We start from the raw sequence: 115,343 nt of genomic DNA, 5'->3' as shown, positions 1-115,343 counted from the left end.
GCCCTGCCTGCATCTCTTCATGAATCTGCTTCAACGTGCCTCCTGGCGTCTGATGACCTCCTACAAGGTCAACAAGCTGCGCACCCGCGTCCATGCGGTGATGCATCCTTGTGAGGATCCGCGCCTGGTTTTCATCTTCGGCTGCCAGCGCAGTGGCACCACCATGCTGCGGAACTTCATCGGCTTCGATCCGCGCGTGAGCGACTATGGCGAGGGAGATCCGCCTTACTTCTGGCAAACCCCGACCGAGGATCCGCGCTACATCCGCCTGATCCCTGATGAGGAGGTGGAGAAGCTGCGCCGCAGTGAGCGCAATGACATCGTGCTGATCAAGCCTCTGCATGACACCCAGCGTGCGGCCGAGCTTCTGGACAAGTGGCCAAAATCAAAGGGTGTGTTCATCTTCCGGCACTATCGCGAGGTCATCCTGTCTCATCTGACCTACTACCGTGGCCGCTATGAGCCGATGCCTTATCTGAAAGATCTGCTGGAGCTGAACGAGGCTTCCTGGAAGGCGGAGAGCCTCGGCGCTGAGATGCGCGAGTTCATCCGCACGCACCGGCATCTGGCCACGACTCCGACGGCTGGTTTTGCACTCTTTTGGTTAGCGCGAAATTCGCTGCTCTTTGACAATGCGCACCCCAACTTGATCGCGCTGCACTATGCGGACCTCATCAAGCATCCGCGTGAGGCCCTGCGTGTGCTGGGCAGGCATCTCGACATGACTTTTGACGAGCGCTACTCCGACTTCCCCGAACATCGGGATCGTGAGAAGCCTTTGCCGGATGAGATTCCTCCGGTGCTGCTTGCCGCCTGCGAGGCCATGATGAGCCGTCTGCTGCAGGCAGCTTCTCCGATGCGTGACTGATTACTCTTTTCTCTCTCTTCTCCCATGAGCACTCCCACCTCTGGCCAGACCTCTCTCGGCCGCAGCCTCCTTCCCGCACGCTGGCATGAGCGCATGCAGATCGACCGCTTTCACATCTCCGAGTTCATCCGTCATCATGCCGTGCCTGCGCTGAAGCCGGGCATGCTGCTGCTGGATGCCGGCTCCGGTCATCTGCCGGAGCAGGTGATGCGCCCTGAACTGCTGGCCACCGGTGCCACACTGCGCACGAATGACTTCAACGCCGGTCCCGGTGTGGATGATGTGATGGATGTGTCCGCCATGACCTATGAGGACGCGAGCTTTGACGCAGTGATCTGCACCCAGGTGCTGGAGCATGTGCAATCACCTCCGAAGACCGTGGCCGAGCTGGCGCGTGTGCTGAGGCCGGGTGGCCATCTCTTCATCAGCGCGCCGCAGTCCGCTTGGCTGCACAATCTGCCCTGGCATTACTTCAATCCGACGCGTTTCGGCATCGAGCTGCTGCTGGAGCAAAACGGACTGACGGTGGAGGCCCGTGTGGCGCAGGGTGGTCACTTCAGCATGCTGGCGACGAACCTGCACTACACCGCCACGATGCTGAAGCGCACGAGCATGCCGGCGATTCTGCGCGTGCCGCTGATGCTCGTGTCACGCATTTTGTTCGGCTTTGCCCTGAAGCTGCCGCTCATGTGGCTGGACCGCTTTGACACGGATCAGCGGAACACGCTGGGCTGGTGCTTTCATGCGCGCAAGAAGGCCTGACCTTCTCAGCCTTGCGCAGCCAGCTTTGGTCGGGTGGGACTTATGCGGTTCGCGATGGATCGACCCGCTTTGATCATGGGGACTTCGAGCCATCGGTTCAGCACCCAGGCGAGGATGAAGGTGACCATGAGGCCGGTGATGAAGAAGACAGCGGCGGACCAGGCATCGCGCGTGCTGTAGCAGAGCAGGCCCAGATAGACCGGGTAGTGGAAGACATAGATGCCGTAGGAGAGCCTGCCTCCGAGCAGCAAAACCCGGCCGCACAGGAAGTCGTTGAAGGCCCGCACATGGATCACCGCCAGCATGATGAGGACACTGCCGGCGCCGGCCATCTGATACTGCAGCAGCTCGGCATCGCGGTCATGACGCTTTCGCAAAAGAGCTGCGGTGCCGTAGATGGTGAGGCCTAACAATAACAGCAAAGTGTTCCGCCATTCAAAACGGCTCTTCAACAATACCGCGAGTCTCTCGTGATGCTGCGCACCCCAGGCACCGATCATGAAGACAGGCAGCAGCGAGGCGGTGGGCAGAGTCGCATGGCCAATCTGTGGGGCGAACAGCATCCCGAGGGTGACGAAGATCAGGCTGAGGACCATGGGCAGTCTGGCGATCAACCACGAGAGCCACGGGAAAATGAGCGCGACCTTCATTTCTCCGGCAAGAGTCCAGATGGGCGGGTTCAGGAAATTGGTCTCGATGCCGGGGGTGATGAGCAGCAGATGATCCATCCACGAACGAAGACTGAAATGATTCATGTCATAGGTCGTGGCCCACGGCGGGTTTTCCTGATACCAGAAGGTGCCGCCCAGAGGCACCAGGGTCACCACCAGCAGGGCCAGCACAAGGGACACCAGATAGAGCGGATGCAGACGGAAGACGCGCCTAACCATGAAGCCCGACCAGGTCGCGATGCCCGGCCATGCACCACACCAGCTCAGATGCAGCACAAAGCCGCTCAGAGCGAAGAAGAAGCCAATGGCAGATTCACGATGAAAGACACAGCCCCAAAAACGACTCGCCTGTGGCAGGGCATCATGCATCTCCCGCGCATGAGCGATGAGGGCAATCATCGCCGCCATGAATCGTAGCGAATCAAGGGCTTCGAAGCGCTTTCGCGGTATTTCCTGGTTCGGCAAGCTCATCACGACATGCGGAGCATCCTCATATCCAGTCCTCGGACCTTGGCAACACGATCGTCTTTTTGAATGAGCGCGCTGAATGTGTTTCAACGTTTTTGGCTAGGCTGCACCAGCTCCCTGCTCGGCTCTACCTTGGTCCGGCGCGCGGTGGCCTCTGTCTACCTGATCAAGGCACGCCGTGTGAAAGTGCAAACGGCTGCGCAGGCTGTGCTGAAGATCCGTCATCTATGCAGCGCGCTGCGCTTGATCGAGCAAGGCGATAAACACCGCGCCGTGGAGCTCGAGCTGCTAAAGGTGCGTGATGATGCGAGCTTCTCACGGTCCGAGTGGACAGCAGCGCTGACCCGTGAGCCGCAGCCAGGGCCGATGCTACTGCAAAAGGGCGTGATCTTGAAACCCAAGGTCTCCGATGATGAACCGGGAGTGCTCTTCATCTCCTTCGAGCATCAGTGGGCGCAGCTGCTGAGGCTGCCGGAAGTGGATCAACTGGCGAAGGACTACACACTGGTGGTCTCACCGACCTGGAGCCCGCCGCATTCACCGCTGAATGTGATCTTCCCCACGCTCTGGCCGAAGCCAGTGCACTGCCTGATCAGTCATGATGATGACATGACCACGCTGCCGCGCCTGAGCAGCAACTACCAGATGATCTCCCTGCTGGCCTCAAGCTGGGTGAACGAGGAGGTCTTCTCACCACGGGCGAAGAGTGAACGTGATCTGGATCTGGTGATGGTGGCCAACTTCGCGCGCTTCAAACGGCATGTGCGCTTCTTCCAGGCGCTGCGTGAAATGCCAAGTGATCTGCGCGTGCTGCTGATCGGGCAGAAGGACGGGAATCGTGATCAGAAAGATGTGCTGCGAGAGGCCGAGGCCTTTGGCGTGCGGGATCGGTTTGAGCTGCGTGTCAGCATGCCGCATCCGCAGGTGCTGGAGTCACTCGCACGTGCGAAAGCGAGCATTGTCCTGTCTTTGCGGGAAGGCTCATGCGTGGCGGTGGCGGAGTCGTTGTTTGCTGATACTCCGGTGGGTTTGATGGAAAGTGCTCACATTGGCTCTTCGAGGTTCATCAATGAGCAGACGGGCAGGTTCCTGCGTGAAAGCCATTTGGCCCAGGACATCATGGCCTTGATCAACTCAGCCGCGACCTTGCAGCCGCGTGCACGGGCTTTGAGTGATGGCATCGGCACGCGCCGCAGCAGCGAGATCCTCAACGAGCATCTGAAGAAGCATGCCCTGGCGGCTGGACAAAACTGGACACGGGATCTGGCGCGGATGCAGTGGTGCCCGAATCCGAAGCGGCTCGATGAAGCGGATGAGGCGTGGGCGGAGAAAGAGCATGCAGCCATCACACAGCGCTTTGGCGTGATGATTGGCGCGCCTCGCGTAACCAAATGATTTTTAAAGGAAACGAGATGCTGAACATTCTGCAAGTGGTGGACTCTCTGGATGCGGGAGGCATGGAGGCGCAGCTGGTGTCTCTGATGAACCGGATGGATCCGGAGGCGTATCGGTTTCATGTCGTCTGCCTGAGGCATGAGGGTGTGCATGCCGCTCGTCTGCGTGACGGCATTCCCGTGACCGCGCTGAAGAAGGCTGAGGGCTTTCAATGGAGCGCCGTGAGGCAGATCCAGGCTCTTTTGAACGAAGGCGCCTATGATCTGGTCCACACACACAACTGGGGTCCTCTGGTGTATGCGGCGCTGGCCACGCATGGCGGCAGGACTGTGCCGATCCTGCATGGAGAGCACGCACAGCTCAACGCTTCCGAGCGTGCCTGGAAGAAGCTCTGGCCGCGCAGGCTGCTGTATCGTGCCTGTGCTGGTGTGCACACGGTCTCCGTCGGACAGAAGGAAGAGTTATCAGCCCTTGGCCTCAAACATCATCGTTTGTTAGCCTTGATCAATGGCGTGGATACAGAACGCTTCCGTCCTGCGCCTCATGAGGAGGTCCGGCAAAGGACTCGGTTGCCTGCCAAGGCGCGCATCCTGGGCATCGTGGCACGCTTCGGCGGCTTTAAACGTCATGCGGCGCTGGTGGAAGCTTTCGAGAAGGTGGCGGCGGATCATCCCGATCTGCATCTGCTCATGGTCGGTGAAGGCGGGCCTGAAAAAGAGGCAGTGACGAAGCAGGTGGCGACGAGCCTCTTTGCCTCACGGATCACAATGGCGGGCTATCAGACAGATCCCGTGCCGTGGTATCAGTCCATGGACGCCTTGATCGTTCCATCCAGCAATGAAGGGCTTTCCAACGCGACCCTGGAGGCGATGGCTTCGGGTGTGCCGGTCCTAACCAATGATATCTGCGGAGCCCGTGAGCTTTTCGGCGCGGATGAAGGCGGCTGGATCCGTGATCTGAGCACGGTCGAAAAGCTGAGCGCTGAATTGCGGACGCTGCTCATGATGCCGCTGGATCGCTGGCAGGAGCAAGGGAAGCGCGGCCGGGCGCGAGCGGAGAGAATCTTCTCCTGGGATGGCATGGCCAGGGCCTACGCGCAGGCTTTTAGCGACTGCGCCAAAGCCCGACGGTGACTCCGCCAAACGGACGCTGGCTCAGGCGCCAGCGCAGGTTCGCGGGCAGCAGACCGAGGACGGCCTCAATGCCCTGGGTCACCACTGATGCCAGAGGTGTGTCCCAGCGCTGACCAAAGCGGAAGACGCTCATACGATCAAAACCATGCGCACGGCCTAACTGCGCGAGCTCACGATACGTCCACTCATGCATGTGAAAGCCCTGCGCGGTGTGCGTGAAGTAGCGGGAGATATCGTGCGGACCCGAAAAAGAGTGCGGGGTATCCAGCACATACACGCCGCCGGGTTTCAGAGCACGGGCCACGAGCTCCATGTGCGGTGCGACATCATCTGGATGCAGGTGCTCGAGGAACTGGTAGCTGAAAGCCACATCCACACTCGCGGGCGGAAGATCGAGATGGAAGCCATCAAAGACCGTCATGTGGAAGTTCGGCGGACAGACGAGGCCAGGCGCACGCTGGTCTGAGATGTCTGCGGCGTATGCGTCTTTGACCTGGGCTGCAACGGCACAGGCGAGACGGCAGTCACCGGGAGCGATCTCCATGAAGACGGTGTCCTTGCTGAGCAATCCTTTTAAAATGCCGAGACGTGCCTGCACGCTGCGCTGGCTTTCGGCCTCGCTCTCACGGCGATGCAGACGCGGATGATCCGGCACCTTGGCAAAGAGCTCGTCATAGAGACGGGCAAAGAGCGCGGCACGGTCTTCACGGCGGCTGGCACGGATCTGATCACCCAGGGATTTCTCGACCTGAAAGTGATTCCAGAGCTGCTGCAGAGTCCGGCCCGTGCCTGTGATGGGACGTAAGGCCGAGGCAGGAGGGGCAGGAGTATCCACAGGAGCTGACATGAAGGGCATCAGAGAGAGATGAAGTTCGTCATCATTCTCTCCCAAACGAAGATGACAGCGAAAAGGGCGGCGGTCATGAGGATGAAGTCCATCAGCGTCAGCCGCGGCCAGACCAGCGGAGCCTGCAAAGACTCATCCTCCGGACCTCCCTCCAAGACGACCACGTGAGAGGGATTTCCAGGGAAAGCAGGGGTCATCTCCAAGCCGGGCTGCCGCTCAAAGGCCACCATGGGTTGGGTGACGGAGGGGAGAAGTCCGGCGGAGACATCCAGCGCGGGCTGGCGCTCGAAAGCGATCAACGGGCTGGGAGCCAGCGGAGGAACCAGAGCCGACTGAGGACCCCAGGCGAGCGCGAGTGATGACTGCGGCGCGTCTTCCACGGGAACGGTCTGCGCTTCAGCTTCAGGCACCTTCCTCTGGCTCATGATCCTGTGGAAGGCAGCGATGGCACCGGCCAGAATAAAGTAGTCCGTGTGATAGGCGCGGTCCAGGATCCAGGCAGAAATGGCGAATGAACTGAGCAGCGAGAGAAGCGCGCGCTGACATCGGACCGATTCCGTCGTTTCATCCGACTCATCCGGGTCCAGCCGTGTCTGGTAGAGCGTGCGGGCACCGGCATACATGAGGCCGACGAAAAGGAACAAACCAGGATAGCCGAGGTCAGCGCCGACATTGGCGTAGGACCCGTGAGTGGCTTTTCTGAAGAGGCCATATTCCTCGCTCTGCACCCACGCTTCGAACTTCTTCCAGCCCTCTCCGGTCCTTGTGTTAGCCATGGCATTGTAGGCCATCTGCCAGATCATGAGACGACCCGCGATGCCGTCCTCCTTGTCACTGAGGGTTTCCATACGCGGCAGGAGCTTGATGGCCGCGACCCCTGCCGTGAGCACCACAAAGATGATGGTCAGCTGCAGGAATTTCGGTTTTCTGAAGAGCCAGACCACGGTGAGAGCGGCCGCGCCGCAGAGGTAGGCACCTTTGGACTGCGTGAGATAGGCGGTGTACGCGGCGATGGCGATCAACCCGAAGCCGAGCAACTTCATATTGCCCGGGCGCCTCCAGATCAGCCACACGTAGGCGAGTGGAATCAGGGCCACAAGACCGTGGCCGAGGCCGTTGGGATTGTTGAAGATCCAGGTGTTCAGCGCCAGTCGTCCACCAAAGGAGCTGGTGAGGTCTGCGGAGCCAGGCGCCAGATCAAAACCAAAGTTGGTGGAGACCGCGAAGATCCCGACGATACCCAGGCCAGCCACCCAATAATTGATGAACCCCTTCATCCTCTCGACCGAATTCAAGGTGAGGGCCGTGCAGTAATAGAAGGCCGCGAAGGGCAGCAGCGCGCGCGCCGTGCCGATCCAGTCTCCTGTGGTATAAACGATCCAGCCGAGATAGGTCAGGGCCAGCCAGTCCGCCGGGGAGTAGAAGAGCATCTTGAAGCTGAAGCCCTCCGGACGCCGGTAAACGCCGATGATGGCCAGCAGCATGGCGTACTGCATGAACTGGAAGCCTCCGAAACCACTCATCCAGTCCTGCGGCCTGACAAGCCAGAGGAGGATGGCGACGCGAATGGCAAAGTAGTCCACGGTGACGGCAGGGGGTGGGCGTTCAGAGGCGGGAGAGCCCGCCCTGAATCACGCCGTGCACTCAGGCATCAGCGTGCTGAAGCACATAACTCGGGTCGTAGTACTTGGGATAATACGAGGAGTAGTAATAGTAGTTCTCCATGCGCGAGAGATCGACGCCGTTGAGAACGAAGCCATAGATCGGCGTGCGCGTGCCGACCAGCACCTCCATCGCGGTGGCGATGTCACGCTGGGTCGTCTGCTCTGCACGGATCACGAAGATGGCACCGTCCACGCACTTGCTCACCATGATGGAATCCGCGAGACCGAGCAGCGGCGGAGTATCGATGATGATGCGGTCATACTGCTTGCGCAGGTCGTTGATGGTATTGACGAAGCGGGCAGCGCTGAGAATCTCGAAACGTGGTGCCGAGTTTTTACCACGGCTGAGAACTTCGAGCTTCGGCGAGTCCGTCTTGATCACGGCATCCGTGAGCTGGCTGACCTCGCCAGCCAGGAAGCCGCTAAGGCCGATGCCTGGCTCCATGTCAAAGACACGATGGACACGACCGCGGCGCATGTCGGCGTCGATGAGGAGAGTCTTCTGATCTGCATCAGCAAAGGAACGCGCGAGCAGGCTGCTGACCATGGTCTTGCCTTCGCTCGGACGGGAGGAGGTGACCATGATGACCTGGCACTTGTTCTCACCCGGCACGTAGAGCGGGATGGAGGAGCGGATGATACGGAAGGTCTCACCGATGTTCACGTCCGCATTGGCGAGGCCATGCTCGTTGATGGCGAGCGTCTCCACCTGGGCGGAGTTGGCGAGCAGCGGCACCACCCCGACGGCATTCAGGCCGGTCAGCTTTTCTGTCTCCGTCACCAGAGAGGTGGTGGAGCGGAGTTTCTCCAGACCGAAGCAACCGCCGGCGGCGCAACCCACGCCGAGCATCACGCCGTAGAGCAGCAGCTTCTGCTTGTTCGGGCTGATCGGCACGTCATTGCGGAGGTAGGTGAAGCCCTGCCACTCAAACTCCACGCGCACATCAATGCCTGTGTAGTCCATGGCGGTGAGGCGCTTGCTCAGATCCGCATAGGCGGACTCCCAGAGCAGCTTGCCGCTCGACATGAGGCTGTACTCACGCTTGTAGTGATCGAAGTCGTTGAGGACGCGGCGGTAATCCGGCATCTTTTTGCTCAGCTCCTGCATGCGGGCAGCCATCTGCTCCTTCTGCAGACGGAAAGAGGTGATGGCGGTGTTGACCTCAGAACTCAGGCTGGCCTCCAGATCCGTGATCTCACGGTCCAGGTTCCTCATGATCTCATGACCAGGGAGATAAGTCTGGGCCGCCTGCTCGCGCTTCTGGCGGGCGACGCGAAGGTCACGCTCGGTGCGTTCCCAGGGTTCCAGTTCCTCCACCATGGAGGGAACCACGATCTTGGGCTGGGACATGGCGGCAATCATCATGGCGCCCGCCGATGCGCCAGCCGGCACCGCAGGGATCGGGGCGGAAGGAGAGTCTGAGGACAGTCCGGCGACCGTGGAACCGGCGATAGGCGCAGCGATGCTGACGACTTCATCAGGACGAGAGTTGCGCATGATGGTGCCCACCGGCACCGGGGTCCCACGGAATTTTTTGAGGAGGGAAAGCTGCTCGACGGCGGGAAGCTTGCCGCTCTCGATCATTTCAATCACCTGCTGCATGGAATCCATGCGGTTCTTGGTGGTCAGCATCTCACCTGGCACTGACTCAAGGCCGTTGTTGGCGATGTACTGTTCGATCAGGTGATTGTCTTCTTCAAACTTGGCGGTCGCATTCTGCTCGCTCGCGATGCGCGTCTTCAGACGGTCCAGGTCCTTCGTGTACTCCTCGACTGCATTGTCCTTGAAGCGGGACCGCTGCTGCTGCGTGTAAGTCTTGTAGGTATCGAGCATCGCCTGGGGCCACTTCTCCACCAGCCAGGGCTGGTAGGCGTAAATCTCGATCTGGAGGATGTTTCCTGGAACCAGGGTCACACGGATGGAGGAGACGTAACGATTGCGGATCATCTCATACTCACCGGGAGTTTCCACAAGGCCGAGGGTCTTGGCCGTGTGCTCCACCAACCAGCGGGAATTCAGCGCCGAGGTGAGAACGTTGGAGATGTGAGCCCATTTGCCGCGACCGTCAGAACCATCACTGGTTTCCGACTTGATGGGCAGGTTCACGCTGTCATAAGCGACGAGGGAGCGTGAGTAATAGGTGGGCCGCCCGTAAGTGTAGTAGAGCAGGGACGCGGCGAGCCCCAGGGAGAACAGCAGCGATGCAATTTTCCAATGTTTGACGAACCTGGTCAGGAAGAGGAAGACATCCTGGAAGGTGATGATGAGTTTTTTTCCTTTTTGCATGCCAAGTTGGAGAGTCGAAAGCCCGAGTCAGCGGGCATGTAAGGTCACAGGCCGATCAGCTTCTGAGGCACGACCAGCATGTCACCATCCTGCAGTGCGAGATCGGGTTCCTCGCTTTTTTCAATTTTGTCGAAGTTGACGGGGATGCGCTGGGTGTTGGTGCCTGCATTGCGGCGCAGCACATAGCTCTTACGCTTGTTCGCAAAGGGGGTGAAGCCACCCGCGTCCATGATGGCCTGGTATGCGGTGACCTGACCACCGCCGACGAAGGGCACCAGCACACGACCTGTGCGGGTCACATTGCCTGAAAGATAGATGGTTAGGCCGGCGGAGACCTGGCCTTCTGCGCTGCTGGCACCACGGCGGACAGGGTCGGCGACAACCGTGGCCTGGCGAAGCTGGTTCTGCTCCAACACGGCTTTCACGGTGCCCTCCACCTGCGCCAGTGTCATGCCCAGCACCTGCACACGTCCTGCTTTGGGGATGATGATGTCACCACTGGGACGCACGATGTACTGGCTGTTGAACGAGGCATCCTCCAGCACGAAGATATCGAGCGCGTCACCGACAGCTGTTTGATAGCCGGCGGTTCCGATGTCATCCGCACGCCTAACCGGAGGTGTAGGCGCTTCAGGCCCTTCGATATCAACAGGTGCTTTGGTTTTGCAGCTAGAAACCAGCATTGGCAGGACCATCATCAAGGAGACAAGAACACGACGGCGGACAGAGGCTTTGAATGGACCTTGGGCTGACATACGAGAGGAGATGGGAAACGAAGGGGTTGGGAACGCAGTTCAAATGAGATTGGGCGGCTCGTCAAATGATGAAACGGGCCGCCCAAGGCGCTTTTCAGACGATCGCTGGATCAAGCTTGATTCCGCCTGATCCAGGCTGGATCAGAATTGTTTCATCAATCCAGCGTAGATCAGATGCTCGGAGAAGTTGTCTGTCTTCTGGCTGCCAGCACCGGCATCCTGATATTGATACATCATGTGGAAGCTGGTGCTCATGCCGATGCGGCGGAAGTAGTTGGCGCGGTAGGTCCAGACGTCCCAGCCGCGGTCGATGTCTTCCATGCGGAGACGCTCGAAGGAGGTGAACAGGCTGAGAGTGGATTTTTCGTCCAGGATGATGCGTGCCACAGCACCTGCGGCGGCGATCTTGTGATCGCGACCGATGCGGTTTTCGTTCAGGTATTGGCGGTCAGCATACATGAGGAAAACGGAGGTGGAGAGGCGGGGCCCGAGGATGTGGGTCAGCATGTAGCTGACGTAGTCGGAACGAGTGCGCTGATTGAACTCCGGATCGGTGACGGAGCGGCCACCTTCAAGAGAGTGGGAAGTCCAAGGCCCGATCTGGTGGCGGGCGCCGAAGGTGCCGAGCCAGCTGTCCTGATCGCGAGTCTGATCGGCGCTGGAGGACCAGAGATAGCCTGCATTTCCGTAAAGGAGCAGCTGGGGATTCACACGGGCTGCGGCACCTGCGAGGAGCCAGTGGTAGCTGCTGCTCCAGGCATCGTAGGTGGTGCCTTGATAGGCCACGTAGGGGCGGAAGTTTCCTTTGGTCCCGGCCAGAACCGCACCTGCGGTATCCCAGGAACCCAGATGATCCATGTCATCATCCCAGAAGTCGTAGCGACCATAGTAGGTCGAGAAGGACATACCGGTGCCGATGGTCGTGGTGGCGTTGAAGTAAGAGTTGTTGCGGTAGAAGAGACGATCGCTGCGGAACAGCTGGTCATTCGTGGAGAGGCGGGTGTCCCCGGTCATGTCAACATAGGAGGGGCCGAAGCCACCGAACTGGAAGCGACCCGCTGGATCCACCGGGCTCATGTCCCAGGCCTGCGCATTGACGAAGAAGTTCTCGCTCAAAATGCTGTCCTGCAGCATGAACGCCTGGAACTGATCATAGAAGGAGAAGTCCCAGCGACCGACCGGAATGTGGAAGCCGATCGTGGCGGAGGTCTGGGGATTCAGGTAGCTGTTCAGGCCGAAAAGACCACCACCTGCGGCCCAACCCACCTCACCCTTGAGAGGGAGCCAGTAGATCCAAGGATTGATCGTGATGGCGAAGCGGTCAGTGATGTAGGCGGTGAAGCGGGCGCTCAACCATGTCATGGCGGCCCAATTGTCATCCGCAAGCCCCGCAGCGGTGATGCCCGGGGGATTTCCCTGCACGTCCGAATAAATGGTGGCAATGCCGCCATAGACCTGATCGACATAGAAAGGACCCATACGGTAAGCAAAATACGGATTTTGCTTCTGCATGTGGTTGATGCTCGTCTGGTTGGTGAAGAGGTTTGGCAGCGCCAGACCCATGGCCCCGCTCAAGCCCACATAACCCTCAGGCTGCTGCAAGCCCTGCCAGGCACCGAAGGTTGTGATCTGCGTCAGGAAGGCGCTGGCTCCGGAAATGGCACCGACGCCGGCAGCTGGAGCATCCAGGGCGCCGTTAATCAGGACATCCGAGGAGAGCCCCTGGTAGCGCCCGCCGCCATAATAGTACTCCTGGCCTTGGCTAACGGAGTCCTGACCTTGCCCGAGGACCGACCCGGCGAGGAGAGAACACAAACCGGCGATTCTAAGCAGTGGGAAGTTGCTTGTGGAGTTCATGGGAGAGATGGAGTTGATGGAAACTTTGCCGGGGAGTCAGGATCGGGAGATCCCGTCAAGAAGAGGCCTGGAGTGAGCCGCCAGGTTTCTTGACTGCATCGTTCTTGCGCCAAGCCAATGCTTTGCGCCAGTCAGCAAACACAAATTCAGATAGCGCGTACAGCAGCAGGCCTGCCAGCGGGACGGTCAAAACAAGCATCCAAAAGATTTTGCCGAACGTACCTCGATGACTCCCTTTTACGTCGACCAGACAAACGATCCACAACGCCACCCAAATCATCGCTGCCACCATCAACACCAAGTCTGAGGTGTTTTGGGGAGCGAATCGAAGAATGTTTTCGAAAATCGTACGCACGGGAGAATATTTGGAGCGCTAGGAGTAGGACAATAGACTGCTTGGGTAAAATCGTAAAGCTAACGTTAACAGAAACACTGTTTTTTTTCCGAAGAGTTATTCACATAATACCCCGGAGGAAACAGCTACATTGCAAGTTTTGAGACCTTTTGACGCTTCGCAATACTCCCCTAGTGCCATAGTCGGTATTTTTTTTGAATTTTTGCCCGCCTCAAGATGCCGGAATCCTTGTCTTGCGGGTGTGGAATCCTGAATTAGAAATGGGCCGATGTTTCCGCCCCCCTTGCCATCCACCAGGCACTCCAAGAGCGGGCTGACGATCCTGGAATCGTTGGTCCTGCTGGTCACCGCCATTCTTATCGCTGTCGTGGCCGTGCCGGTCCTGCTGGTAAAGTACGGCTATTTGAAGGGAGAAGGCAACGAGCCCATCCTCACGCAGCCTCCCGCTGCTGTGCAGCCTGCTGGGTCAAAAGCAGCATCTTCTCCCCAAGCAGAGCTCCCTGAAACACCGAAACTTCCGCCTCCAGCGGAGTCGCTGAACCAGTAGCTTTTATACACCGCTCCTTCGTTTTTTCTTAAATTCGCCATGGCAGACAGCCCAGAGTCAGGCTCCCGGCGCTCCCAGCGGCGACGCTACTCCCAGGACGAGCTGCTGCTGCTCAAGAGGCTTGAGGAGAAACCTGCCCCTCCCAATTCCATTTCCCCAGGAAATGGCGATGCAGAGGAATTTGCCCCCCGGACTCCAGAGCACCATGAGCCCTACCCTCCCGCCGCTTCGGCATGGGGCTGCTACCGAGTCTTGAGGCTTATGACCCGGGCCGTGACATGGCTCTACCTCCTGGGCTTTTTTGGCCTCATGGTGGGTTTCCATTTCTGGGGGCAGGCAAACCTGACCACAGCCGCCCTGATGTACACTCCCCAGTGGATCATCATTCTACCTGGTTTGCTGCTTTTGCTGCCGGTCTTGCTGTTTGACTGGAAAAGCCTGCCCTTCCTGCTGCTGGCCTGCGCCTATTTTGGCCACTCGCATCTGGACTTCCGCTTCGGCGGCCCGGTGACTCCTCCCTCCGCAGGCGTGAAGGATCTCAATACTCTGCGAGTGGTGACCTGGAACCGCGGGCAGGGAAAAGGCGCCTCACTCCAGGTAGTCAAGAATGCGCTACACCCGGATATTGTCGTTTTGCAAGACCAGGTGGGAAAAGCCACCTACTATAAGAGCACGCCAGAATACTCGGAATTCAAGGACGTGAACGGTGCGGGCGAGTTTGTGATGCTCAGCCGCTGGCCGATCGTGAGCGTGGAACTCCTCGGCATCGACCGGACGCAGAAGGGTGCGCTCAGCTCCGGACGGGCCGCCCGCTTCGTGGTGATGGCAGCCGGTGCGCGCATCGCCATCTACAATATTCACCTCCAGACACCGCGCGGCGCATTGGAATCCTACAAGCGCGGCGCTTTCCTCTATGGCATCATCGGTCTGCCGGGGACTCCGTGGGCGGAGAAAAGGAAGAGCTATCAAGCCTTCTGGGACAGCCAGATGACCGTGGCACGGGAAATTGGCGAGCGCATCCGGGCCGAGACCATCCCGGTCCTGGTTTGCGGCGACTTCAATACTCCCACGTTCGGCCCCATTTATGATGAGTTTGCCGGCCAGCTTCAAGACGCCCACCTGGTCAAGGGAAGCGGTGTGGGTTACACCTTCCCCGGAGACACCGGCAATCCTCTGGCACTCTTCCAGCCCTGGCTGAGGCTGGACCAGATGTTTGCCTCCAGTCATTGGGAGATCCGTCGCAGCGAAGTTATCGAGGCAAAGGCCCAGCATTTGCCGGTCGTGGCTGATTTTCATCTTCTGCCTGAACACCGGATCATGGGCGGTGACATTCCAGCCTCTGCCCTCACACCACCGCCAGCACCGACCGAGGCTCTGCCGCCCAATCCGCCATGATGGAGACCGAACGTCCGAGTATTCTCTGGGTCAATGTCCGCCTGCTGCATCCCCTGAATGGAGGCGACCGCCTGCGCACCTACCACATGCTGCGGCAAATGCGCCGTCATGCGCGCATCACTTATCTCTGCCCGCGAGTTCCCCAGGACACGGACGAGGCCGTGCAAAAAGCCTCCGAGTACTGTGATGAGGTCATCACCTTCGATCTCGATCCACCGCGCGGCGGCACTGCGCGCTTCTACCCGGCCGTGCTGTGGAACTGCCTCACCAGCAGCCGCCCCTTTGCCTCACAGAAGTACTCTTCCAAACAAGCGCGCGATCTGATCACCCAGCAGCTCGCCAGCGGCAGGCATGACCTCGTCATCGCGGACTACCTCATGTCCTGGATCCACTTCGCGGAGTTGAAGCTGGCTTCCGCAGTCCCGACCATCGTCTTCCAGCACAATGTCGAGTCCCTCATCTGGCAGCGCCATGTGAAGAACACCGCAAATCCGCTGCGCCGCTGGATCTGCCAGCGCGAGTGGCAGCTCACTCGTGACTTTGAGGATCACGCCGCGCAGCATGCCACGGGTCAAATCGCCGTTTCAGAAGATGAGGAGCGCACCTTCCGTGATGAGCGGGGCATGAAAAACGTCCTCGGCTGGGTGCCCACCGGTGTGGATTGTGACTACTTCACTCCCAGCACCGCCACCGCGCCTGTGCTGGCCTTTCTCGGCAGCATGGACTGGCATGCGAATGTAGATGCGGTCGAACATTTCGTTCGGCACAGTTACCCGCTCATCAAGGCCCGCTGTCCAGAGGTAAAAGTCATTCTCATCGGTCGTAATCCCACGCCTGCTGTGCGTGCTCTGGCTGCGGAAGATTCCAGTATCGAAGTCACTGGCACCGTCGATGACGTGCGCCCCTATCTCGAGCGTGCCAGCATCATGATCCTGCCCCTGCGTGTCGGCGGCGGCACCCGCATCAAAGTCTTTGAAGGCATGGCCGCCGGCCTCGCGCTCGTCTCCACCCACATCGGCACCGAAGGCCTTCCCGTAGTGCATGGCGAGCATGCCTTGCTGGCCGATGAAGATGCTGACTTTGCGAATGCCGTGATCTCCTTGATTGAAGATCCGGCCAAGCGTCAGCGCATCGCCAGCACCGCGCTCACCTGGGTTCGCCAAAACTTTAGTTGGGCCACCGCCACGGACAAGTTCATGTCGTTGGCGAGAAAAGTCCTCAAAGAATAGGTCTCAAACTAATCATTCCAGGCTTGGCATCCGCCCTGCATTGCTCTCAAACTGTCAGAGTCCTGACTTTTTGATCGTTGACCCTTTGACCTGCATTCTGCCTGCATGCTGTTCCTCCGTCTGCTTCTTCTCCTCGCCTGCCTGGGTTCGGCCGCGTGGTATGTCGATCGCGAGCAGCGCGCCGGCCGCTTCCAGCATGTGGACGATCTCTTCCTCGACGTGCTCGTGGCCAATGCTCGCGAGCGCCTGAGCCAGCCCGTGAAGGATGAAAGGGACGGCGGCGTGGCCTTCATCGCCATCAAAGAGGAGCAGCGCGGCGAGTATGCGAGCTGGCCACCTCCCCCGCTGGACTGGCAGACGCTGCTGAGAGGGCTGCAACCCTATGACCCTAGTGTGTTGCTCATCGCCATGCCACTGGGCTGGGGCACTCCCGCACCTGAGTTTGTCCCCGCCGTGAATGACGCTCTCCTGCCCTTCACCAGCGTGGTTTTCGGGGTAGAGACAAGGCTGGTCGAAAACAAGACCGCTGCATCCACGCCGCCGTTCATGGGCGATTTGGCAGATGCCCTGCCGCACTTCCAGCGCGTGGATGGTGAAGTCAAAGATGCCCAGGCTCTTTCCGCGCTCATCGCTGCGCCGGAGGCTTCCTTGCGTGCTTCTGGCGAACTCGGCCTGCTCTCCGTCATATCGAAAGCAGGCACGTCATCCCTGCCCTATGCCTTGCGTGCGGAGAACACCCTGCTGCCAGGAGCGCTTGCCCAAACTTTTGCTCGCCTCACGAACAGCCCCTATGCTCTGCACCGTCTGCGCCTTGGCCCTGGCGGCGGAGCCTACTTGGCCGAAGGCACCTTCGTGCCTTTGCAAAGCGATGGCAGCTTGGCTGTCACTCAGCGCACCAATGTCCCCGTCATCAATGCGCTCGACCTCATGACAGGCACCTTGGCGGATGCGCTGAGTCCTGCCGACAAAGCCGCTTTGAAGCAGAGCAAGGTCATCGTCATCGGGCTCGATCATGAGGCGAATGAAATACCGCGCCTTGCCTATCTGCATGCGCAGGCCATCGCGGACACTCTGCGGCTGCCGCATCTGCAAAAGCTCACCGAGATCCAGCAGTGGATCGCCTGGGGCATCGCCGCGTTGGCGGCCGCCTGGATCGCCCTGCGTACCCCGCGCTGGAGCGCCCTCTGGCGCGGCATCGGCTTCATCTTCATCGCCCTTGTGGCCAGTTTCCTCGCCTTCCACTTCAAGCTCCTCTGGTGCCCGCCCACCATGCCCGTGGCCCTCATCGCCGTCGGTGCCCTGGTGGGCAGGATCGCCGGACGCGGCAAGCCCAAAGAAGCTCCCGCACCCGCTGCGGCACCCACTCCCGAGCCAACTCCGGATCCTGTTGCTCCTATTGGTTAGGCAGTACAGATACGTTGTTCACGCTTTAGCATCTGCTTGGGAGTTCATCGAACACGCTGAAGCGTGAATAACGTACTCCCGGGAACCTCACGCCAGCCTCACGCTGCGCTTCTTGTCCAGCTTCAGCACCGCGCCGCTTTCCCAGGCAGGCTCCGCCTTCGGATCAGCCAGCTTCTCGCCATTGAGCTGAATGCTTCCGCCTTGAATCAAGCGACGCGCATCGCCACCGGAGACAGTCTGCTCAAACACCGTCAGGTAAGCATGCTGCACCACACCGAGCACGTCCTTGCGCTCGCCCAGCGTGTAGCTCGGCAGCTCGGCGCTGGCCATGTCACGCTTGCTGAAACGCGTGTCCCAGTCGTCACGGCAGCCCTGCGCCGCCTCAGCGTTGTGATAGGTCGCCACGCACTTCGCGGCGAGCTGCTTCTTCGCCTCCATCGGATGCATCGCCGTGTCCAGCACCTCGCCCAGCACAAGCAGATAGTACTTCGCCATCAACTCATCCGGAATGCTCATCAGCTTGCCGAACATGTCCTTCGGCTCATCGGTGAGACCCACGTAGTTGCCCAGGCTCTTGGACATCTTCTTCACACCGTCCAGACCTTCCAGCAGCGGCAGCGTCATGCAGATCTGCGGCTCCATGCCCTCTTCCTTCTGCAGGTCACGGCCTACCAAAATGTTAAACAACTGGTCGCTGCCGCCAATCTCCACATCCGACCTCACCACCACGCTGTCCCAGCCCTGCATGATCGGGTACTGGATCTCGTGCAGGCGCACCTCGGTGCCGTTTGCCACGCGATTTTTGAAGTCCTCGCGCTGCAGCATCTGCTGGAGAGTGACTCGGGCGTTCAGCTTGATCACCTCCATGAAGGGCATCTCCTTGAACCAGGAGCCGTTGAAGACGACCTCGGTTTTGTCCTTGTCCAGCACCAGGAAAGCCTGGTCCGTGTAGGTCTTCGCATTCTTCAGCACCTCGTCATAGGTCAAAGGCGGCCGCGTGGTGGATCGGCCCGAGGGGTCGCCAATCATCGCCGTGAAGTCACCGATGATCAGCACGATCTGATGCCCCAGATCCTGGAACTGGCGCAGCTTCCGCAGAGCCACCGCATGCCCCAGATGGATGTCCGGCGAGGTCGGGTCCACCCCCAGCTTGATGCGCAGCGGTTTTCCGCGGGCCAGCTTCTCCGCCAGCTCTTTCTCGCTGTGGATCGTGACAGTGCCGCGCTTGAGGATTTCGAGTTGTTCAGGGACAGAGAGCATGGAGAGATGAGAAATTCAGAATGAACGAGACGTCGAGGCAGGAAGCAGCACCCCTCCGACATGAGCCTGCATCCCTTCCCGCTGGACGATTGGTTTTCAACCCAGAATCACGGCACCGCATCCCGAGTGCGAGTGATTTTCGACCCAGAATCCATGATCCAGCCTCAGATCACGGCAGGCATCGACTTCCAGGGTTTGGTCAAACCTTCTCCAGGGCGAATGGGCAGTCCCTTTCACAACGGGTGTCGCCTCACCAGCAGCAGCCTCCACCCAACCACATCGGCGAGGGTGCCCACTCCACCCCACCCACCCCGGAAAATGGTCTAAAGCTCCATCCGGCTTGTCTCCCAGAGCTTTCCCCCATTCCCCGGCGAAAGGACAAAGCAGCGCCGACGTTCCGTGTGCTGTTCGCCAACCACGACCATGAAACTCCTCCCAGCCTTCCTGCTCCTTCCACTCGCGCTTTCTGCCGCCGATCCCCTGCCTGATCCTGCCGCGACCACGGAAGCGCTGAAGAAGGCCGTGACCTTCTGCACCACGAAGCTGGCCGTGCATGGCGGCTATGCCTCCAGCTGGAAAAAGGACCTCAGTGCCGGCATGACGGAGCACAGCGAATCCAAGACGGTGATCTCCATCCAGCCTCCCGGCACCACCACCCTGGGCCTGGCCTTTGTCCGTGCCTACAAAGCCACCGGTGATGCCCAGATCCTCGAAGCCGCGAAGGCTGCCGGCAAGGCGCTCGTCGAGTGCCAGCTCGCCAGTGGTGGCTGGAGCAGTGACTTCGATTTCGCCGAGGACAAGGCCAAGAAATACTGGCTGCACCAGCAGGTGCTCGCGGGCGACAAGGAGCAGGGCAAGCGCAACAACATGAGCACGCTGGATGACAACAAGACCCAGTCCGCCATGCTCTTCCTTCTGGAGCTCTCCCATCTTCCGGAATGCAAAGACGATGCCGCGCTTCAGGAATGCGTGAAGTTCGCTTTCGACAGCCTGCTCGCCGCTCAATACCCGAACGGTGCCTGGGGCCAGCAGTTCAATGGCCCCGCAGATCCAGCCACCCCAGTGAAGAAGGCGGCCTATCCAACTTCATGGTCACGTGAGTTCCCAAAGATCAACTACACCAGCTTCTACACGCTGAATGATGGCAACCTGCAAAAGGCCACACAGCTCATGCTGCGCGCTTATGAACTGACCAAGGATGAGCGCTACCTGAACAGCGCGAAGAAGGTGGGCGACTTCCTCATCATGGCGCAGATGCCCGATCCGCAGCCAGGCTGGGCCCAGCAGTACAATCAAGACATGGAGCCCGTGTGGGCGCGTAAGTTTGAGCCACCCTGCGTCACCGGCGGCGAGAGCCTCGGCGCCATGGAGACCCTGCATGAGCTATACGTCGTCACGGGCGATGAAAAATACCTCAAACCCATCCCCGCAGCCATGGCCTGGTATGAGCGCTCCGCTCTGCCAGACGGCCAGTATGCACGCTTCTACGAGTTGCAGACCAACAAGCCTCTCTACTTCGTGAAGGACACCTATATGCTCACTTACGACGACTCAAACATGCCCACGCACTACGGCTTCAAGATGGACCACATCGGCCGCGATGTCGCGAAGCTGAAGGAACTCCTGCAGCAGCCGCGCGAAAAACTGCTCGAGAAGCGTGGAGACTCCGCCAGTGAGAAGAGCTGGGTCAGCAAGGCCAAAGGCTCCGCCGGCAAGGTGAACGCGGCTTTGAAAGCTCAGCAGCCAGATGGAAGCTGGGTCAATGGCGAGAAGATCGATGGCAGCGAGACCACCAAACATCTCATGGCCATCGCCTACTACCTCGAGGCCGCGAAAAAAGGCGGGGCTGAGTTTGCTAAGCTGCTGAAATAGTCTCCTCTCCACTATGCACCTTCCGACCGCCCTTGGCGTCTGTCTCGTCACTCTCGGCACCTGCCTCATCGCACAGGCTGATCCCTCCCCGGCTCCGGAGGGATACATCGCCGTGCGAAATCTCGACTACGCCGGGCAGGACAATCCACGGCAAAAGCTGGATCTCTACCTGCCGGAGAAGCCTCCCGGCAAGCTGCTGCCGCTCATCGCCTATATCCATGGCGGTGGCTGGGAAGGCGGCACGAAGGATGACGCGGGAGTCACGCTGCACTTCATCAAGCAGGGCGGCTACGCCGGCGCCTCCATCGGCTATCGCCTAACCAACGAAGCTCATTGGCCATCGCAGGTCTACGATGTCAAAGCCGCGCTCCGCTGGTTGAAAAGTCACGCGAAGGATCACGGCATCGATCCTGACCGCATCGCCCTCTTCGGCATCTCTGCAGGGGGGCATCTCGTCAGCCTGCTCGGCACCAGCTACGGCGTGAAGGAACTCGAGGGCGATGTCGGCAAGGCTGGCGATAGCGTCCGTCCGGTCTGCATCGCGAACTTCTGCGGCCCGGCGAACTTCCTCACCTTCTACGGCAAAGGCAGCGTCATTGATGCTGACAAGCCCAACAGCGCCATCGCCAAGCTCTTCGGCGGACCGATGAGCAAGCACCTGGAGGAAGCCCGCGCCGCCTCCCCCGTGACCTATGTGACCAAGGATGATCCGCCCTTCCTGCACATGCACGGCACCGCAGACACTCTGGTGCCCTATGCCCAGGCGGAGGAGTTTGATGCAGCGCTCGACAAAGCCGGTGTCTCCAGCACGCTGCTCACCGGCAAGGACGCACCGCATGTCTTCTTCTCCAAGGACTTGATCGACAAGATGCAGACCTTCTTTGACAAGCATCTCCAGGGCAAGCCTGGCGACGTGAAGCAGGGTCCGGTGGCCGCGAAATGACAGCGCCACGCATCCTCATCATTGGTGGCGGTCTCGCCGGCACCTGCCTGGCCTGGCGCCTGCATGAGCGCGGCGTGCCCTTCATGATTGTGGACCGTGACGAGCCGGGCACATCCTCGAAAATCGCCGCAGGACTGGTGACACCCATCACCGGCATGCGCATGAACCTCAGCTGGCGCTATGACACGCTTCATCCAGAAGCCGTGGTCTTTTATCGTCACCTTGAGAGCGTGCTTGGCAGCAGCTTCTACCACGACCTGCCGATTGTGAAACTCCTGCGTGACCAGTGGTCCGCCGATCGCTGGCAGAAGCGCCGCGAGCAACCGGACTTCAAACCCTACTTCAAAGACACGCAAAACCCTCTGGTCGACGAAAACATCTTCTCCGCACCCTTCGGCGGCTTTGAGATGCAGCACAGCGGCTGGCTGGACAGCGCCACTTTCCTGGCAGCTAGCCGTGCCTACTTCATTGAGAGAGGCTGCTGGCAGACCGGAGAGTCTGACGGATCATTGGTTTGGCGTGGCGAGACCTTCACGCATGCCGTCTTCTGCATTGGCTGGGAAGCAGCAAGACACGCCTGGTTCGACTGGGTTCCCTTCGGCTCCGCACGCGGCACCGTGCTGCAGGTAAAAGCAGACACAGGTGGCGAGACACGCATCATCAACCGCGGCTGCTGGCTCCTGCCCCGTGCCGATGGCACCCTGCGCGCAGGCCCCACCTACGAACTCAGCTTCGATGATGCCTCCACACCGTCCCCCGCCGCCATCGAGGACTTGGAGACCAAGCTGCAAAGCCTGCTGAAGCAGCCCTATGAGATCCTGGACTCACAAACCGCCGTCCGCCCCATCATCCCGCGCAAGCACGCGCTCATCGGCTTCCACCCCGGCAAGCCTAACATTGGATTCATCAACGGCCTCGGCTCCAAAGGCGTCCTCCGCGCCCCCTGGGTCGGCCGCCAGTTCGTCGAGCACCTCCTTGATGCCAAACCCATCGAGCCCGACATGGATCTCGCGGGGAATTTTTAACAGGAGATTGGGAGGGTTTGGAACAGAACTCCAAAACTCCCAATCTCCTGTAAAAAATCTCCGGCCTCATCCCACCACCAACTCCACCGGGCAATGATCCGACCCGTGAATGTCATCACGGATCTTGCACGCCTTCAGCGCCGGCTTCAGCTTCTCCGAGGCTAACCAATAATCCAACCGCCATCCGATGTTCTTCGCGCGGGCATCCGGCGTGCGCTGCGTCCACCACGTATAGCGGCCCGGACTCTTGTCGAACTCACGGAACACATCCAGGAAACCAGCATCCAGGTGCTCAGTGAAGCTCGCGCGCTCCGCATCACTGAAGCCTGGGTTCATCCGGTTGGACTTCGGATTCGCCAGGTCGATCTCCTGATGCGCGCAGTTCAGGTCACCACAGCAAAGCACCGGCTTCTTCTTCTCCAGCTTCTTCAGATACGCACGAAACGCCGCATCCCAGTCCAGGCGATACGGCAGCCGCACCAGCGCTGCCTGCGAGTTCGGCGTGTACACCGTCACCAAATAGAAGTCTGGAAACTCCGTGGTAATGACGCGTCCTTCCTTGTCATGATCCGCAATGCCCATGCCCACCGTCTCCGACTTCCATGGCACGCGGCTGAGGATGCACGTGCCGGAATAGCCCTTCTTCTCCGCGCTGTTCCACACCGCCTGGTAACCAGCGAAGAAGCCGAGGTCCACCTGCTCCTTCATCGCCTTCGTCTCTTGCAGGCAGATCACATCCGCATCGCCTTCCAGCAGGTATTCGCGCAGACCTTTGTTCAGCGAGGCACGGATGCCGTTGACGTTCCAGGTAGAGAGTTTCATGGGGCCGCGACTTTCCGCAGCCCCACGCCACCGTCAAACCTCAGTTGCCAAAGGCACGCGCATCATCCCGCAGATACGTCTCCGCCACACGGTCGCGACGGCGTGCCGACTCGTCCTCCTCATAGCAGGCCATGCCGATCACCCCCACATTGCGCGCACCACGCTCGCCAAAGGCCGTGGCAGCACGTGACTTCGCCACCGTGCCAAACTCTAGTGTCCGCAGCTTGCCGCCCACCTTCATGCCACGGATGGAGACGGAGGACTTCGCAGGCACCACATAGCCGCGCTTGCGGGTCGAGGCCGGTTGCCCGTCGAGAATGTCCAGCCCGTCGATGCTCACCACTACTTCCAGGCGACGGTCGGTCAGGTTCTTCAGGTCCAGACCATAGCGGCTGCCAGCATCTCCGATGACAAAGACTTTCCCGCCGGCATGATAGTGCTCATAGGCACTGCCATAGCCCCAGCCGCTGTTCACGCTCACCTCCAGCTTGCCAGGGATCAGCACAAACTCGCCGCCGCGCTTCACCGCCTTGCCCATCATCTCGGCCATCAGCTTCGCGCCTTCCTGGTCATTGTAGTGGAAGGTGGCCACAGCATCAGGCTGACTGCCAGACTTCCGATAGAAGTGCGTGTTCGTGGATCGATCGTCGATCTCATGCCCCAGTTGTGTGCCAAGCCCCGGACGCTTCGCAAGGACGTCATTGGTAGGGCTTGAGGCGGGCTTCCCACCTTCGGAGTAGGAGCTCCTGCTAGCGGTCTCAGATGCCGGAGCAGGGGCAGGCGCCACGCTCATGCACTGGCTGAGCAGCAACCCCAGGCTCGTCGCGAGGAGAAAGGCTTTGAGAATTCGAGACAGAGAGAGGGTGGATGCAGGTGTTTGGTCCATGTGCAGATTTTTCTGCACTTTATTAGCCCCGTCAATTTCTAAATGCAGTTTTTTCTGCACTTGTGTCTTGCCAGCACCGTTTTGTGCATCATCATTCTCTTGTGGCACGCGCACAGCTAGACCCCCTCTCCAAAAAAGAACGCCAGGCGATGGATATCCTCTACCGTCTCGGTGAGGCCACCGCCGCGCAGGTGCAGTCCAGCATGACCGATGCGCCGAACTACTCTGCCGTTCGCGCCTTGCTCGGCGTGCTGGTGGACAAAGGCCACGCCAGCGTGACCAAGGCCGAAGGCGCGCGCCACTATCTCTACGTGCCCAAAGAGCCCGCGCAAAAAGCTGGCAAAGGCGCACTGAAACGCCTGATGGCCACCTTCTTCGATGACTCGCCCGCCGCTCTCGTGGCGAATCTGCTGGATCCCTCCGAGCGCCGCCTGAAGCCCTCGGAAGTCGACCAGCTCCAGGCCTTGATCGATGCGCATCGGAAACCCTGACGACACCTTGTCACCACCATGATCTGGTTCCTGCTCTCCTCCAGCCTGCTCATGGCAGTCGCCCTACTCGTGCCCGCGAGCGCCATCGGCCTGAGAAGACGCGCGCTGGAGATCGCCGCGCTTGCCGTGCTCTTCCTGCCTCTGCTGAGCCAGATAATGCCGGAGAATACAGAAGCCTCCGCATCGCAGACTTCGGCGGAAACCATCTCATCTTCAAATCTCTGGCTCTCACTATGGCTCCTCGGTATCACCTTCACGCTCGTCCGCAGTTGGAGACAATGGCGCCAAGTACGCCGCATGTGCCTGCACGCACGCGAACTCCTCAATGAAGAGCGCACCCGCGTCGCCGAACTACTGTTGCTTCAAAACGATCGCGACCTGAAGCGCTTCCGCGTCTCATCGCTTGTCGAAACCCCACTCGCTCTTCCTGGTCGCCAGGGCGGTGTCTTGCTGCCGGAAGACTGGATGACCTGGCCCGCCCGCCTGCAAAAGACCGCGCTGCGCCATGAATGGCATCATGTGCTTCAGCACGATGCCTCGCTGGCCTGTCTCATGCGCGTCTTTGCCGTGCTCTTCTGGTTTAATCCCCTGGCCTGGAGACTCGTCTCCGCCTGGTCCGCCGCCTGCGAACATGAGGCTGACCGCGCTGCGGTGGCCGATGCGGATCCCGTTGCCTATGCGGATGACCTCCTCGCCTTCGCTTCCGGCAGGATGTCCGCTCCCGCTCCCCTGCCCGCCTTCACCAGTTCCCGGCTCGGGGACCGCATTGCCCTTCTTTTCGTTAGGCCGACCTGGCGTAGACGCAGCCGCTGGCTGGCCATCGCCAGTCTCCTTGCGCTCGTCTCCATCACCCTCGGCTGCGCCTGGCTGGGCCGGCCGCATGCCGTGATCATGCGTGAGGAAGCCCAGACGCGCCTCGCCGCCTCCGCCTTCCCGCTGGATGATGCGCCCTAAGCTGCTTCCCTCATTTTAGGACAAGCATGCCTTGCCTGCCGCACCACACGCGGCATTGGTCAGAACATGAAAAGCATGACCGGATTTGGCCGTGGCGAAGCACGGCAGGAAAGCACCAGCACCACCTGGGTGGTGGAGTGCAGCAGCGTGAACCGTAAACAGCTCGAGGTCGGCGTGAGCCTTCCGCGTGATCTGAACGATCTCGAACCGCAGATCCGCAATCAAGTCGCTGCCGTCTGCTCACGCGGCCGTGTGAGCGTGCAGATCCGTTCGGACCAACCTTCGTCCGGAGACAACATGCCCCGCCTCGACCAGATCGTCGCCGCGAAGTACGTGCAGGAGCTCAAGGCCATGGCGAAGCACCTCGGCATCTCCCAGGACATCTCCTTGAGCGAGATCGTGCGTCTCCCCGGCGTGCTCGTTTCCGAAGCCCGCGAGACTGTGGCCGAAGAAGTCTGGCCCGTGCTCCAGCCCGCACTGGAGGCCGCCTTGAAGCAGTTCCTCGAAATGCGCGCTGCTGAAGGCGGTCATCTGCGTGAGGAGATGGAAACCCGTCTTGCCACCATCGAATCCCTCGCGGCGAAGATCGCCGAACTCGCCCCCAGCGTGCCTGCGAATCAGCGCGAGGTCCTCCTCCAGCGTCTCGAGAAAGCCGGCCTGCCTCTGCCTCTCGATGACGAGCGCATCGTCAAAGAGATCGCCCTCTTCGCCGACCGCACTGACATCTCGGAAGAGCTCTCACGCGCCGCCAGCCACGTGAAGCAGTTCCGCGCCTACCTCGCCTCCGACGAACCCGTGGGCCGCAGCCTCGACTTCCTCGTGCAGGAGTTCTTCCGCGAGTTCAACACCATGGGCTCGAAGTGCAACCACGCCGCCATCGCCCACAACGTCGTCGCCGCCAAGACCGAGCTCGAAAAGATCCGCGAGCAGATCCAGAACGTCGAGTAAAGCCCCGAAGTCGCGGCAGCGTCGTGGAGTGCGGTGGGAAGCGCTCAAGCGCGACACCGCTGTGTGCGCAGAGACGTTCTGTGAGCTCGAACGCGTTGCGTGCGCACGAGAGCGGTGTCGACGATGCAAGGGTGCCCTTGCATCTCTGCCACCGCACTCCGGGACGCTCCGCGACACTCGCAGCCTCACCGCCCCCCAAAAATCGCCGTCCCCACCCTCACCAGCGTCGCACCTTCTTCAATCGCGACCTCGAAGTCATGGCTCATGCCCATCGAAAGCACCGGCAGCGGCGCACCACCAATCTTCTCCAGCTCATCCCGCAGCGTCCGCAACTGCACGAAATACTTCCGTGACTGCTCCGGGGTCAGATCAAATGGCGGAATGCACATCAGTCCTTGGATATACAAGCGGTCCAGCCCGTAAAGCTCCTCAAGCTGTTCCCGGATCTGCGTCGCTCCAAACCCATGCTTGGACGACTCCACCGCCACATTGATCTCCAGCAGCACCTTCGGATGCAGCCCCAGCTCCGCGCCAATACGGTTGATGTCCTTGGCGATGTCCAGAGAATCCACTGCCTCGATCATCTCCACCTGTGGCAGAATTTTACGCACTTTGTTAGACTGCAGCGGCCCGATGAGATGCCAGCGCAGCTTCGACGGCAGCAGCGGTCTCTTCAGCAGCACTTCCTGCACACGATTTTCACCAAACAGAAGCTGCCCGGCATCCACCGCCTCTTGAATGACCTCCACAGGCTTCGTCTTCGAAACCGCCACCAGCTCCACACTGCTCGCATCCCTGCCCGCCCGCGTGCAGGCAGTGGAGATGCGTTCACGAATCTGGTTCAGGCGTTCGGCGATGTCAGACATGAAAATGAAAGGGAAATAAAGGGGTTCAGGAATGTTGTTTCAAAAAGCGTCCCGTCGGGCTCTCCGGCACGCGCATCAGATCCTCCGGCGTGCCGCTGGCCACCAGACGTCCGCCTTCATTGCCACCACCCGGGCCGAGATCAATGACCCAGTCCGCGCAGCGGATCACATCCAGATGATGTTCGATCACGATCAGCGTGTTCCCTGCATCACGCAGACGGAAGAGCACACCGAGCAAGGTTTGAATATCCGCAAAGTGCAGACCCGTCGTCGGCTCATCCAGCACATACAGCGTGCGGCCCGTGGCGCGTCGCGCCAGCTCCGCGGAAAGCTTGATGCGCTGCGCCTCACCACCCGAAAGTGTGTTGCCCGCCTGCCCGAGCCGGATGTAGCCGAGACCGCACTCTTCCAGTGTGTTGAGCTTCGCGGCGATCGCACTCGCCTTGCCAAAGAAGCGCGCCGCCTCCGTCACCGTCATCTCCAGGACTTCAGCGATGTTGCGCCCCTTGAAAGTGATCTCTAGCGTCTCGGCATTGTATCGCTTTCCCTGGCAGTGATCACAGGTCACATACACATCCGCAAGGAAGTGCATGTCGATCTTGATCTGTCCATCACCTTGGCACTTCTCACAGCGACCACCTGCTGTGTTGAAACTGAAGCGACCCGAGTCATACCCACGCACACGCGCCAGCGGCAGTTGCGAAAACAGCTCGCGAATGGCCGTGAAGGCACCTGTGTAAGTCGCCGGATTGCTGCGTGGACTGCGACCGATCGGCGATTGATCGATGACCACCACCTTGTCGAAATTCTCCAGGCCCGTGATGCGCTCATGCTTGCCCGGCTCATCCTTCGCGCTGTAAAAATGCCGCTGCAGTGCGCGCATGAGCACCTTGTTCACCAGCGTGGACTTGCCACTACCCGAAGGCCCTGTAACACAGGTGAAGCAGCCGATCGGGAAGGTCGTCGTGACAAACTGTAGGTTATGCTCCGTCGCGCCATGAATGGTCAGTGCATGCGCACCACCCTCAAACAAGCTGCGCTCTGGCGAGATACGGCGCGACGGCGCCTTGATCTTCAGCGTCTCGCTCAAGTAAGCCCCGGTGATGCTTTCCTTCAGCGCCATGACCTCCGCCGGTGTTCCCTGTGCCGTGATCTTGCCACCATGCACACCGGCCGCAGGCCCGAGCTCGATCACATGATCCGCCGCGCGCATCATCGCCTCATCATGCTCCACCACAAGCACGGTGTTCCCGAGATCACGCAACCTCAGCAGCGTGCGGATGAGTCTCTCCGTGTCTGCCGGATGCAGGCCGATGCTCGGCTCATCCAGCACATACAACACGCCTGCCAAACCCGCGCCGATCTGCGTGGCCAGGCGGATGCGCTGCATCTCGCCCCCGGACAGCGTGCCACTCTCGCGATTCAAGCCAAGATACCCCAGCCCCACCTGCTCCAAAAACTCCAGCCGCTTCACGATCTCCTTCTGCAGCTCACCCACATACGCGCGCTGATGCTCCGTCATCTCGAGTGCCTGCATCCACACCAGCGCATCCTTGATTGGCAGCGAGCAGAAGTCGTGGATACTCAAACCGTTCTCGGTTCTCAGTTCTCGGTTCTCAGTTTCAGACAACCGTGAACCGCGAACTGCGAACTGTGAACTAAGCTTCACCGCCAAAGATTCCTTTCGGAGTCTGCGCCCCTCACACGTCGGACAGGGCAGCGGATTCATGAAGCGTGAGAGCTGCGTGCGTAGCACATCACTCTCCGCATTTTCATGCAGTCGCTTCGCCTCGTTCAGCAGACCTTCATACGGTTTGGCCAGGCTGCGCTTCGTGCCGCTGGTGGCCCAGCCGGTGGAAATGGCCTCTTTGCCACTGCCATGAAACAGCGCGTCTTTAAAGGCCTTCGGCAGCGCTTTGAAAGGAGCCTCCATCGAAACGCCAAAATGCTTCGCGAGTGCCTCGACACCGCGCTGGTGAATCAGTTTCAGCTTCGGATTCCGCGCCCACCAGCTCTTCACCGCGCCATCTTTAAGAGAGGCCTCCACATCCGGCACGATCAAGCCAGGATCCGGAGCCATGAGCGAGCCCACACCTTCACAGGTCGGGCAGGCACCCACGTGCGTGTTGAAGGAAAAATGCTGCGGCGTCAGCTTCTCCATCAAATAGCCCGTGCGCGGATTCGCATACGATGTCGTGAAGGCCATCACCTCTTCCTTGCCTTCACCGCCGATGAGGAACTGCACCTCGCGCTCATTCCACTTCAGCGCCGCCTCGATGCTCTCCATGAGCCGCTGGCGCACACCCTCGCGAATGACGAGGCGATCCACCACGATCTCGATCTGATGCTCCACACCACGCTCAGGTTTCAGCGCATCATCCAGCTCCACGATCACACCATCCAGACGCACACGCACAAAGCCCTGCCGCCTCAGTTTTTCAAACGTGGCCTTCAGCGCATCCGTCTCCTGCGGCTCCAGAGGCGCCAGCACCACGCAGCGCGTGCCTTCCGGCAACTCCAGCACACGTGAGCCAATCTCCGCCGGTGTGTTCTTCACCAGCGCCTCGCCGGTTTCCGGATCATGCGGCTGCCCGGCCACGGCATACAGCACGCGCAGATAGTCATAGATCTCCGTGACCGTGGCGATGGTGCTGCGCGGATTCGGCGTGCTGTGCACCTGCTCGATCGCGACCGCCGGTGACAGCCCTTCAATGAAGTCCACATCCGGCTTCTCCAGCTGGTCCAGGAACTGCCGCGCATACGCAGACAGGCTCTGTACATAGCGCCGCTGCCCTTCCGCATACAGCGTGTCAAAGGCCAACGATGACTTCCCGCTGCCACTCACCCCCGTGAGCACGACCAACTGATGCCGAGGAATGTCGACATCAATGTTTTTGAGGTTGTGCTGCCGCGCGCCACGCACGCGGATGAGATCCTGAGCCATGCCTGCATGAAGAGGCGGCCTCCCGCAGGTGCAAGCATGAAAAGCATCAGCTTGCACCTGCCGGGCTCATTGGGCTCACGCCTTCAGACCATCCAGATTCATCTTCACCGGCTTCGCGTCACGGATGAATTCATCCCAGGTCACGCTATGTCCGGCCTTCGCGGCAAACTCGCCGAACAGTGTGAGCAAGGTCGTCTCCACCGCACCTTCAATCGTCGGATTGCCCTTCGGATCCTTGGCCGCGATGGCCGCACGGAAGGACTCCACATTGTTCACGGAGCCGCTGCGATAGAGGTTCTTCGACTCACCACCGGCCCAAAAATTTTCCTTGCCGCCGCGAATCATCACACGACCGCCGAACTTGCTGGTGAAAGCACCTTTGTTGCCGACGAAGCGGTTGTCGCAAAGGAAGGGCGAGCCCCAGGCCGCATACTGGCGGGAGGCAAAGGTGACCGTGCCCTTCTGGAACTCAAACAGCAGCGCGAAGTGGTCAGACACATCGCCCACATTGTCCGGACGACCACCGCGACCACAGGTGCCGCTGATGCGTGTCGGACGCCCAAAGGCCCAGCTCACGATATCGAGCGCATGAATGTTCTGCTCGGTGATGATGTCACCCGCGAGATCGCGGTGACGGATCCAGTTCTTCAAGCGGCCCTCAGGCGTGTTGTCCTCCTCGGACTGTAGCGGAATGAGATCCGCCTCATAGTGGCACTCGCCAAACATGAGGTCACCAATCGCGCCTTCATGGATGCGCTTCATACCTTCCTGGAAAAACTCATCGCCACGGCACTGCACATCTGCGAGCACCACAATGCCCTTCTTCGCCGCATCCTTCGCGAGCTGGCGGATCACCTCACAACCCGCCACATCGATGGCCACTGGCTTCGCGATGAGCACATGCTTGCCTGCCGCCACGGCATCGATGGCCTGCTGCACATGAAAACCTGGAGGGCTGTGAATCGCCACCGCGTCCACATGCTCCAGCATCTTCTTGTAGCCATCGAGACCCGTGAACTGCTGGTCCGCCGCCACACCAAATTTTTCGCCAAAAGTCTTCACGCGATCCTCAAAGTAGTCACAGGCCGCCGTGAGCTTGAAACCAGGGTTTTCCGCGATGATGCCCGAGACAAAGGTGCCGCGACCGCCGCAACCAATATTGCCGATTTTGAAGACGGGACCGTCATAGGGGAGCTTGGCGGGATCAGCAGCCTTGTCGGCCGCCTGCGCGGCAAACTGACTGGCAAGAGAGGCAATGCCTGTGGCTTGGAAAAAGGAGCGGCGGTTCATGATATGGGTTTCGTTTGTTAGGGTTAGCATCAACGCCAGGTGGAGGGGATGCCTTTGGCTGTGGGTTAATAAATAATGAATCAATCACGCTGTCATTCGTCTACGCCTAATGGCAGATCGGCACCATGGATGAGGGGTCCATGACATGGTCACTCTTACTGAAAGGTCTTCATCACCAGCTCGCGGAAGGCCCGCACATGCGGCGGCTCAAAGCGCCCTTTGCGCTGAACCAAAAATGCTTCTTCGTAGCCAAAGAGCGAGGCCACATCACGGAAGACGATCTCGGTCTCGCCAGCGGCAGGCTTCGGTGGCTTCAAGCTGGCCGCGCTGGTGCCGATGGCAATGCCGAAGCCGATGGACACATAGTTCAGCAGCAGCGCACGGCTTGTGGAGGTCATCGTCACATTCATCTTATCCTCCAGCCCGGCCTTCCTGAAGACCTGGCGGATCTGACGGTGCGAGCTGCTCTCCTCAGGGGCCAGCACGAGCGGGTGGCTGGCGATGTTCGCCAGGGTCACCTGCCGTGCACGTGCCAGCGCATGATCCGCCGGACACATGAGATGGAAGGTGTGTCGCGTCAGTGGGAGGCATTGAAACTGCGGCATCGGCTCATCTCCTGGCGCCATGCCCATGATGGCCAGGTCAGCCCCGTCCTGCTCGATGATCTCTCGGGTCAGGTAGGAAGGCCGGTCCAGCAGCACGATCTTCACATTCGGATGATTCTTCCGATACAGGATGATGGGCTTCCGCAGCGCGCCAGAGAGCATGGCAGGAGTAGCCGCGAGAGTTAGAGTGCGTGCGGCGTTGTTCCGCCGATCCTCAAACATGGCGCGAAGACCATCAAAGGACTCCACCAACGGCGCCGCCAGATCCACCAGCGCACGGCCATCTTCCGTCAGAGCCATCTTGGAGCCCTCTGCCACCACCAGCTGCACACCATACTCATCCTCCAGCGAACGAATCTGCTGCCACACTGACGGCACCGCGAGGTCCATGGCCGCTGCGGTTGCCGCAAAACTGCCACGGCGTGACAGCTCCACCAGCGAGCGGATCTGCCGGAAGCGCACCTCTTTGAAATAGCGGCGTGCGGGAGACTCAACGGCAGCTTCGGTGCCGGCGGATGCGTTGCGCTTGGCTTTGCTCATTTGGCCAAGACTAACGGCAGGCTTGGATGGAAGCAAGGGGTGAAGAGACGTCATGGGGGCGGCAGAGAGGAAATATGGGGCGGCTTCATCGGCTCACTGGGCGCTTTCGAGCTTCACCTTCTGGATGTGCTCGCGCACCCGCAGTTGCAGCACCTCCAGCGGCACAGCACCGCTCAGCAGCACCACATCATGAAAGGCGCGCAAGTCGAAGCGATCGCCTAGAGCCAACTCCGCCTCAGTCCGCAGCTCGCGGATCTTGAGCTGGCCGATCTTGTAGGCCAAGGCCTGGCCTGGCCAGCCGATGTAGCGGTCGATCTCGTTGACGATGTCCTGCTCGGATTTCGGCGCATGATCCCGGAAAAAGGCGATGGCCTTTTCGCGGCTCCAGCGCAGCTCATGAATGCCCGTGTCCACCACCAGACGCACCGCGCGCCACATGTCATAAGTGAGCTGGCCAAACTTGTCATAGGGGTCGTCGTAGAGGCCCAGTTCATCACCCAGGCTTTCGCAGTAGAGCGCCCAGCCCTCGACATAGGCAGTGAACTGCAGCTGGCGGCGAAACTTTGGCAGCTCTCCCTGCTCCTGTGCCAGCGCGATCTGAAAATGATGACCGGGAACGGACTCGTGGAGAGAAAGCGCCATCATCTCCCACTTCGGCCTCGTCTCCGGCTTGAACAGATTCACAAAGAAAGTGCCTGCACGTGATCCGTCAGGCGCCGGTTCGCGATAGTAAGCGGTGGTGGTGTGCGGCGCGATTTTATCAGGGATGGACTTCACCCCGTAAGGCATGCGCGGCATGGCACGGAAGAGCTTCACCAACGTGGGATCAATGCGCTTCGACATGGCCTCATAGCCGAGCATGAGGTCTCCGGATGAAGCATAAAAGAAGCGCTTGTCGGTGCGGAGATGCTCAAAGAACTGCGCCAGCGTACCGGGGAACTTCACCTGCGCCTTCACCTTCTCCATGGCTGCGGTGATGCGCTCCACCTCACGCAGCCCAATCTCGTGAATCTCACGCGGCGTGAGAGCCGTGGTGGTAAAGTGCCTCGCCAGATGCGCATAGCACGCCGCGCCTTGCGGATGCTGCCATAGACCCACTTCGTCATAACAAGCAGGCAGATACTCCTGCTTCAAAAAAATCTTCAAACGCTCAAAGGCTGGAATGACCTGCTCAATGGCTGCTTTCGCGCCTTCAGCTCTCAGACGGCTCTGATCCGCCCCCGAGATGGCGGATGGCATTCTTTCAAATCGGGCCAGAAACGGATGCTTCGCCACCTCTCCCGCGATCTGCCCATCCACCTGCTCGAGCACGGGCTCGATCACCACCTTCGGCTGCAGGATGCGCAGGCGGATTCCCTCGCGCATGAGGGCGATGGTTTGATCCATGTAGGCTGGAAAAGCCCGCATCCTGGCGATCCAGTCTTCATAGTCCTTCACGGTGTCAAAGCGCAGTGCATCCGCGAGCTCGTCACTGGTCTGGATGCCGCCACGGCGGTTGATGGGCATCAGATGGAGCCGGAACGGCACCCCCTCCAGTTCATCGCGGAGCTGCCTAACTAACAGATCGTAATTAAGCTGGTCCGCCTCGCTCAACGCGGCACGATTCATCGCCTCCAGTTCGTTCAAGAGCTGCCGTTGGTGCTCGTTACGAGCCTCGATGGCCGTGGCGCTGATGTCTTCCCAGCGGTCATTCCAGCGCCGGTCACCCAACGAGGATGCCCAGGTCGGTGATTGCTCCATCATCCACTCCCACTCGCGATCCAGCAGCGCACGGAAGTCTGCGGCCTTGGCGGACGGCGTGAGTGCGAGCAGCAGCGCGCCCAAGATGACGACGGAATGGAAAGCTAGAGAGCGCATGATTTCAGCCTGAGATGATAGGCGGGTTCGAAAATGAGATGAATCTATGAGGCCCAGTCGAGCACCACCTTGCCGCAGTTTCCGGACTCCATGGCGGCGAAGCCCTTTTCAAAGTCGGTGTAGTGGAAGCGATGTGTGATCACCGGCTTGATGTTCAGCCCGCTCTCCAGCATCACGCTCATGTAGTACCACGTCTCATACATCTGGCGGCCGTAGATACCCTTTACGGTCAGCATGTTGAAGATCACCTTATTCCAGTCGATGGCGATCTGCTCGCTCGGAATCCCGAGCATGGCGATCTTCCCGCCGTGGCACATGTTATCAATCATGTCGCGGAAGGCCGTCGCATTGCCGCTCATCTCCAGGCCCACATCGAAGCCTTCTTTCATGCCGAGCTGCTTCTGCACCTCGGTGATGCTCTCGTTCTTTACATTCACCGCCCGCGTCGCGCCCATCTGGCGTGCAAGATCGAGCCGATAGTCATTCACATCCGTGATCACCACGTGCCGCGCGCCTGCGTGCTTCACGACCGGAATCGCCATGATGCCGATCGGGCCTGCGCCAGTGATGAGCACATCCTCGCCAAGACATTCAAAGGCCAGCGCGGTGTGCACTGCATTGCCAAAGGGATCAAAGATGCTCGCCACCTCCTCATCCACTCCATCGCGATGATGCCAGACATTCGTCATCGGCACGCTGATGTATTCCGCAAAAGCTCCCGTGCGATTGACCCCGATGCCCACCGTGTCTTTGCAAAGGTGACGGCGGCCCGCGAGGCAGTTACGACAGCGCCCGCAGACCACATGTCCTTCCGCGCTCACGATCTCACCCGCATGGAAGTCATTCACGTTGGAGCCGACGGCGATGACCTCGCCCACAAACTCATGCCCCACCACCATCGGCACCGGGATGGTCTTCTGCGCCCAGGCGTCCCACTTGTAGATGTGCAGGTCCGTGCCGCAGATGCCGGTCTTGCGCACCTTGATGAGGACATCATTGATGCCGACTTCGGGCTCCGGGACATCCTGGAGCCACAATCCGCGCTCTGCTCTGGCTTTGACGAGTGCTTTCATGGTTGTGTGGTATATTGGACGCACATCCGGTAAATTGGCAAGAAGTATTTTATCCCGGACACCGCAGTCGCGAAGCGTCCCCAACGTACCACCCCATTCCAATGGGGTGTTTCCCCGCCATCTCACTCCACGACCCTGGAGTCCGTAGCCTCCGGCGAAGGACTCTCCACCACTCCACCACTCTCAAACGCAGTTCACCCGCTCACAGCCAAAGCCATGAGCGGGTGAAAACAGTTTTCGTTAGACCAATCTACCTAGACTCAGACCACATGCTCGCCCTTGAGCACATCATCCAGAGTCTGGCGGTCACGCACCACGTGGGCCTGGCTGTCATCCACGAGGATCTCGGCAGGCATCGGGCGGGTGTTGTAGTTGGAGGCCATGCTGAAGCCATAGGCGCCAGCGCTCATCGCGGCGATGTAGTCCCCGGCCTTCACCGGAGCCACTTCACGATCCTGCGCCAGGTAGTCACCCGTCTCACAGATCGGGCCGACGATGTCGACTTTCTCCACTTCGCCTTCAACCTGCTTCAGCGGCACGATCTGGTGCCAGCCTTCATACAGCGTCGGGCGGATGAGGTCGTTCATGCCGGCGTCCACGATCTTGAAGATCTTGGCACCGCCGCGCTTCTCAAACAGCACCTGCGTGAGGAGCGCTCCTGCATTACCCACCATAAAGCGGCCTGGCTCGCAGAGGATGCGGATGCCCAGCGGCTTCAGCAGCGGAACCACGGAATCGGCATACTTCTGGATCGTCAGCGGATGCTGCTCGGCGCTGTTTTTCTCCCACCAGCCAGCGTCACCGGAGTCGAGGCTCTGGCGGTAGTTGATGCCGATGCCGCCACCGATGCTGAAGAACTGCAGGTTATACTTCTCCTTCATCTCAGCCACGAGCGGGCTCACCTTCTTCACGGCTTCCACAAAGGGATCCACGCTGGTGAGCTGGGAGCCGATGTGCATCTGCAGGCCCTTGATGATGAGATTCGGCATCTCATTGGCGATGCGCGCATACACCGCGCCGATGCGGTCGAAATCGATGCCGAATTTGTTCTCGCTCTTGCCTGTCGTGATCTTGGCGTGAGTCTTCGCGTCCACGTTCGGGTTCACGCGCACGGCCACCGGGGCCTTCTTGCCCAGCTTGCCCGCGACTTCATTGATGAACTCGAGTTCAGCCTCGGACTCCGCATTGAAACAGTAGATGCCCTGGCTCAGCGCATACTCGATCTCGTCACGCGTCTTGCCCACACCGGCGAAGGTGCACTTGCTGGCGTCACCACCGGCCTTGATCACGCGGTAAAGCTCGCCTGCGGAGACAATGTCGAAACCGCCGCCCAGCTTCGCGATGGTGGAGAGTACGGAGAGGTTCGAGTTCGCCTTCACCGCGTAGCAGATCAGATGGTCCAGCTCACCGAGCGCCGCGTCGAGACGCGTGAAGTGGTCGGTGATCGTGCCTTTGGAATAGACGTAAAGAGGGGTGCCGTGTTTCTCCGCCAGCGACTGAAGGCTGACGTTTTCACAGAAGAGCTGACCCTGGTTGTAATGGAAGCGGTGCATACGAAGGGCGCGCTAGATAGGCGGAAAGCGTTCATGCGCAAGGGCGCGCATGGCCCAAGCCATCAGGCCAGACCGGGATTCGGCACTCCGGCGCGTGCTCAAACTCACCCATGAATCGCAGATGAAACCCCATTGGAATGGGGTTCTACGTCCGGCCCCGTCGTACCACCCCATTCCAATGGGGTGGACGGAGTCCAAGGGATCTTGAATCCTCCCTCAAACCCGCCGGTAATAATACGTCGTGCTGCAAAGCCCGCCCTCTGGGAACAAAGCGAAGTCCGGGATATCTCCCACCCGCACCCAGCCCAGGCGCTGGTACAGCCGCTCCGCATCCCCGCCGGTCACGCAATCGAGCACCAGCAGCGTCTTCCCGCTTTCCCGTGCCGCAACCTCCGCCGTACGCATCAGCAACTCACCCAGACCCTGTCGCCTGGCCCGACGACGCACCAGCATCTTCGCCAGATCCGCGCGGTGCGGCTGATTCTCCGGTAGGTCAAAGATGAGCTGCACAGTGCCGCAGATCCCTTCCGCATCCTCCGCCACCATCAGTGCCCGCTTGCCTGCCGAGACATCCGCAGACACCTTTTGCCAGAAGGCCAGTGCACGCTCCCGGGTGAGTGGCTGCATGAAGCTCACCGAGGCACCACCTTCCACGCAGTCCATCAGCACATCGGCTAGCTGCGCGATCTGGGTTTCATCCACCGCATTCAAACGACGAAGACGAAGAGGCAAAGGCTCCACGGCATCTCCCACGCGGATCACACCATCACTGAGAAGGTTCGCACGCAGGCCGCCCTTGTCCGCCAGCGGCTTGAGGAGTTCCTTGCCCGTCACACGATCCAGATGCGTGCACGGCGGACAAAGGCGGATGCCCTCAACGAGCACCTCACCCACGCGAAACTGCCTGCCCACAAGTTCGTTCAGACGAATCCCGGAGGTCACCAGATTCCGCCGCGCTTCTTCGGCAGAAAGCTGCAACTCCGCCAACACTTCGGCCTCGATCAGCGTGACCTCTCTTCCGGGACCCTTCGGATCCGCCCCAGAGAAGGTGCCAGCGTTTTCATAATAGCGATCTCCCACCAGCCCGCGATTCGCCCGCGCCTCCACTTCGCTAACGCTGTGAGGCAGCACGGTGGCTGCAGGAGAGATGTGAATGGCTGTCAGTCGAGGGTTCATATCAAAATCATGACCATGCTTGGGTGGGCCGCTTCATGCAGACATAGGGATGCTCGGCAAAGCCGTGCTGCTCATAAAAGGCCGCCGCGTCTTTCGTGATCAACAATTGGCTCGTCCGCACCAGGTCCGGATGCGCCATCAGCACCTCCAGCATCCACGTGCCGAGTTTCTGCCCGCGACACTCCTCCGCGATGACGAAGTCACAGATGTAGGAGTTCACTGAATGATCCGTGATCGCCCGCACAAAACCCAGCGTCTTCTCACCTCGCATCAAAGCGAGGCAGGTCGAGCTCCTCAGCGACGCCGCGATCTGCTCCACACCGCGATGAGAAGCCCAGTACGTGTTTTGAATCAATGCCGCGATGGCAGGCACATCAAAACGGTTCTGTTCGTCCGTGAGAATGAGATCGTCGCGAGTGAGGAGCATTCGTCTGACTATGCAGACAATCTCACGCGAAGCAAAGAACTCGCGCGGGATCACCTTCTCCAATGGTGGTATGGATGTGACTATCTCCGCCCGTGATTAAAATCCACCGCCTTGATCACGGTCTTCGCGCCGGGATTTTGGTCGACGAGGGTGTTCGTGCAGGTCGGGTCGACGACGATGGTCGCGCTTTTGGTTCGGAAGATGTTGCCGGTGAAGAGGATGTCTTTGCCGTTGGGGGCAAAGGTCACGGCTTCATCGGGGGCGGATTCGCCGAGGATGAAAATGTTATCACGCACAATGGCGGGGCCATAGGTGGCACCGGGTTCATAGAGCGTGAAGTAGAGCTCGGGGAACGTGCCGGGTTTCGCGGTTTGATAGGCGATCCTTCCGCGGCGCATATCCGTCTCGTTCTTCGTGGTGTTGTTAATGAAGACATTCCCCGTCATGACGAAATTCACAGGCTGGTTGATCCAGGCACCACGACCGCCATTGCGGAAGGTGTTGCCGGTCATGGTCACGTCCGTGCAGCTTTTCTCCACGCTGATCACGCGGCTGCCGTTCGTGCCATCCACGAGGTTGCCGGTGATGGTGGCGTTCTGGCAATACTCCGCCAGGAAGAAGGCGCCCATGCGGCTGCCGATGATGTGGTTGTTCGCAAACACCACATTGCGGCAGCGCTGGATATGCATCGTGTCGCCAATGGCACTAAGCTGGCAGCCCGTGACCCGCACATCGCGTGCGCCAACGATATCAAACGCACCTTTCCCCGGGCCGCTGCCCGTGGGCGCATAAGCCCCGAGATAGGTGCCGCTGATGTTGAAGGCCAGCTGGCCTCCGCCAGCATCTTTAAATCGGATCGCCTCTCCTTGCGGCTTGTCGGCGATCTTGATGAAATCCTTCCCTGAATCGACCACGAAATACTGGCGGCCGCGAATGATGTTGTTAGGCAATTTTTCACCCATGAAGGTCAGTGCTTCCTTCGGCTCGTCATTCACACTCACAGCGATGGGCCGCACGGTGTTGTCCAGCTTCACGCGGTCATCACCCGCAGTGATCGTGATCTCGCGCACCAGATCCATGCGGAAGTACTTCTTGGCACGCTCCACTTCCCAGGGTTCATAAGCCTCCGGGAAGGTCATGATCTGCCAGAGGTAGCCGTAGTCCCACATGAACTTGCCGCTGCGCAGCAGCGTGCAGCTCTCCACCGCCACGCGCTCGGCATAGGAGGTCACCTCGTTCTCCTTTTTTCCATACAGGCCATGTACACCCACCACGGCTCCAGCCATGCCGTTGGATCTCACATCGCGGAAGAAGATGTCATGCGTGCCGCCTTCTTTCGTGGTCGTGATCTCGATGCCCTTCGTGTTCGCATTCGGCTCCCACACATTGTCCTTCTTCGCCGGATCAAACACATGCCCGATGAACTCGCCGCCCTGCCATGTGAAGTGCGTGATGTTCTCTCCAGCAAACAAAACCAGGCGTGCCTTGTCTGGCAGTGTCTCCGGCAAAATGAAGCGCGCCCCATGCGCAAACACGGTCATGTTTGAAGCCAGTGGCAGAGGCTTCACTCCCTCGAGATGATAGTCTCCAGCCGGAATCGTCACCGTACCGCCTTTCGCTAGCAGCTTGCACAAGCGCGCGGAATCATCCGCATGACTCAGGCCGAGGAGAACAGGCAGGAGGAAGAGAGCACGAAGGTTCATGGTTGATCCTAAACGATTCCGCCTACCAGATTCCCGCGTCAAAGTCTATGTGAAATACGACCAGGGCCATCGTCGGCAGGTCATCCACCTTGACCACATTTCCCCATCTCTTATGAACCCGGCACGAAACGAGTTTTGACATTCGTCCGCGACTGGTCTCTTTTATTTCTCCCGCATGTCCTCCCGACTGAACCAGCATCACTGCCTTGCCCGCTTCGCGCGCGGACTGGTCGTGCTGGCGCTGTGTGTCTCCATCGGGCTGCACTGGGTGGTCTTGCAATCCGCCGCCTGGGTGGGCATGGCCGTGACTTATTCCGTGGAGAAAGGTGTGGTCACGGGCCTCAGCGAGACCTTTGACGGCGAGCACCCCTGCCCCATGTGTAAGCTGGTGAACAAGGGTGTGAAGAGCGAGCAGACACCTGCGGATGGCCAGACACCACCTGCCAAGGTGAAAGAGCTGAAACTCACGCTGGCCCTGGTTTCTGTTCCAACGTTTGTTTTTCCTTCTGAGACACCGCAGGCCTGGAGCACGGTCTCCAGCATCGCTGCGGCACGTCATGAACGTCCGGTGACTCCACCGCCTGAGGCAGGCTGCTGATCCCTGGAGCACTGCGTTCAGGCATCGACTGAGTTTCCCTGCCATCACGTTTCCGGGACATGTCCCGGCAGTCGTGGGCCCAGTGGAGACATCATCACTGACCTGCCCGTTCCGGCTGAAGCCGGGGGCTCCCAGAGATCCATCAATCCATCCGGCACGCCGCTGCTTTGGCGGTGTCATCGCACATGCATTGCGCCCGTTGGCGCCCACGTGCCGTGCTTCCAGCCCTCCCGTCACCTGACCTGTCTTCATGAAATCTTTCCTACCTCTTTTCGCGCTTGTCAGCGCACCTCTCACCTTGGCGGCCCAGGAGCCGCAGAACGTCGAAACCCTGCCGACCATCACCGTCACAGCGGATCGAGAATCCCTTACCACACCGACGCTCGAGACCAAGCGCGAGCTGATGAATGCCACCATCCCCGGCGGTGTGGCCGTCGTGGATGCGGAGGACTACAAACGCGGCCGCGCCTCCACTTTGAAGGATGCGCTCGACTTCGCTCCCGGTGTGTTCATCCAGCCGCGCTTCGGTGCGGAGGAAAGCCGGCTGTCCATCCGAGGCTCCGGCGTGCAGCGCACCTTCCATGGTCGCGGCATCAAGCTGCTGCAGGATGGCTCGCCGCTGAACCTCGCGGATGGTGGTTTTGACATGCAGGCCGTGGAGCCCATGGCAGCCAGCTATGTGGAGGTCTATCGTGGTGCCAACGGCCTGCAATACGGCTCCACCACGCTGGGCGGCGCGATCAACTTCGTCTCCATGACCGGCCATGATGCCCCTGCCGCCCAGGCGCGCGTGGAGGTGGGCAGCTTTGACACGCTCCGCACCCAGCTCAGCTCCGGTGGTGTTTATGGCGACAACGACTACTATGTCAGCCTAACCACAAGTTTCAGCAACGGCTTCCGCGATTACAGCCAGCAGTCCAGCCAGCGCTTGTTTGCGAACATCGGCCACCGCATCAGCGATGCCATCGAGACACGCTTCTACTTCACCTATGTGAACACGGACTCAGAGCTGCCGGGCTCCATCACCAAGGATCAGTTCCAGCGCAATCCGCAGCAGGCGAATGCAGGCAACGTGGCCGGCAGGCAGAAGCGTGACTTCCGCCTCTTCCGCATCGCGAACAAAACCACGATCACGGATGGCGACACGCAGACACTCACCGTCAGCAGCTTCTGGTCGTGGAAGGATCTCGATCATCCGATCTTCCAGGTCATCGACCAGCTCAGCAACGACCTCGGCATCGATGTGCGCTATGACAACACGGCCACACTCTTCGGTCATGACAACCACTTCACCCTCGGTCTCGGCGCGGTGTATGGCGTCACTCAGGACAATCGCTTCCTCAACATCGGCGGCAGACGCGGTGCGCGCACAGCGGACAACGAGCTGACCTCCTCCAACGTGGACCTGTATTTGCAGGACACCTTCCATCTCACCGACACCTTCTCGCTCGTTCTCGGCGCGCAGGGCACCTTTGCCAGCCGTGAGTTTGATGAGGAGACGATCTTCGGCGCGGACAACACCGCCTCCCGTGACTACTGGGGCTTCAGCCCGAAGGCCGGCGTGATCTGGGAGCCGCAGAAGGACAAGCAGGTGTTTGTGAATGTGAGCCGCAGCTTTGAGCCGCCTTCCTTTGGCGAGCTCACCGCCGCCGGTGCCGCACCGGGCCTGGTGGACCTCAGCGCTCAATGGGGCACCACGGTGGAGGTCGGCACACGTGGCCGCACGGACCGCATGCGCTGGGACCTCGTCTGGTACTACTCCTGGATCGATGACGAGCTTCTCGCCCTCGGCATTCCTGGCGTGAGCGCCACGCAGACCGTGAATGCCGGACGCACCATCCACCAGGGCATTGAAGCCGCGCTGGATGTGGATCTCGCCCGCGGCCTCTTCGCCCAGGCGGACGGCGACAAGAAGGGCGACCGCGTGCTGCTCCGCCAGACCTATCTCCTCAATGACTTCCGCTTCGATGGTGATGGTGCGTTTGGCGACAACGACCTGCCCGGCGTGCCGCGCCACTACTACCGTGCGGAGCTGGTCTATGAGCATCCCTGCGGTTTCTATGCAGGTCCGAATGTGGAGTGGGCACCACAGTCTTACTTCGTGGACCTGGACAACACCCAGAGCGCTGGCGGCTATGCCTTGTTGGGCTTCAAGTTAGGCGTCCGCCGCCCAAAAGGCCCTTCCTTCTTCGTCGAAGTGCGCAACCTGCTGGACCAGGACTATGTGGCCACCACCGGCGTGTTCAAAACGGCAACCCCGGCCACCGCCGCTTACTTCCCGGGTGATGGCCGTGCCGTCTACGCGGGCGTGGAATGGAAGTGGTGACCTCTCATCTCTCAAAATAGCATGAACAAACATTTCGTTCGCAAGGCCCACCGCTGGTTGGGCCTTGCCTTCAGTCTCACCATCCTCATGTCTGCGGGCAGCGGCGTCATCCATAACGTGATGACCCGCACCCAGCTCCCGCCGCCTCCGGCGCGGCCCACGGGTACGCTGGACCCGTCGTTGATCAAGATCAGCCCGGCGGATGCCGCGGCACGTCTGCCTGATGCGGCGCAGGGCATCGCCGCGATCAATGTGCGCAGCATCGGCATGCAGCCCTGGTATCAGATCTACACCGCCAGCAGCCGCGCCGCGCAATACGTGAGCGCGGTGGACGGCCGTGTGGACCCGGCGCAGGACGAGGCCTATGCCGCGCAGATCGCCAGCGCCTTCCTCGCGGGTGTGCCAGTGAAGAAGACGGACTTCCTCACCAGCTTCAACACGGAGTACATCAACATCTTCCGCATTCTGCCGGTGTATCGTTATGACATCGATGATGCGCTGCACACGCGTGTCTACGTGTCCACCACCACCGGCAGCGTCACGCGGCACACGGATGATGAGCGCCAGTTCGAGGCGCGCATCTTCACGAACTTCCACAAGCTGGGCTTCATCCCCAACAAGGATCTGCGTGATCTCGTGCTCACGGTGCTGACCGCCGCCACTTGCTTCGTCGCGCTGCTCGGCGTGCTGCTCTTCTTTCTCACCAGGCCGAAGCGCTCATCGAGCTAGCTCCGCTACTTGAACACCACATCCACGCCCATCGCGCTTTTGGAGGCGAAGCCAGGGATCCAGTGCGGTTTGCGCGCCGCGATGAAACGGTAGATCAGCGAGAGGCCATCGAGCACGACAATGCGATCCACGACTCGATAGCCGCGCTGACGGCGCATGAGGAACTGCACGGCCCACGCAAGGTAGCGCGGGTTCAGCAGCAGCGGCTTGAAGTCCGTCTTGATGCGATAGCGAGGCCGCAGACCCCGCTTCGCATACTTGGTCTTGTACTCGACCTTCGCCGCGAGGATGCGCGGTTCAATATCCGCCGAGTCCTCGGCAAAGTAGTACTCCCGCGAAAGTGCCAGCAGGCGGAAGGTGTCACGCATGTACTCGATGTCCTTCACCGGTACATGAGCGCGCTCCGCCAGCTCCATCATGCGGTCCAGATTGTCGAGACATCTCCGCGCACTGCGCAGCGCTGCATCTGCATCACGCACGAAGTAGCGCAGCAGGCGGCGCAGGCTGTGAGAGACAAAAATGTTCCCCCAATAGACCTGCAGCATCGGTGGAATGCGCACACGACGGAAGAAGAGCTTCTGCCGTGCATATTCCTCGATGTAGAGCAGCTCGCGGATGCATTCGTCCGCGAGGCGCAGAAGCTCAAGCAAGGCGTCCGCATCGCCTAGCCGGCGCTCCTTCGCAAAGGCGCGCACGGCATCCTCCACCAGCGCGCCATCCTTCATCACACGGATGGTGACGAAGGTGTTGAGGTCCGTCCACACCGCCTCCGCATCCAGAAAAGCCAGCCTGCGAAAGGGCACCCATCCACCGGTCTGGCACCACACCATGCAGCCGATCACATTCTCCGCCTGCCGCAGCTCGCGCGCATACTCCTCATACATCCAGCCGGTGGGGCTGGGATACTCGCCGCAGCCTTCATACTCGCGACGGGTCTGCAGCTCCACGATCTTCGGCAATGAGGTGCGGAAGAAGTTCCGGTTCAGCGGCAGGTAACGGAAGAAATCACTCTCGCCATACTTCATCGAGACCACCAGCGCCGAACTAACGATGCTATCAAACACGCGTGAGAAAGTATCGCGATGCCACATGAGATCGCCGATGGGATAGGCACCCACCGTCCAGGTGCGGAAGACCATGAGGCGCTGATGCTTTTCAAACGTGGGCAGCAGCGCGAGCAGGAACTCACGGGCCTGCTCCGGGGTTTGAATGACGAGCTGGCTGTGAAAGTCATCCTTCACGTCTTTGCCGTCGGATTCACCGATGCGGACGATGATGCCTGACACCTCCGGGAAGTCCGTGAGGAAGCGGTCCATCAGCTCCGCGAGATAGACGTTCACCGGCTTGCGGGCGATGCGAAGGCTCTTCTTCAGCCATGGCGTGGCCGAGAAGACATCCATGGTCACGTGGATGTTCAGACCTGCCTTCTTCAGCACCGCAAAGCAGCGCCGCATCTCCGCGCGATAGCGCTCGATCCGGTGCCGCACATCCGGTTCGACCATGTCATGCAGCGCCAGATGCGCCACGTCATCGATGGAGACTGTGTTAAATCCCCAGCTCGCTGCCTGCCGTGCCAGCACGTTCAGGTCCCGGCACACCTGCTCCCACCACGCCGCGCCCTGCCGGCCCACATGATCCCAGGGGATCTTGGACCAGTTGATCACACGCCGGTCGTAGCCGCGGAAGAACGGCCCGATGGCATCAATGATGTGAATTGGCGACACGACGGAAGCGGATGCGGCATCCGCCCCCAGACTCAAAGCCCCGAGCGTGACGAAAGCGACACCTCCGGCGGAGCAGCCGACTCCACCGCGAGTAGATTTCCCGCGCAACGAATGGCTTCCGATCCGTCTGGAGTATCAGTATGCTCATTTCCATGCCTCCGCCGACCTCCGCTGCCTTTCACACCACCCGCTGGAGCCGCGTGGTGCTGGCACGGGAGCCTTCCGCCCAAGGTCAGGAGGCTCTCCAGCAGCTTTGCGCGGCCTATTACTCACCGGTGATCTCCTTTCTGCGCCGGGAAGGACGCCAGGAGGATGCAGCGAGGGATCTGGCCCATGACTTTTTCGCCATCGTCCTCGCCGGCAGGGCCATCAACCATGCGGAGCAGTCACGAGGGCGCTTCCGCTCCTATCTGCTGGGTGCCGTGAAGCATTTTCTTTCGCATCAGCGCGAGGCAGCGCTGCGACTGCGGAGAGGTGGAGGCGAAACCCCTATCTCCGTGGACGATGAAGAAACTCCCGCGCTCGCGGACCCCGCGCAGATCTCTCCGGATGAAGCCTTTGATCGCGAGTGGGCTCATACTGTCCTTGCCCGTGCCATGGAGGCGCTGCGCCAGGAGCAGGCCGCCGAGGGCAAGGGCGATGCCTTTGCGCGGTTGCAACCTTGGTTAAGCGGCGAGGCAGCGCATGGAGACCAGGCCGCGCTGGCGGAATCTCTGGGCATGAATGTGAACACGCTCAAGGCCGCCACGCACCGTCTGAGGCAGCGTTTCCGCGCACTGGTGAAGGCCGAGATTGCCGTCACCCTGGATGATGATTCCGCAGTCGATGAGGAGATGCAGGTGCTCTTCTCCGCCTTGAGAAGCCGTTGATCTTTATATTTTTCGCAACCTTTCCCGCCGCACACGTCAGGCAGACCGCATGAGCCAGACTGCTCCTCCCTCCCATCTCTTCTGCACCCGTTGTGACGGGCCTCTGCCTGCAGGTTTCCAGCCCGGCCTCTGCGCCATTTGTCTCATGGATGTGGCCATGAGTCCGACCATGGACGAGACACTTCCGGTCATCGCTCCACAAAAGCCGCTAGCGCCTGCGGACCTGGCAGCACACTTTCCACAGCTCGAGATCCTCGAATGCATCGGCCGTGGCGGCATGGGCGTGGTCTACAAGGCGCGGCAAAAGACGCTCGCCCGCCTGGTGGCGCTCAAGCTGCTGGCTCCGGAGCAGACAAAGGACGCGACCTTCGCCGAGCGCTTCGCCCATGAGGCGCGTGCTCTCGCCGCGCTGAACCATCCGAGCATCGTCACCGTGCATGATTTCGGTGAGTCCGGCGGCTTCTACTACCTGCTCATGGAGTTCGTGGACGGAGTGAATCTCCGCCAGGCCATGCAGGGATCTCATCTTAATCCGGAGCAGGCGCTCGCCATCGTGCCTCCCATTTGCGAAGCGCTGCAATACGCCCATGAGCACGGTATCGTCCACCGGGACATCAAGCCGGAGAACCTGCTCATGGACAAGGCAGGGCGCGTGAAGATCGCTGACTTCGGCATCGCCAGGATGATGAGCCGTCATGAGGCAGGGAGCACGGAAGAAAGCACCCCCGCCGCCAGCCCGCGCAGCACCATCATCGCCGGCACTCCGCAATACATGGCGCCCGAGCAGCGTCATGCGGATGTGCGCGCGGATCACCGCGCGGACATCTACTCCCTCGGCGTGGTCTTGTATGAGCTGCTGACAGGCCGCCTTCCCACCGAGCAGCTCCAGCCACCCTCACAAACGGCCGCCGTGGACACACGTCTGGATGAAATCGTCCGCCGCGCACTGGAGCGGAATCCCGAGCAACGTTACCAGACCATCCAGGAGCTGCGCACGCATCTGGCCACTCTCTCCACGAGCCTCGTCACCCACACCGTCCATTCCCGAGAAAAGTATCAACATTGGTTCGGCAGACTGTTGAAAATCGCAGGCTGGATTTTTGCCGGCATGACCGCGCTGGCACTCGTGTCTGCAGTCATTCGGCCATGGCCTGACGGCTTCATTTTGGGAAAATTCCTCGCCCGGCTTGCGGACCGCCTGCCATCGGCCCTGACGCTCGGCATGGCCGCATGGTTGCTGGTCCGGCGTCATGATGTCTTCATCCGCGCCAGCTACCGCCCGCTCACTCTGCCGCCGCGCCAGAAAAGGGAGATCACCGGCATCGCGGCCAGGCTGGCGGGCCTAACGATCATTGGTTTCGCAGTTGTCCGGCTCTATCAATGGTTCCCGCAGCTCTGGAAACTCGCCTCCCTCTCCGGCGCAGACCCTTGGGCGGCCATCCGTTGGTCTGACTTCGTCCTCAGCCTGATCATGCTGAGCCTCGGGACCACCTTGTTCCGCTTCGAGCACACGCTCTCTCCCATCCTCTACTCCATCCCCGTGGCGCAGCGTCTCCCGTATGCGGACCAGAATCAGCCAGGGGACACGCGCAGCAGGCTCTCGGGCCATGCCTTGAGCGGTGGACTGCTGCTGGTGCTCGTGCTCTGGCTGGCCGGTTCCCTGGCCTCCATGACCCTCGACAGGCTCCTCACGCACTCGGATTCCAGCGGTGACACCGCCATGATGATGACCATCGGTGCGGTGAAGGTGGGCATCCTGGCGGTCCTGGCCAGCCTGTTTGGCTGGACTGCGTTGAACCGGATCCGCTGTTCTGAAAGCCGCCTGCATGGACTGGGTCTGGCCACGGCGGCAGCGCTGACACTGCCGCTCTATATGATCTCGCTGGTGGTCGCCTTCCTCCTCGGAAGTTCGCTGCTGAATCACTTCAGCACCTACACCCGCCTGCCGGACGGTTCTCTGGATGTCACCCTGCCGGAGATTTCTTTCGTCACACACACCACGGCGGCAGTAGTGGGCACGCTCTGGGTGGCAGGCTGGTTCCTGGTCTGGAGGAAGCTCCGCCGCACTCCACGCACCGCCGCCCTGCCATCTGGCAGTCCGCACCTCAGCCTGAAGATGGCGCTCTCAGGGATGACGCTACTCATCGGCCTGCTGGTGCTGTGGCAGGTATTTTCCGCCCGCCCGGCCACGACGCAGCGCGTCATTCCTGAAGCCGAGTTTGCCCGTCAGGTGCAGCGCCAGCTCAACATCCGTCTGGCCACTGCCGGCTTTCATCACAGCATGCAGCCGGGCCAGCTCAAACTGCCGGAAAAAGGCAGGGTCACCAAGCTTGAGCTGACAGGGCTTCAAGACAAGTCCGGCAGGGCTGTGGAGGGCACCCTGAACATTGGCCGCACGGGATGGGGAGTGCAGATCAGCGGTCAAAAGGCACTCTCTGACATCAGGCTCTACATTCTTCAGTCGAGCTCGTCACCTCAGAATCACGAGGTCACCCTGCCCTCACCTCATGCTCGTGCCCGCTGCGTGCTGAGCCTGAAACGAGGACAGCTCCTGGAGCCGCCTGCCGCCCTGCGTGAGAAACTGAACTCTGCTTCTGGCGCCACCCGCTTGTCCTTGGATGATGCTGATTGGCTCCGCGAGCGTGACGCAGACCTTGTTCTGCATCCAGATGAGGTGGGTGTCTTACGGCTTTTCGAAGGCTCCGCAGCGCTGATCACGCGTGATCTTTCCTCCGGTGCGGACTGGTTGCAGATCGATGATCTTCAGCTCGCCGAAGCCCTTCAGAAAGCCCGGACATCACTGCCTGCGAAGGGTGGCTTCACGGAGATCCGCGAGCGTTCCCCCGCCTTGATCGCCTTCGTCACGGGAAGCTGCTCCGGCATCCTCGAGAATCTGGGACCCACCAAGCCCGGTGACGCGGATGTCCGGGTGCGGATTCATGTGCTGCCGAGAACACCATGACAAGTCGGGGTGTCAGAAGCTCACCTTGGCCTCAGCAGCAGATCATTCGGAAGCTCCGTGCGCTTCTGCCGGTCCAGCAGTTCCTGGAGCGAGTTGGCAGGCGGACGCTCCAGGCCGAATTCTTCACGGTTCGGCTGGGACGCTTCCACCTGCTGCTGTGATTGCTTCAGCAGGAGGTCCAGCTCCTGCCGGCTCGGGCGCGGCATGGTCTGGCTGGTGGAGTGGTCACAGCTCCGCATGAGCATGAATAGGACGTAGATGAGCCCGAAGATGCCCATGCCGAAACCCGTGGTGCCGCCACCGGAGGCGGGCGCGGCCCGGGGAGTGCCGCCTTTGAGCCTGCTGCCAAAGGGCATCCGCACACCACAGTGGGCCTTCATCTTCTCCACCGCCAGGTCGAGATCATCCTGCACACCCTTGCTGAGAGCGGTCCCGCGCAGTTGCTCCTTGGCCTGGGCATGAAACCTCATGAAGGCCGCCCGGGCCTGATCACGCGGGGTGGACATGACCTCCGCATAGGCACCGGCGGCGAGGGCCAGCACACGCCACTCCGAGGCCTGACCCCGGAAGGGCTCACGTTTCAAAATCCGGTTCACCTCGTCATACTGGCCCGCCTTGGCCGCTCCATGCGCGGCAATGGCCACATGCATGGGCCAGCTCACATCCTGCAGCCCCATGGCCACCACATGCTGGCTCACTCGGGCAGATTCCGCCTTGTCACCGATCTCCCGGAGGCTGATGCAGAGGTTTGACAGCGACCACGCCTCCGCATCCGGCCGCTGATAGTCCGGCAGGAGCCACTGGGCGCAGTCCATGAACTCGCCGCTGGCAGCGAATGCATAACCAACTTTACTCCACAAGAGGGTATGCCCGCGCAGGAACGTCCCGTGCTCCTGGATGAAGAGCTTGAGCTGCGGGTTCGCCGCCTTCGCCTCCCCCATGAGATCCAGATAGTCCGCCACCGCCGGCACGATGCGTGTGCCCAGGCGTGGAATCCAGGACGCGAGCTGGCGCCAGCAGGCCCAGTTCCGCTGCGCGTGCTGCCGGCGCACCCAGCTCACGGCAAAGGCGGGGCCGATGCGTCCCGCCTCCGCGACCTGGCTCACCACCTCGTTGTAGATATTGTGAAGCTTTTTGTTATGTCCTTGGAAGCGGTTCTGCACGAGCTCGAGCATCGGCCCCAGCATGTCCGGCTGTGTGGCCAGCCACTCCAGGTCTGCACGGACCTGGGTGAGGTCCTGCTTCTCCGTGGCCGCAAGCATGAGGTACACCCGGCGTACGAGACCGACATGCCCATGCGTGGCCATGCCCTGTGCCGCCTCCGCGAGCCCGACCATGTCTCGCGCATCCCAGAACAAGCCTAACAAACGATGCGCAGCATACACGTCACCCGGATCCACATGCAGCGCATCCCGCAGATGGCGGATGCCCGCGTCACGCTTGCCCGCCTGCAGCTCGGCATCTGCCGCCACGTTGTAGGGCTCCGCGGACCGTGGATTGAGCTGGATCATGTGCTGCGCCGCCCTGCGCCAGCTGATCATGTCACGGCGCTGCTCCGACCACTGGGAAAGCATGCGCCAGCCCCAGTAGTAGTTGCTGTTCTTCTCCAGCACCATCTTCATGCGCTGGATGGCGCCCACCAGGTCTCCACGCACGGCCAGCAGCCAGGCGGCACGGCCGCAGAGATTGTGCGGCATGTTCGCCGCCTCCCACGGACCCGTTCTCAATGACGCCTCCGCCTCGTCAATGCGGCCCAGCGATGCAAGCGTCTCCGCGCGCAAGTCATAGGCATCCGCCAGATGCGGATTGATCTTCAGCGCCTGGTCGAAGGCATGGAGGATCTCCTGGATGTGCTGGGTCGGCAGCAGCCTTGCGAGGAGCATCCACGCGCGTGCATCTCCGGGCCGCTGGCGCGTGAGTGAGCGCCCCAGCTCCAGCAGGCGGTCCTGGCGCTGCAGGATCTCCGCCCAGTTGTTCAGCAGAGTCCAGGCCCAGTCCGCCCCGGGTTCTTCCAGCGCGGTTCGTTCCGCCAGAGACCAGGCCTCCTCACGCATGCCCGTGCGCCACAGCAACGCGGCCAGGGATCCCCGCAGCATCAGCTCCAGGGGCAGGCGTGCCACGCCATTGCGCAGCGTCTGCACCGCGGCCGCGGCCTCGCGCGCATCTTCCTGGTACTCCGCCAGCAGCAGCCAGCCGTCCGGCCAGTCAGGATTCATCTGGGTCACACGGCGCATGGTTTCCAGCGCCGCCGGGTGGTCTCCGGAATGGCGGTGCACCGTCGCGAGATCACGCCATGCTCCCGGGGACAAGGCAAAGCGCTGCGTGGCTTCCTGCGCCAGTTTCAGCGCGTCTTCACGCGCGCGCAGATCCAGCTTCTGCTGGATCAGCACCGACCACGCTTCCCAGAGGTCAGGGCGTGCTTTCCACACCTCCAAAAGCTCCTCATGCAACTCATGCGGGTTCAGGATCAGGCTGGCCTGCCCGCGATACGCATGGAGACCGCTGCCATTGAGCACCTGACGGATCATCTCAGAGCGGATGAAGGCCAGCTCCTTCCGCTGCAGATCTGTGCCGGCGGCGGTGCGGATCAGCGCCTCAAAGCTCTGGGAGTAGTTCACGTCCAGGCGGATGCCCTGGCGGAAACACTCCGCGGCTTCAGCATCACGCGCCATGACCTGCAGCACCCTGCCCTGGATGGCGTGACCTGCCGCCTCGTCAGGAGCCAGCGCCACGGCTTCACGTGCCCCGGCCAGAGCCTCCTCATGACGTCCCAGATCCTGAAACACAAGCGCGATCTGCCGGCGCGCCCACGGGTCTGTGGGATGCATCTCGATCATCCGCTGGATCTGCGGCAGCGCGAGCTCCGCATCCGTGTCATGCTGCCACTGCACCAAAAGCTGCCCGAGAGAGTAGTGATGCGGGAAGCGGGCCGCCACGGTCTCCAGATGCCGGATGGCCGCGAGGTTTCCACCCGTGCCAGCCAGCTCGCGCGCCACGACCTGATGCGCATCAAAGGCCAGCGGCTCAAGCACCAGAATATTTTGCCACATTGTTAGTTCGGCCGCCGGACCCTCACGACGGCGCAGCAGCAAGGCCTGCGCCCGCTGCCACCTCGCCGGCAGGGTCTTCCCCTCCGCGCGCTGCAGCAGGGAGGCGGCTTCCTCAAAGTGGCCGAGCCTTGTCTCCAGACGCGCCAGCTCCACCAGCAGTTCGCCGTCATCCGGCCGCATGGCCACGGCCTCGTGCATGACCTCCACCATCTCCGGACGGTTCAGGCCATCCAGCGCCTGCACCAGAGTCAGTGAGGGCGCGGCTGATTTCGAACCATACGCGCGCATGCGCCGCCGCAGCCAGTCGATCGCCTGCTCGATGCGGCCAAGGCTCACCGAATGGCTGAACCAAATTTGCGCATAGCCTTCCACTTTGTCTGACAGCGCCGCGGCAAAGCGATAGATCGTGAGATAGTCATCCGGCTCGGCCTTCTGTGAACGCCGCATGAGGTCCGCCATGCGGATGAGCACTCCCGCGTCAGAAGGAGATGCCACATGCGCACGACGAAGCTGACGGCGTGCCTCCGGCCAGCTGCGTGCGTCCTCGAGAAGCTCCTCGCCATACATGCGCAGCGCCCAGACCTGGCATTTGTCACTCTGCACGAAGTCGCGTAGCAGGCGCAGGCGCTCATCACTGCGGCCCAGGCCGCGGAGGGACTGGATCTTCCAGTACAAGAGGCGCGGATCCTCGGGAAAGGCTTTTTGCAAAAGCTCCAGCGCTTCTGCTCTCGCCACTTCATTGCCATCAAAAGACGCGAGCGACAGCCGCCCCATCAACACAAGACGATGCCCGGCATCGACCGACTCCATCTCCTTCCACACGGCTTCCGCCGCAGGCCGGTCATACGCGGCCAGCGCGAGGCTGAAGCGGTGGTTCAGATCATACATGGCCTCATCCGGCAGCGACTGCGCAGCCAGCCATTCTGCGCGCTCCTGCGGCACCAGCGCCATCCCGCGCGGGCCGGTGAGCTTGTAGCTGTTCAGAAACTCCTGCGCGGAAGTTTCGCGGTAATGTGGCTCGCCCGGATCCTGGATGAAAAGAGTCTCGCGGACATCGTCATAACCGATCAGCGCCTGCGAATGCGCGGACGTGACCTCCACGGTCGTGAGCACGATCGGCACCTGCGCATCGATCAACTGCCGCACCGACTCCAGCGTGAGCGTGAACTCCTTCACGGCGAAACCATTCGCCACGGCCCACTCGCGCTCCGAGTAGTCATGCGTGCCATCATAGCAGATGGCATCCACGATCTGCTCCATGGTGATCTCCTTCCGCCAGTAGTGAGAAACAGCTGCAAGTGTGGCTGGAGCGCAGGTGTTGTGCTTTTGATGCACAAACTCAAAGGGCAGCCGCACGCGACGCGCCTGCAGGCCGGGCTGCTCCAAACGTTTGGCCAGCGCCGAGTAGTAGTCTCCGGAAACTTGCGCTGCCGCCGCAGCCGCAGCCGAGTAGTCACCCTTCAGATAAAACACATCCGCGCGACGAGCCTGCAACCACTCATGCTCCGCGGCCTCGGCGAGCACGGAGAGCGAGTCGATGCGCTCCACCAGCTCCGCCATGCCCGCGTGATCATCCACCTCCCGCTTCAAGGTGAGAAGCTGGCAGGCGATGCTGTGACTCTGCATGCGTGCGTTCGCCTCCGCCAAAAACTGGATGGCCTCATGCCCGCGCCCCAGCAGATGCAGAACGCGTCCCTTATGCTGCACCGCCGGGCGATACCACGGCCGCAGCACAAGCGCTTCCTCGATGGTTTGCAGCGCCTCCTCACGTCTCTCCTGGCTGAGCAGGATGGAGGTCTTCTCGACACCCAGCCAGGGTTTGTCAGGGTTCAGCACCGCCGCTTCCTCCCACAGCTTCCATGCCGTGTCGAAGTCGCGGTAACTACCGGCGATGCGCGCCCTCATCGCTTTCAGATCCGCCAGGATCTCGAGATCATGCGCCACATGCACCTCGGACTCCAGCGCATGACGCCATGCGGCCATCATGCCGCGAAAATCCTGGAGATGATAGCCGAAGTGCAGGATCACCTGTGGATGATGCGGAGCCGTGCGCGCCGCGCGGCGGATCAGCAGCGCCGCCAGCCGGCCCGCCGCCAGATTTCCCGCCAGACGGCAGCCAAAGACAAGCGCCTCAGCGTTCTTCCACGCCTGCATGGGACCGTGAGGTTCCAGCACCCGCCATGAGTCGATGTAACGCCCCTGGTCGTAATGCTGAACCGCTTCCTGGATGATCGTTGAGTCAACCTCCCGCCGCAGTGACACGGGAAAGCCCGCCGCCAGCTTGTATTTCTTCTCCTGAATTGCCATGCGAGACGGTTTCCTAACCCGAGCCCCGACCGACATACAAGCCTTAAGAAACGCAAAGCGGGCAATCTCCGTCTGCTCTGGAAGCTCCGGCGCATCAGGCCGAAATGCGGCCTCTGGTGATCATGCCTGCTGGCTCAGCGTCACCGTCACCTCAGGGCCTCACGCATCAGACTCGTCCAGGCCGACCATCCGCTGCTTCTTCACGTCCCACACCTTGAGGCGGAGACAGCGCAGGATGTCACGGGGAAGCAGCGTGGTGACCTTGGGGTTCCGCAGCTCAGGAATGGCGGCCATCGCCTCAGGGAGGCGGTAGAAAGGGATGCGCGCATTCAGATGATGGATGTGATGCAGGCCGATGTTTGCCGTGAACCAGGCCATCACCGGGCCGGTCTTCAGATGGCTGGAGGACTCCAGCGCGGCGCGGTCATACGTCCAGCCGGACTTGTCATAGAAGGACACGTCTGGAAAATTGTGCTGCGCATAAAAGAGGTAGGAGCCGATGGCACTGGCGATGGCATGCGGGATGACCTGCACGAGCAACCAGTCATCCCAGCCATGGAACATCAGAAGCCAGGCCCCCAGGCCGGCATGCAGCATCAGAGCCAGGAGACAGTCCCAGTGCTCACGCGGCTTCATGATGAAGGGCCGCAGGCACATGCCATGCATGAAGACGGTGAGGTAACCTGAAAAGATGGTCACCGGATGACGCATGAAAAGGTAGATCCAGCGGGCAGACTTGGAGGCTTTCTGGAAATGGTCCAGCGTCATGATCGGGAAGGAGCCGATGTGGGAGCCCTTGATCTTCGAATTATGATTGTGGTGATGATTGTGCGAGGCGCGCCAGATGCTGCTCGGACTCAGGGCGATGATGCCAAAGCCGCGCATCATCCACTCGGCCACCTTGGACTTCGGCAGGATGGCGTGGTGTTGCTGGTCGTGATAGATCACGAAGAGACGGAGCAGGAGCAGTCCGGTGAGGACGCTGAAGGCGATCTCCAGCACCAGCAGCCAGTCAGGAATGTAGAGAGGTGCCCAGGCCGCCACGGCTAGAAACACGGCGGTGGAAAGCAGATACCACCAGCTTTTTGCCGTGCTGTCCACGGCGTATGGTTTCGTTGCCAGGATCAACTCAGGACCTACCCTGCTTACCTCGGCACGAAGAATGGTATCAGCCGAAGCGGGGCCATGAGTCATGTACCGGTCAAGAGACTCCAAATACAGATTTTCGCAACCAACAGATGAGACTGATCCTCAAATCTGACGAATTTTTCACCACTTACGGACTTTGACGTGCACCTGCGCGGATTTCCCCATGTAGTGGTCCATGCTGTAATCCTTCGCCGCCTTCAGCATGTGGTCCTTGGCCTTCGCCTCATCACCGAGTGCTTCAAAATACAGGCCCAGATACAGATGCGCGTAGCAGCGATGATTGCGCAAGGCCTCGCCCTCGCCCGTCTCGGCAGCTTTGAGCACATCCTCCACGGTGCCCTTGCCCGCAAAGAGATCATGCACCTCCTTCATCGGCACGCGGGTGTCGCCGGAGATGGGAATAAGCACTTTCTTCGCTGCTTCCAGATTCTCCGCACGGGCCACACAAATGAAATGCCAGGCGGCATTCTCCACATCATTCGAGTTCACGGTCTGATGCACCTCGAACTGCTCGCGCCCGCCTTGGTAATCTCCCGCCAGGTACAGTGAGAGACCACGCTGCCAGAGCTGCGGCTTCAGCCGGGGCTCGAGGGCAATGAGTTTGTCAAAGGCCTCCACGGACTCCTTCGGCTTCGCATCATAGAAGGCCTGCACACCCTGCTGGAACAAGGCATCCGGGTCTGGCTTCGCGGCCTCCTGGGCGATGAGGGCAGCGGGGATGAAAAGGGCGGCGAGAAGGACTTTCATGGTCAGAGGTAGATCATACGTGAATGCCGGTGGCGATCTCTGATTTTCATTCAACCCGGCTGAAGTGCCCCCTTGCAGGCCAGCTTGATTTGCTGCCAATACTCCACATATCCATTTCAATCCGTTTCAACTATCCCTGCCTGTGAAGCCCTACTACATCACCACCGCCATCGACTACACGAACGCGCCGCCGCATATCGGCCATGCGTATGAAAAAGTGCTCGCCGATGTCATGGCGCGCTTTCAGCGGCAGAACGGACGCGAAGTGTACTTCCTCACGGGTGTGGACCAGCATGGCCAGAAGGTGCAGAAGAGCGCTGACAAGGTGGGTCTGGACCCGCAGGCTTTTGTGGATGGCATTACCCAGCACTTCACCGCGCTTTGGGACAAGCTGAACGTCCGCTTTGACGGCTGGGCCGCCACCACGGACGTGAAACACAAGAGGGTCGTGCAGGCCATGCTTCAGAAGCTGCATGACGCCGGCCAGCTCTACAAGAAGAGCTACGCAGGCTTCTACAGCGTGCGCCAGGAGCAGTTCCTGACGGACAAGGAACGCGGCCCGGATGGCAACTTCGGCGAGGAGTGGGGCGAAGTGGTGGAGATCCAGGAAGAGAACTGGTACTTCAAGCTCAGCGAGCATGTGGAATGGCTGAAGGGCTACATCCAGACCCATCCTGATTTCATCTTCCCGGCCAATCGCGCCAAGGATGTGCTCAATGCTCTCGAAGGAGAGGCGCAGGACCTTTGTATCTCACGTCCAGTCGAGCGTTTGAGCTGGGGCATCCCGCTGCCGTTTGACGAGCGCTTTGTAAACTACGTGTGGTTTGATGCGCTGACGAACTACATCAGCTTCGCCGGCTACCTCGCTGATGAAGTGGGCAACACCGGCCTACCCAACTTTGAAAAAATCTGGCCTGCGGATGCCGAGATCATCGGCAAGGACATCCTGGTCCCAGCCCATGCGGTTTACTGGCCGATAATGCTTCATGCCCTGGGCTTCCCGGATGATCAGATTCCGAAGCTCGTGGTGCACGGCTGGTGGAATGTGAAGGGCTCCAAGATGAGCAAGAGCACGGGCAACGTGATCAATCCGGACACGCTCGCGGACACCTTCACACCCGATGGTCTGCGCTATTATTTGATGCGCGACATCGCCACGGGTCAGGACAGCGACTTCAGCGAAGAGCGCATCATGATGAGCTACAACAAGGAGCTCGGCGGTGGTCTCGGCAACCTGCTGAACCGCAGCCTGAACATGGCGCACAAGTATCGTGAAGGCAAGCTCACGCCCGGAACCTATGATGACGATGAGAACAAGGCTCTACGCCAGACCGTGGTGGAGGCTGTGCCTGCCTATCTCGAGTCCATGAACACCTGGGGCATTCACGATGGCATCGCTGCCGCGTGGAAGATCGTCAGTCATGCGAATGCCTTTGTGGACAGCACGAAGCCTTTCTCCCTGGCCAAAGATCCTGCGCAGGCTGCTCGTCTCGACAGCGTGCTCTATCATCTCGCTGAAGCACTCACGCATGTGTCTGTCTTGCTGGACCCGATCATGCCCACCGCGATGGCGAAAGCCCGCGAGCAGATCGGCTGGGCTCTGCCGGACGGTTTCGAGTTCAAGCATCTCGCCTGGGGTCTGCTGGCCGATGGTCATCAGCTCGCCACACCGATCCCGCTCTTCCCGAGACTGGAGATCGAAGCCCCGGCGGCCTAAGGCGAATCACCATGACGTGCGGCGTGACGAGTGCTATGCATCCGTCGCGTCCGCATGCCTCCGCCCACGTCCTCTCATCTGAACGACACACCTTCCGCGCGTTTCCAAACGACGCGCTGGACGCTGGTGGGTGGTGGAGGCGATGTGACGAAGCGTGATGCAGCCTGGGAACATCTATGCCGTTCGTATTGGTATCCGGTGTACGCCTTCATCCGTCGCCGTGGCGAAACCGCAGAAGATGCGAGCGATCTCACCCAAGGCTTCTTTGCCAAGCTCATCGAGCAGGACTGGCTGGCGCAGGTGGAGCGGCGTGACGCGCGCTTCAGCACCCTGCTCATCACCATCCTGAAGAACTTCCTCATCAAGCAGCATCGCCATGAGGTCGCGCAGAAGCGCGGCGGTGGTGACATGCCCGTGCCCTTTGACCTGGCGAAAGCAGAAAGTTGGTTCGGCCAGGAACCCGCGACTCAGGACACCCCCGAGACGCATTTCGAAAAGCGCTGGGCGCTCGCAGTGATGGATGCTGCGCTGCATCGCCTGCGCCAGGAATGCGAGTTGACCGGCAAGGCCAAGGTCTTTGCCGAGCTCAGTCCCTTTCTTTCACGTGAACCTGTGCCCGGCGACTACGAAACCGCCGGCATCGCGCTCGGTATCAACGCCCGCAGCATCGCCGTAGCCGTGCATCGCCTCCGCGCCGACTACCGCGCCATGGTGCGTGAGGAAGTGGCGGCGGGCCTGCGTGACAGCAAGCTGGTGGATCAGGAGATGCAGGCTCTCGCTGAGGTGATGATGGGGTAAGGAGCAGAGATGATGAAGTCGCGATAGCGTCCTGGAGTGCGGTGGCAGAGATGCAAGGGCACCCTTGCATCGTCGACACCGCTCTCGTGCGCACCCCACGCCACCTAACAACGAAACCGTTCTCTGCGCTCAGAGCGGTGTCGCGCTTGAGCGCTTGCCACCGCACTCCGGGACGCTTCGCGACTTCGGCACCTCACGGATACCGCACCCGATAGAAGCGTGAGGCTTCATCCATCGCCACGCTATACGGCGGTGTGGCGCCGTGGACGGCGGTCCAGGGACCATTTGGAGCGGGAGCTGTTTCGAGGATGCCGGTGGCGCCGGGCCAGGAGAGCACCAAGCCCACGCCCTGCACGACGGTGCCCACGCCGCTGTTCATCAAGGTGAGGCGGATGTTTTGACCGATCACCTGGTTCATGGCATTGCTCACGCGCACATGGTAATTCCCTGAGTCGGCAGCCGTGGCCGAGTTGATGGTCAGTGTGGGTGTCGCCGCACCCATGGTGTGCGCATTCTCCGGCAGGGACACACCATCCTTATGCCATTGATGTATCAGCGGTCGCTGACCGGCATGGATGGAGCGGATCTGGATGTTTTCACTGCTGGCAAAGAAAACCTCCACGGGCTGATGCACGGGCTTCACCTTGGCGCTAAAGTGCAGCTCATGGGTGTAAGAGGGGCCGGTGTTCACAAACCCAGGCGTGTCATGCCAGACAAAGCAGCGACGATGAAAGTCGAAGACACCGAGATCTTTGTCCTGACCAAAAGGCATGGCATCCGAGTAGCCCGGTGTGGTGTTGTTGATGCTATCGATGGTGGTATTCTCACCCTTGATGAGCCGCACGCCGTCCCACCAGACCACGGTGCAGACACCGTTGTACCCCGGGAAGAGGTTGTTGCTTAAAATGGGCAGGCCGATGCGGCGGCGGACCGGATCATAGAAAGCGCTTCGGGAGACACGCGAGTCCATCACACGGAGATCCACCGGTGGAAACACGCCGGCCCAGGTCGTGCCATTCCACTCCCACACGGGATAACTGTTGGTGCCGAAGTGGCCGAAAAGCACGGCCACACCGCGCCCAGGATCAAAGGCCATGGCGTGATCACCGCCGATGTAGGGTTCATTGCTTCCCCCCGGCGCAAGACCGCGCTGCGTCCACTGCACGCCATTCCAGGCCCAGAGCATCTTGCGTGAGCCATAGTAGTCCGCAGGCTCGGGATTGAAGTTGGAACCACCGATCATCAAGGTCTCGCCTCGGATGCTGTCATAGCACATGACAGGCGACAGACGCGCAGGCGGTGAGGACGGTGGGATGATCTGCGTCCAGTTCGCGCCGTCCCACTCCCAAATGTCATTGTTGATGACTTCAAAGCCATTCTGGTAGTTCGGCGGCGTGTCCTTGTAACCGCCGAAGATGATCGTGCGCCCGCGCGCACTGTCATAGGTAATGCCGAACTGTGACATGGGCGGCGGACGGTTCACCGGATTCCGCTTCACCCAGACCTGCCCGTCCCACTCCCAGGTGTCATTGGAGGTAAAATGCATGGGCGTGGTGAAGGTGGAGCGCGGGCTCACCCCGAAAGCCTCACCTCCAAAGAGCACGGTGCGCCTGCGGAGGCTGTCGTAGACCATGCCAGACCGCGTGCGCGGCTCAGGCCCACGACTTTGAAGCAAAGTTAGGTAGGGTGGTGCCAGCGGATGCAGCAGCAGCTCCTGGCGGTTCGTGATCTTCGCATAAGCGGGGCCGCTGGCATCTGTGACCACGCAGTCGTAGTAACCTTCATCCTCATAGTCGGGCAGGTTGATCTGCAATGAACTCGTGAGGGCAGTGTTGGTGATCGTGTACTTCGCGCCATTGCTGATCGGCACACCTTCATGGCGCCAGGTGAAGCTCATGGGCAGAGGTGTGGTGGCATCATCTGGTGCACGCCGGTCTGGATGCAGCGTGGGATCCGCCCCTGCTGTGTAGGTGCCTGCCACAGCTCCCGCCCCGTCGCCTGTGACCACCATCGTGACAGGTGTGGTTCCTGCATTCGGGTTTACCGGAAACGTCGGCTGGCTGACGATGCGCGGTCCCACACTCACGATGGCCGCATGGCTCATGACATTCACACAGGAAACCAGCACATTGAGCCGGTACTCACCCGCATCTGCGAGCGTGACGTTGGACTTTGAGTAGGTCAGGCTGTTCGCTCCCGGGATGATCACACCATCCTTCGACCAGAAGATGTTTGCAGGCAGGGTGGAGTTGTAGGCGCCTTGCAGCGCGAAGGATTCGCCAGGGATGAGCCGGCGATCTTGCGGATGCTGGGTGATGCTGGGGATGTTGTGCACGAACACATTCACTGGATTTGACTCCACACGATTTCCCCAGGTGTCCGTGGCTCTCGCCTGATATACTCCGGTGTCAGCAGGAGTGACATTATTCTTCAGATACAGCCATGGCTGCCCAGGCGCACCGGAGACAGGAGCGCCATCCTTGAACCACTCATAGGCGATGCCCGCACTGCTGTTGGGCCCATTACCGATGGTGACCAGCAGATGCAGGGTCAAGTTCTCGCCGGTGCAGAGCACCAGCGGATTGGTGATGTGGATGTTTGGATTGATGAGCTGGATGGCAGTGTTGGTGCGCTGCAGCTCCCAGGTCTCGGCAAAGGTGTTGTAGTTCTGCCCGGGGGTGGTCTGATTGCCACCGCCATAGCGCACCAGCACGCCGCGCTTTTTGTCAAAGGCGACACAGGTGCCCTGACGCCCGCTCAGACCGCTCGCCGTGCCGGGGCCGTTGGGGAAATTGAAGCTAGGTCCTGCCACGCGCCAGTTCACGCCATCAAAGTCATAGGAGGAGGTGCTGTCCACGGCCACCAGTCGTCGGCGGTGCGAGTCGTAGACCATCTCGCGGTTCGCATTGAAATAGATGGTGCCCAGCGGTGGTGCGAGACTGCCGGTGGGCATCTGCGTCCATGTTGTTCCATCGAAGGTATGCGTGGTGGTCACTGCTCCCGCCGGGCTGCCGTTCACCGCCTGATCATGCGCGAGCACCAGCTTTCCCGAAGCCGCATGATACGCGAAACAAGGCCGCCATTGGTGGATGGAATAAGGAGACTGCACGGGCGGCATCAGCGCCTTCTGCGTCCACACCGCCGTGTCCCATTCCCAGGTCTCCCGGCCCTGAACATTGCGAAATCCGCCAGCCCCCACGAGCACCAGGACTTGCCGGCTGTAATCATAGGCCAGGCCGATCGCTCCGTAGTTCATGGGCACATTCGTGTCCTCGATGATCCAGTGTCCGGAGCTGGGCGTGTCAAAGATGAAGGACCACATGATATGCCGATCCGACTCAAGGCTGTTCCCACCGAGCAGGATGACTCGCTGGAGACCTGGATGAAACACCATGGTGGCACCCACGCTGGTGAGCGGCAGCGTGCCGGTGACCGTCATCTGCGCCCACTGCACGCCGTCATACTTCCAGAGGTCGTGCTGGTTGTACATCAACGGATCCTGCGGGGGAACATAGCTGCCCGGTGTGGTGCCAGTGTTCAGATCTCCGCCATAGAGCAGCGTGACCTCGCGAATCTCATCATAGGCCATGGCGCTGGCATAGCGCGGGCCTGGGCTGCCCACGCCGGAGCGTTGCAGCCAGGAGAGATGGGTTTGCGCCTGTGCGAGCACAGGGAGGACGAACAGTGACAGGGCGATGGCCCAAAAAGAAAAGCGGCGGGGGGACATGGCAGCAGGGGTTTTCCTGCTTCCACCCCATCCGCCGCCGCTGATTACCAAAAATCTTTGCGCAGGATCAATGATGCCCCGGCTTGCGCTTGTGGATGATCAGGATGTTCCCGGCAGGATCATAGACCATGGCCATGCGGCACACGGGGGTGTCAAAAGGCTCCATCTGGAACTTCACCTCGGCCTTCTTCAGCGTGTCGATCATGGCATCGAAATCCACGGCTTCCAGCGCTGCTGAGGGGCCGTTCGCGCTGGGGAGGAAGCCTTCCATCTTGCCGATACTGAAGGCATGAGGCCCGAGCTCATACTCGATCCAGCCGCCGTCCTCCGTGGGATGGTTCATGGTCGGTGTGAGGCCCAGGATGCCCTCATAAAAGGCACGTGAGGCGGCGAGATCAGTGGCGGGATAGCAGGTGAAGGAGACTTCGGTGAAGTTCATGATGGGATGGGGTAGGTTGAGTATCTTCGGGGATACGCACCCATCCTGGCACCGGCTACTGACAACCCTATGTCAGGGGTGTTTCAGCAGGCTGCTTTTTTCTCCGCGTGATGCGCGATGGCGGCCCACGCAGCCTGGACCACACTCTGCCTCAGCGACTCGGGTGCGATCACGCGAACTTTGTCTCCCAGGCCTAGCAACCAGCGTGCGAGATAGGTCACCTCACTGCAACTCAGGCGCACCCGCACGCCTCCCGCCTCATGGCTTTCTTCTCTCAAAGCAGGTCCCCAATTTCGCCGCACCGTTTCCATGAGGCGTGGATGAAACACCAGCTCCGCCGTAATGGCATCCGCAGGGTGGTGACACTTCGCCAGATAAGCGGCAAGATCAAAATCTGCTCGCGGTGGCGTGGGCTCTGCGAGCAGCTCACATTCGGCGATGCGATCAACCCGGAAGTCGCGCACATCATCCCGCAGACGGCACCAGGCGATGAGATGCCAGTGATCCAGGTAGTAAACGAGACCCAGCGGCTCCACCTCACGCCGTGATGTCTCACCACGCGCGGCCTCGGTGTAGCGGAGCTGCATGACGCGGCGCTCGGCCATGGCCATCTGCACGCGGCTGAGGGGCACGGGGCCGCTGACGGTGCGCCCATGCACCTGCATGGCATCCCGCAGATGATGCACACGAGCTTGAAGATCCGCTGGCAGCACCGCGGCGAGTTTTCCCAGCGCCGTGCGGATCGGCTCGCGCACGGAGGCATCTGTCATGCGTTCTGCGAGCATGCCGCCCGTGACCAGCGCGAAGGCTTCCTGGGTGGAAAACATGACCGGCGGAAGCTGATACCCGCGCATCAAGCTGTAACCGACACCGGGTTCACCGACAATGGGCACACCACCTTCGCCGAGTGCCGCGAGATCACGATACACCGTGCGCTCGGTGATCTCAAAATGCTCCGCCATCTCCGCCGCCGTGATCACGCGCCGCGACTGCAGCAGCATGACAAGGGCAACAAGACGGTCAGTGCGGTTCATGGGGAGGGGAAAGCGCATCTTGATGCGATCTCTGGAGCCCGCGAGCCATTTCCCTTTCTGCCCCGCTCTGAACACTCATTTCATGAAAATGCAGTAGTCGGCGTAACATCTGCGCCTCAATTGGGAGTAAGCCCACGATGACATCAGCACCTCCCCACCTCTGCGAGACCTGCGGCGAGCCGCTCACAGGCTCCCAGCTCGCTGGAGGGCACTGCTCGAGATGCTTGTTCAAGACCACCTTTGGAGCAGAGGATGAGCCACCGCCGTCTGATGATCATGAGATGCCGTGGGCCCAGCTTTCCGGCTGCGAGCTGTATGAGGAGATCGGCCGTGGTGGCATGGGCGTGGTGTATCGCGCTCGTCAAAGGGCGCTGGACCGCATCGTGGCGGTGAAGGTGCTGCTGCGAGCGCAGTTTGCCGGAGATGAGGAGAGAGAGCGCTTTCAACGTGAGGCTCAAGCGGCGGCACGCCTGCGACATCCAGGCATCGTGGGCATCTTTGATGTGGGCGAGGACGATGGTGTGCCTTGGTTCAGCATGGACTACATTCCAGGCAAGAGCCTGGAGCAGCTCGTGCGCGAACATCCCATGGATGCGCATGAGGCCGCGAGATGTGTGAAGAAGGTGGCGGAGGCGCTGCAGCATGCTCACGAGCATGGGGTGCTGCATCGTGACCTGAAGCCTTCGAACATCTTGCTGGATGCGAAGAAGGCGCCGCGCATCACGGACTTCGGCATCGCTCACATCGCCACGGGTGGCACCTCGAGCGCGCGGCTGACACGCACCGGGCAGGCCCTGGGATCACCTGGCTATGCGGCTCCTGAGCAGGCGCTGAACGGCAGCGCAGAGGTGCGCACGGATGTCTATGGCCTCGGTTCTTTGCTGTATCATTTGTTAACCGGAAGGCCGCCTTTCCAAGGACCAACGCTGGACGCCATCCTGGTACAGCTTCGTGAGAATGATCCGCTGTCACCCCGAAAGCTGAACCCGAGCGTGCCTGCGGATCTGGAGACGATCTGCCTGAAGTGTCTGCACAAGCAGCCCGAAGGGCGCTACAGCACCGCAACAGCCGTCGCAGACGAGCTTTCGCGCTTTCTCGAAGGCAACCCCATCCTCGCACGACCACTGGGACCTCTCGGCAAAGGCTGGCGCTGGATGCGCAGGCATCCAGCCATGGCGGCGATGCTCACCATTATCGCTCTGCTGACCGCCAGCATCATTGGCGGTTCACTGGCCTTCGCGCAGCATCAGGCGAGGTTGGAGCATCGTTCGTCGCTTCTATCTGAAGCTCGCGCACTGCGCCAAACACGCGTGGCGGGAAATCGCACGGATGCTTTGGAGAAGCTGCGCGAGGCCTGGGAGATCGCGCCCTCGGTAGAGATCCGCACGGAGGCCATCGCCTGCCTGGCTCTGCCAGAGATCAGAATGCCGCGACAGGAGACGGTCACCGTGCCGAACCTCAGCCGAAGCGCGGACGGTCGCTTCATCGCCGTGTTTGAGAACGGGGACATCGTGGTGCGTGAAGCAGCTTCTGAGAAAGAGAGAGTGAGATTGCCGAACCAAAAGTCTGGTTCGCTGATGAAGCTAGACGACCACGGCACGCGCATCGCCATCGCGGAGCCGAAGAGTAAATCACTGAAGCTCATCTCCCTCGCCGATCAGCAGGTGCTGGCGGTGTGCGAGCACCCTTTGCATCTCCACAGCCTCGACTGGAGCGGGGATCTGATTGCCACCGGTTGTGACAACCGCTTCATCTATATCTGGGATGACCAGGGGACGCTGAAGCATCGTCTCACGGGCCATGAGTCGCCCATGATCCAGGTAGCCTTCCGACCTCGCGGCCAGGAGCTCGCCAGCACGGCTGCGGATGCCCATGTGCGGCTCTGGCATGCGGCACGCGGTGTGGAGATCGTGCGCCGTGAGACAAGGCATTTGAAGCATCGTGCAATCTGGTGGTCGGAGGATGGCGCGAGTCTTTTCGGTGTTTCGGAGGAAGGTGAGACGGAGGTGTTTGCCGTGGAGGACTCTCCATGCCTGCAACTGCTGGCACCTCCGCAGGAGGAGCCGCATTCGGAGAATCTCGGCAGTGCGGACTTCAGCCCGGATGGCAGGCTCGCGGTGGTGATGGATGAGGAGTCGGCACGTTTGTGGGACTTCACGAACGGACGCTTGATCCACCGAATGCCCAAGCAGGCCGGGCAGTGGCTCAGCGGGCTCTTTTCAGCGGATGGCCAGCAGCTCTGGACCTGTGGCTGGGCGAAGGAGCTCCATGTGCAGAAGCTGCAAACAAATGCTTTCGGTGACATCAGCCTCAGCGAGCCAAAGAGGATGATGCCAGGCGCGGGAAGTCTGCTGCGGGAGGCCAGTGCGGATGGCCGCTGGATGATGATGAGCAACAACGGCATCGGCCAGTTCATCGTCAAAGCGACCACCGGAGATACCACGCTACGCATCAAGCATCCCGGCACTTTGGCGGCCGCCATCAGCACGGACGGGGGCTGGCTCATCACGAGCAGCTACCAGACCCCCGGGGCGCGCGTGTGGTCACTACCGGCAGGCAAACTGATGCACACGCTGTGTGCAAACGACACGGTCATGCAGACCACGCTGCTGGGGCGTGACCGGATCATCCTGAAGACCTCCGGTGGCAACCGCCTTTTCAGAACGCAGGGCTGGACGGAGGAACGCGCGCTGCCGGCCAAGCTGCGGCTTCAAAGCATGACGACCAGCCCGGACGGCCGCTGGCTGGCCACGCTGGGTGACAATGATGTGCGGCTGCTGGAGACCCGGCAGTTCAAGGAGGTGCTGCGTCTGACACTGCCTGCGCATGTGGGTTGGTTAGGCGAATGCCACCTCGTCTTTGATGCGGAGGCGAGGCATCTGCTGGTGCACACGGCCCTGGGCAGTGTGGCGCGCTGGGATCTGCAGGCTTTGAGGGAATCCCTGAAAAAGTCAGGCATTCCGGTCCACGAAGGTGATTGAGCCCAGGCGGGCCTGCGCGTATGAAGGGCGCGCCTCACCATGACCTGGGATGTCATCCTTCTGCTCTTCTTCGCCGGCCTCAGCGCTGGATTCATCGATGCCATCGCCGGTGGCGGCGGGCTGATCTCCGTGCCAGCACTGTTCTGGGCCGGGCTGCCGCCGCAGATGGCCCTGGGCACCAACAAGATGCAGGCCACCTGGGGCACGCTGATGGCGGTGCGGAAGTATGCACGGGCCGGATTCGTGAGCTGGCCTCAGGTGCGGTTGGCGGTGCTGGTGACCTTCATCTTTGCCTGCCTGGGCACATGGACGGTTACCCAGGTGAGCAATGAGGTGCTGAAGAAGATCGTGCCCTGGATGCTGCTGGGCATCGCCATCTATGTGCTGCTGAGCCCGGGCCTGGGAAAGACCCACGCCAGGGCCAGGCTGAGCCTAACATCTTTTGCTCTCTTATGCGGAGGCGTGATCGGCTTCTATGATGGCTTCTTTGGTCCCGGCACAGGCACTTTCTGGGCGCTGGCCTGCATCTCCCTGCTGGGGCTCGAGCTCACACGCGCGACGGCTTTCACGAAGGTGGTCAATCTCGCCAGCAACATCGCCTCGCTCATCGTCTTTGTGGCCTATGGCCGGATCAACTACCCCATCGCGGCGGCGATGATCGCCGGCCAGCTCATCGGTGGCAGGCTTGGCGCCTCCATGGCCATTCGTCATGGCGCGCCGTTCATCCGCATCATCTTCATCGGCGTGGTCTTTGCCATGGTGATCAAGCTGCTCTTCGATCAATTCGTTTCGCGTGGATAAAATTGGTTAGTCCAGAGACCACAACAACTCGCTCACCTCATGGAAGCTCCCACCCAGTTCCACGTCTTCACGGACGACAATTTCCACTACATGGATGAGAGCGAGCGCCGCCACAGCGGTGGCTTTGACACCTATGAGGCAGCGCTCGAGAAGGCGAGATACATTGTGGAGATCTGCCTGGAGGAGGCCATGAAACCGGGCATCACCGCAGGTGAGATGATGGAGCAGTATGTGATGTTTGGGGATGATCCCTGGATCATGCCGACACCGGAAGGGGTGGAGCGCTTCTCCGCCCGTGACTATGCACGGCAGCGCTGCGCGGAAATTTGTGGATAACCCTGGATCAGAAAGGGCTTCCCAACCGCTGATTCAGCACTTATAAGTCGCTAACATCCAATCTATTAGGATGGATCTTGGCTTTTGACATGCGACGAAAAAATCGCGCATTGTTACAGGGGGTCTGATCCGACTTTGGTCCTACTACGGACGTCCTATACCCGGTTTTCGGAAGCGGGTTCATGATGGGCATGTCAGCAGAAACCGCCCCGCGAACCCCGAAACCCAAACTCAATTCATCTCAACGTCATGAACACCGAATCCACCACCATCCAGCTTGATCCTTCGAACCGCCTCCCGATCCGCATCGAAACCGCTCCTGCCTTTGGCGGCGGCACCATGGATGCCAAGCAGGAGATGACCTTTGTCCTCCTGGCCCACCTCTTCCCGATCATCATCTGGCCCTGGAAGCGCAGCACCAGCCCGGCCGTCGATGCCCACGGCAAGGAAGCCCTGAACATGTGCATCACGCTCATGCTCATCATGTTCCCCCTCGGCATCATCGCTGGCATGCTCGGCACCGCCGTGGCCACCATCGTCAGCATTGGCACCTCGCTGCTCAGCTTTGCCACCCTCATCCTGGTGGTCATCGCCTGCCTCAAGGCCCAGCAGGGCTGGATCCTGCGCTACCCGCTGAATTTTCGCCTCATCAAGTAACGATGACCTGGAAAAGCGTTAAAGCCCCCTGGTGCTGAACCCCAAAAACCTAAAACTTCACTCACGAACAGACCTGACCCGTATGAAACGCTTGTTCATCGAACTCCAGTTCGCCCTGCATGAGACGGCACGTCTGTTCAGCTCAGCACTGGGGCGCTCCCAGGACTCCCCTGCCGAGCCGTTCATCATGCGAAATGACGGCTGCCTGGATCCTCCGTGATCCTCTGTAAAATGCGCCCAACGATCCATGCTGCGATCAGCCCGCCCGTCACATCCGCGAGCCAGTCCCATGGATCATTGCCGCTCCGGCCCGGGGTGAAGGTCTGATGAAACTCATCCAGCGCACCGATGATGCCGGTGAAGAAAAAGCCACCTAACCACAGGTGGCTTTTTTTCGGCTGTGCAGCTCCCCCGCCAAACAAGGCCAGGAGAAAACAGGCCGCGCCCATGCCGAAGTAGGTGCAGTGCAGCACCTTGTCCTTCATGGGAAACGAAGGTCCGCTGGGCAGCATGGGATTCGCCGAGAGATTCCACAGCACCACCGCCCAAACGACCACGGCGAACCACCAAAGCGGCGCCTTTTTCACCAACGAAGAACCAAGAACAAGGAACGAAGAACTTCCGGATCTCATCCTTCCTTCATTTCCTGCTCCATGCGCTCACTGAGCCACTGCTTGATCATGCTCTGATAGTTCAGATAACGACGGCGGGCGATGCGCTTGATGCGGCTCAGCATGCGCGGGTCAAAGCGCAGGGTGATGGTGGTGGATTCGCGGACGTCATTCCGGTGGATGGACATCTGCATCAGGCGGGCATCCAGCTGGTGCGTGGCCCAGAAGCGGCCTTCATCCTCCTCGTTCTCAAAGCCGTGAACGTCCTTCCAAGAACGCACAAGTGTCAGGTCACCCTCCAGGATGGAGGGGCGGCTGGTGAGGGTGGTGTCTCCTTTGCGACGGGGTTCCATGATGGGATGGGTGCGTGTTAGGCGTCTTCAGCCTTCTTTCTCTCAAAAAAGTCATGCTCGGTGCCTGTCATGTCGCGGGCGAAGATGACACGGTAGCGTTTGCCATCCGTCCAGAAGCACGCAAAGACAGCGCGACCGCCGAGGGACTTGCCAAGGTTGTAATAGCGGGCGGCAGAACCCTCCGAATTATCATCCGGAAGGAATTTCAGCGAGAAGGGATCCTCAAACGACTCCTCAATATCCTTGGGAGTTAGTTTGGTGAGATCAAAGGAAACGCCGAGCCAGTCAAAGTCCATGGTGTGTGTGTGCTTGTCTCAACGTGCGAGACGGGTGAAGTCTCGCTATTTCCGATATTGAATCAGTTCTATCTCATACCCCTCCGGGGCGTCAATGAAGGCGAAGACGCCGCTGGAACTTTCCGTGGGGCCGTCTGAGAGGGGATAACCATGCGCCGCGGCATGGAGGGCAAATTTTTCCAGGTCATCCACCTCAAAGGCGAGATGCGTCACATCCGGCCCCAAGGTCACAGGCCCGCTGGCCGGAAAGGAGCAGATTTCGATGAGTTCTTCGCTGTTAGGTGTCTTCAAAAAAACCAGTTCAGACCCGCGGGGTGACTTGTGACGGCGCACCTCCTCCAGGCCGAGCACTTCGGTGTAGAAAGTGACAGTCTTGGCGAGGTCGTTCACGCGATAGCGGGTGTGAAGCAGTTTTTTGACCATGGGGGCGGGGAAAGGTTCATTAGCAGTCTCGACGCGGGTGAAGGTGATGGCAACACAGTCATTTGCGGAGATGGCAGATCACCGGTAGAAAGCGCCGACCATGTCCGCCCGCCGCCCCGCCGTCATTTTCATCTTCATCACGCTCGTGCTCGACATTTTGGGCATCGGCCTGGTGGTCCCGGTGCTGCCGAAGCTGGTCCAGCACTACCAGGGCGGGGATGTGACAGCTGGATCCAATGTGTATGGCCTGCTGGCAGCCCTCTACGCGCTGATGCAGTTCCTCTGTGCGCCGCTGTTGGGCAGCCTGTCTGACAAGTATGGCCGGCGCCCGGTCATCCTGATTTCCCTGTTTGGCTCGGCCATTGATTACTTCCTGATCGCCTTTGCGCCAAATCTGGCCTGGTTTGTCGCCGCCCGCATCGTGGCAGGCATCACAGCGGCCAACTACGCCGCTGCCTCTGCCTACATCGCAGATGTCAGCCCGCCGGAGAAGCGCGCGGCGAACTTCGGCCTCATCGGCGCGGCCTTCGGTATCGGTTTCATCATCGGGCCCATCCTGGGCGGACTTCTGGCCAAGTTCGGAGGTGTGAAGATGCCCTTCTTTTTCGCAGGTGCCCTCACGCTGGCAAACTGGGCCTACGGCTGGTTTGTGCTGCCGGAATCCCTGGACCAGGAGCACCGCCGCTCCTTCAGCTGGAAGCGCAGCAATCCCGTGGGCGCCCTGCTGGCGCTGCGCCGCTTCCCCGCGCTCCTCGGCTTGGTGGTGACCTACTTCATCGCGGTGCTGGCCCATCAGGTCTACCCCAGCATCTGGGTCCTCTACACCGGTTACCGCTACCACTGGACCGAGCTGCAGACAGGTCTTTCGTTAGGCGCGGTGGGTGTGATGGCTGGTCTGGTGCAGGGCGGCCTAACCAAGCGTGTGGTCGGCGCCCTCGGTGAGAAGAAGACGGTGCAGTATGGCCTGGCGCTGGCCATCTTCCTCTACGCGGCCTACGGCTTCGCCACCCAGGGCTGGATGGTCTACATCTGCATCTTCTTTGGCAGTCTGGCAGGTCTCGTGACCCCCGCAGTGCAGTCCCTCATGACCCAGAGCGTGCCCCGGAATGAGCAGGGCGAGCTCCAAGGCGCGCTCACCAGTCTCTCCAGCGTCGCAGGTGTGGCCGGCCCCCTGGCCACCACCCGGCTCTTCGGCTACTTCGTCAGTGACAAAGCTCCGCTGCTCATGCCCGGCGCCCCCTTCTTCTGGAGCTCCCTCCTCATGGTCCTGTCCCTCGCCATCGCCGTGCCCTCCCTGAAACGGATCCACAAGGCTCCGGATGTGGTGTGACGTGCCTCGCTTTGCCAAAGCAGGCTCTTTTGACCACTAATGGACACTGATGAGCACTAATGACCAAGCATCAGAGGGCTTGGTCAGTATCAGTGCCTATTAGTGTATATCAGTGGTAAAAAAGGGTTGGCGGAGAATTACAGCAGTCTCCATGAATGACCGTCCTGCGCGAGGAGGTCGTCTGCTTCTTTCGGACCCCAGCTTCCAGCAGGGTATTCGCACATCTTCGGCGGGTTCGCGGACTTGTGCCAGGCGTGCTCAAGCTCGTCGATGAACTTCCACGCGCTTTCCACTTCGTCACGACGGGCAAAGAGCGTGGCGTCACCGGCCATGGCATCCAGCAGCAGGCGCTCATAGGCCTCGGGGCTGGCTTTGCCAAAGCTGGAAGAGTAGCGGAAGTCCAGCTTCACCTGCTGCATGTTCATCGCCTGGCCGGGTTGCTTGCACAGGATGCGCAGGGCGATGCCCTCATCCGGCTGAATGCGAATGACGAGAGTGTTTTCGCTGTTGCCGCCGAGCATCTTCTGCGTGGCGAAAGGGACCTGCGGGGGCTTCTTGAAATGAATGCTGATCTCGGTGGCCTTCTTCGGGAGCTGCTTGCCCACGCGGATGTAGAAAGGCACGCCCTGCCAGCGCCAGGTGTCGATGAACAGACGCAGCGCCACGTAGGCCTCGGTCTTCGACTCCGGATTCACACGGTCTTCCTGGCGATAACCCACACGTGCCACGCCATCGACACTGCCCGCCGTGTATTGCGCACGGATGACGTTCGCACCCACGGCCTCCGGGCCCACGAGCGGGCGCAGAGCGCGGATGACTTTGACCTTTTCATCGCGGACAGAGTCAGCGCTGAGATCGGTCGGAGGCTCCATGGCCACCAGGCTCAGAAGCTGGAAGAGGTGGTTCTGCACCATGTCACGCAGAGCGCCTGCCGTGTCATAGTAACCGCCGCGCCCACCTTCCATGCCCAGGTTTTCCGCGCAGGTGATCTGCACGTTGTCGATGTAGCGGCTGTTCCAGTTCGGCTCAAAGAGCGCATTGGCAAAGCGCAGCACCATGATGTTCTGCGCGGTCTCCTTGCCCAGGTAATGGTCGATACGGTAGGTGTCCTTTTCCTCAAAGGTGGCGGCCACGGTCTCGTTCAGCGCCTTCGCGGTCGCCAGATCCTTGCCAAAAGGCTTCTCACAGACCACACGGGCCCATTTGCCACCCACGCCCTCGTTCAGGCCGGCGGCTTTCAGCATCTCCAGAATGGGCTTGAAGGCTTCCGGGGCGGAAGCCAGGTAGAAAAGGCGGTTCGCCGGAGCACCACGCTCCTCATCGAACTTCTCCAGCAGGGCCTTCAGCTCCTTGTAGCCAGCCTCGTCCTCGAACTCGCTGCGGTGGTAGTGGATGCTCTGGCTGAAGCTGTTCCAAAGCTCTTCATTATGGCCCTGGCGGGAGTTCTTGCGGTTCCCCTCCTCCAGTTCCTTGCGGAAGACCTCGTCGGTTTTATCGCGACGGGCAAAGCCGACGACCTTGAACTGCGGCGGCAGATCTCCGCAGGCGGCCACATTGTAGAACGCCGGGATGAGCTTGCGGTTCGTCAGGTCGCCTGTGGCGCCGAAGATGACCACGGTGCAGGGTTCGGCGCGGTGACGTGAGAGAAGGGTTTCTTGAAAGGGATTGGCCAGATCAGACATGTCGAGGGGGGATGCGCCACCCGGGAGGCGGGAGGGGATCAAAGACTACCCGCACCGGCCCGGCTGGCAACCCATGATGCGCACACAGCGTGCCGGGCAGGATGAAATGAATTTATCCGCGAAATGAACGACTCCGATGTGAGGCCATCAGCTTGGATCAGGCTGGATCCCAGGTCGGATCTGGTCGGATTAGCTCGGATCGCCTGGTGTAGCGGCTGGCGTAAGCCTGCCTTCACGGCACACCGCCAGCCCCTGGCACCGCGCCAGCCAAGTAGCCATCGCGCTCCTGCGAGAAGTGCCCACGACTCGACTGCCTCCCGCCTCCACAGGTCGGATCCAGTCGGATTGACCCGGATCCCCACGTAGCGGTCGGCGTCAGCCTGCCGCTCCCCGAAGATCGCAAACATCCCCGCCCTGCCCCTCCACCGATCTGGTCGGATCTGGTCGGATTGACCCGGATCCCCCCTCGCAGAGCGCGAGGGCCTTCATTCGCCGCCCCCCAAACTTCTTCAGCCTGGATCTACCCCGATCCACTCGGATCCCTCCCTGCCGCCACGCACAGCCCCCTCATCAGTCCTTTCCGTCCTTCTTCCAAACCACCGTCAATAGCTCCTGCCTCCCATCTCCCCCATCTCCAAATCTCCTGTGAAAAAAGTGCATTCATAGCCCCGCACTCTCCATCATCTCGCCCCACCCTCCAACGGTCCCAAGCGGACCCTTTGGACACCGCCAGCCCGCGAAGTCAAAATTCTGGCACTTCCCGCGCACTCACCGGGAAACGAATAGCTTCCCACTGCGTTTCCCCTTCCGCCTCCCATCCATGAGCCGCCCAGCCCTTCTCCTCGCCCTCCTGGCCGCTTCCTCCCTGCACGGGGAAGACGCGGAGGCGCTCTTTGTGCGCCGGGTCTGGCCCCTGTTTCAGGAAAAGTGCCTCGCCTGCCACGGCAATGACGAGGCCAAGATCAAAGGCGGCTACGACATGCGCACCCTGGAGAGCACCATGAAGGGGGGCGACAGCGAGAAAAAAGCCCTCGTCCCCGGGAAACCCGAGGAAAGCCCCCTCTACCTCGCCTCCACCCGCGAGCATGATGACTGGGAGCCCATGCCCCCCAAGGAGGCCGACAAGCTCTACACCGAGCAACTCGCGTGGATGAAAAGCTGGATAGGCGGCGGAGCCCCCTGGCCCGATGAACCCAAGCGCGCCACCATCGCCAAAGCCAATCAGGAGAAATGGAATGCAGAGGACGGCATCATCGTGAAGACCACGGGCGCCCTGTCCCCCGAATGGGCCAACCGCCGCTACAAGCCCGAAGCCCTCTGGGGCTATCAGCCCGTGAAGAAGCCCGAGGTGAAGCAGGGGACGCATCCGGTGGATGCCCTCATCGCCCTTCATCAACCAAAAGGCACAAAGCCCGCAGATGCTGCCGATGCGCACACCTTCATTCGCCGCGCGACTTTTGATCTGTTAGGCCTTCCTCCCACGCCCGAAGAGATCTCGGCTTTCGAGAAGGGTTTTATCAAGGATCCAGATGCCGCCACCAAGGCCCTCATCGATCGCCTGCTCGCCTCACCCCACTATGGCGAGCGCATGGCACGCCACTGGCTGGACGTCGTGCGCTATGCCGACAGCAGCGGCTTCGCCAATGACTACGAGCGCGGCAATGCCTGGCGCTATCGCGACTACATCGTCCGCAGCTTCAACGCCGACAAACCCTTCGACCAATTCATCCGCGAACAAGTCGCCGGCGATGAAATCGCCAACAGCAGCAACACTGAATCGCCAACCGCCAACCGAGAACAGCGAACCGAGAACAGCGAACTCCTCATCGCCACCGGCTTCCTGCGCATGGGACCTTGGGAGCTCACAGGCATGGAAGTCGCCAAAGTCGCGAGGCAAAGGTTCCTCGATGATGTCACCAACAGCGTCGGCGAGACCTTTCTCGCCCATTCGTTGCAGTGCGCGCGCTGCCACGATCACAAGTTCGATCCCGTACCCACGCATGACTACTATGCCATGCAGGCCTGCTTCTCCACCACCCAGCTCTCCGAACGCCCCGCACCATTTCTAAAAGAGGAGAACACCGCAGGCTTTGAGGAGAAGAAACATCTCGAGACACGCTTCGCCGATCATCTGGCCATGCTGCGCACGCTGGATGAGAAGATGCTCGTCAATGCGCAAAGTTGGTTCGCCGAAAAGAAGCTCGATCCCGCTGCCTGGAACAAGTCCGTGGAAGCCGCTCGTGCCTTCATCAAAGGCGGTGGCAAGACGGGAGGCGGCAAGACCAAGAACTTTGCCGGTGTCTTTGAGGTCGCCCGCGGTAGGCTACAGAAGCAAGGTCTGCCCGAAGACCAGTATCCGCCGAAGCTCGTCGGCTTCACACCGGAAGACTACGGCAATGAGCGCGTCGCCCGCAAAGGCCTGGAACGCCTGCGCTGGGAGATGGAGCGCTACGAGCCCTTTGCCTTCAGTGTCTATGATGGTCTCACGCCCCAGGTCAGCAGCGTGAACTCACCCATTCGCATGCCCATGAATCCCATGGGCCAGGGCGAGCTCGAGCAAACCGCCATCCTCGGCGGTGGCGATCCCTTCTCACCCACCAAACCCGTGAAACCCGGTGTGCTCTCCGTGTTAGGCAGCACCGAGCTTCCGGAGTCTGTTGAAGGCCGCCGCACTGGCCTCGCACAATGGATCGCCAGCAAGGACAACCCGCTCACCACCCGCACGATTGTGAACCGTCTCTGGCTCTGGCATTTCGGCCAGGCCATCGCTGGCAACCCGAACAACTTCGGCAGCACCGGCAAGAAGCCCACGCATCCTGAACTGCTCGACTGGCTCGCCGCCACGCTCGTGGAAAAGAACTGGAGCATAAAAGACATGCACCGCATCATCATGACGAGCGATGCTTACCGTAGAACGAGTTTTCCAACTCGTTCAAAAGCAGACGAGTTAGAAAACTCGTCCTACAGCCGCGAAGACCTCGAGAAAAACTACCTCACCTTCAAACCCCGCCGCCTCATGGCCGAGGAGCTGCGAGACGCCATGCTCAGCATCACCGGCGAGTTGAATCCCTTGTTAGGCGGCATTCCCAACCGTCCCGAGATTAATATCGAGGTCGCCATGCAACCCCGCCAGGTCATGGGCACCTTCGCCTCGGCCTGGGTGCCGAATCCACGCCCCGAGCAACGCCATCGCCGCAGCCTGTATGCATTAAAAATTCGCGGCCTGCGTGATCCCTTCATGGAGGTCTTCAACGAGCCCGGCCCTGACTTCTCCTGCGAGGCCCGCGAGGTCTCCACCGTCACTCCGCAGGTCTTCAGCCTCTTCAACGGCCAGGCCAGCTATGATCGTGCTCTCGCTCTCGCAAACCGTGTGATCAAAGAGAAACCCGTCGACGTGATCACACGCGTCTTCCAGCTCACCCACGGCCGCGATCCATCACCCGATGAGAAAGCCGCCTGCGAAGCCCACTGGATACAAATGGAGCAAAAACAGACAGGCCTAACATTCTCCACGTCCAAGCCACCTCTCACCGTCAAGCGTGATGCCGTCGAAGAGAACACCGGCGAGAAATTCAGCTTCCACGAAAAGCTCCCCGCCTACGCCGAGTTCATCCCCGACTTCCAGCCCGCCGATGTCGACGCCAAAACCCGCGCGCTCGCAGACACCTGCCTCGTCCTCCTGAACTCAAACGAGTTCGCCTACGTGTATTGAGCGTCGAAGTCGCGGAGCGTCCTGGAGTGCGCCGGCCCTCCGGCGCTTTGGATCGGGCACGGTTGATCGTGTTCGGCCATCAAGCCGAAGAACCTCGGATCACATTCGCGGCGCTTCTTGCGCGAACTTTTTCGTTAGGCCTTCGAGAGCGCCAGGGCACAGGCGCACTCCAGGACACTGACGCGACTTCCACGTCCCTCGTGCTCACTTCTCATTCAGAAACTCCTCTTTCGAGACACCCGCATCCTGATTGCGATCCATCTTCTTAAACCGCGCCTCATTCGCCGTCGGATCCTTCCCGGAAGCTGTCTTCATGAACTCGTCATGGTCGATGCGACCATCCTTGTTCTGATCACGAAAAGCGAACCGCACATCCCGGTCCTTCATCGAAGCCGGTGAAGGTGTGGACGTTGAGGCAGGCTTCTCACCCTCACCTTCTTTCACCATTCCCTTCGTCTTCTTATCCGCCTTGCTCTTCTTCATCTCCTTCGCGGCCATGCCCTCATGCGGCTTCGGCTCGGGCATCCCGGCCAGGATGGAAGCAAACTTCTGCCGCGCGGCCTTGACCTCAGGATCGGTGGAGTTCGTGACATCCTTGTATCCCGCACCATTGCGGCTCTCACCGCAGTCGAAGAACTTCTCGCCCTTGCCGCCTTTGTCGATCTCCAGCAGCCAGCGGGTGTCACGCAGCACGCGACCATCATCGAGATGGCTGTAGATCCAGTCGCGATGCTTCTCTTTCTCACCACGCAGCACGGGCGCAAGACTGTGACCATCAAACGGCACATCTTTCGGCAGCGTGGCGCCGGAGAACTCGGCAAGCGTGGGCATCATGTCAGTGAGGTCAGCCACAGCCTTGGAGACAACACCCGCTTTCACCCCCAGACCCGGGCCGCGGATGATGCACGGCGTGCGTGCGCCAAGCTCGGTGAGCGTCGCTTTGCCATCACCACCCGTGCCGTTGTCACCAATGAAGATGACGAGCGTGTTGTCATCGAGACCTTCGGTCTTCAACGAGGTGAGCAGCTTGCCCATCAGATGATCAAGATACTCGAGGTTCGATTTAAAAGTCGCCGGCCAGCGCTTGCCAGGATTCGCCGGATCTGGGGTCTCCAGATGCGGGCTGTGCGTGAGCACAGAGGTGTAGTAGATGAAGAAAGGCTCGGTCTTGTGCTTGCGCGCAAAGTCGATCACAAAATCATTGAAGAGATCCGGGCCATAGTCCTCCGCCTTCGTGGGGAGATACTGGCCGTTTTCGACAATGCTCGGATGCCAGTAGCGGGGTGCATTGCCGCCTTTCTCATGCGCCGGATGCGTGATCCCCGCTGGCAGATTGTGGTCATAAGCCCACATGCGATATTCATCAAAACCGCAGTCACGCACCAAGGTCGGAAGCGTGCCGCTGAGCTGCCACTTGCCCGCCTGTGCCGTGGCATAGCCCGCAGACTTCATGAGATCCGCATGCGTGAAATGATTCCCCATCTCTGCTTTCGGCGATTGCTTTTGCGGCGTGAAAGCCTTGTCCCCCATGCCGAGGAAGCCATTGTGAAAACCGTACTGCCCGGTCATCAAGCACACCCGCGTGGGCGTGCACAGCGGCATGGAGAAATGCGTTTCAAACCGTACCCCCTCGGCCGCCATCTTGTCCAGGTTCGGCGTCTTGTGCAGCGTGTTGCCATAACAAGACAGCTCCTTCGCCCCCAGGTCATCCGCCAGAATGAGGATGATGTTAGGCTTCGCCGCGAACGACGAGGCGGCGAATAGTAATGCTACGAGGACATGGCGCATACATGTGCAGAAACGCGTGCATAAACGGAAACTGTCACGGAAACCCTGGCTTTTCTATTGCCATTGATTTCTGAACTAGCAGAGTCACATACGCGAATGGCACTCGTCAAACCCCGCCTCACTGATCACTACGATCTGCCTCTTACACAAGAGGAGGCTGATTTTGCGATACCATTCCTAGATGACGACGTTCCACTATATGTCGATCCATTTTTGCTTTGGAAGTCGCCGTCTATGCAGGATCAGTCGCTTCATACGGCTCTTGTTAGCTCATTTAATTACTTTGGCCATCTTGCCAGGAGGGGCAAAGAGCAAGAGGCGATGCACGCCATCATCAAGATTTCGGAGTGTCAGGAAGCGGGACTTGGCTCCGCACGTGGTAAGATGGGAAAGCGAATCGGCGAATCAAGCGCAATGGAGATCCTATCACTATTTAGCTTAGTCCCACAAGTTAAGTCTGGCGGGTTTGAACATATCGAAGAAATTCAGCTATTCGTTGACCAAATCGGAAGGGATCGGGTTAGCGATCTTGCATGTAGCCTAACCAAATCCTTCCTGATTGATTTCACCATTGATCAATGCAGAAAGCATAATATACCAACCAACGATGTGACACTTCAAGATGTCTTCGACTATGGAACAAAGAAGTTCGTTGCCGAAAAACTTTCTTTGCCGTGCAACCCGCAGACAAAAACCCCTCTGTTACTTGTCCCAAAGCGCTGGCTCCGATTTTCACCTTGGATCAACTACGACGACTATTTCAAGTCAGCCTTCGTCAAGGGAGCTCAGGTCCCCAAAGAGAGAGTCGCGGTATTGCAATTCAACAGACATAATTACGATATGGTGCAGACCTTCGTGCATCAACGCGAGCGTCAGCAGTCAGATTGTAAAAATGACCCTCTATTTCGACCAATTGCAGTATCTTCCGCCAGAAGAAAACTCGAAGAGATCAAAAAGTTGCCGAGCGGTAAAACAGGAAACGCAGACCAGCGTTATGAGGAGCTAATTTGCCAACTACTCGCATCACTCCTCTATCCGCAATTAGATTTTGCCGATGAGCAAAGTCGCACAGACTCCAACGTTCTGATTCGCGACCTCATTTTCTATAACAATCGTTCGTTAGATTTCTTGAAAGATATCTATGACCTTTACGGAAGTCGCCAGATTGTGTTCGAACTAAAGAATGTTCGCGAAATAGAGCGAGATCACATCAATCAACTGAACCGCTATCTCAACGACGAATTCGGGCGATTTGGTATCTTCGTGACTCGAAATCCACTCCCCAAAAAGATTCAGCGAAGTCTAGTCGATCTCTGGGCTGGTCAGAGAAGATGTATTGTTACACTAACGGATGCAGATTTGGAAATGATGGTTACTGTTTTCGAAAGCAAGCAACGATTGCCGATTGAAGTCCTAAAAAGGTGCTACATCGAGTTCACGCGTTCACTTCCATCATAACTTTATATGACAGCCAATGACGTAGATTCATTTGAGCGTGCTGGGGCTCAAATTCACCAACTACACATAGAGATCAGTTTGCTCTCCAAGAGCAAGCCGGACAACCCTATCAACAAGTTTAAGCTCACATTTATTAACGAAGTGCTTGGAGCGGCTAATGTCCTCTTAGTAGGTGAATTCAAACCCTTCAGCGAATTTGATTTGTTTGATTCTGACGAATTACCTTCAAACAGCGATGTCGTGATGATTTTATCTCAGTACATTGATGCGTTCGAAGCATTTCGTTGTGCTCATATTTATGAAGTTAAATATGATGGCTGGCATTGGGCAACCAGCGATAAGAGCTCGATCAAGACCCGTCCCCCAACTCGGTACAGAAAGAACGAAAATGAAAAGAAAGCAAATAGATGAGTTTGAGACGTTAAATGGTCAACTCCAGTCCTTCTACACTGAGATAAACACACTCGTGAAGAAGAGTCCCAACGATGCTCTGAATGCCTTTAAGCTAAGACTGCTGAATTCTGCCCTCGAAAAGGCAAATCGAGTTCTCGGAACTTCCCGTGTCCCTTTCGCTGACTTTGAGGTATTTGCGGACGAAGAGATGCCAACCAACAGCGATGTATTACTGATGGTTTCGCAATATCTAAATGCACTTGAACAGCTTAGGATTGAGAACATCTATTTCGATAGCTTCCAGTGGCTGTGGCGTTGTGATGATGAAGCCGATCCATTGACATTTGCTCCCAAAAAGCTTCGGAAATAGGCAGTTTCCATTGGAGCAAGAAGGGGGATTCGAACCACATATTCACTTCGTCACCCGCTCGATCACAAACTTCGCGGCCAGATCACAGATCTCCTCCACGGAGGGCGTGCACTCCCGGCCGTAACCGTGGTCGCCGCCTTTGACTTCGGTGTACTGGATGTCCGCACCGACTTCCTTGCCTTTGGCGAAGAGGCGGCGGGAGTTCTCGACCGACAGGACATTGTCGGCATCACCATGGAAGAGGTAGACCGGGGTGGAGTCCTTCTTGATCTGGAACACCGGGCTCAGCAGCTTGATGACATCTGCCTTCTCTTCCGGCGGGCCACCGAACATCAGCGTGGCGCGCGGGCCGAGGAAGCGGCCTGCCAGCTCCTTGTCCGTGAAGTCGGTCGCCGGATAGTGCGCGACCTCGCAGCGGATGGACACCGGATCATGCCCCGCCAGCGCAGGATCACCCGGAAAGTCCTTCGGATCACCCAAGGCTGTGACGAGAGACAGATGCCCACCCGCCGAACCACCGATGGTGGCAACACGTGTGGTATCGATGCGATACTGCGCCGCGTTCTTCACCAGGAAGCGCAGCGCATCCTTGCAGTCCACCGCGCTGTCAAAGGCCGTGGCCTTCGCCGTGTTCAGCCGATACTCAAGGCTCGCGCAGATGATCCCCGTCGCGCCACAGCGACGAAACACCCCCGCAATGTCCGGGCGAGCCATGCGATAGCGATCTCCCCCGCCCCAGCCACCGCCATGAATGTAGACCAGCAGAGGCGCCTTCTCCGCCTTCAGCCCCTTCGGCGTCAGGATATCCAGCTGCAGCTTCTGGTCTCCTACGGTCTTATAAACCACATCCGGCGTGTGATCGAAGTCCGGAAAGGCTTTGGAGATGTTCTGCTTCAAGGTCTCCGCATCCACACCCTTGCGCTTGCGCTCGCCTTTGGCGGCTTTGGCAGCTTTTTGGTTCGGCGCATTTGCCGCCGTCGCAGGAGCCTCGGCAAAAGACGGGGCTCCACACGCGAGCCACAAGAAGGTCAACGAAAGGGTGAGGGAAAGATGGTGCATCGAGGTGCAGAAACGCCAGCCCCGGCATGAACTGTCAGCAACTACACGCTTCAAGAGCGCAGGCAGCGATGCCTGTCCTCAGACGGCGGCTCTATGACCTTAGTCCAGAGGCGCGTTTGAGAGTGCGGGATGATCCACCTGGATGTGGCCCCAGCCGCCGGTGTGATTGTCCACAAGCTGTAGGGCCGCCATCTGGCCCTGAAACTCTCGGAGATCCCAGGACTCCCAAAGCATGATCTCCTCGCGCTTGTCATTCTTCATGCCGCAACCCGTTGCGCTGCGCACGACTTTACCATCGATGACTAGGTTTAAACAGGTCTGCTCCTTGTGAGGTCCGCCGCCGATGAGAAAGTGCAAATAGCGGCGGTCGAGGGTGAACGTGGGCGAGGTCAGCGTGCCGGTGGGCTTGTCGCCGGCACGATACGAATTCACGAGCTTTAAACCCCAGGCACGGTCAGGTTTGTTCCGGCAGTCCTTCAGTGCTTGCGGGCCGCTGCCAAACGCATCTCCCGTGGTGGTCCATGCTCCGAAGCCCTCGCCTTCAAAGTCTGCAATGAGGCGATCATCAGCTCCTTGAGAGTAGAACTTCTCCGGCTGGATTTTCCTGGCGGGGACGGCCGCAGCCTTGGGCGGGCTGGGTGGCAGGAGCGGACGTGTCGTGGGTGAGCCGGGCAAGGCGCTGACCTTCAGGTCCTTCACCAAAAACTTCGCACCATTGAAACCACCACCATTGAGGAAGAAGGGACCCATGGGACGATTGAAGGATTCATCTATCGTGGTGATCGTAACACCATCAATGGTTAGGGTGAAATTCGGGCCGTCATGGATGCACTTGACCTCATGCCACTCGGTATCGAGCTTCGTGAGCTTTCCCTTCACCAGCACGGCACTCTCTTGGTCCTTCGACTTCGGGCGCACAAGCGCCATCTCACCGGTGTCTGGCGCAAAGGTGAAATCCATGGCGTGTCCGCCTTTCTCACCCCAGGCCACGAAGAGAAACTTTTGCTTCGGCACGGCGAACTTCATCTTCCATTCCACCTTCATTTGATCAAAGGCCATCAGGGCTTTGATGGTCGCGGTGTGGTTCTCCGTCGGCACCTGCTCGCCGATCATGGCGCCCTCACCAAACTTCCAGGAACCATGATGAAACTCCAGGCTCGGTGGAAGGGGCCCTTCCGCGCCATCTTCCTCAATGAGGTAGTCGCCGGGAGCGGCTAGCACACTGGATGAGACCAGCAGCCAGGCGCTGATAAGTAAGAGTGGTTTCATGGAGGGATTCATTCGCCTGACGGATCGCGATTACTTCGCGGCTGCATATCCCTGCCAGAGCCACTCCAGCGCCTGCGGGGTGATCTGCGGGCGGGCGGGGCCGATGCCGTGGCCGGCGTTGAGGCAGTAGACATACTGATAGTGATAACCCTTGGCCTTCAGCACCTTGGCCATGCGGTGATTGGCTTCCACCCAGTCGTGCATGTCGTCACGCATGACGTTAGGGTTGAGAAGATCGCGATCGCCCACGGCCATCCAGATGCGCAGAGGCTTCACGGGGCTTTCAGGAATGATCTTGTTATGAAAGCCCCAGGCACCATCCGGCGTCTCGGGATTGAAGGGCCACTGCTGGTTCACATAGGTGCCGGAGAAGGTGAGCACGCGGTGATACAGGTCCGGGCGATACCAGGCCATGGCGAGCGCGGCGGAGCCGCCGCTGCTGTTCCCCATGGTGGCGCGGCCTTCGGGATCCTTGGTGAGCTTCACGCTGTAGTTCTTCTCCACCAGCGGCAGCACCTCGTTCTCGATGTATTCGGCATACAAACCGGACATGGTGTCATACTCGCGGCCGCGCTCATGACCCTGCGCATCGCCACCGCCGCTGGAGATCATGATGGCGATCATCGCCGGCACGCGCTTCTGCGCGATGAGGTTGTCCAAAATGCGCGGGAGGTTCATGTCCGGCTTGCCGAGTCCAGGACCATCATGCGTGACGATGAACGGCGCTGCGCTGCCTGCCTGATACTGAGCCGGCACATAGACGGTGATGGTGCGCTTGTAGTCGATGGGATGAGTCTCGACGATGAGGGTCTTCGGGTTCTTCGGATCCACCGTGCCAAACACCTCACGCGCGATGCCAGGGTTGAAGAGCTTGCAGTCCTTCGAGTCGATCTGGAACTGTTGCACTTTTCCTTGGGGCACGCCTTCGACGACCTTGGTTTCCGGAGCGGCGACGTAGTCAGGACCGATGACGTAGTCACCCTCCGCATTCACCGGTGGCACCGCGCCAGGCTTGCCATCGAGCCGCGTGAACTTCGGCGCGCCGGGCGCATCGAAGGGGCGTGTGGGCGGCTGCGGACGTTCAGGTTTCTTTTCCTTGGCTTTGTCCGCGGAGAAAGCAGGCAAGGCAATGGCCACAAGGCTGAGAGCGAGGATGGAACGGAGATTCATGGAGGTGGGAAACAAGCAGAATAAAAAACCTAACAAATAGTGATTACTTCACCTCAGTGACATCCGTCACATCCAGCTGGATGAACTGGCCGTTGAAGGGCTTTGGTGCGGGAGCGACATCTGGCACGACGAGCTTCTCGAAGTTCGTGATCATGTGCCCGTTCTGGCCGTCCCCGTGAAAGGTGAGCGTGGCACCGCCTTCCACGATGATGGAGGCGGTGTAGTCGATCGTGAAGATGCGGTGCCCGACCTTGTCATCCCGGTTGAAGAAGAAATGCGCGACCGGTGACGAGACGCTGAGCTGGTAGATGTTGTATGTCTTGTTGTTAGGCACACCGCCGATGTAGAAGCGCTCGCCTTCCTTGATGCCATCTTTGTACATCATGGGCTCCACGACTCCGCGCACACGCAGGGTGACCTTGTAGCGCTTGCCTGCTTCACCGCCGAAAGTCTTCACATCGGTGAACTTGTCATTCGTCTCAGGGTTGTCCGTCATGCGGGCGGAGATGCCGTCTGCGCCGGGCTTCGGATTCTCCGGCATAGGATCCTTGCACGGAAACTCGAAGCGATAGCCATCGATGGCCGCCGCGACCTTCTTCAGATCATCCGCAGCATGGGTGGACGTGGCGAGCAAGGCAGCGACGAGAAGAGCGGAGGCGAGACGAAGAGGATGCATGGAAGGTTGGCGATGTTAAGTGGAAGTGTGATGAACGAACACTCCTCCACTTTGATTGCGCCATTTCTCATCGTCCACTCATGATCAGCCGCGCGGGCGCACTTTGTAGGAATGCTCGATCGCTCCATTCTCCAAATCTGTCCTCGTCACACCAGGAACGATGCTGCGGATATAGTCTACCGTGGCTTCACGGCCCTCGACACTCACGCGCACATGGCCGCTACTGCCAAAAATGACTCCCTCATAGCCATACTCCTCCGCACTGCGGGTGCCGCCACTCGGGTGTCCAGGCTGCGGCACTTCCTGGTAGATGATGCCGTCACGCTCCTCTTTGACGAACAGGTGATCGTGCCCGTGAAAAACGATGTTCACGCCATGTTTCACGAATAGTTCATGCAGCGGCATTTCCCAGCCTGGGCGGTGCAGTTTGAACCCATCCGTGCCGTCGGCATTCTTGCCGCCCCATTCCATGTAAGGAGCCGTGCCAGCACCGCCCCGGACATCGCGACCCAGTCCTCCCACGAGATGATGGATGAAGATGAATTTAAACTCGGCTTTGCTCCCTGCTAAAGCCTTGGCGAGCCAGTGGTACTGAGCCTCCCCGAGCGTCATGTCCCAGCCCGAGGCTCCGCGCTGCATGGTGGACCAAAACGGGTCGAGACCAATGAATAGCGAATTGCCCCATTCAAAGGCGAAGTAGCTGTGCTTGTCATTTCCATCGGCCGGGTTCGGGAAATAGGTTTTGCGCTGCCTCAGCGACCATTCAGACATCTCCGGGTCGCTGCCCTTCTCACCATCGTGATTCCCGAGCACCATGAGAATCGGTACGCTGTGCGCGATGCGCCCCATATAGTAGCGTTGCGCTTTGTACTGGGATTCTGAGCGAGTGTAGAATTTGCCAAACTTGTCCACCATCGTGGTGTCCCCGAGGTCAATCATCAAGTCCGGCTTGTCGGTGAGCATGTTGGCCAGTGTTTGCTGGTAGACACGGACGTCCGTGTTGTTGTCGAGGTGCGAGTCCGCCTGCATGACGAAGGAAAAACTCGATCCGGAATTCCGCTGCGTGTGAAAGCTGCGCATCGAGTCCTGCATGGCTTCACCACCGGCACGGCGATACGTCAGGCGGTAATTGTAACCCGTGTCCGGCTTCAATCCGCCCAGCACGATGTTTTGGGGCTCACCAGCCTTTAGCTTGACCACTTCACTCTTCAATCCGTCACCATACTCGATGAAGGCATCCATGTCTTCCCACGCGAGCACGCTGACCGTCATCGATTCCGCACCTGGCCGGCAAAGCCACACATTGAAAAGATACGGCGGCACCACGGCAGACTCCACCTGGCCGCCCTGGCCTGCACCGCCCTTTCCTCCTTCCTTGCCGCCGCCCTTTGGTTTTTCTCCGGCTTCAGGCGCGGCTGCGACCAGCAGCAGCGCCAGCACAGCAAAGCTCATGGATGTCACCAAGGCCTTCATGGCTTCGGCCCTCCCTTCTTATCACCTTTGCCACCACCCTTTCTGGCAGGTTCTTTGGCAGGATCATAGTTCCTGTTAGGCCGTGGCATCTCCGCCTCGACCTCGGTCAGATAGGCTGAAAGCTCCTGCGCCATGCTTTCGGCGATCGCTGGCTGCCTGGCGGACAAGTCATTCCGCTCAGCGAGATCGGCATCAAGATCAAACAGGCGGTTCTCTCCGGTCTCATAAAAGTGAATGAGCTTGTAGCGGCTTTTTAGAATGGCGCTGTGAGGTGTGTCTCCCTGGTAATGCGGAAAGTGAAACACCAGCGCATCCCGGGACCTACGTACCGGCTCATGACTGCCCCGCAGCAGGTGGGATACGTCCCCACCCTCCAAATTTTCTGGGAGAGCCTGCTTCACCCCTGCCAGCCGGCACAGTGTGGGAAAGAAGTCATACCCCACCACCCGCTCATGGCACCAGGAGTTCGCCGCGATGCCTGGCCCGCGAATGATCAGCGGCACGCGAATGCCGCCTTCCCACACACCGCCTTTGCCAGCAGTCAGTGGACGAACGTTTTCACGACCACCGCCGCCACCGCCCTTGCCTTTTCCGCCGCCACCACCGCCGCCGCCACCGTTGTCGGACATGTAGATGACATACGTGTTCGTGCTCAGCCCGAGGCGTTGCACAGCTTCCAACAGACGCCCCACGCCAGTGTCCAGGTCTGTCGTGATGGCCGCACGATCCACATCACTGTGCATGCGTCCAGGCGTCTGCTTCTCGTAAAACTCACGCGTGGACTTCAACGCATTCTCAGGGAGGTGAAGGGCATAGTACGACATCTGCATGTAGAAGGGCTTTTTCGCCTGCACCTGCTTCTTCATGAAAGCCTCCGCGCGCTCATTCATGCCAAAAATGTCCACCGGATTGGGATCCACAAAAGCATCTGCATCACGATTCCCCGTATCGCCGTCACTGACATCGTAACCGTGAGAATCTGGGCCGCCGCCGCCAAGGTGCCATTTGCCAAAATGAGCGGTGACGTATCCGGCGGAGCGCAGCATCTCCGCCACCGTGACCTCACGGCTGTCGATGTGCTTTCTCGAGGCTCCTTCGATCAAGCGGTGTCCTTCCTCCGCAGGCGCGGCCTTGGTCCATCCGAGCGCCGCGGGATTACGCCCCGTCTGCAAACTGATGCGTGTGGGCGAGCACACGGGCGCAGGGGCATAAGCTGCGCTAAACCGCATGCCCTGGGCAGCAAATTTTTCCAGATTCGGGGTGCGGAAGAAGTCACTCTTGGAGTTTGGCAGATCCGGGTGCATTTGCACGGAGAGGCCTGTCCAGTCCTGATCATCTGAGAGAATGAAGATGAAGTTAGGCGGCTCGGCGGCAAATACCGAGTGTCCGAGCAAGAGAAGAGCAAGAGAACGCAGGGATTTCATACTCGTGAGGAAGAAGGTTATCGTTGAGGCACGCCACTGACATCCAGATCAGGTTTGGTGTTCCAGCGCGGAGTCCAGCCGGGCTTCTCGACCCTGGTGCGGAAGATGACGGTGTTATCGAGGGCAATGTCATCACTCCAGATGAACTTCGCGCCTTCGAAGTCGCTTTCGAAGTAGGGCTGCTTGGGGTCGACCTCTTCCACGGTGTACTCTCTGGCGTTCTTCCAGGTGCTGTCGTCATAATCCACGGCCCACCAGTTTTCCGGCAATGATTCTTGCAGCACTTTTGGATGGGCCGTGTCTGCGTTCACCGGACCGTGGAAGAAGTTCTTCGCCTTCCAGGAGGCATTAGTCACGGTGCCATCCGCGAATTTCAGGCAGAAGCCGCCATCACCAATATTGGTGCCGTATTCCATGCCGGTCTTGGGATCGGCATTATCCTTCGCGAGCACGGCGATGGTCATCGGATACTCGGGGAGGAAGTCCACACTCACCACATTGTGCGGCGTGAACTGGATCGGATCCACGGCGACGAGGCGGCCATTAACGTAGAGCATGAACCAATTGTCCGCATAGAGGTTCAGCTTCATCGTGTCAGCGATGCTCGGCTTCACAAGTCCTGGGGGGCCGCCTTTGCCCTTTCCTTTGCCTTTGCCGCCACCAGGGCCGCCTTTTTTGGGTTCGCCATCAGCGGGCCCGTCAGAACGCTCGACAGGCAAAGGCATCACGGACGGTGCTGTCGCTTTTTGTGATGCTTTTGGCTCGGCAGAAGGTTTTGGAGTGACTGCACCTCCACTGGAGTGAACGACTCGCAGCGAGGAGCTCGCGAGCACCTTGCCATTCATCGCTGTGATGAGTTCTTCACGGCCGGGCTTGCCAGCGACCTTGAGAGGCCCGGACAGGGCATAAAGCGTGATGACATACGTCTTCGCACCAGGCCCTTTGGAGTGCGGCGGCTCGTAGCCAATCTCGCCTTTGAAGCCTGTGCCGAGTTTACCGACATCTGTCATATTTTTGGGCAGGCTTGATGCGCTGCCTGGGATGTCATAAACGGTCCAGTACCACTTCCGATCTCCGTCTGGTGTGACGTGGTCCATGATCAACGCGTAGCCCTGCGTCCCTGCTGGCGCTCCTGACCACATCAAGGGGGGGCTGATGCCATCGCCATCGCCATCGCCGGTAAACTCTGTGGGCAATGCTTGCAGGTCTTCAACCACTGGGCTGGTGAGCATGAACTTGCCATCGCTGCTGCGTGGCTGATCTGGAAGCGCGACAAAGTTCTGCCCCTTGCCTCCGCGTTCACCACCGCCACCTCCTGGCTTCATCTTTTCCCGAGCAGGGGGCTCTTCACCACGCGGCTGTGGAGCACCCGTGGCAGGCGCATTGCCCACGAGTTCATCAAGCTCCGGCGCGTCGAGCTTGCCATCACGATTATGATCAAGGCCGTTGAACTGCTCTCTGGCCTTCGCCAACGCATCGGGCAGCGGGTCACCTTTCTTCGCGGCATTTGACTTCGCATTGTCGGCGAACTCCTGCGCGGTGACAACACCATCACCATTGACGTCCAGGATGCCAGGTATTGGGGCCATTCCTGGCCCCTCTGGGTTGCCTTCACGGGCCGGGAATCCCCCCGTCACTCCCTCACGCCCACCTTTGCCCTGTCCCTTGCCTTTTCCTTTGCCCTTCATGCCCTCCGGACCACCGCCTTGCGGGCGACCACCCCCTCCGCCGCCACCACCTTGACCGCGTACGGTGTAAACTTCATCAGCCGTGCCATCGCGACCATTGTCAAAGTGGAAGGGATAGGTGCCGTCAGCCTTGATCGAGTAGCTCACGCTGCGTTTGTCACCGTTCACCTCGTAGCTGAGTTTGTAGCCGTCTTTATTGGTGCTCTCAAAGGCGGTGATCTCAGCGCCTCGAAGGGCGGTCAGAGCCTCGCGCACACCTTGAGCACGGGGCTGTGGATCCACCTGCCCCTCATAATCCACGACTTCTCCGTGAAAGCCGCCGATGACATAGGGATACTTCATCGATCCATGATAATGATAGCCGAGCTCCGCGGTCTCATGACCGTGGCATTCATCCAGCTTGCCCGGCGCTGAGCCATCCGGCTCCGTGAGACCGTAGATGGGATAGCCATCCAGCGCATAGGCCACCGGCATGCCCTTGCCTGCCTGGGTCTGCAAATGCAGAGGCACGATGTGGTAGTGATAATCATCCGCGCGGCCACAGTGCCCGCCCCACTGGTCCAGCTCCCCGATCTCCTGGCTGATCTCACCGCGATTGTTTTGCGGATTGAAGATGGGAATGCCATTCACGGCGAGCGCGATGGCTCCGCGCAGAAAGCGGCCTTTGATCATCGCGGGCTCTTTGGCAGGCACAGGCTTCAGCGGGATGCACCAGGCATTGTCCCCAAAGTAGTTTTGCGGCAGCGGCACCTGCTGCTGCCAGGCGGTGATGCCCACCATCATGCCATGATCCGGCAGGCCATTCGAGCCGACATAGAGGAACTCATTGTCCGATCGCAGATCCAGCCTGGTGAAAGGGAGAAAGGCTTTCGCCATGGGTGGCGCTTCTCCCGCATTGGCGACCGCCGCCGCTGCAATCTGAAGCACGGAGGCGGTGGAAGCCGTCTCCACCACGCCGCGTTCGCGCTTCCATTCGGCCAGGACGTGCGCGCGGAGTGCTTCGCGGTCCGTGGGCACTTCCCCGGCCTTCCAGGTGTGGGCCAAGGCAGAACTGGTGAGGAGAAGAAGGCTGAGAAGTGGCTTCATGACTGCCACTTCAACACCTGCCGCGTCAGCAGCGGTTCAAGCTTTCGGCGGAGATTTGTCGGGATTGTGTCAAGACGCCTCAACGCTGGCAAAACCAGCCCGTGATGCTCATGCGCGTCTTTCTGGCTGGAAGCACCTCATGCCAGAAGTCTGCGGCCATGAAACACACCAGCGTGCCCATGCGCGGCTCGATCAGGATGAAGGCTCCGGCCTTGTCTCCTGCGGTCGTCCACAGCTTCAGCTCACCACCATCGCCAGGCTGCCAGCCGGGATTCAGGTAGAGGATCGTGGTCACGATGCGGTCGCTGGTGCCGGCATGACGATCCAGATGCGCCTTATAAAAGGCTCCTTCAGGATAGATGGCAAAGTGGCCTTCATACTCAAACAGGCCGAGAAAGAACCGCTGGTTCAGTGCCAGCCGCAGCAGCTCCAGCCTGGCCAGAAAGAAGACCTGCTCCACTGAGGCCGCATCCGTTTGCAGCCACATCACCTGATCACGGCGGATGTCATCACGCACCTCCAGGTTCAATCCACGGCCCACACCCGCGCGCTTGAACTCACCGCGGTCAGAAGCCTTCTCACATTCCGTCCTCAGCCTCAGCGAATCCGCCTCATCCAGACACCCAGGCAACGAAGCCCAACCAAACTGGTCCATGGCATTGAGCATCTCGATCATGGGCCCACCAGCGAGAGCACCGGCGCAATAGCGAGACAAATCGTCCGCCACAGGGGGCCAGCCCAACAAGAACTTTGTCAGCATCCGGTAAAGACGATGGCCCGGTCATCGATTTCGGGCACATTGCCGCCATGCGCCTCCTCATCATCGACGACGACATCGAGCTCTGCCAGCTCGTCGCCGATTACTTGAAGCCGATGGGCTTTGAGGTCGCGATGGAGCACGAGGGTGTGCAGGGAGCCGAGCGTGCCACCACCGAGTCCTGGGCCGCCATCATCCTGGATGTCATGATGCCTGGCTGCGATGGATTTGAAGTGCTCCGCCGCATTCGTGCTCAATCCAAAGTGCCCGTCATGATGCTCACCGGACGTGGTGAAGAAGTGGACAGGATTGTCGGTCTCGAGCTCGGCGCGGATGACTATCTTCCGAAGACTTTTTCATCGCGTGAGCTGCTCGCGCGTCTTCGTGCCTTGCTTCGGCGTACGGGTTGGATTGCCGAGACGGCTCCCCAAGCGCCCATGAAAGAGATGGTCATGGGCGAGCTGCGCATCAATCCAGAAACTCACGATGTGATCCTCGGCGACCAGCCCGTGCTGCTCACGCCTGCGGAGTTCGGGCTGCTGCTATCGCTCGCGAAAGCGCATGGCCGCGTGAGGACACGGGAGCAGCTCATTGAAGAGGTCGCGGACCGCGAGTGGGATGTGTTTGACCGCGCCATCGACATGCACATCTCGACGCTGCGCAAGAAGCTCGGCGATGATCCGAAGGAGCCACGGTTCATCAAGACAGTGCGTGGCTATGGCTATCAACTCGTGACTCCCGGGCGATGAACGCAGTCACCAAATCCCAGGCTGGAAAGCCTAGGCTACGACTGCCGCTGTATGGCAAGATCCTGCTGTGGTTCCTGGTGAACTTGCTGGTGCTGGCGCTGCTGGGAGTGGGCTTCATGCAGGCGCAGTTCAAGCTGGGGCTGGATTGGATGCTGGCAGGCGAGCCTGGAGATCGGATCGCGGCGCTGGGGGACCGGGTCACGGAGGAGCTCTCACACCTGCCTGAAGCAGAGTGGAACCAGCGACTGAGCGATTTAGGCCTAACGAACGGCGTGTCATTCGCCCTGTTTAACAACAGCGGGCAGCAAGTCTTTGGCCAGATGGTGCAGGTGCCACCTGAGCTGATGCCCAAGCTCATCAACAAACGGCCGCCGAATGAAACGCCTCAACGCCGGCCCCGTGGACCGGCGGCGAAGCGCCCTTCCGATGCCCCGCCGAAGCCGCGCTTCATGATGAGGGCCGGTGATCCGGCCAGCTACTTCGCGGGCATTCATCTGGACCTCGTCCATAGCCTGGATGGGCGCGCGCTGACCCTGCTCATGGTCTCTGGGAGCATCACCGGTGGCGGCTTGTTTCTGGATCTGTGGCCGTGGTTTGGACTTGCGGCAGGGGCTCTCGTCATCTCCGCCTTGATTTGGATGCCCTTTGTCCGTGGCATGAGCAGCTTCATTCGTTCGCTGAATGAAGCGGCAGGTCGCATCGCTCATGGGAAGTTTGATGAGCGCATCACTCGTGAGCGCAATGACGAGCTGGGTGAGCTCTCCACCTCCGTGAATACCATGGCAGCGCAGCTTGGTGAATATGTGGCGCAGCAGCGGCGCATCACGGCGGATGTGGCGCATGAGCTGTGCAGTCCCATCGCCCGCATGCAGATGGCGCTGGGAGTGGTTGAGCAGCGCGGCACGCCGGAGCAGGCGACCTATCTTAAGAAGATCGACAACGAGCTGCAGCACATGGCGAAGCTGGTGGAGGAAGTGCTGGCCTTCTCCAAGGCAGCGACACTGCGGGACCGCGAGGCTGCCGAGACTTTCGATCTACGTGAACTCATCGATCAAGTCATCGAGCGCGAGGCACCCGAGACGGTCATTCAACTGAATGTGAATGAAATGAAACTCCACACTTTTCGTTCGGCGCTGGATCGTGCGCTGGGGAATGTTTTGCGCAATGCGGTGCGTTACGCCAGGGACATCGAGATTCACGCCCGTCGTCAGGTTGATGATGTGAGCATTCAGATACTTGATCGAGGCCCAGGGGTGCCTGAAGAGTCTGTTTCGCGCTTGTTTGAGGCCTTCTATCGGCCTGAGGCCGCCCGTGGAAGGAACACAGGCGGCAGTGGTCTCGGCCTGGCCATCACCCAGCGATGCATCGAAAGCTGCGGAGGCACCGTGACAGCGAGAAATCGCGAGGGCGGCGGTCTGGTGGTGGAGTGTGTGGTGCCTCTCGCCAGCAAGGCTCACCAAGCGTGAGAGCAGGGCGCTGAGAGTCATGCCGACAAGCCTCCACGCCAGACGCCCTAGCGCCGATTGAGGGTCTCCAGGAGATTGGTGAGGCTGTTCAAGGCCGGATGGCGTGCGATGTGCTCACGCACTTCATATCGACGGGCAAAGAAGGTCTGGTAGTTCCAGGCATTCCAGGTGCCGTCCGTCTTCTTGCGTTCGATGGCGGCCTTGGAGGCTTCTAGAGCGAGGAGAGGTCCGGTTTCCATGGGCGGCAGGTTCTTCTCAGCGGTCAGCAAGGCGGCCCACAGGGCGCGTAGGTTCCTCGTGTTGTCAAAGCCTGCGCCGGAGTGCTTGCTGGCGGGATCCAGGCGGAAGATCTCCAAGATGGCATGCTCGCTCTCCTGGCTGGACATCTGGGTGGTGCTGGCGAGATTGGCAAGATTCTTCCAGGCATTCAAGTAGTCGGGGTCGATCTTCACGGCCTGGCGGTAAGCATCCGCCGCCTCGGCATCACGGCCCTGGGCCTCGCGCAGATAGCCTAACAAGTAATGCACCTGAGCTTTGGCGCCGGGCTGGCTGGCGAGCGAGGTGAAGACACGGTCCGCCACATTCTGCGCGCGCTTTCCAGAAAACGCGCCCTCGCAGCCGAAGCAGTGGCTCTCCACGCGGCCAAAGCTGTCCGGCATGAGCTCAAAGGCGCGGAGATAGTGCTTCTCCGCCTTTTCAAACTGGCCGAGCTCGCTGTAGCGCAGCGCCAGCCGGGACTGGATGCAGTAAGCGTCCGCGAAGTCGAGCAGCGAGGCCTCATAGCGTGTCACCGCCTCGGAAAGCAGCCCGGCGTTCCACCAGTCGTCCGCCGTCTCGGACTTGCGGATGGCACTCACGGCGCCACGCATGATCTTGGCGGTGTCCTGATCCCCTTTCTTCTCCAGGACTTCTGCAAGGATGGCATAGGCGCGCATGCGGTCGCCTTTGCCCTGCTCACCATCACTCGGGTCGATGGCGATGGCAGCGCGGATGGCTTTCTCAGCCTCATCGACCTTGCCTGCATCCAGCAAGGCGCGGCTCTTCCAGATGAGCGGGCGCTCCTCAAAGCGGTCACGAGCAGCAAGCTGGTCCAGCAGTGCCAGCAGAGCGTCTCCTTTCTCAAGTTCGAGCAACAGCGCATACACCGCGTCCTTTGAGGGATAGTCCTGGGCGGCACGGCGGATGATGGGGAGCGCCTCGGCGCCTCGGCCGGTTTCTTTCAGAGCCCGCGCCGCCATGAGGACCAGCGGAGTGCTTTCGGCCACGGATGTCTCCAAGGCGGTGAGGTCAGGTGCGTTCCAGTCCGGGGACTTTTCAAAAAGGGCCATGACATCCGCATGACGGCCTGCCTCATGATAGACCAGCGCCAGCATGCTGAGGGCCGAGGCTGTGTCCTGGACCCTGCCACGGCGCTCCGGTGACGGGTCGGGAGTGACCATGCGCTCGAGCTGGCTGGTCATGATCTCCTCGGCCTTCACGCCGCGCCCCTGCTTCAACAGCAGGCCCACGACCTCATTCACCACCATGCTGCCCAAGGCATTGTCTGCCGGCATTTTTTCGAGCGTGGCCAGCGCTGCCGTGATGCCTTCCTCCACGAGCTCAGGTTTCTCCAGCAGCCTGCCCAGTTCGGCGAGCTTTGCCGCAAGGTTCACGTGATCGCTTTCACCGCCGTCTTGCCGGCCCCCCGACTGCTGAGCCAGCTTCTTCAGCATCTCCTCAGAGACGTTCATGCCCACCTGCTGCCAGCGGCGTTTGACCTCCTCGGCGGCGGCGCTGCCATCACTGATGCCGCTGCGGGGTCCGGCTTTCACGAGTTCACGCAGCGTCTTGATGCCCTCGTCACGCTCATCCGCGGCCAGCAGAGCCTCATAGTAATGGGACTGGGTCTCCGCCCTCGCCTTCCCCGGCAGACCGGGCTTGGCCATGGTGGCGCGCAGGAGTTCCAGGGCTTCCTTGGAGGTGTTTGCCCTCGCGGAGAGCTCGATGAACGATTTCCAGAAAGGCAGGGTGGGGTCTTTCGACAGCACCTGCTTCAGGAATGCATGCACCTGGGTGCCGAGGCCCTGACGTCCCAGCTCATCGAGGCTCGCGAGATGCAGGTCGATCTTCTCACCGCCGTTCCTCTTCGTCTCCTCCTCGACAATTTTGACCGCATCGTTGGTTCGGCCGTCCGCGACCAGGGCGATCAGATACCACTCGATGGCGGCCTGGCGCTCATAGCCCTGGCTGTCCGGGAATTTCTTCGCCAGAGCCTCGTACAAGGGCAGATCCTCAAGGCTGTGGATGAGCGACCAAAGAGGCTTTTGGAGTTCGGAGACATTTTTCAAGGCCAGCTTCGCGGCCAAAGCCTGGGTGGCCTTGCCTTTCACGGAGATGCTCTCCCAGTCGAGCTTGAGCGTACGCTCGAGAAGGGCAGTGGCCCGCGCCTCATCCGCGAAGCGCACGAGATCCGGGACTTCAATGGACGTGCCTTCGGACTGAAAGTGCTTCATGGGGTCCTTCTCCACCTTGGCCAGGATCTTTTCATAAGCGCTGACCTGGTCGGCATCGCTTCCTGTCAGACGCTCCAGCATGACCGAGACATTGTTGATCATGCGCTCATAATTCTCGCGCTCATAGGCCTCCAGATTGTTCATCGCCGCCACTGAGGCGCTCATGGCATCGACGGCTTTCTGACGAGCAGCAGCATCTCCCGTCAGCACCGCCGCCAGGAGACGGAGCCCGGCGTCATTGAGAGGCTTGTCAGACTTGTGCGCGAAGAGCTGCGCAGCCAGAGCATCCCATGCCGGGGCAGGTGGCAAGGCGGTGATGAGAGTCGCGAAGGTCAGCCTGTCCTGATAGTTGCGGCTCGAGTACAGCAGATCATTCGGAATCGTTTGATAGGCATCCAGAAGGGATATCCAACGCTTCGCCGCCTCGTCAGGGGAGAGGTCCGCAGACTCCTTCTGCATGGCTTTGATCTTCAGACGAAGCTCCTCGACCGGATCCGCCTTCTTGATCTCCACTGGCTTGGTCTCGGCCTTGGCGGCCAGCTTTTGCAGAACCGTCGAGGCCCCCTGATAATCCTGGGCCTGGGCCATGACACCCACCCAAACACCTGCGAGAAGAAGATGATGCTTCATGCATAAATTCCAGCGGATGCAGTGCCTCCTGACAAGCACGAAGAAGCTGACGGCGACATGATTCGCTCAAGATCAGAATCCAACGGCCGTGACTGCCGCTAACCCGGCGTCCTGGGCAGCGCTTTGCAGCACAGCCTTGGCTTCCGCATCGCCTTGAAGGGTCGCTTTCAGAAAAGCCAGCGCATAGCGGCGGAAAGCTGACTGATATTGCGGTGTCACAAAACCACAGGCGATCTGGCCGATGAAGTCGGGAGGCCATTCAGCATCGAGATGAGTGGAGCCAGTGACCTTCATCGTGAACTTCGGGCCCGGCAGAGCCGCGATGAGTCCGGCGGCATTGCCTCTCATATTCCACATCTCAGGTTCGGCGCACAGGATGGCGCTGGGAATCTTGATCTTGGCAGCCACGTCTTTGGCAGTGCCGTCCATGTCCACCGGATCGAGTCCGAGCCAGGCATCCACCGGTGTCTTTGTGGCGGCGAGCAGGGTGGTATGGCCACCCATGGAGAAGCCGACGAGAGCCACTCTCCGCTTTTCCCGATACTTCTCCACCAGCGCCGCGAGCACACTGCTGTTGACCTCGTGATTGACCAGCGAGGGCTGGGTGGGCACCACGGCAAGGAAGCCCTGCCCCGCCAGCTCGGCGCCCCAGCCGGACATGTAGCGCTTGGCCCGCGAAAAGCCGTGCGCCACGACGACCAGCGGCGCGTTGTCGTCCTTCGCCGGACGGTAAAGGGTCACGGAGACGGTTTGGCCAGCGAGGGTGAGGCGGAGGTGCTCCTTCGTCACGCCGGGAGCCAGCACAGGCGCAGGCGTGCTGCGACCGAAAGCGTAAAGGACCGCCAGCAGTAGCAGGAGCGCGAGGATGATGCGGACGATTTTTCGGCGAAACATGCGGTGGCGGTCATTTTGATGGCACTGCCGGCGTTTGGAAGGGGAATAGTAGGTGATCACGATGAGTTCCTCCTTCTTCCCCTGTGCCGGAGCGCGGGCGCTGCATGCGCCCACGCGGCGTGAGTTTGTGTACGGGCTCGGGACGTCACTCGGCAGCGTGGCGCTGACCTCCCTGATTGCCGCAGAGGCGAAAGGGCCGCTGGCCCCGAAAACACAGCAGGTGCCGGCCAAGGCGAAGAACTGCATCTTCCTCATGATGGAAGGCGGCCCGAGCCACATCGACTGCTTTGATCCAAAGCCGGCGCTGGAGAAGCTGCACCTGCAGGAGTTCACGCGGGAAGGAAAACAGAAGTCGGCGATGGAAAGCGGCAAGCGCTACTATGTGAGGTCGCCCTTCAAGTTCGCGCAGCATGGTCAGAGCGGCGCGTGGATGAGCGAGCCGTGGCAGCATCTCAGCAAGGTGGCGGACGACCTGTGTTTTTATCGCGGATGCCAGGTGGACTCGGTGAATCATCCGACGGCCATGTATCAGATGAACTGCGGGAATCGCTTCGGCGGTGATCCCGCCATCGGCGCATGGGTCACGTATGGTCTCGGCTCCGTGAACCAGGACCTGCCGGGGTTTGTCGTGCTGCCGGAGATCAGCTATCCGCAGGGTGGCAGCGCGAACTGGGGTAATGGTTATCTACCCGCGCATTTCCAAGGCACAGCATTGCGCGCAAAAGGATCACCCATCCTCGATCTGCAACCACCCAAGGGCATCTCCCAAGAGCATCAACGCGCCAACCTGGACCTCCTGGCGAAGCTGAACCAAAAGCATGTCAACGACCATCCCTGGCATGACGAGCTGAAGGCGCGCATGAACAACTACGAGCTGGCCTTCCGCATGCAGATGCAGGTGCCGGAGACGATCAACATCGAGCAGGAAGATGCGAAGACGAAGGAGATGTACGGCATCGGCCAGGACGCGACGGATGCCTTTGGCCGGAAGTGCCTGCTAGCCCGCAAGCTAGTGGAGAAAGGCGTACGCTTTGTGCAGCTCTACGCCGGCACCTGGGACAGCCACGACTACATCGAACGCGCGCATGGAAACCTCATCAAGCAGGTGGACCAGCCCATCGCGGCCCTCATCAAAGACCTGAAGCAGCGCGGCCTGCTGGAAGACACCCTCATCGTGTGGTGCGGCGAGTTTGGCCGCACCCCGGACAACGGCGTGCGCGGCGGCACCGCCTATGGCCGCGACCACAATCCGAAAGCCATGACCGTCTGGATGGCCGGCGGCGGTTGCAAAGCCGGTCACACCATCGGCACCACCGATGACCGCGGCATGGAAGCCATCGAAGAAGTGCACCACGTCCGCGACCTGCACGTCACCCTGCTTCGTTTGTTAGGCCTGGACGATAACAAGTTAACCTTCTACCACGCCGGCCGCTTCAAGCAGCTCTCCCAGATCGGCGGCCAGGTGATTGAGAAGCTGATCGGGTGAGAGCGCTTGGAGCAAACGCTGGCCAAGCACCCTGCGCATTCTCAATGGCTCTTGTGCGATCCTGTCACACCACTGGCCGCATCAACTGAAGCCAGTGGTGCTGTGAGTTCGCCGGGAAAGCGTTTACTTCTTCTCCGCGTCGATCTTGGCCTTGGCAGCTTCAGCGTCCGCCTCGGCCTTTTTCTTTTCCGCATCAATCTGGGCCTGCACGGCCTCCTTGTTGGCTTCGATGTTGGCCTTGGCGACTTTGGCGTCGACGTCAGCCTGTTCCTTGGCACGTTTGGCGGCGTCTTCAACGCTGTCCTTCTGGCGCTCCAGCTCTTCCTTGGCGGCATCGGCACGTGCATCGACGGCCTGCTTTTGCTTGTTGCAGCTGACCATGGTGAATGCGGTGGCGGCAAGGATAACGAACAATGTGTGTTTCATGGCGGTGGTTAGGTTGTCTAACCTTAATCGCTGCTGGCCACGCCCACGGATGGGCGGATTTTCTCCGCACTTCTCTGCCGGGCCACTTTCAAACAGCTTTCGCAGATCGGCGGGCAGGTGATTGAGAAGTTGATTGGGTGAAACTGTTCACGTCTACTTGCGGGCCTGTTTGAGACGTGTCAGCTTGATCATCCAGTTCGATACACGTTGTCTGCTTTTAAACTGACCCAGTCATTCCCTATCCACCCGAATGAAAACTTATGTCAGAAAATCGCTGATCTTGGTCCTTCATTTTGCCCTTCTAGCACATACCGAGGTTCACAGTGGGGAGAAGCGAGAAATCGTTTTCACTGACGTGCTTGATGCTCCCAAAATTGTTGGCATCGAACTGCCTGCACGTCCCTTCGTTGAGTCGGCATTTGCCATTCGCGAGATAGTGTCGGCTCATCTGGCACATGTCGAGAGACCGGGAGGACTGACGATAGCAAAAAATTTACGTGTTGTCCTGGCAACACTGCGGGAAGGAGAACAATCGGTCGCTAAAAGCCCCATGTCTATTCGTGGCTACCTTCAGGAGTTCGCGGATAAGTGGAATGTTGTGATATTGATCCATGATGATACCATCATGGTGGTTGAGCCTTACGATAGAGATCGGTTTCAACACCAGGTCGTGGTTCTTCCGCAAAAAAAGTGATGACCTGCAGGTGCTCTAGCTTCGTTGTTAGGCCTGGACGATAACAATATGAGCTTTTGTCATGCCCTGCGGGCAGGTGATTGAGGCGCTGAGTGGGTGAGCTTTCCCTCAAACCCGAAGCATCGGTCCACCCATCCACGTCTCTGGCATGGGCTCTTCATTGGACTCGCTGCGCTGCTCGAAGTTGCTGAGGTAGTCCATCCAGGCTTCGGCGGTGTCGACGAAGTCAGACAGGCGGTTCTGAAAGGTTCCGTAGTCCAGGCTCTGGATCGGCGTCTGATACAGGAGCGTGGCAGTGCGCGGCAGGCTGGAATCGACCTCCGGAGCAAGGGCCAGGGTGCCCAGGCCGCCGGTGTGGCGCCAGAAGTGATTTCCCTCCAGCATCTTCCGGCAGAAGTCCAGCTCCTGGTCCGCGGGAATGGAGCCCAGCTCGGCGAAGATGACGAGCGAGCCGGTCTCCTCATGACACTCCATGGTCACGCTGAATTTGTCATCAAACAGCAGGCTGCAGCGGCCGGCCCCATCGAGAGACAGCGGACTCATGCCGACGTATCCGGCGTACTCGTTGACGAGGGCGTGAAGCAATTTGGTGTCAGGGTTCATTCGAGATCGGGAGTCGAAGGTGGGGAGTTCGCACAAGAGTGATGGAGTGTTGCAGTATCTGCATCCAGTACTTCATCACTCCATCCGCTGAGCTGCTCACCGCGCGACCAGCTTGGCCAGCTGGGTGGAGACTTTGTTCATGCTGTCAAAAGTAGGCGCGGAGTCTTGCACCGTCTTCAGCAGCAAATCGTTGATCAAATAGGAGCGCACGGTCTCGTCCGTCAGTTTGCCGCCGGAGAGCTGAAGGATGGTGTCCAGCCTCTTGGTGGGATCCGCCAGATCCAGCCGCTGTTGTTTCAATAGAACGAGGCCAGGATCTCGAGCGTTGAGTGTTTCCAGGTCACTGATCTGCTTCGATAGAGCGAGGTCCATCTCCAGGATCTTCGTTTCGAAGCTCGCTCGGATGTCCTTTTGCTGATTCTCAATGGCCTCAGGCAGTTTGTCAGTCGCGATCCGCTGTCCGCTGCGGAGATTGAAGGCCATGGTGGCAAAGTTCTGCAGATCATCTTTCAGTTTGTTGCCTCGGGTGGTGTCACTATCCACGTAGCACTCGCCGAAATCTCCGACACGGACGTTACCGTCGGAGCCCACCATGAAGTTGTCCGGCTTCACATCACCATGGACTTGTCCGGTGGCATGGATGTCCCGTAGAGCCTGGGACATCTCCAGGAGCTGCTTGTCCACACTGGAGGGCACGAGTGAGCTGGTGGTGCGGGCTTCCACCCGTGTGTCCAGAACCACGGACATGTCTTGCTGCGCTTTTTCCATCCCGCAGATCAGAGTGCCGTCAGACGTGGAGTAGGCGCCGTGAAACTGCAGCGCATGCTCGTTTCCAGACATGTGCTCCAGCACCTGCACCTCCCGGAGGTCTTTCTGGGTGGCCAGCGCGGCGAATTCCACGGAAGAATCACTCGCGAGTTTCTTGGGATTGGTTTTGATCACGAACTCGGTCGGGGCAGAGCTGCCGCCGGTTTGGGAGAGGCTCACCGTCCAGATGACGGCGCCGCTGCCCTTGGCCTTCTTGGCGGTGGCGGTGAAGTCATGTTCCTTGCCCTCAATGGTCACCTTCCCGGTGAAGCGGTCACCGGTCTTCACAGTACTGGGGCTTGGGAACGCGATGCCCTTGTCAGCGATGGCCTTGAAAGCCTTCGTGTGAAACTCATGAATCCCCGTTTGCGGACGGGTCGGAGAGGAGAGGACGTTTGGCGTAACCAAATCTTTGGTTTGAAGCCCGAGATCCTTGGACGCGACCCACGGGGTCACCGTCCATGGTGTCACCGTGCTGGGTGTCACGGTCTGTGGTCCGGACTGCACCTGTGTGACCGAGCCCGTGATGGGTGTGGTGATACCCGTGCTCACCGATGAAACGGGCACCAATGGCACCGGTAGCGGGATGGCCTCCATATCAACGGGGATCGTTGGCGGAGTGAACGGCACGCCGACCTTGGCCATGCCGACGACATAGGAGTCACGCTCGATCCTGTCTTTGTGCGGCGGGGTATTGAGATCCACCCGGACGCCGACCTCGCTGTTGTCATTGAACAGCAGCCAGTTCGCGCCTTCCTTCCGATACGTGACGTAGTGGCCGGATTCCACGCCAGTGCCGATGTGGCAGATGATGGAGTTGGCCTGGTACTGGACGTTGCGGTTTTGGTCGTCGGTGAGGGTGATGGGGTTGGTCAGCCCGGTGATGACATCCCGTCGTTTGGCGGCGCCATCGAGCGGGGTGTAGGTGAACCGTGAGAGGGAGATGACGGTGGAGTCTGGCGCCGGGCCTTTGAGGGTGAGAGTCTGGGTGGCTTGTTTGTTGCGCACTTCGTTAGGCCAGCCGCCGACTTCGACCTGGGAGGTGAGGTTGGAGGTGAAGACCTGTGAAAGAGTGCGCTGCCCGGGATCTCTGGGGAGCTGCAGGGTGAGGATGTGGGTGGGCGGGCTGAAGCCGTTGCGCGTGTCTCCGTTGTCGTTGCGGGTGAATGTCTTGGTGAACTCGATCTTGGGGGCTTTGATCTTGTCAAGCAGCATGCTGACCGCGGAGGCGGCATCCTGCTGGGAGACGGCGGTGCCATCCACGATGGCGTCACGAATGTCGCGGTCACCAGTGAAGGCTTTGGTGCGAAGTTCGGCACGCAGGCCGCGGCAGTCGCCGCCGTTTTGGATGTTGCCGGTGAGGAAGTTTCCAAGGCGGGGCATGTCCTTGGGCACGGTCAGCCCGCCGATGCCTGCCACGAGCTGGAGGGAGCTGTTGATGAAGCAGTCCGCGCCGCCATTGGTCAGGCCCACTTTGGTGCCGCCGGCCTTGGTGATGGCGTCCACATCGGAAATGGTGGAGACGAAGTCGAGTTTGAGGATTTCCTGGATGGCTTTGGGGCGGTCTGTCTTCCAGGTGGACTCGATCCTGGAGAGATCAGACTCGGGGATCAAATGGGTGGAGCTGGCCAGGACGCCCATGGCCATGGAGTAGTTGTCAATGGCACTCTTGTCCGTGAGGGAGCTGGTGGCGTCGAGGATGCTTTGGTTCAGGGTGCTGATCCTTTCTCCGACCTTGCCGCGGTCTTCCTGCGGGCGGTCGAGCTTGGCGCGCTCTTGAATGGTTTTTGAGACGGGCTTGCCCTCGTTGCGCACGTTCGGATTGAGGTCAAAGAAGGGCAGCCGCGCTCTTTCCTTGAGGGTGAGGAGCACGGGTTTGAGGTTTTGACCTGCGAGTTCGGAGGCGATCACCCCCAGCTCGGCTTTGCTGGAGATGACGAGCTCCATGACGAGCGCTTTGTTCTCCTTGGTCTTGCAGTAGGAGAAGCCTTCGGCGACGACGAAGGTCTTTTGCAGCCCGGTGTGGTACTCTTGGAGGAGCCTGTGGTAGTCTTGCTTGGTTGTGAGCGAGGGGGGGCTGCCTTCTTGCAGGAACTTTTCCCGGGCCTGATCGAGCTTGAGCTTGGTTTGGAGGGTGGCAGCGAGGGTGTTGTCAACGACCTGGATCTCCTCGGTCCGGGGTTCGCCTTGTACTTCGGTGACGGCCTTCCACAGGAGCAGTCCCGGAGGGCTGCTGTTGGTGGTGTAGGCGGTGGATCTGCCGAACACCTGGGTGCGCCAGGTGGACTTGAGGCTGGTCTCGGAATCCCGGTCGACGTCTGATCTGGCCACATTCAAGGTTTTCCGCAGGTCCGCCCCCAAGGCGGCGAGATGCTGCTTGTTGAGGCCCAATTTAGCGATGGCAGTGCCGGTGAGGCCGAGATCACTCTTGGTTAGGTCGATGGGGTAGGTTTTGCCGTTGCGTTTGAAGCTGAACTTGGTGGGCCCGTCGAGGATGGCCTGGTTGGCCTGTTTCAGCACGTCTTGAGGGATCTTGTCGAAGACGGCTTTCTTGAGGCCGAAGTCGGGTTGGGAGAGGTCCAGTGTGTGGGTGGTCCGGCCATCCACGAAGCTGAACGTTTTTGGATAACCAAATTTGATGTCGAATTTGGTGGTGTTGACGAAGGGGGCATCCGTGCCGCTTTTGACTTTGACTTTGGGAGGTGCGCCGAAGACCACATTGAGGAAGTCGTTGAGCACATGACGGCGGCGGGTGTCGAGATCACCGCTGCTGGGCGCGAGCTCGTTGTGGTGCACGGTGCGGCCCAGGGGCCCGGCATTCATGGACACGGAGAGATCAATGATCTTCTGGAGGTGGCCTGAGAAGGTCTGAAGGTCCGGCATGGTGCCGAGATCAAACTTGGCTTTGAACTGCTGGGCGCCCCAGACGGCCTCGACGCCCGGGCTGATCTGCCTGGCCAGTTTGGCGAGGTTTTGCAGCCGGCCTCCAGTGTTGTCGGCATAGAAGTCGACCTCGAGTGTGGTGCGCCCTTTGGGATGCTCTGGCGTGGGTTTTTCGTACTGCGTGCGGATTTTGACACCGTGATCGTTGACGATCAGGTTATGCGTGTAGCTGACGCCGGTGGAGGTGATTTCCCGGCCCACCCAATGGGGCGGGGTTCCCATCGGGGTCACCCGTGCCAGGTCGGGGATGATGGAGAGGACGTCGACCATCTCCTGGGGGAGATCGATATCGCGAACGGAGCCGCCGGAGGCCATGAGGCCACCGCGAATGTCCTCCAGGCTTTGGTGGAGAGTGGTGAACATCTCTTCCACGTTGCCAGGCATGATCTTGGCCCGGTTGTTGTAGAGGCTGTTGGTGACGTTGAAGGTGGGGCCGCAGCGGGACTGTGCCTTGAGGTTTTCCGTCTCCTTCTTGGTGGTCTGGTCGCTGACCTGGCTCTTGATCCCCTTGTAAGCTTGATCCAGCTTGCCGACATACGTAGACTTTGGCATGGGGCTGCCGGAAGGCAGGTCCGCCTTGATGAACACACTCTCGAACATCGCCTTGAACGTATCCAGCATTTCGAGTTCTTTTTGCAACAGCTCGGCCGTGTCGAAATCGCTGTTCTTGAGTGCCTTGATGCTGCTGTCGTAGACTTCGATCATGCGACCGAGGGACTCGATCTGGGCGGCTTTCTTCAGCGGATTCTTGTCCAGGTCGTCCGGCCAGGGCTCTTTGATAAAGGTCTCGGCAAGGCCCTTCAGATTGGCGAATGCCTTCTCATACTTTGACTTCGATGAGAAGTCCGCCACGCCGCGTTCTGCGTCCTCGAGCTTCTTCTGGAAGGCCTGCTGGGTACGCAGGAACGGCGCTGTGGTTTCGTAGTCTTTGACCAGTGCCTGGAGCAGGGTTTTGGCATGGGGCAGGGCCGACTCACCTTTGAGGCTTTCCTTGCTGGGAAGGAGCCTGTCATACATCTTGTCGAAGACGGTGGACATCCAGATGGCGGTGACGCCCATCTTGTCCATATCCTCCACCATCTTCTTGAAGTCGGTGATCTCCTTCTGGCTGAGTCCCGACTGTTCCGCGAGTGTCAGGAAGCGTTTCCAACGCATCATCATCGGGCTGGTGAGCCCGTCCTTCACGGCGCCGACCTGGTCCCCAAACGTCGGATTTTCGAGCTTCGAGCCTTTCATCGCCTCCAGGTATTTGGAGGCGGATTTCTCAGCTTCGATCAGCTGCGGGAAGCTTTCGATATCGTGCAGGCTGGACTCGAGAAACTTGACCAGAAGCAGCCGCCCGTGTGATCCCGGCTCAAAGGTGTACTGGTCTTTCCCTGCAAGCACCTTGGCAAAGGCTCCTCTGACCGCCTCAAAGTTGTCCTTCATGGTCTGGAGCTGGCACAGCAGACCTTCGGAATTGTGGATCGTGTCCTCGTTATCGTTCAGTTGAGCCTCCAGGTCATGGATCTGGGTCTCGTACTGCTTGAGAACAGTCGCCATCTCCTCCTTGAGCGTCCCCATCTGGTCGCTCGGAGTCGTTTTGAGTTTCCCGACGAGCGCCTCCACACCTTCACCCGTGGTGCCGGTCTCAAGACCGATGTGGTGGGAGATTCGGCCTTGGGAAATGGCGGTGCCGGACACGAAGGAACCGTCTGTCCAGACGAAGGCTTTCTGGGTTTGCCCGTCGATCACCAGAGGCCTGGTGGAAGACAGGGCCTCATTCTTCATGGCCAGCATTTCTGCGTAATTGCCAACAACCAGGCAGGGAATCGGGCTCGCTACTTTGTCTTTGCCCGTGCCCGTCTTGAAGCTGCCGAAGTTCACCGCAGGATGGCTGTTGGAGCAGTCAGGCTGGCGGACGATGACGATCTTGTGCTTCTGACCTGTCCAGTCAAAGAGCCCCTCGGCCTCCTTCATTGTTTCGGCAAAACAGACCTGGCTCCAGTCATCAATCACGAGGGCATCGCCAGACTTCGGCACCACGGTGGTGAAATTGAAGGCCTTGGAGTGATCCTTCGCCTGTCCCACATTGACATAGGTGGGGGCTACCTTGGAGCGTGAATCGGGAATCTGCCGTTGCTGGACGAAGTTGATCTGCTTGTCACTGCCCACCACACCCTCCACTTCCGTGGTAGCCCCGCCGTTCAGTCTTTTGATCTTGTTGGTGGACGTCACCAGCGAGCGAGCCTCCTCCCGGGAGAGGCTGGGGCTGTAAGCCTGCTCTTTGGAGTTCTTCACCAGTTGATGGGTGATCTTGCCACCTTCCTCCTTCATCGCGCGGATGCGCTCCTGCTTCACTGAAGGCTTCTGGTAGATGAGCAACGGCGTGCCGTCCTTGCCCTGCATCACGAATGTCTCATCGATCTCGATGCGACCGCTGCCTTCATTGACACCCGGGCCGATGGCCGAGCTGATGGAGACGAATTGGAAATCTTCGCCACCGGTGAATTCCACTTTGTTTGTGGACATGGCAATCCCGACGGGCGGCCGTGTGCCCGGATCCTTTTTGCTGGGGTCGATGATCGGCTCGGCCACCATCTCCATCAGCAGCACCGGCATCTTCGGCAGGCTGGTGAGGACCTTGTCCAAGCCATCTCCCACAATGCGGTTGCGCAGCGAGTCCGCGCCGAAATAGGAGAGCACCACCTCCTTCATTGCCTTGCTGACGGAAGCCGTGTTCGGTTCCACAAACAGGACCGACTCGTTGCCGCCGGCGTTCGGTGTGTCGGCACTGTCTTCATCACCCGTGCTTCGCGCAATGATGACCTTGCCCGCCATGGTCTCCTCGATCCACTTCCGCTGCTCCGTGGTGAAAGGATACCCTTTATCAAAGATCTTGCCGATCGAGTCAGTGATGGCCTTCAGGTTGACGTCATCCACCTTGCCATTCCTTTTCATGGCCTCCCAGCTCTTCATGATGACACCTTCCGTGTCCATTTTCATCAGGTGGTCGAAGACCTCCTTGGATGACACCGGCGCCAGTTCGGGAACCTTCACCCCTAGATCTGCAATCCGGTAGAGGTTGGCCGTCTTGCTGCCGAACTTCTCCACTCGCTGCTCAAAGGTGGGCTTCGGCGGGCTCACTTCCGGTGTCGTCGTCGGTCCGTTCTGGGGTCCGGTCTTCGGCCCCTTGGAGATGCTCACGCTCCCCTGCAGGCCCTCGGGAGGCGTCGCGTGTCGCACGCTCCGGTCTCGGGTGACAACCTCCGGCGGCTTGCCGGTCGGAGGCCCCTTGCTCTTCGGAGTCTTGGTCGTCTCTCCTTCAAATTGCTGGATGAGCTTGGAGACACTCCGGCCTCCATCCTTTCCCTGGACATTCTGCGTTTGCGGGGTGGGCTCATGTCCGCCGAGGATAGGTGTCTTGACCAGTTGGGTTGAGATGGGAAGGCTCATAGTTTGCTCCTTGGCGTGCGACAGATATGTTCGTTTGAAACTCTCTCATGACCTCCGCGGCGCCGGCACAGGGAAGTCTGAAAGACGAATGCTCCTGCATTAAATAGTAAGCTCCGGATACTGATATTACGGACATGGGCCGTCAAGGTCCACCCTTCCCCGAGAACTCGAGCCGCCTGAGCCAACTGAAGCACGGTGACGGAGGGATTCGCCCCCTGCAAACAGCCATTCATCCCATCGATGCCACGCGTCCCGTGCACGCCCAATTTCCTCGACTATGCGCGACATGACGCCACAGAGAAAGAACACCGCATCCACAGCCTGCACGTCACTCCGCTTCGTTGGTTAGGCCCGAATGACAGCAGCTGACTTTTATCACGCCGGCCTCTGCAAGCGGCACGACCAGTTCGGCGGCAGTTGATCGAGAACCGGTCTGATAGGGGAGGTGCCACCCGGCAGTGCGCGAGCCACCTGATAAGACTATAGGGGCGCCGGCGCTCCCTTTCATGCAGCCACGACATTTGGTTGGGCCGATGAATCTGACGCACGGACAATCATTCAACAACGAAAGTTGCCGTAACCAATAACCTGACAAACAACGCTATGAAAACTCTGATCAAAACTCTCGCCTTCGCCTGTCTCACGCTCGGTCTTTCGGGCTACGCCCTGGCTGCGGACGCTGAGAAACCCACGAAGGAGGAAAAGCAGGCCGCTGAGATGAACCACATCGCCATGAAGGATGGCAAACTTTGGGTCATGAAGGACGGCAAGACCATGGAGCTGAAGGAAGAGGCCACCCTCATGGACGGCACCAAGGTGATGACCGATGGTTCCTATCTCGAGAAGGATGCCAAAGAGAAGAAGATGCTCAAGGAAGGCGAGGCCATCACCTGGGAAGGCAAGGTCAAGGACCATGCCAAGCTCATGAAGAGCATCGAGAAAAAGCAGGAGAAGGAAAAAGAGGCCAAGTAACGGGCTGACAAACCTCTGTCTGCACTAAAACACTTTATTTGTTAGGCGGCATCATCTCGGCTCGAGGTGGTGCCGCTTTGCTTTCGAGGATCGGGTGAATTGATCTCTGGCGGCTCGGGGGAGAGCGATGGTGAGGCGGCCAGGAGTGTCCCCGCTCCCTTCGGGTGCAGTGTCACTCGCTGGCTTTGAAAGATAGCTGGGCCAATCGTCCGCTCGGCGGATTGAGAGCACAGCCTTGCTTCGCGGGTTCGCAATCTTTCCGAATGAGGAGGGCAACCTGGAAGGTTGCACCACCTTAGATCAGCGAGCTGACCGGCAGCGGCGTGAGATCATTTACGCCGTTGGGGAACATGCGTTTGCGGAAGGTAAGCACTTCCGGATCCTGCTCGGTGATAAGCACGACGTGCTCGTAATGCGCGCTGGGCTTGCGGTCCTGGGTGATGGCGGTCCAGTTGTCGCTGAGGACGCGGGTCTTGCCGGTGCCCATGTTCACCATCGGCTCGATGGCGATGCTCATGCCGGCCTTGAGGCGCGGACGGTCGCCTTTGCGGCCGTAGTTGGGGACCTGGGGCTCTTCGTGAAGCTTGCGACCGACACCGTGGCCGACGAATTCGCGAACGACGGTGTAGCCATACTGCACCACGTGGTTTTCCACGCTGTGGCTGAGGTCGCCGAGCATCCAGCCATCACGCGCATGGCGGATGGCGATGTGCAGGGACTCTTCTGTGGCGGCGAGGAGGTGTAGTGTTTCTTTGGCGACGTTGCCGACCGGGACGGTAAGGGCGTTGTCGCCGATCCAGCCGTCATGCTCGATGCCGACATCGATCTTCACGACGTCACCATCCTGGATGACGCGAGGTCCGCCGATGCCGTGCACGACTTCCTCGTTGATGGAGATGCAGATGTGACCGGGGAACTTGCGGTAACCGAGGAAGGCGCTTTTGCAGCCGCGCGCCTTCATTTCAGCGGCGGCGTAGCGGTCTACCTCACCGGTGGTGATGCCGACGGCCACCTGGGAGGCCGTCTTGATCAGGATGTCACGCGCCAGCGCATTGGCGGCGCGCAGTCCGTTCAGCACGGAACCGTGGCGGATGGGGATCTTGTTGCCAAGCATGTCGATCGTGGGCCACGGCCCGCTTTGCTTTGAGAGCCTTACTTGCCGGTGGAGATGAAGTAAGCGACGCCGACGAGGGCGATGATGGCGATGCCGGTCCACAGCCAGACGACCGTGGTGGAGTCTGCCTGCTGGCCGGTTTGGGCCATGCGGTCGAAACGGCCACGGATGCGGCCCTTCTTCAGGAAGCCGTCATACTGGCTCTGCAGGAGGTAAGTTTCGATCTGGCGCATGACGTCCAGCACCACGCCCACAAGAATGAGCAGGCTGGTGCCGCCGAAGAACTGGGCGGTCTGCGGGGAGATGCCGAGGAAGCGGCTCACGACAGCCGGCATGACATAGAGGCCGGTAAGGAAGATGGCGCCTGCGAAGGTGAGGCGGCTCATGGTGAAGTCCAGGAAGTCAGCCGTGGGCTTGCCAGGGCGGATGCCCGGGAGGTAACCACCGCTCTTCTTGAGGTCTTCAGAGATCTGGGTGGGCTGGAACATGGTGGCGACCCAGAAGTAGCTGAAGAAGAAGATCAGCGCGGCGGAGAGCACGTAGTAAACCCAGCCGGAACCGATGAGGGCGGAGAAATCCTGCACCCAGCGCACTTCAGGGAAGATGGCGGAGAGGATCTGGGCCGGGAAGAGCAGGATGGCCTGCGCGAAGATGATGGGCATCACGCCGGAGTAGTTCACCTTCAGCGGGAGGTGCTGGGACTGGCCGCCGTAAACTTTGCGTCCGACCACGCGCTTGGCATACTGGATGACAATTTTTCGCGTGGCCTGCGTGATGGCGATGACCCCCGCAATCACTATGATCATGAAGGCGACGAGCAACACGAGTGTCGCGGGCTTGCTGGCGTCATTGGCGGCATTGCCGACGTAGGTCTGCCAGACCTGGACCATGGCACCTGGAAGGTCCGCCACGATGTTCACACAGATGAGGATGGAGACACCGTTGCCGATGCCGCGCTCCGTGATCATCTCACCCAGCCACATCATGAGCATGGTGCCAGCAGTGATGGTGATGACGGTCACGATGACAAACATGGGGCCGTAATCCGGCACCAGCGGCTTGCCTGTGCGGTTGATGACGTCCTGAAGACCGCCGAGGAAGATGTTCTGCCCAGGCTGTGCGAGGGACTTTGCCAGCAGGTAACCCTGGAACACGCACAGCACGATCGTCGCGAGACGGGTATACTGGGTGATCTTCTGACGACCGCCCTCTTCACGGGCCATCTTGCTCAGCGGCGGGTACACAGCCGTGAGGAGCTGGAGCATGATGCTGGCGCTGATGTAGGGCATGATGCCCAGCGCGAAGATGGCGCAGTTCTGCAGTCCACCGCCGGAGAAGACGTTCAGAAGCGCAGCCACCTGGGCGGCAGCACCACCGGAGTCAGCACGGCTGGCGATCCACTCGTCGAGCACGCTGCCGTCCACGCCCGGAAGGGTGATGGCGGTGCCGATGCGGACGATGACAATCATCGCCAGGGTGAAAAGGATGCGTGAGCGCAGTTCCGGAACTCTGAAGCTGTCGCGAAAGGCGGAAATCATGGTCGGGGGACGGGAAAAAGGGAGGCTGGGATAAAGGAAAGCGGGCCAAGTCTCAAGACCAACTTTTAACAGTTGGCAGGGACCGGCCCGCTAAAGGTGTGGGTTCGGGGGGATCAGGCAGCGATGGAGCCACCAGCCTTCTCGATCTTCTCGCGGGCTGAAGCGCTCAGGCTCTTGATCTCCACGGTCAGCTTACGGCTCAATTCGCCGGTGCCGAGGATCTTGATGGCGTCGCAGCCGCGATTGACGAGGCCCTTCTCACGGAGGGAAGCTTCGTTGATCACAGCACCGTCTTCAAAGGCTTCCAGATCGCCGACGTTGACGGTCTCATAGACGTCACGGAAGCGGGCATTGGAGAAACCCTTTTTAGGAAGACGACGGAAGAGTGGCATCTGACCACCTTCGAAACCGGGGCGGATACCGCGGCCAGCACGGGCCATCTGACCCTTGTGACCTTTACAGGAGGTTTTGCCGTGGCCGGAGCTTTCGCCGCAGCCGATACGCTTTTTGCGCTTAACGGCGCCTGGGCGGGGTTGTGTGTCGTGAAGACGCATGACGGTAAATTGAAAAGAGGTGGAGGATGAGAGATCTGATTAGAGAGCCTTGCGCTCCTTGATCTCTTTGCCACGGGCACGGAGGATTTCATCCTTCGGACGCAGGGCGTGGAGGGCGGCCAGAGTGGCCTTGACGACGTTGGCGTGATTGCTGGAGCCGAAGGACTTGCCGATGACGTCCTTGACGCCGGCTGCTTCGAGCACCGCACGGGCACCACCACCAGCGATGATACCAGTACCTGGGGAGGCTGGCTTCAGCATGATGTGACCGCCACCATGTTCGCCGATGACTTCGTGCGGGATGGTGTTGTTGTTCAGATGAACGACGTTCATCTTCTTGCGGGAAGACTCGGTGGCCTTCTTGATGGCGTCAGCGACTTCGTTCGCCTTGCCAAAGCCCCAGCCGACGCGGCCGTTTTTGTCGCCACAAACGACGAGAGCACTGAAGCTGAAGCGACGGCCACCTTTGACGACCTTCGCACAGCGGTTGATGTGAACGACTTTTTCGACGGAGTCGCTCTCACCGGAATTGCGTGTATCTTCTGCCATAATGGTTGCGGTGGGGGATTAGAACTTCAGACCCTTTTCACGGGCGGCGTCGGCGAGCGCCTTGACTTTGCCGTGGTAAAAGAAACCACCGCGGTCGAAGACGACTTCTTCGACTTTGGCAGCGATGGCGCGCTCAGCGACAGCCTGGCCGACCTTGGTGGCACCGGCGATGTTCGCCTTGCCGCCGCCGAATCCTTTTTCCTTGGTGGAAGCGGAAACGATGGTCTTGCCTGCCTCGTCGTCGATGAGCTGGGCGTAAACGTTGGTGTTGGAGAAGTAAACGGCGAGACGCGGACGGGCTGCGGTGCCTTTGACCTTCTGGCGGATGCGCGCGTGGATACGCGAGCGGATAAGTTTGCGATTCAAAGCCATGTTCGTAGTGCTCGTCAGGGGTTACTTCACGCTCTTGCCGGCCTTGCGGCGGATCTGTTCGCCTGCATAACGCACGCCCTTGGCCTTGTAAGGCTCTGGCGGGTAGTAGGCACGGATGTCAGCGGCGAGCTGGCCGACGACCTGTTTGTCGATGCCTTCGATGGCGATCTTGGTGTTTTCCGCGACGGTGACTTTCACACCGGCAGGGATCGGATGAAGGCGGTCATGGCTCTGGCCGAGCTGGAGATCGATGACGCTGCCTTTGACGGCGGCACGGAAACCGACGCCGTGGATCTCAAGGTCTTTGCGATAACCCTGGCTGACGCCGTGGATCATGTTGCTGATGAGACGCTGGGTGGTGCCATGCATGGCACGCACTTTGCGGTCTTCGCTTTCGCGGGTGACGTTGAGTTCCTTGCCTTCGGTGGCGACGTTGACGCCGACAGGAAGGGTCCAGTTGAGCTTGCCTTTGGGGCCCTCGACGAGGACGGAGCGGTCAGCGCCGATCTTGACGGTGACTTTTTCCGGAAGGGAGATGGGTTGTTTACCGACTCGTGACATTGTGTGGGGTTCCTCTCGTGTTGGGGGTTACCAGACCGTGGCGAGCAGCTCGCCGCCGACTTTGGCCTTCTTGGCGCGTGCGCCGGTCATCAGACCGCGCGAGGTGGAAAGGATGGCGATGCCGAGGCCGCCGAGCACGCGGGGGATCTCGTCAACGGAAACGTATTTGCGCAGGCCTGGCTTGGACACGCGGCTGAGGTGACGCACGACGGCGCTC

90 protein-coding genes and 2 pseudogenes (1 of these 92 cut by a window edge) are annotated in these 115,343 nt (G+C 60.0%); 37 read left to right on the top strand and 55 right to left on the bottom strand.

Going from position 1 to position 115,343, the window contains the following annotated elements; genetic code table 11:
- Positions 1-19 precede the first annotated feature (19 nt).
- Positions 20-868, top strand: coding sequence for a sulfotransferase (locus BGE01nite_RS03655; protein WP_146848908.1), 849 nt, complete (start codon positions 20-22; stop codon positions 866-868).
- A 24-nt stretch (positions 869-892) separates the two neighbouring features.
- The gene (locus tag BGE01nite_RS03650) at positions 893-1,630 is read left to right on the top strand and encodes a class I SAM-dependent methyltransferase (RefSeq protein WP_146848907.1); all 738 of its coding nucleotides are present in this window, start codon (positions 893-895) and stop codon (positions 1,628-1,630) included.
- A 5-nt stretch (positions 1,631-1,635) separates the two neighbouring features.
- Here BGE01nite_RS03650 and BGE01nite_RS03645 read toward each other — a convergent pair whose 3' ends face one another.
- Positions 1,636-2,772, bottom strand: coding sequence for an acyltransferase family protein (locus tag BGE01nite_RS03645; protein ID WP_146848906.1), 1,137 nt, complete (start codon positions 2,770-2,772; stop codon positions 1,636-1,638).
- 63 nt (positions 2,773-2,835) lie between these two features.
- On the opposite strand from BGE01nite_RS03645, the gene BGE01nite_RS03640 reads away from it, so the two are divergent.
- On the top strand, positions 2,836-4,164 hold the full coding sequence (locus BGE01nite_RS03640) for a glycosyltransferase (RefSeq protein ID WP_146848905.1): 1,329 nt from the start codon (positions 2,836-2,838) through the stop codon (positions 4,162-4,164).
- A gap of 17 nt (positions 4,165-4,181) precedes the next feature.
- The gene (locus BGE01nite_RS03635) at positions 4,182-5,297 is read left to right on the top strand and encodes a glycosyltransferase (RefSeq protein WP_170266567.1); all 1,116 of its coding nucleotides are present in this window, start codon (positions 4,182-4,184) and stop codon (positions 5,295-5,297) included.
- Here BGE01nite_RS03635 and BGE01nite_RS03630 read toward each other — a convergent pair.
- The 6 genes from BGE01nite_RS03630 to BGE01nite_RS03605 form a co-directional block, all read right to left on the bottom strand.
- Positions 5,269-6,144 carry a class I SAM-dependent methyltransferase gene (locus tag BGE01nite_RS03630; RefSeq protein ID WP_170266566.1) on the bottom strand — a complete coding sequence of 292 codons (876 nt, stop codon included), beginning with the start codon at positions 6,142-6,144 and terminating at the stop codon, positions 5,269-5,271. The genes BGE01nite_RS03635 and BGE01nite_RS03630 overlap by 29 nt on opposite strands.
- A gap of 8 nt (positions 6,145-6,152) precedes the next feature.
- The gene (locus tag BGE01nite_RS03625) at positions 6,153-7,727 is read right to left on the bottom strand and encodes an O-antigen ligase family protein (RefSeq protein WP_146848902.1); all 1,575 of its coding nucleotides are present in this window, start codon (positions 7,725-7,727) and stop codon (positions 6,153-6,155) included.
- Between the two features lie 61 nt (positions 7,728-7,788).
- Entirely contained in the window at positions 7,789-10,095 is a 2,307-nt protein-coding gene (locus BGE01nite_RS03620; protein WP_146848901.1) for a polysaccharide biosynthesis tyrosine autokinase, read from the bottom strand.
- Between the two features lie 44 nt (positions 10,096-10,139).
- On the bottom strand, positions 10,140-10,778 hold the full coding sequence (locus BGE01nite_RS03615; protein WP_218032886.1) for a polysaccharide biosynthesis/export family protein: 639 nt from the start codon (positions 10,776-10,778) through the stop codon (positions 10,140-10,142).
- Between the two features lie 213 nt (positions 10,779-10,991).
- Positions 10,992-12,707 (bottom strand): hypothetical protein, encoded by a 1,716-nt coding sequence (locus tag BGE01nite_RS03610; RefSeq protein WP_146848899.1) that lies wholly within the window; start codon positions 12,705-12,707, stop codon positions 10,992-10,994.
- Positions 12,708-12,762: 55 nt separating this feature from the next.
- Positions 12,763-13,062 (bottom strand): PLDc N-terminal domain-containing protein, encoded by a 300-nt coding sequence (locus BGE01nite_RS03605; RefSeq protein ID WP_146848898.1) that lies wholly within the window; start codon positions 13,060-13,062, stop codon positions 12,763-12,765.
- Between the two features lie 268 nt (positions 13,063-13,330).
- Between BGE01nite_RS03605 and BGE01nite_RS03600 the strand changes: the two genes are divergently transcribed.
- The 4 genes from BGE01nite_RS03600 (at position 13,331) to BGE01nite_RS03585 (ending at position 17,637) form a co-directional block, all read left to right on the top strand.
- A complete protein-coding gene (locus BGE01nite_RS03600) occupies positions 13,331-13,609 on the top strand; it encodes a hypothetical protein (protein WP_146848897.1) in 279 nt (92 codons plus the stop codon).
- Positions 13,610-13,882: 273 nt separating this feature from the next.
- Positions 13,883-15,004 carry an endonuclease/exonuclease/phosphatase family protein gene (locus tag BGE01nite_RS03595; protein ID WP_218032885.1) on the top strand — a complete coding sequence of 374 codons (1,122 nt, stop codon included), beginning with the start codon at positions 13,883-13,885 and terminating at the stop codon, positions 15,002-15,004.
- Positions 15,001-16,233 (top strand): glycosyltransferase family 4 protein, encoded by a 1,233-nt coding sequence (locus BGE01nite_RS03590; RefSeq protein WP_146848895.1) that lies wholly within the window; start codon positions 15,001-15,003, stop codon positions 16,231-16,233. Before BGE01nite_RS03595 ends, BGE01nite_RS03590 begins: the two co-directional genes overlap by 4 nt.
- Before the next feature lie 105 nt (positions 16,234-16,338).
- On the top strand, positions 16,339-17,637 hold the full coding sequence (locus tag BGE01nite_RS03585; RefSeq protein ID WP_146848894.1) for a hypothetical protein: 1,299 nt from the start codon (positions 16,339-16,341) through the stop codon (positions 17,635-17,637).
- A gap of 87 nt (positions 17,638-17,724) precedes the next feature.
- On the opposite strand, the gene tyrS is transcribed toward BGE01nite_RS03585, so the two are convergent.
- A complete protein-coding gene (gene tyrS, locus BGE01nite_RS03580) occupies positions 17,725-18,897 on the bottom strand; it encodes a tyrosine--tRNA ligase (RefSeq protein ID WP_146848893.1) in 1,173 nt (390 codons plus the stop codon).
- A 423-nt stretch (positions 18,898-19,320) separates the two neighbouring features.
- Between tyrS and BGE01nite_RS03575 the strand changes: the two genes are divergently transcribed.
- The 3 genes from BGE01nite_RS03575 to BGE01nite_RS03565 are packed head-to-tail and all read left to right on the top strand — an operon-like array spanning position 19,321 to position 22,737.
- Positions 19,321-20,769, top strand: coding sequence for a pectate lyase (locus tag BGE01nite_RS03575; protein WP_146848892.1), 1,449 nt, complete (start codon positions 19,321-19,323; stop codon positions 20,767-20,769).
- A 13-nt stretch (positions 20,770-20,782) separates the two neighbouring features.
- Positions 20,783-21,712, top strand: coding sequence for an alpha/beta hydrolase (locus tag BGE01nite_RS03570; RefSeq protein ID WP_146848891.1), 930 nt, complete (start codon positions 20,783-20,785; stop codon positions 21,710-21,712).
- Positions 21,709-22,737, top strand: a complete 1,029-nt coding sequence (locus BGE01nite_RS03565; protein ID WP_146848890.1) for an NAD(P)/FAD-dependent oxidoreductase — start codon at positions 21,709-21,711, stop codon at positions 22,735-22,737. The genes BGE01nite_RS03570 and BGE01nite_RS03565 overlap by 4 nt, the downstream gene beginning before the upstream one ends.
- A gap of 66 nt (positions 22,738-22,803) precedes the next feature.
- Here the strand turns inward: BGE01nite_RS03565 and BGE01nite_RS03560 are convergent, their stop codons facing one another.
- Together BGE01nite_RS03560 and BGE01nite_RS03555 are read right to left on the bottom strand one after the other, a co-directional pair.
- Complete coding sequence (locus tag BGE01nite_RS03560) at positions 22,804-23,559, bottom strand: exodeoxyribonuclease III (RefSeq protein ID WP_146848889.1); 756 nt, start codon at positions 23,557-23,559, stop codon at positions 22,804-22,806.
- A 40-nt stretch (positions 23,560-23,599) separates the two neighbouring features.
- On the bottom strand, positions 23,600-24,445 hold the full coding sequence (locus tag BGE01nite_RS03555) for a hypothetical protein (RefSeq protein ID WP_146848888.1): 846 nt from the start codon (positions 24,443-24,445) through the stop codon (positions 23,600-23,602).
- Between the two features lie 62 nt (positions 24,446-24,507).
- On the opposite strand from BGE01nite_RS03555, the gene BGE01nite_RS03550 reads away from it, so the two are divergent.
- The 3 genes from BGE01nite_RS03550 to BGE01nite_RS03540 all read left to right on the top strand — a co-directional run bounded on the left by BGE01nite_RS03550 (position 24,508) and on the right by BGE01nite_RS03540 (position 26,838).
- A complete protein-coding gene (locus tag BGE01nite_RS03550) occupies positions 24,508-24,936 on the top strand; it encodes a BlaI/MecI/CopY family transcriptional regulator (protein ID WP_308741212.1) in 429 nt (142 codons plus the stop codon).
- Between the two features lie 18 nt (positions 24,937-24,954).
- A complete protein-coding gene (locus BGE01nite_RS03545; RefSeq protein ID WP_146848886.1) occupies positions 24,955-25,890 on the top strand; it encodes a M56 family metallopeptidase in 936 nt (311 codons plus the stop codon).
- 75 nt (positions 25,891-25,965) lie between these two features.
- Positions 25,966-26,838, top strand: a complete 873-nt coding sequence (locus tag BGE01nite_RS03540; protein WP_218032884.1) for a YicC/YloC family endoribonuclease — start codon at positions 25,966-25,968, stop codon at positions 26,836-26,838.
- A gap of 185 nt (positions 26,839-27,023) precedes the next feature.
- On the opposite strand, the gene BGE01nite_RS03535 is transcribed toward BGE01nite_RS03540, so the two are convergent.
- From BGE01nite_RS03535 to BGE01nite_RS03490, 11 genes and pseudogenes are all read right to left on the bottom strand, one after another.
- Positions 27,024-27,704, bottom strand: a complete 681-nt coding sequence (locus BGE01nite_RS03535) for a YggS family pyridoxal phosphate-dependent enzyme (RefSeq protein WP_146848884.1) — start codon at positions 27,702-27,704, stop codon at positions 27,024-27,026.
- A 25-nt stretch (positions 27,705-27,729) separates the two neighbouring features.
- Entirely contained in the window at positions 27,730-30,648 is a 2,919-nt protein-coding gene (gene uvrA / locus BGE01nite_RS03530; RefSeq protein WP_146848883.1) for an excinuclease ABC subunit UvrA, read from the bottom strand.
- Between the two features lie 75 nt (positions 30,649-30,723).
- On the bottom strand, positions 30,724-31,938 hold the full coding sequence (locus BGE01nite_RS03525; protein WP_170266564.1) for a Gfo/Idh/MocA family protein: 1,215 nt from the start codon (positions 31,936-31,938) through the stop codon (positions 30,724-30,726).
- A gap of 155 nt (positions 31,939-32,093) precedes the next feature.
- Positions 32,094-33,083 carry a LysR family transcriptional regulator gene (locus BGE01nite_RS03520; RefSeq protein WP_170266563.1) on the bottom strand — a complete coding sequence of 330 codons (990 nt, stop codon included), beginning with the start codon at positions 33,081-33,083 and terminating at the stop codon, positions 32,094-32,096.
- 93 nt (positions 33,084-33,176) lie between these two features.
- On the bottom strand, positions 33,177-34,940 hold the full coding sequence (locus BGE01nite_RS03515; protein ID WP_146848880.1) for a DUF885 domain-containing protein: 1,764 nt from the start codon (positions 34,938-34,940) through the stop codon (positions 33,177-33,179).
- Positions 34,941-34,984: 44 nt separating this feature from the next.
- On the bottom strand, positions 34,985-36,013 hold the full coding sequence (tdh, locus tag BGE01nite_RS03510; protein ID WP_146848879.1) for an L-threonine 3-dehydrogenase: 1,029 nt from the start codon (positions 36,011-36,013) through the stop codon (positions 34,985-34,987).
- Positions 36,014-36,273: 260 nt separating this feature from the next.
- Positions 36,274-37,566, bottom strand: a complete 1,293-nt coding sequence (gene lysA / locus BGE01nite_RS03505) for a diaminopimelate decarboxylase (protein WP_146848878.1) — start codon at positions 37,564-37,566, stop codon at positions 36,274-36,276.
- Positions 37,567-37,782: 216 nt separating this feature from the next.
- On the bottom strand, positions 37,783-38,307 hold the full coding sequence (locus BGE01nite_RS29795; protein WP_343203733.1) for a GNAT family N-acetyltransferase: 525 nt from the start codon (positions 38,305-38,307) through the stop codon (positions 37,783-37,785).
- A gap of 6 nt (positions 38,308-38,313) precedes the next feature.
- Positions 38,314-38,742, bottom strand: a pseudogene (locus BGE01nite_RS29790) (MOSC domain-containing protein); the annotation flags it as partial.
- A gap of 7 nt (positions 38,743-38,749) precedes the next feature.
- Positions 38,750-39,169, bottom strand: a complete 420-nt coding sequence (locus BGE01nite_RS03495) for a GNAT family N-acetyltransferase (protein WP_146848877.1) — start codon at positions 39,167-39,169, stop codon at positions 38,750-38,752.
- Between the two features lie 80 nt (positions 39,170-39,249).
- Positions 39,250-40,872, bottom strand: a complete 1,623-nt coding sequence (locus BGE01nite_RS03490; RefSeq protein ID WP_146848876.1) for a NosD domain-containing protein — start codon at positions 40,870-40,872, stop codon at positions 39,250-39,252.
- Positions 40,873-41,047: 175 nt separating this feature from the next.
- Here BGE01nite_RS03490 and BGE01nite_RS03485 point away from each other — a divergent pair, with 175 nt between their 5' ends.
- From BGE01nite_RS03485 to BGE01nite_RS03475, 3 genes are all read left to right on the top strand, one after another.
- Positions 41,048-41,470, top strand: coding sequence for a hypothetical protein (locus BGE01nite_RS03485; RefSeq protein ID WP_146848875.1), 423 nt, complete (start codon positions 41,048-41,050; stop codon positions 41,468-41,470).
- 250 nt (positions 41,471-41,720) lie between these two features.
- Complete coding sequence (locus tag BGE01nite_RS03480) at positions 41,721-43,796, top strand: TonB-dependent receptor family protein (protein ID WP_146848874.1); 2,076 nt, start codon at positions 41,721-41,723, stop codon at positions 43,794-43,796.
- Between the two features lie 21 nt (positions 43,797-43,817).
- Entirely contained in the window at positions 43,818-44,525 is a 708-nt protein-coding gene (locus tag BGE01nite_RS03475; protein ID WP_146848873.1) for a PepSY domain-containing protein, read from the top strand.
- 5 nt (positions 44,526-44,530) lie between these two features.
- On the opposite strand, the gene BGE01nite_RS03470 is transcribed toward BGE01nite_RS03475, so the two are convergent.
- On the bottom strand, positions 44,531-46,249 hold the full coding sequence (locus BGE01nite_RS03470) for a hypothetical protein (RefSeq protein ID WP_146848872.1): 1,719 nt from the start codon (positions 46,247-46,249) through the stop codon (positions 44,531-44,533).
- Positions 46,250-46,401: 152 nt separating this feature from the next.
- Between BGE01nite_RS03470 and BGE01nite_RS03465 the strand changes: the two genes are divergently transcribed.
- Both BGE01nite_RS03465 and BGE01nite_RS03460 read left to right on the top strand, forming a co-directional pair.
- The gene (locus tag BGE01nite_RS03465; protein ID WP_246145660.1) at positions 46,402-47,118 is read left to right on the top strand and encodes an RNA polymerase sigma factor; all 717 of its coding nucleotides are present in this window, start codon (positions 46,402-46,404) and stop codon (positions 47,116-47,118) included.
- Positions 47,119-47,167: 49 nt separating this feature from the next.
- Complete coding sequence (locus BGE01nite_RS03460) at positions 47,168-50,080, top strand: serine/threonine-protein kinase (RefSeq protein ID WP_146848870.1); 2,913 nt, start codon at positions 47,168-47,170, stop codon at positions 50,078-50,080.
- Between the two features lie 20 nt (positions 50,081-50,100).
- Here BGE01nite_RS03460 and BGE01nite_RS03455 read toward each other — a convergent pair whose 3' ends face one another.
- The 3 genes from BGE01nite_RS03455 to BGE01nite_RS03445 all read right to left on the bottom strand — a co-directional run bounded on the left by BGE01nite_RS03455 (position 50,101) and on the right by BGE01nite_RS03445 (position 57,333).
- A complete protein-coding gene (locus BGE01nite_RS03455) occupies positions 50,101-55,437 on the bottom strand; it encodes a tetratricopeptide repeat protein (protein WP_170266562.1) in 5,337 nt (1,778 codons plus the stop codon).
- A gap of 159 nt (positions 55,438-55,596) precedes the next feature.
- On the bottom strand, positions 55,597-56,631 hold the full coding sequence (locus BGE01nite_RS03450; protein WP_146848868.1) for a fatty acid desaturase family protein: 1,035 nt from the start codon (positions 56,629-56,631) through the stop codon (positions 55,597-55,599).
- A gap of 75 nt (positions 56,632-56,706) precedes the next feature.
- Positions 56,707-57,333 (bottom strand): tetratricopeptide repeat protein, encoded by a 627-nt coding sequence (locus tag BGE01nite_RS03445; protein WP_146848867.1) that lies wholly within the window; start codon positions 57,331-57,333, stop codon positions 56,707-56,709.
- 142 nt (positions 57,334-57,475) lie between these two features.
- On the opposite strand from BGE01nite_RS03445, the gene metG reads away from it, so the two are divergent.
- Together metG and BGE01nite_RS03435 are read left to right on the top strand one after the other, a co-directional pair.
- Complete coding sequence (metG, locus tag BGE01nite_RS03440; RefSeq protein WP_246145659.1) at positions 57,476-59,050, top strand: methionine--tRNA ligase; 1,575 nt, start codon at positions 57,476-57,478, stop codon at positions 59,048-59,050.
- A gap of 54 nt (positions 59,051-59,104) precedes the next feature.
- Entirely contained in the window at positions 59,105-59,848 is a 744-nt protein-coding gene (locus BGE01nite_RS03435; RefSeq protein WP_146848865.1) for an RNA polymerase sigma factor, read from the top strand.
- A 193-nt stretch (positions 59,849-60,041) separates the two neighbouring features.
- Here BGE01nite_RS03435 and BGE01nite_RS03430 read toward each other — a convergent pair whose 3' ends face one another.
- The 3 genes from BGE01nite_RS03430 to BGE01nite_RS03420 all read right to left on the bottom strand — a co-directional run bounded on the left by BGE01nite_RS03430 (position 60,042) and on the right by BGE01nite_RS03420 (position 65,048).
- A complete protein-coding gene (locus BGE01nite_RS03430) occupies positions 60,042-63,575 on the bottom strand; it encodes an immunoglobulin domain-containing protein (RefSeq protein ID WP_146848864.1) in 3,534 nt (1,177 codons plus the stop codon).
- 67 nt (positions 63,576-63,642) lie between these two features.
- Positions 63,643-64,014, bottom strand: coding sequence for a VOC family protein (locus BGE01nite_RS03425; RefSeq protein ID WP_146848863.1), 372 nt, complete (start codon positions 64,012-64,014; stop codon positions 63,643-63,645).
- A gap of 83 nt (positions 64,015-64,097) precedes the next feature.
- The gene (locus tag BGE01nite_RS03420) at positions 64,098-65,048 is read right to left on the bottom strand and encodes a helix-turn-helix transcriptional regulator (RefSeq protein WP_170266561.1); all 951 of its coding nucleotides are present in this window, start codon (positions 65,046-65,048) and stop codon (positions 64,098-64,100) included.
- Between the two features lie 137 nt (positions 65,049-65,185).
- Between BGE01nite_RS03420 and BGE01nite_RS03415 the strand changes: the two genes are divergently transcribed.
- From BGE01nite_RS03415 to BGE01nite_RS28865, 5 genes are all read left to right on the top strand, one after another.
- Entirely contained in the window at positions 65,186-68,029 is a 2,844-nt protein-coding gene (locus BGE01nite_RS03415) for a WD40 repeat domain-containing serine/threonine protein kinase (protein ID WP_146848861.1), read from the top strand.
- A 39-nt stretch (positions 68,030-68,068) separates the two neighbouring features.
- Positions 68,069-68,830, top strand: coding sequence for a TSUP family transporter (locus tag BGE01nite_RS03410; RefSeq protein WP_146848860.1), 762 nt, complete (start codon positions 68,069-68,071; stop codon positions 68,828-68,830).
- 39 nt (positions 68,831-68,869) lie between these two features.
- Positions 68,870-69,166, top strand: coding sequence for a hypothetical protein (locus BGE01nite_RS03405; RefSeq protein WP_146848859.1), 297 nt, complete (start codon positions 68,870-68,872; stop codon positions 69,164-69,166).
- 249 nt (positions 69,167-69,415) lie between these two features.
- Positions 69,416-69,823, top strand: coding sequence for a DUF4870 domain-containing protein (locus BGE01nite_RS03400; RefSeq protein WP_146848858.1), 408 nt, complete (start codon positions 69,416-69,418; stop codon positions 69,821-69,823).
- Between the two features lie 82 nt (positions 69,824-69,905).
- Entirely contained in the window at positions 69,906-70,043 is a 138-nt protein-coding gene (locus tag BGE01nite_RS28865) for a hypothetical protein (protein ID WP_170266560.1), read from the top strand.
- On the opposite strand, the gene BGE01nite_RS03395 is transcribed toward BGE01nite_RS28865, so the two are convergent.
- From BGE01nite_RS03395 to BGE01nite_RS03380, 4 genes are read right to left on the bottom strand one after another with little or no spacing between them, the layout of a single operon-like run.
- Positions 70,009-70,410 (bottom strand): VanZ family protein, encoded by a 402-nt coding sequence (locus BGE01nite_RS03395; protein WP_170266559.1) that lies wholly within the window; start codon positions 70,408-70,410, stop codon positions 70,009-70,011. The genes BGE01nite_RS28865 and BGE01nite_RS03395 overlap by 35 nt on opposite strands.
- 41 nt (positions 70,411-70,451) lie before the next feature.
- Positions 70,452-70,787, bottom strand: a complete 336-nt coding sequence (locus tag BGE01nite_RS03390) for a CopG family antitoxin (RefSeq protein WP_146848856.1) — start codon at positions 70,785-70,787, stop codon at positions 70,452-70,454.
- A 17-nt stretch (positions 70,788-70,804) separates the two neighbouring features.
- Complete coding sequence (locus BGE01nite_RS03385) at positions 70,805-71,083, bottom strand: BrnT family toxin (RefSeq protein WP_146848855.1); 279 nt, start codon at positions 71,081-71,083, stop codon at positions 70,805-70,807.
- Positions 71,084-71,128: 45 nt separating this feature from the next.
- A complete protein-coding gene (locus tag BGE01nite_RS03380) occupies positions 71,129-71,506 on the bottom strand; it encodes a VOC family protein (RefSeq protein ID WP_146848854.1) in 378 nt (125 codons plus the stop codon).
- A gap of 100 nt (positions 71,507-71,606) precedes the next feature.
- Between BGE01nite_RS03380 and BGE01nite_RS03375 the strand changes: the two genes are divergently transcribed.
- Positions 71,607-72,836 carry a TCR/Tet family MFS transporter gene (locus BGE01nite_RS03375; RefSeq protein ID WP_146848853.1) on the top strand — a complete coding sequence of 410 codons (1,230 nt, stop codon included), beginning with the start codon at positions 71,607-71,609 and terminating at the stop codon, positions 72,834-72,836.
- A gap of 137 nt (positions 72,837-72,973) precedes the next feature.
- Here the strand turns inward: BGE01nite_RS03375 and zwf are convergent, their stop codons facing one another.
- The gene (gene zwf, locus BGE01nite_RS03370; protein WP_146848852.1) at positions 72,974-74,518 is read right to left on the bottom strand and encodes a glucose-6-phosphate dehydrogenase; all 1,545 of its coding nucleotides are present in this window, start codon (positions 74,516-74,518) and stop codon (positions 72,974-72,976) included.
- Between the two features lie 820 nt (positions 74,519-75,338).
- On the opposite strand from zwf, the gene BGE01nite_RS03365 reads away from it, so the two are divergent.
- Positions 75,339-78,230: a PSD1 and planctomycete cytochrome C domain-containing protein gene (locus BGE01nite_RS03365; protein ID WP_146848851.1), complete on the top strand. Its 2,892-nt coding sequence runs from the start codon at positions 75,339-75,341 to the stop codon at positions 78,228-78,230.
- Between the two features lie 204 nt (positions 78,231-78,434).
- On the opposite strand, the gene BGE01nite_RS03360 is transcribed toward BGE01nite_RS03365, so the two are convergent.
- Entirely contained in the window at positions 78,435-80,018 is a 1,584-nt protein-coding gene (locus tag BGE01nite_RS03360; protein WP_146848850.1) for a sulfatase-like hydrolase/transferase, read from the bottom strand.
- 96 nt (positions 80,019-80,114) lie between these two features.
- On the opposite strand from BGE01nite_RS03360, the gene BGE01nite_RS03355 reads away from it, so the two are divergent.
- From BGE01nite_RS03355 to BGE01nite_RS03345, 3 genes are read left to right on the top strand one after another with little or no spacing between them, the layout of a single operon-like run.
- Complete coding sequence (locus BGE01nite_RS03355) at positions 80,115-81,476, top strand: hypothetical protein (RefSeq protein WP_146848849.1); 1,362 nt, start codon at positions 80,115-80,117, stop codon at positions 81,474-81,476.
- 6 nt (positions 81,477-81,482) lie between these two features.
- A complete protein-coding gene (locus BGE01nite_RS03350) occupies positions 81,483-81,887 on the top strand; it encodes a hypothetical protein (RefSeq protein ID WP_146848848.1) in 405 nt (134 codons plus the stop codon).
- A complete protein-coding gene (locus tag BGE01nite_RS03345) occupies positions 81,865-82,239 on the top strand; it encodes a hypothetical protein (RefSeq protein ID WP_146848847.1) in 375 nt (124 codons plus the stop codon). The genes BGE01nite_RS03350 and BGE01nite_RS03345 overlap by 23 nt, the downstream gene beginning before the upstream one ends.
- Positions 82,240-82,281: 42 nt before the next feature.
- Here the strand turns inward: BGE01nite_RS03345 and BGE01nite_RS03340 are convergent, their stop codons facing one another.
- The 9 genes and pseudogenes from BGE01nite_RS03340 to BGE01nite_RS03300 form a co-directional block, all read right to left on the bottom strand.
- On the bottom strand, positions 82,282-83,298 hold the full coding sequence (locus BGE01nite_RS03340; RefSeq protein WP_146848846.1) for an alpha/beta hydrolase: 1,017 nt from the start codon (positions 83,296-83,298) through the stop codon (positions 82,282-82,284).
- Between the two features lie 99 nt (positions 83,299-83,397).
- On the bottom strand, positions 83,398-84,567 hold the full coding sequence (locus tag BGE01nite_RS03335) for a hypothetical protein (RefSeq protein WP_146848845.1): 1,170 nt from the start codon (positions 84,565-84,567) through the stop codon (positions 83,398-83,400).
- 30 nt (positions 84,568-84,597) lie between these two features.
- A complete protein-coding gene (locus BGE01nite_RS03330) occupies positions 84,598-85,737 on the bottom strand; it encodes an alpha/beta hydrolase (protein WP_146848844.1) in 1,140 nt (379 codons plus the stop codon).
- 43 nt (positions 85,738-85,780) lie between these two features.
- The gene (locus tag BGE01nite_RS03325) at positions 85,781-86,413 is read right to left on the bottom strand and encodes a hypothetical protein (protein ID WP_146848843.1); all 633 of its coding nucleotides are present in this window, start codon (positions 86,411-86,413) and stop codon (positions 85,781-85,783) included.
- A gap of 84 nt (positions 86,414-86,497) precedes the next feature.
- Positions 86,498-87,865, bottom strand: a complete 1,368-nt coding sequence (locus tag BGE01nite_RS03320; protein WP_170266558.1) for a metallophosphoesterase family protein — start codon at positions 87,863-87,865, stop codon at positions 86,498-86,500.
- A 17-nt stretch (positions 87,866-87,882) separates the two neighbouring features.
- The gene (locus tag BGE01nite_RS03315; protein ID WP_146848841.1) at positions 87,883-89,310 is read right to left on the bottom strand and encodes a sulfatase; all 1,428 of its coding nucleotides are present in this window, start codon (positions 89,308-89,310) and stop codon (positions 87,883-87,885) included.
- A 17-nt stretch (positions 89,311-89,327) separates the two neighbouring features.
- Entirely contained in the window at positions 89,328-90,035 is a 708-nt protein-coding gene (locus BGE01nite_RS29785; protein WP_425485684.1) for a hypothetical protein, read from the bottom strand.
- Positions 90,036-90,131: 96 nt separating this feature from the next.
- Positions 90,132-91,778 (bottom strand): annotated as a pseudogene (locus BGE01nite_RS29780) (YHYH protein); the annotation flags it as partial.
- A 385-nt stretch (positions 91,779-92,163) separates the two neighbouring features.
- The gene (locus BGE01nite_RS03300; protein WP_218032882.1) at positions 92,164-92,799 is read right to left on the bottom strand and encodes a 2OG-Fe(II) oxygenase; all 636 of its coding nucleotides are present in this window, start codon (positions 92,797-92,799) and stop codon (positions 92,164-92,166) included.
- 92 nt (positions 92,800-92,891) lie between these two features.
- On the opposite strand from BGE01nite_RS03300, the gene BGE01nite_RS03295 reads away from it, so the two are divergent.
- Together BGE01nite_RS03295 and BGE01nite_RS03290 are read left to right on the top strand one after the other, a co-directional pair.
- A complete protein-coding gene (locus tag BGE01nite_RS03295; RefSeq protein ID WP_146848839.1) occupies positions 92,892-93,590 on the top strand; it encodes a response regulator transcription factor in 699 nt (232 codons plus the stop codon).
- Entirely contained in the window at positions 93,587-95,056 is a 1,470-nt protein-coding gene (locus BGE01nite_RS03290; RefSeq protein ID WP_146848838.1) for a sensor histidine kinase, read from the top strand. Before BGE01nite_RS03295 ends, BGE01nite_RS03290 begins: the two co-directional genes overlap by 4 nt.
- Before the next feature lie 47 nt (positions 95,057-95,103).
- Here the strand turns inward: BGE01nite_RS03290 and BGE01nite_RS03285 are convergent, their stop codons facing one another.
- Both BGE01nite_RS03285 and BGE01nite_RS03280 read right to left on the bottom strand, forming a co-directional pair.
- Positions 95,104-98,178 (bottom strand): tetratricopeptide repeat protein, encoded by a 3,075-nt coding sequence (locus BGE01nite_RS03285; protein WP_146848837.1) that lies wholly within the window; start codon positions 98,176-98,178, stop codon positions 95,104-95,106.
- Positions 98,179-98,250: 72 nt separating this feature from the next.
- A complete protein-coding gene (locus tag BGE01nite_RS03280; RefSeq protein WP_146848836.1) occupies positions 98,251-99,072 on the bottom strand; it encodes a dienelactone hydrolase family protein in 822 nt (273 codons plus the stop codon).
- A gap of 61 nt (positions 99,073-99,133) precedes the next feature.
- Here BGE01nite_RS03280 and BGE01nite_RS03275 point away from each other — a divergent pair, with 61 nt between their 5' ends.
- Entirely contained in the window at positions 99,134-100,558 is a 1,425-nt protein-coding gene (locus BGE01nite_RS03275; protein ID WP_146848835.1) for a DUF1501 domain-containing protein, read from the top strand.
- Between the two features lie 123 nt (positions 100,559-100,681).
- On the opposite strand, the gene BGE01nite_RS03270 is transcribed toward BGE01nite_RS03275, so the two are convergent.
- Entirely contained in the window at positions 100,682-100,984 is a 303-nt protein-coding gene (locus tag BGE01nite_RS03270; RefSeq protein ID WP_146848834.1) for a hypothetical protein, read from the bottom strand.
- Between the two features lie 250 nt (positions 100,985-101,234).
- On the opposite strand from BGE01nite_RS03270, the gene BGE01nite_RS03265 reads away from it, so the two are divergent.
- The gene (locus tag BGE01nite_RS03265) at positions 101,235-101,678 is read left to right on the top strand and encodes a hypothetical protein (RefSeq protein ID WP_146848833.1); all 444 of its coding nucleotides are present in this window, start codon (positions 101,235-101,237) and stop codon (positions 101,676-101,678) included.
- 108 nt (positions 101,679-101,786) lie between these two features.
- On the opposite strand, the gene BGE01nite_RS03260 is transcribed toward BGE01nite_RS03265, so the two are convergent.
- Entirely contained in the window at positions 101,787-102,281 is a 495-nt protein-coding gene (locus BGE01nite_RS03260) for a type III secretion system chaperone (protein ID WP_146848832.1), read from the bottom strand.
- A gap of 96 nt (positions 102,282-102,377) precedes the next feature.
- Positions 102,378-109,466 carry a protein kinase domain-containing protein gene (locus BGE01nite_RS03255; RefSeq protein ID WP_146848831.1) on the bottom strand — a complete coding sequence of 2,363 codons (7,089 nt, stop codon included), beginning with the start codon at positions 109,464-109,466 and terminating at the stop codon, positions 102,378-102,380.
- 240 nt (positions 109,467-109,706) lie between these two features.
- On the opposite strand from BGE01nite_RS03255, the gene BGE01nite_RS29685 reads away from it, so the two are divergent.
- Both BGE01nite_RS29685 and BGE01nite_RS03250 read left to right on the top strand, forming a co-directional pair.
- A complete protein-coding gene (locus BGE01nite_RS29685) occupies positions 109,707-109,835 on the top strand; it encodes a hypothetical protein (RefSeq protein ID WP_281292027.1) in 129 nt (42 codons plus the stop codon).
- Positions 109,836-110,069: 234 nt separating this feature from the next.
- Positions 110,070-110,438 carry a DUF6799 domain-containing protein gene (locus BGE01nite_RS03250; protein WP_146848830.1) on the top strand — a complete coding sequence of 123 codons (369 nt, stop codon included), beginning with the start codon at positions 110,070-110,072 and terminating at the stop codon, positions 110,436-110,438.
- A 295-nt stretch (positions 110,439-110,733) separates the two neighbouring features.
- On the opposite strand, the gene map is transcribed toward BGE01nite_RS03250, so the two are convergent.
- The 7 genes from map to rpsH all read right to left on the bottom strand — a co-directional run.
- Positions 110,734-111,552 carry a type I methionyl aminopeptidase gene (gene map, locus BGE01nite_RS03245; protein ID WP_146848829.1) on the bottom strand — a complete coding sequence of 273 codons (819 nt, stop codon included), beginning with the start codon at positions 111,550-111,552 and terminating at the stop codon, positions 110,734-110,736.
- A 38-nt stretch (positions 111,553-111,590) separates the two neighbouring features.
- Positions 111,591-113,090, bottom strand: coding sequence for a preprotein translocase subunit SecY (gene secY, locus BGE01nite_RS03240; protein ID WP_146848828.1), 1,500 nt, complete (start codon positions 113,088-113,090; stop codon positions 111,591-111,593).
- Between the two features lie 113 nt (positions 113,091-113,203).
- Positions 113,204-113,644 carry a 50S ribosomal protein L15 gene (rplO, locus tag BGE01nite_RS03235; protein ID WP_146848827.1) on the bottom strand — a complete coding sequence of 147 codons (441 nt, stop codon included), beginning with the start codon at positions 113,642-113,644 and terminating at the stop codon, positions 113,204-113,206.
- A gap of 39 nt (positions 113,645-113,683) precedes the next feature.
- Complete coding sequence (gene rpsE / locus BGE01nite_RS03230; RefSeq protein WP_146848826.1) at positions 113,684-114,193, bottom strand: 30S ribosomal protein S5; 510 nt, start codon at positions 114,191-114,193, stop codon at positions 113,684-113,686.
- A gap of 18 nt (positions 114,194-114,211) precedes the next feature.
- Complete coding sequence (gene rplR / locus BGE01nite_RS03225) at positions 114,212-114,565, bottom strand: 50S ribosomal protein L18 (RefSeq protein ID WP_146848825.1); 354 nt, start codon at positions 114,563-114,565, stop codon at positions 114,212-114,214.
- A gap of 21 nt (positions 114,566-114,586) precedes the next feature.
- On the bottom strand, positions 114,587-115,126 hold the full coding sequence (gene rplF / locus BGE01nite_RS03220; RefSeq protein WP_146848824.1) for a 50S ribosomal protein L6: 540 nt from the start codon (positions 115,124-115,126) through the stop codon (positions 114,587-114,589).
- A 27-nt stretch (positions 115,127-115,153) separates the two neighbouring features.
- A protein-coding gene (rpsH, locus tag BGE01nite_RS03215; protein WP_146848823.1) for a 30S ribosomal protein S8 crosses the window boundary here: on the bottom strand, positions 115,154-115,343 show its end. Its footprint extends 200 nt past the window's final position; the window shows 190 of its 390 coding nt (coding positions 201-390); its start codon lies off the right edge, out of view; the stop codon is at positions 115,154-115,156.

Origin of the sequence: Prosthecobacter gellanilyticus (genome assembly GCF_007992435.1) — a bacterium.
GTDB lineage: Bacteria > Verrucomicrobiota > Verrucomicrobiia > Verrucomicrobiales > Verrucomicrobiaceae > Prosthecobacter > Prosthecobacter gellanilyticus.
The sequence above is the reverse complement of the archived record's forward strand: the minus strand, read 5'-3'. Positions and strand labels throughout refer to the sequence as shown.

Excerpts from the sequence above, each read along its gene's own strand:
- uvrA (WP_146848883.1), bottom strand. The coding sequence starts at position 30,648 with ATGGCTCAGGATCTCATCCGCGTGCGTGGCGCGCGGCAGCACAACCTC.
- BGE01nite_RS03460 (WP_146848870.1), top strand. The coding sequence starts at position 47,168 with ATGAGCCAGACTGCTCCTCCCTCCCATCTCTTCTGCACCCGTTGTGAC.
- BGE01nite_RS03250 (WP_146848830.1), top strand. The coding sequence starts at position 110,070 with ATGAAAACTCTGATCAAAACTCTCGCCTTCGCCTGTCTCACGCTCGGT.
- zwf (WP_146848852.1), bottom strand. The coding sequence starts at position 74,518 with ATGTCTGATCTGGCCAATCCCTTTCAAGAAACCCTTCTCTCACGTCAC.
- BGE01nite_RS03265 (WP_146848833.1), top strand. The coding sequence starts at position 101,235 with ATGAAAACTTATGTCAGAAAATCGCTGATCTTGGTCCTTCATTTTGCC.
- BGE01nite_RS03590 (WP_146848895.1), top strand. The coding sequence starts at position 15,001 with ATGATGGAGACCGAACGTCCGAGTATTCTCTGGGTCAATGTCCGCCTG.
- rplO (WP_146848827.1), bottom strand. The coding sequence starts at position 113,644 with ATGCGTCTTCACGACACACAACCCCGCCCAGGCGCCGTTAAGCGCAAA.
- BGE01nite_RS03260 (WP_146848832.1), bottom strand. The coding sequence starts at position 102,281 with ATGAACCCTGACACCAAATTGCTTCACGCCCTCGTCAACGAGTACGCC.
- rplR (WP_146848825.1), bottom strand. The coding sequence starts at position 114,565 with ATGGCTTTGAATCGCAAACTTATCCGCTCGCGTATCCACGCGCGCATC.
- BGE01nite_RS03390 (WP_146848856.1), bottom strand. The coding sequence starts at position 70,787 with ATGGAACCCCGTCGCAAAGGAGACACCACCCTCACCAGCCGCCCCTCC.
- BGE01nite_RS03410 (WP_146848860.1), top strand. The coding sequence starts at position 68,069 with ATGACCTGGGATGTCATCCTTCTGCTCTTCTTCGCCGGCCTCAGCGCT.
- BGE01nite_RS03355 (WP_146848849.1), top strand. The coding sequence starts at position 80,115 with ATGGCACTCGTCAAACCCCGCCTCACTGATCACTACGATCTGCCTCTT.
- BGE01nite_RS03295 (WP_146848839.1), top strand. The coding sequence starts at position 92,892 with ATGCGCCTCCTCATCATCGACGACGACATCGAGCTCTGCCAGCTCGTC.
- rplF (WP_146848824.1), bottom strand. The coding sequence starts at position 115,126 with ATGTCACGAGTCGGTAAACAACCCATCTCCCTTCCGGAAAAAGTCACC.
- BGE01nite_RS03255 (WP_146848831.1), bottom strand. The coding sequence starts at position 109,466 with ATGAGCCTTCCCATCTCAACCCAACTGGTCAAGACACCTATCCTCGGC.
- BGE01nite_RS03495 (WP_146848877.1), bottom strand. The coding sequence starts at position 39,169 with ATGCTCCTCACTCGCGACGATCTCATTCTCACGGACGAACAGAACCGT.
- BGE01nite_RS03335 (WP_146848845.1), bottom strand. The coding sequence starts at position 84,567 with ATGAAACCACTCTTACTTATCAGCGCCTGGCTGCTGGTCTCATCCAGT.
- BGE01nite_RS03445 (WP_146848867.1), bottom strand. The coding sequence starts at position 57,333 with ATGAAAGTCCTTCTCGCCGCCCTTTTCATCCCCGCTGCCCTCATCGCC.
- map (WP_146848829.1), bottom strand. The coding sequence starts at position 111,552 with ATGCTTGGCAACAAGATCCCCATCCGCCACGGTTCCGTGCTGAACGGA.
- BGE01nite_RS28865 (WP_170266560.1), top strand. The coding sequence starts at position 69,906 with ATGAAACGCTTGTTCATCGAACTCCAGTTCGCCCTGCATGAGACGGCA.
- BGE01nite_RS03420 (WP_170266561.1), bottom strand. The coding sequence starts at position 65,048 with ATGAACCGCACTGACCGTCTTGTTGCCCTTGTCATGCTGCTGCAGTCG.
- lysA (WP_146848878.1), bottom strand. The coding sequence starts at position 37,566 with ATGCACCGCTTCCATTACAACCAGGGTCAGCTCTTCTGTGAAAACGTC.
- BGE01nite_RS03475 (WP_146848873.1), top strand. The coding sequence starts at position 43,818 with ATGAACAAACATTTCGTTCGCAAGGCCCACCGCTGGTTGGGCCTTGCC.
- BGE01nite_RS03560 (WP_146848889.1), bottom strand. The coding sequence starts at position 23,559 with ATGAAACTCTCTACCTGGAACGTCAACGGCATCCGTGCCTCGCTGAAC.
- BGE01nite_RS03345 (WP_146848847.1), top strand. The coding sequence starts at position 81,865 with ATGAAAAGAAAGCAAATAGATGAGTTTGAGACGTTAAATGGTCAACTC.
- BGE01nite_RS03385 (WP_146848855.1), bottom strand. The coding sequence starts at position 71,083 with ATGGACTTTGACTGGCTCGGCGTTTCCTTTGATCTCACCAAACTAACT.
- BGE01nite_RS03555 (WP_146848888.1), bottom strand. The coding sequence starts at position 24,445 with ATGGACCAAACACCTGCATCCACCCTCTCTCTGTCTCGAATTCTCAAA.
- BGE01nite_RS03610 (WP_146848899.1), bottom strand. The coding sequence starts at position 12,707 with ATGAACTCCACAAGCAACTTCCCACTGCTTAGAATCGCCGGTTTGTGT.
- BGE01nite_RS03465 (WP_246145660.1), top strand. The coding sequence starts at position 46,402 with ATGCCTCCGCCGACCTCCGCTGCCTTTCACACCACCCGCTGGAGCCGC.
- BGE01nite_RS03365 (WP_146848851.1), top strand. The coding sequence starts at position 75,339 with ATGAGCCGCCCAGCCCTTCTCCTCGCCCTCCTGGCCGCTTCCTCCCTG.
- rpsE (WP_146848826.1), bottom strand. The coding sequence starts at position 114,193 with ATGGCAGAAGATACACGCAATTCCGGTGAGAGCGACTCCGTCGAAAAA.
- tyrS (WP_146848893.1), bottom strand. The coding sequence starts at position 18,897 with ATGCTCTCTGTCCCTGAACAACTCGAAATCCTCAAGCGCGGCACTGTC.
- BGE01nite_RS03650 (WP_146848907.1), top strand. The coding sequence starts at position 893 with ATGAGCACTCCCACCTCTGGCCAGACCTCTCTCGGCCGCAGCCTCCTT.
- BGE01nite_RS03315 (WP_146848841.1), bottom strand. The coding sequence starts at position 89,310 with ATGAAATCCCTGCGTTCTCTTGCTCTTCTCTTGCTCGGACACTCGGTA.
- BGE01nite_RS03280 (WP_146848836.1), bottom strand. The coding sequence starts at position 99,072 with ATGTTTCGCCGAAAAATCGTCCGCATCATCCTCGCGCTCCTGCTACTG.
- BGE01nite_RS03570 (WP_146848891.1), top strand. The coding sequence starts at position 20,783 with ATGCACCTTCCGACCGCCCTTGGCGTCTGTCTCGTCACTCTCGGCACC.
- BGE01nite_RS03270 (WP_146848834.1), bottom strand. The coding sequence starts at position 100,984 with ATGAAACACACATTGTTCGTTATCCTTGCCGCCACCGCATTCACCATG.
- BGE01nite_RS03635 (WP_170266567.1), top strand. The coding sequence starts at position 4,182 with ATGCTGAACATTCTGCAAGTGGTGGACTCTCTGGATGCGGGAGGCATG.
- BGE01nite_RS03455 (WP_170266562.1), bottom strand. The coding sequence starts at position 55,437 with ATGGCAATTCAGGAGAAGAAATACAAGCTGGCGGCGGGCTTTCCCGTG.
- BGE01nite_RS03285 (WP_146848837.1), bottom strand. The coding sequence starts at position 98,178 with ATGAAGCATCATCTTCTTCTCGCAGGTGTTTGGGTGGGTGTCATGGCC.
- BGE01nite_RS03655 (WP_146848908.1), top strand. The coding sequence starts at position 20 with ATGAATCTGCTTCAACGTGCCTCCTGGCGTCTGATGACCTCCTACAAG.
- BGE01nite_RS03380 (WP_146848854.1), bottom strand. The coding sequence starts at position 71,506 with ATGGTCAAAAAACTGCTTCACACCCGCTATCGCGTGAACGACCTCGCC.
- BGE01nite_RS03275 (WP_146848835.1), top strand. The coding sequence starts at position 99,134 with ATGAGTTCCTCCTTCTTCCCCTGTGCCGGAGCGCGGGCGCTGCATGCG.
- BGE01nite_RS29785 (WP_425485684.1), bottom strand. The coding sequence starts at position 90,035 with ATGCCTTTGCCTGTCGAGCGTTCTGACGGGCCCGCTGATGGCGAACCC.
- BGE01nite_RS03360 (WP_146848850.1), bottom strand. The coding sequence starts at position 80,018 with ATGCGCCATGTCCTCGTAGCATTACTATTCGCCGCCTCGTCGTTCGCG.
- BGE01nite_RS03615 (WP_218032886.1), bottom strand. The coding sequence starts at position 10,778 with ATGCTGGTTTCTAGCTGCAAAACCAAAGCACCTGTTGATATCGAAGGG.
- BGE01nite_RS03290 (WP_146848838.1), top strand. The coding sequence starts at position 93,587 with ATGAACGCAGTCACCAAATCCCAGGCTGGAAAGCCTAGGCTACGACTG.
- BGE01nite_RS03425 (WP_146848863.1), bottom strand. The coding sequence starts at position 64,014 with ATGAACTTCACCGAAGTCTCCTTCACCTGCTATCCCGCCACTGATCTC.
- BGE01nite_RS03405 (WP_146848859.1), top strand. The coding sequence starts at position 68,870 with ATGGAAGCTCCCACCCAGTTCCACGTCTTCACGGACGACAATTTCCAC.
- BGE01nite_RS29685 (WP_281292027.1), top strand. The coding sequence starts at position 109,707 with ATGCCACGCGTCCCGTGCACGCCCAATTTCCTCGACTATGCGCGACAT.
- BGE01nite_RS03480 (WP_146848874.1), top strand. The coding sequence starts at position 41,721 with ATGAAATCTTTCCTACCTCTTTTCGCGCTTGTCAGCGCACCTCTCACC.
- BGE01nite_RS03575 (WP_146848892.1), top strand. The coding sequence starts at position 19,321 with ATGAAACTCCTCCCAGCCTTCCTGCTCCTTCCACTCGCGCTTTCTGCC.
- BGE01nite_RS03430 (WP_146848864.1), bottom strand. The coding sequence starts at position 63,575 with ATGTCCCCCCGCCGCTTTTCTTTTTGGGCCATCGCCCTGTCACTGTTC.
- BGE01nite_RS03400 (WP_146848858.1), top strand. The coding sequence starts at position 69,416 with ATGAACACCGAATCCACCACCATCCAGCTTGATCCTTCGAACCGCCTC.
- BGE01nite_RS03375 (WP_146848853.1), top strand. The coding sequence starts at position 71,607 with ATGTCCGCCCGCCGCCCCGCCGTCATTTTCATCTTCATCACGCTCGTG.
- BGE01nite_RS03640 (WP_146848905.1), top strand. The coding sequence starts at position 2,836 with ATGAGCGCGCTGAATGTGTTTCAACGTTTTTGGCTAGGCTGCACCAGC.
- BGE01nite_RS03540 (WP_218032884.1), top strand. The coding sequence starts at position 25,966 with ATGACCGGATTTGGCCGTGGCGAAGCACGGCAGGAAAGCACCAGCACC.
- BGE01nite_RS03600 (WP_146848897.1), top strand. The coding sequence starts at position 13,331 with ATGTTTCCGCCCCCCTTGCCATCCACCAGGCACTCCAAGAGCGGGCTG.
- BGE01nite_RS03525 (WP_170266564.1), bottom strand. The coding sequence starts at position 31,938 with ATGAACCGCCGCTCCTTTTTCCAAGCCACAGGCATTGCCTCTCTTGCC.
- BGE01nite_RS03330 (WP_146848844.1), bottom strand. The coding sequence starts at position 85,737 with ATGAATCTCCGTTCCATCCTCGCTCTCAGCCTTGTGGCCATTGCCTTG.
- BGE01nite_RS03325 (WP_146848843.1), bottom strand. The coding sequence starts at position 86,413 with ATGCATCCTCTTCGTCTCGCCTCCGCTCTTCTCGTCGCTGCCTTGCTC.
- tdh (WP_146848879.1), bottom strand. The coding sequence starts at position 36,013 with ATGAAAGCACTCGTCAAAGCCAGAGCAGAGCGCGGATTGTGGCTCCAG.
- BGE01nite_RS03565 (WP_146848890.1), top strand. The coding sequence starts at position 21,709 with ATGACAGCGCCACGCATCCTCATCATTGGTGGCGGTCTCGCCGGCACC.
- BGE01nite_RS03630 (WP_170266566.1), bottom strand. The coding sequence starts at position 6,144 with ATGTCAGCTCCTGTGGATACTCCTGCCCCTCCTGCCTCGGCCTTACGT.
- BGE01nite_RS03490 (WP_146848876.1), bottom strand. The coding sequence starts at position 40,872 with ATGAACCTTCGTGCTCTCTTCCTCCTGCCTGTTCTCCTCGGCCTGAGT.
- BGE01nite_RS03435 (WP_146848865.1), top strand. The coding sequence starts at position 59,105 with ATGCCTCCGCCCACGTCCTCTCATCTGAACGACACACCTTCCGCGCGT.
- BGE01nite_RS03320 (WP_170266558.1), bottom strand. The coding sequence starts at position 87,865 with ATGAGCTTTGCTGTGCTGGCGCTGCTGCTGGTCGCAGCCGCGCCTGAA.
- secY (WP_146848828.1), bottom strand. The coding sequence starts at position 113,090 with ATGATTTCCGCCTTTCGCGACAGCTTCAGAGTTCCGGAACTGCGCTCA.
- BGE01nite_RS03585 (WP_146848894.1), top strand. The coding sequence starts at position 16,339 with ATGCTGTTCCTCCGTCTGCTTCTTCTCCTCGCCTGCCTGGGTTCGGCC.
- BGE01nite_RS03515 (WP_146848880.1), bottom strand. The coding sequence starts at position 34,940 with ATGCGCTCTCTAGCTTTCCATTCCGTCGTCATCTTGGGCGCGCTGCTG.
- BGE01nite_RS03415 (WP_146848861.1), top strand. The coding sequence starts at position 65,186 with ATGACATCAGCACCTCCCCACCTCTGCGAGACCTGCGGCGAGCCGCTC.
- BGE01nite_RS03340 (WP_146848846.1), bottom strand. The coding sequence starts at position 83,298 with ATGCACCATCTTTCCCTCACCCTTTCGTTGACCTTCTTGTGGCTCGCG.
- BGE01nite_RS03545 (WP_146848886.1), top strand. The coding sequence starts at position 24,955 with ATGATCTGGTTCCTGCTCTCCTCCAGCCTGCTCATGGCAGTCGCCCTA.
- BGE01nite_RS03620 (WP_146848901.1), bottom strand. The coding sequence starts at position 10,095 with ATGCAAAAAGGAAAAAAACTCATCATCACCTTCCAGGATGTCTTCCTC.
- BGE01nite_RS03350 (WP_146848848.1), top strand. The coding sequence starts at position 81,483 with ATGACAGCCAATGACGTAGATTCATTTGAGCGTGCTGGGGCTCAAATT.
- BGE01nite_RS03485 (WP_146848875.1), top strand. The coding sequence starts at position 41,048 with ATGTCCTCCCGACTGAACCAGCATCACTGCCTTGCCCGCTTCGCGCGC.
- BGE01nite_RS03450 (WP_146848868.1), bottom strand. The coding sequence starts at position 56,631 with ATGACTCATGGCCCCGCTTCGGCTGATACCATTCTTCGTGCCGAGGTA.
- BGE01nite_RS03535 (WP_146848884.1), bottom strand. The coding sequence starts at position 27,704 with ATGTCTGACATCGCCGAACGCCTGAACCAGATTCGTGAACGCATCTCC.
- BGE01nite_RS03520 (WP_170266563.1), bottom strand. The coding sequence starts at position 33,083 with ATGAGCAAAGCCAAGCGCAACGCATCCGCCGGCACCGAAGCTGCCGTT.
- BGE01nite_RS03645 (WP_146848906.1), bottom strand. The coding sequence starts at position 2,772 with ATGAGCTTGCCGAACCAGGAAATACCGCGAAAGCGCTTCGAAGCCCTT.